This window comes from uncultured Anaerovibrio sp. (genome assembly GCA_902786545.1).
Classification (GTDB): Bacteria; Bacillota; Negativicutes; order Selenomonadales; family Selenomonadaceae; genus Anaerovibrio.
In genome coordinates, this window is sequence record CADACU010000002.1 from 1 (window position 1) to 89,864 (window position 89,864).

88 protein-coding genes, 1 pseudogene, 1 riboswitch and 1 other annotated feature are annotated in these 89,864 nt (G+C 47.4%); of the genes and pseudogenes, 81 read left to right on the top strand and 8 right to left on the bottom strand.

The window, feature by feature from the left end; all coding sequences use genetic code 11:
* Nucleotides 1–249 precede the first annotated feature (249 nt).
* Entirely contained in the window at nt 250–1,599 is a 1,350-nt protein-coding gene (locus QZV24_RS00520) for an ATP-binding protein (protein ID WP_294518606.1), read from the bottom strand.
* A gap of 272 nt (nt 1,600–1,871) precedes the next feature.
* Here QZV24_RS00520 and QZV24_RS00525 point away from each other — a divergent pair, with 272 nt between their 5' ends.
* The 4 genes from QZV24_RS00525 to QZV24_RS00540 all read left to right on the top strand — a co-directional run bounded on the left by QZV24_RS00525 (nt 1,872) and on the right by QZV24_RS00540 (nt 6,575).
* Entirely contained in the window at nt 1,872–2,318 is a 447-nt protein-coding gene (locus tag QZV24_RS00525) for a YkvA family protein (RefSeq protein ID WP_363137658.1), read from the top strand.
* A gap of 193 nt (nt 2,319–2,511) precedes the next feature.
* Entirely contained in the window at nt 2,512–3,513 is a 1,002-nt protein-coding gene (locus QZV24_RS00530) for a nucleoid-associated protein (protein WP_294518609.1), read from the top strand.
* A gap of 4 nt (nt 3,514–3,517) precedes the next feature.
* A complete protein-coding gene (gene hflX / locus QZV24_RS00535; RefSeq protein WP_294518612.1) occupies nt 3,518–5,329 on the top strand; it encodes a GTPase HflX in 1,812 nt (603 codons plus the stop codon).
* 4 nt (nt 5,330–5,333) lie between these two features.
* Nucleotides 5,334–6,575, top strand: a complete 1,242-nt coding sequence (locus tag QZV24_RS00540) for a methionine gamma-lyase family protein (RefSeq protein WP_294518615.1) — start codon at nt 5,334–5,336, stop codon at nt 6,573–6,575.
* Between the two features lie 56 nt (nt 6,576–6,631).
* Here the strand turns inward: QZV24_RS00540 and QZV24_RS00545 are convergent, their stop codons facing one another.
* Together QZV24_RS00545 and QZV24_RS00550 are read right to left on the bottom strand one after the other, a co-directional pair.
* A complete protein-coding gene (locus QZV24_RS00545) occupies nt 6,632–7,930 on the bottom strand; it encodes an aspartate aminotransferase family protein (RefSeq protein WP_294518618.1) in 1,299 nt (432 codons plus the stop codon).
* Between the two features lie 125 nt (nt 7,931–8,055).
* Nucleotides 8,056–10,005 (bottom strand): peptidase U32 family protein, encoded by a 1,950-nt coding sequence (locus QZV24_RS00550; RefSeq protein WP_294518621.1) that lies wholly within the window; start codon nt 10,003–10,005, stop codon nt 8,056–8,058.
* Nucleotides 10,006–10,230: 225 nt separating this feature from the next.
* On the opposite strand from QZV24_RS00550, the gene QZV24_RS00555 reads away from it, so the two are divergent.
* The 14 genes from QZV24_RS00555 to QZV24_RS00620 all read left to right on the top strand — a co-directional run bounded on the left by QZV24_RS00555 (nt 10,231) and on the right by QZV24_RS00620 (nt 24,351).
* On the top strand, nt 10,231–10,971 hold the full coding sequence (locus tag QZV24_RS00555) for a pseudouridine synthase (protein WP_294518624.1): 741 nt from the start codon (nt 10,231–10,233) through the stop codon (nt 10,969–10,971).
* Nucleotides 10,964–12,214 (top strand): NAD(P)/FAD-dependent oxidoreductase, encoded by a 1,251-nt coding sequence (locus QZV24_RS00560; protein ID WP_294518626.1) that lies wholly within the window; start codon nt 10,964–10,966, stop codon nt 12,212–12,214. The genes QZV24_RS00555 and QZV24_RS00560 overlap by 8 nt, the downstream gene beginning before the upstream one ends.
* Nucleotides 12,215–12,217: 3 nt before the next feature.
* Nucleotides 12,218–13,516, top strand: coding sequence for a 3-phosphoshikimate 1-carboxyvinyltransferase (gene aroA, locus QZV24_RS00565; protein WP_294518629.1), 1,299 nt, complete (start codon nt 12,218–12,220; stop codon nt 13,514–13,516).
* Between the two features lie 25 nt (nt 13,517–13,541).
* Nucleotides 13,542–14,198 carry a (d)CMP kinase gene (gene cmk, locus QZV24_RS00570; protein ID WP_294518632.1) on the top strand — a complete coding sequence of 219 codons (657 nt, stop codon included), beginning with the start codon at nt 13,542–13,544 and terminating at the stop codon, nt 14,196–14,198.
* 6 nt (nt 14,199–14,204) lie between these two features.
* Nucleotides 14,205–14,807 (top strand): 1-acyl-sn-glycerol-3-phosphate acyltransferase, encoded by a 603-nt coding sequence (locus tag QZV24_RS00575; RefSeq protein WP_294518635.1) that lies wholly within the window; start codon nt 14,205–14,207, stop codon nt 14,805–14,807.
* A gap of 67 nt (nt 14,808–14,874) precedes the next feature.
* Nucleotides 14,875–15,702 (top strand): 4-hydroxy-3-methylbut-2-enyl diphosphate reductase, encoded by an 828-nt coding sequence (gene ispH / locus QZV24_RS00580; protein WP_294518638.1) that lies wholly within the window; start codon nt 14,875–14,877, stop codon nt 15,700–15,702.
* Nucleotides 15,687–16,787, top strand: a complete 1,101-nt coding sequence (rpsA, locus tag QZV24_RS00585; protein WP_290655097.1) for a 30S ribosomal protein S1 — start codon at nt 15,687–15,689, stop codon at nt 16,785–16,787. Before ispH ends, rpsA begins: the two co-directional genes overlap by 16 nt.
* A gap of 86 nt (nt 16,788–16,873) precedes the next feature.
* Nucleotides 16,874–18,292: a DUF512 domain-containing protein gene (locus QZV24_RS00590; RefSeq protein ID WP_294518642.1), complete on the top strand. Its 1,419-nt coding sequence runs from the start codon at nt 16,874–16,876 to the stop codon at nt 18,290–18,292.
* Nucleotides 18,285–19,616: a ribosome biogenesis GTPase Der gene (der, locus tag QZV24_RS00595; RefSeq protein WP_294518645.1), complete on the top strand. Its 1,332-nt coding sequence runs from the start codon at nt 18,285–18,287 to the stop codon at nt 19,614–19,616. The genes QZV24_RS00590 and der overlap by 8 nt, the downstream gene beginning before the upstream one ends.
* Nucleotides 19,616–20,209, top strand: coding sequence for a glycerol-3-phosphate 1-O-acyltransferase PlsY (gene plsY / locus QZV24_RS00600; protein ID WP_294518803.1), 594 nt, complete (start codon nt 19,616–19,618; stop codon nt 20,207–20,209). Before der ends, plsY begins: the two co-directional genes overlap by 1 nt.
* A gap of 156 nt (nt 20,210–20,365) precedes the next feature.
* Nucleotides 20,366–20,821, top strand: coding sequence for an ACT domain-containing protein (locus tag QZV24_RS00605; protein WP_290655102.1), 456 nt, complete (start codon nt 20,366–20,368; stop codon nt 20,819–20,821).
* Nucleotides 20,822–20,839: 18 nt separating this feature from the next.
* Complete coding sequence (locus QZV24_RS00610; protein WP_294518649.1) at nt 20,840–22,129, top strand: homoserine dehydrogenase; 1,290 nt, start codon at nt 20,840–20,842, stop codon at nt 22,127–22,129.
* A 17-nt stretch (nt 22,130–22,146) separates the two neighbouring features.
* Entirely contained in the window at nt 22,147–23,064 is a 918-nt protein-coding gene (gene thrB, locus QZV24_RS00615; protein ID WP_294518652.1) for a homoserine kinase, read from the top strand.
* Nucleotides 23,065–23,115: 51 nt separating this feature from the next.
* Nucleotides 23,116–24,351 carry an HD domain-containing protein gene (locus QZV24_RS00620; RefSeq protein ID WP_294518655.1) on the top strand — a complete coding sequence of 412 codons (1,236 nt, stop codon included), beginning with the start codon at nt 23,116–23,118 and terminating at the stop codon, nt 24,349–24,351.
* Nucleotides 24,352–24,514: 163 nt separating this feature from the next.
* Here the strand turns inward: QZV24_RS00620 and QZV24_RS00625 are convergent, their stop codons facing one another.
* Nucleotides 24,515–24,643 (bottom strand): hypothetical protein, encoded by a 129-nt coding sequence (locus tag QZV24_RS00625; protein WP_294518658.1) that lies wholly within the window; start codon nt 24,641–24,643, stop codon nt 24,515–24,517.
* 413 nt (nt 24,644–25,056) lie between these two features.
* Between QZV24_RS00625 and QZV24_RS00630 the strand changes: the two genes are divergently transcribed.
* The 4 genes from QZV24_RS00630 to recJ all read left to right on the top strand — a co-directional run bounded on the left by QZV24_RS00630 (nt 25,057) and on the right by recJ (nt 28,884).
* Nucleotides 25,057–25,581: a gamma carbonic anhydrase family protein gene (locus tag QZV24_RS00630; RefSeq protein ID WP_290655109.1), complete on the top strand. Its 525-nt coding sequence runs from the start codon at nt 25,057–25,059 to the stop codon at nt 25,579–25,581.
* A gap of 15 nt (nt 25,582–25,596) precedes the next feature.
* Entirely contained in the window at nt 25,597–26,013 is a 417-nt protein-coding gene (gene ndk / locus QZV24_RS00635) for a nucleoside-diphosphate kinase (RefSeq protein ID WP_294518661.1), read from the top strand.
* 23 nt (nt 26,014–26,036) lie between these two features.
* Complete coding sequence (locus tag QZV24_RS00640) at nt 26,037–26,534, top strand: cob(I)yrinic acid a,c-diamide adenosyltransferase (protein WP_294518664.1); 498 nt, start codon at nt 26,037–26,039, stop codon at nt 26,532–26,534.
* A 361-nt stretch (nt 26,535–26,895) separates the two neighbouring features.
* The gene (gene recJ, locus QZV24_RS00645; protein ID WP_294518667.1) at nt 26,896–28,884 is read left to right on the top strand and encodes a single-stranded-DNA-specific exonuclease RecJ; all 1,989 of its coding nucleotides are present in this window, start codon (nt 26,896–26,898) and stop codon (nt 28,882–28,884) included.
* Nucleotides 28,885–28,921: 37 nt separating this feature from the next.
* On the opposite strand, the gene QZV24_RS00650 is transcribed toward recJ, so the two are convergent.
* Nucleotides 28,922–29,182 carry a hypothetical protein gene (locus QZV24_RS00650; protein WP_294518670.1) on the bottom strand — a complete coding sequence of 87 codons (261 nt, stop codon included), beginning with the start codon at nt 29,180–29,182 and terminating at the stop codon, nt 28,922–28,924.
* 183 nt (nt 29,183–29,365) lie between these two features.
* On the opposite strand from QZV24_RS00650, the gene QZV24_RS00655 reads away from it, so the two are divergent.
* The 31 genes from QZV24_RS00655 (at nt 29,366) to QZV24_RS00805 (ending at nt 56,026) form a co-directional block, all read left to right on the top strand.
* Nucleotides 29,366–29,659 carry a LysM peptidoglycan-binding domain-containing protein gene (locus QZV24_RS00655; protein WP_294518673.1) on the top strand — a complete coding sequence of 98 codons (294 nt, stop codon included), beginning with the start codon at nt 29,366–29,368 and terminating at the stop codon, nt 29,657–29,659.
* Between the two features lie 328 nt (nt 29,660–29,987).
* Complete coding sequence (gene thrS / locus QZV24_RS00660) at nt 29,988–31,907, top strand: threonine--tRNA ligase (RefSeq protein ID WP_290655121.1); 1,920 nt, start codon at nt 29,988–29,990, stop codon at nt 31,905–31,907.
* Between the two features lie 54 nt (nt 31,908–31,961).
* Nucleotides 31,962–32,065 (top strand) — a sequence feature (ribosomal protein L20 leader region).
* Between the two features lie 20 nt (nt 32,066–32,085).
* Nucleotides 32,086–32,634: a translation initiation factor IF-3 gene (gene infC / locus QZV24_RS00665; protein WP_294518676.1), complete on the top strand. Its 549-nt coding sequence runs from the start codon at nt 32,086–32,088 to the stop codon at nt 32,632–32,634.
* Nucleotides 32,634–32,831, top strand: coding sequence for a 50S ribosomal protein L35 (rpmI, locus tag QZV24_RS00670; protein WP_290655125.1), 198 nt, complete (start codon nt 32,634–32,636; stop codon nt 32,829–32,831). Before infC ends, rpmI begins: the two co-directional genes overlap by 1 nt.
* Nucleotides 32,832–32,867: 36 nt before the next feature.
* Nucleotides 32,868–33,221, top strand: coding sequence for a 50S ribosomal protein L20 (rplT, locus tag QZV24_RS00675; protein WP_294518680.1), 354 nt, complete (start codon nt 32,868–32,870; stop codon nt 33,219–33,221).
* A 409-nt stretch (nt 33,222–33,630) separates the two neighbouring features.
* A riboswitch (FMN riboswitch) is annotated at nt 33,631–33,747 on the top strand.
* Nucleotides 33,748–33,852: 105 nt separating this feature from the next.
* Nucleotides 33,853–34,941 carry a bifunctional diaminohydroxyphosphoribosylaminopyrimidine deaminase/5-amino-6-(5-phosphoribosylamino)uracil reductase RibD gene (gene ribD, locus QZV24_RS00680; protein ID WP_294518683.1) on the top strand — a complete coding sequence of 363 codons (1,089 nt, stop codon included), beginning with the start codon at nt 33,853–33,855 and terminating at the stop codon, nt 34,939–34,941.
* Nucleotides 34,942–34,950: 9 nt separating this feature from the next.
* Entirely contained in the window at nt 34,951–35,589 is a 639-nt protein-coding gene (locus QZV24_RS00685) for a riboflavin synthase (protein ID WP_294518685.1), read from the top strand.
* Between the two features lie 54 nt (nt 35,590–35,643).
* Nucleotides 35,644–36,843: a bifunctional 3,4-dihydroxy-2-butanone-4-phosphate synthase/GTP cyclohydrolase II gene (locus tag QZV24_RS00690; protein ID WP_290655130.1), complete on the top strand. Its 1,200-nt coding sequence runs from the start codon at nt 35,644–35,646 to the stop codon at nt 36,841–36,843.
* A 96-nt stretch (nt 36,844–36,939) separates the two neighbouring features.
* Nucleotides 36,940–37,410, top strand: coding sequence for a 6,7-dimethyl-8-ribityllumazine synthase (gene ribE / locus QZV24_RS00695; protein WP_290655132.1), 471 nt, complete (start codon nt 36,940–36,942; stop codon nt 37,408–37,410).
* Between the two features lie 79 nt (nt 37,411–37,489).
* Nucleotides 37,490–38,329: a tetratricopeptide repeat protein gene (locus QZV24_RS00700; protein WP_294518690.1), complete on the top strand. Its 840-nt coding sequence runs from the start codon at nt 37,490–37,492 to the stop codon at nt 38,327–38,329.
* 8 nt (nt 38,330–38,337) lie between these two features.
* Complete coding sequence (gene hslO / locus QZV24_RS00705; protein ID WP_294518693.1) at nt 38,338–39,213, top strand: Hsp33 family molecular chaperone HslO; 876 nt, start codon at nt 38,338–38,340, stop codon at nt 39,211–39,213.
* Nucleotides 39,214–39,442: 229 nt separating this feature from the next.
* Nucleotides 39,443–39,634, top strand: a complete 192-nt coding sequence (gene rpmB, locus QZV24_RS00710) for a 50S ribosomal protein L28 (protein ID WP_290655138.1) — start codon at nt 39,443–39,445, stop codon at nt 39,632–39,634.
* Between the two features lie 1,241 nt (nt 39,635–40,875).
* Nucleotides 40,876–41,733: a shikimate dehydrogenase gene (locus QZV24_RS00715; protein ID WP_294518696.1), complete on the top strand. Its 858-nt coding sequence runs from the start codon at nt 40,876–40,878 to the stop codon at nt 41,731–41,733.
* An 18-nt stretch (nt 41,734–41,751) separates the two neighbouring features.
* On the top strand, nt 41,752–42,363 hold the full coding sequence (gene ruvA, locus QZV24_RS00720; RefSeq protein WP_294518699.1) for a Holliday junction branch migration protein RuvA: 612 nt from the start codon (nt 41,752–41,754) through the stop codon (nt 42,361–42,363).
* 6 nt (nt 42,364–42,369) lie between these two features.
* On the top strand, nt 42,370–43,386 hold the full coding sequence (gene ruvB / locus QZV24_RS00725; protein WP_294518702.1) for a Holliday junction branch migration DNA helicase RuvB: 1,017 nt from the start codon (nt 42,370–42,372) through the stop codon (nt 43,384–43,386).
* Nucleotides 43,387–43,390: 4 nt separating this feature from the next.
* A complete protein-coding gene (locus QZV24_RS00730; protein WP_294518706.1) occupies nt 43,391–43,993 on the top strand; it encodes an epoxyqueuosine reductase QueH in 603 nt (200 codons plus the stop codon).
* Entirely contained in the window at nt 43,990–45,393 is a 1,404-nt protein-coding gene (locus tag QZV24_RS00735) for a SpoIID/LytB domain-containing protein (RefSeq protein WP_294518709.1), read from the top strand. The genes QZV24_RS00730 and QZV24_RS00735 overlap by 4 nt, the downstream gene beginning before the upstream one ends.
* Nucleotides 45,394–45,411: 18 nt before the next feature.
* Entirely contained in the window at nt 45,412–46,443 is a 1,032-nt protein-coding gene (gene queA / locus QZV24_RS00740; protein ID WP_290655150.1) for a tRNA preQ1(34) S-adenosylmethionine ribosyltransferase-isomerase QueA, read from the top strand.
* 3 nt (nt 46,444–46,446) lie between these two features.
* Complete coding sequence (gene folE, locus QZV24_RS00745; protein ID WP_290655152.1) at nt 46,447–47,013, top strand: GTP cyclohydrolase I; 567 nt, start codon at nt 46,447–46,449, stop codon at nt 47,011–47,013.
* Nucleotides 47,003–47,857 carry a dihydropteroate synthase gene (folP, locus tag QZV24_RS00750; protein ID WP_294518806.1) on the top strand — a complete coding sequence of 285 codons (855 nt, stop codon included), beginning with the start codon at nt 47,003–47,005 and terminating at the stop codon, nt 47,855–47,857. The genes folE and folP overlap by 11 nt, the downstream gene beginning before the upstream one ends.
* Nucleotides 47,854–48,234: a dihydroneopterin aldolase gene (folB, locus tag QZV24_RS00755; protein ID WP_294518714.1), complete on the top strand. Its 381-nt coding sequence runs from the start codon at nt 47,854–47,856 to the stop codon at nt 48,232–48,234. Before folP ends, folB begins: the two co-directional genes overlap by 4 nt.
* A 3-nt stretch (nt 48,235–48,237) precedes the next feature.
* The gene (gene folK / locus QZV24_RS00760; RefSeq protein ID WP_290655156.1) at nt 48,238–48,723 is read left to right on the top strand and encodes a 2-amino-4-hydroxy-6-hydroxymethyldihydropteridine diphosphokinase; all 486 of its coding nucleotides are present in this window, start codon (nt 48,238–48,240) and stop codon (nt 48,721–48,723) included.
* A 6-nt stretch (nt 48,724–48,729) separates the two neighbouring features.
* A complete protein-coding gene (locus QZV24_RS00765; protein WP_294518717.1) occupies nt 48,730–49,110 on the top strand; it encodes a hypothetical protein in 381 nt (126 codons plus the stop codon).
* A gap of 589 nt (nt 49,111–49,699) precedes the next feature.
* Complete coding sequence (locus tag QZV24_RS00770; RefSeq protein WP_294518720.1) at nt 49,700–50,308, top strand: phosphoribosylanthranilate isomerase; 609 nt, start codon at nt 49,700–49,702, stop codon at nt 50,306–50,308.
* A gap of 6 nt (nt 50,309–50,314) precedes the next feature.
* Entirely contained in the window at nt 50,315–51,085 is a 771-nt protein-coding gene (trpC, locus tag QZV24_RS00775; protein ID WP_294518724.1) for an indole-3-glycerol phosphate synthase TrpC, read from the top strand.
* Between the two features lie 23 nt (nt 51,086–51,108).
* Nucleotides 51,109–52,293 (top strand): tryptophan synthase subunit beta, encoded by a 1,185-nt coding sequence (gene trpB, locus QZV24_RS00780; protein ID WP_294518727.1) that lies wholly within the window; start codon nt 51,109–51,111, stop codon nt 52,291–52,293.
* On the top strand, nt 52,293–53,087 hold the full coding sequence (gene trpA / locus QZV24_RS00785; RefSeq protein ID WP_290655362.1) for a tryptophan synthase subunit alpha: 795 nt from the start codon (nt 52,293–52,295) through the stop codon (nt 53,085–53,087). Before trpB ends, trpA begins: the two co-directional genes overlap by 1 nt.
* Nucleotides 53,088–54,584 (top strand): anthranilate synthase component I, encoded by a 1,497-nt coding sequence (trpE, locus tag QZV24_RS00790; RefSeq protein WP_294518730.1) that lies wholly within the window; start codon nt 53,088–53,090, stop codon nt 54,582–54,584.
* Complete coding sequence (locus QZV24_RS00795; protein ID WP_294518733.1) at nt 54,565–55,134, top strand: aminodeoxychorismate/anthranilate synthase component II; 570 nt, start codon at nt 54,565–54,567, stop codon at nt 55,132–55,134. The genes trpE and QZV24_RS00795 overlap by 20 nt, the downstream gene beginning before the upstream one ends.
* Before the next feature lie 257 nt (nt 55,135–55,391).
* Entirely contained in the window at nt 55,392–55,580 is a 189-nt protein-coding gene (locus QZV24_RS00800; RefSeq protein ID WP_290655168.1) for a type II toxin-antitoxin system HicA family toxin, read from the top strand.
* A gap of 17 nt (nt 55,581–55,597) precedes the next feature.
* The gene (locus QZV24_RS00805; RefSeq protein WP_290655169.1) at nt 55,598–56,026 is read left to right on the top strand and encodes a type II toxin-antitoxin system HicB family antitoxin; all 429 of its coding nucleotides are present in this window, start codon (nt 55,598–55,600) and stop codon (nt 56,024–56,026) included.
* Between the two features lie 63 nt (nt 56,027–56,089).
* On the opposite strand, the gene QZV24_RS00810 is transcribed toward QZV24_RS00805, so the two are convergent.
* Nucleotides 56,090–57,121, bottom strand: coding sequence for an AI-2E family transporter (locus tag QZV24_RS00810; protein WP_294518737.1), 1,032 nt, complete (start codon nt 57,119–57,121; stop codon nt 56,090–56,092).
* Between the two features lie 214 nt (nt 57,122–57,335).
* On the opposite strand from QZV24_RS00810, the gene QZV24_RS00815 reads away from it, so the two are divergent.
* The 18 genes from QZV24_RS00815 (at nt 57,336) to QZV24_RS00900 (ending at nt 79,251) form a co-directional block, all read left to right on the top strand.
* Complete coding sequence (locus QZV24_RS00815; protein WP_294518740.1) at nt 57,336–58,571, top strand: aminopeptidase; 1,236 nt, start codon at nt 57,336–57,338, stop codon at nt 58,569–58,571.
* A gap of 198 nt (nt 58,572–58,769) precedes the next feature.
* Nucleotides 58,770–59,465 (top strand): AzlC family ABC transporter permease, encoded by a 696-nt coding sequence (locus QZV24_RS00820; RefSeq protein WP_294518743.1) that lies wholly within the window; start codon nt 58,770–58,772, stop codon nt 59,463–59,465.
* A complete protein-coding gene (locus QZV24_RS00825) occupies nt 59,462–59,791 on the top strand; it encodes an AzlD domain-containing protein (RefSeq protein WP_294518746.1) in 330 nt (109 codons plus the stop codon). Before QZV24_RS00820 ends, QZV24_RS00825 begins: the two co-directional genes overlap by 4 nt.
* A 137-nt stretch (nt 59,792–59,928) precedes the next feature.
* Entirely contained in the window at nt 59,929–61,227 is a 1,299-nt protein-coding gene (miaB, locus tag QZV24_RS00830) for a tRNA (N6-isopentenyl adenosine(37)-C2)-methylthiotransferase MiaB (RefSeq protein WP_294518810.1), read from the top strand.
* Nucleotides 61,228–61,236: 9 nt separating this feature from the next.
* Nucleotides 61,237–63,819 (top strand): DNA mismatch repair protein MutS, encoded by a 2,583-nt coding sequence (mutS, locus tag QZV24_RS00835; RefSeq protein WP_294518749.1) that lies wholly within the window; start codon nt 61,237–61,239, stop codon nt 63,817–63,819.
* The gene (gene mutL / locus QZV24_RS00840; protein ID WP_294518752.1) at nt 63,816–65,735 is read left to right on the top strand and encodes a DNA mismatch repair endonuclease MutL; all 1,920 of its coding nucleotides are present in this window, start codon (nt 63,816–63,818) and stop codon (nt 65,733–65,735) included. Before mutS ends, mutL begins: the two co-directional genes overlap by 4 nt.
* A 31-nt stretch (nt 65,736–65,766) precedes the next feature.
* Nucleotides 65,767–66,549: a class I SAM-dependent methyltransferase gene (locus QZV24_RS00845; RefSeq protein WP_294518755.1), complete on the top strand. Its 783-nt coding sequence runs from the start codon at nt 65,767–65,769 to the stop codon at nt 66,547–66,549.
* A 107-nt stretch (nt 66,550–66,656) separates the two neighbouring features.
* Nucleotides 66,657–69,272 (top strand): alanine--tRNA ligase, encoded by a 2,616-nt coding sequence (gene alaS, locus QZV24_RS00850; protein ID WP_294518812.1) that lies wholly within the window; start codon nt 66,657–66,659, stop codon nt 69,270–69,272.
* A 193-nt stretch (nt 69,273–69,465) separates the two neighbouring features.
* Nucleotides 69,466–71,424, top strand: a complete 1,959-nt coding sequence (locus QZV24_RS00855) for a methyl-accepting chemotaxis protein (RefSeq protein WP_294518758.1) — start codon at nt 69,466–69,468, stop codon at nt 71,422–71,424.
* A 165-nt stretch (nt 71,425–71,589) separates the two neighbouring features.
* Nucleotides 71,590–72,081, top strand: coding sequence for a 5-(carboxyamino)imidazole ribonucleotide mutase (gene purE, locus QZV24_RS00860; protein WP_294518761.1), 492 nt, complete (start codon nt 71,590–71,592; stop codon nt 72,079–72,081).
* Between the two features lie 53 nt (nt 72,082–72,134).
* Nucleotides 72,135–72,851 carry a phosphoribosylaminoimidazolesuccinocarboxamide synthase gene (purC, locus tag QZV24_RS00865; RefSeq protein WP_290655184.1) on the top strand — a complete coding sequence of 239 codons (717 nt, stop codon included), beginning with the start codon at nt 72,135–72,137 and terminating at the stop codon, nt 72,849–72,851.
* Nucleotides 72,852–72,967: 116 nt separating this feature from the next.
* Nucleotides 72,968–74,404: an amidophosphoribosyltransferase gene (gene purF, locus QZV24_RS00870; protein ID WP_294518765.1), complete on the top strand. Its 1,437-nt coding sequence runs from the start codon at nt 72,968–72,970 to the stop codon at nt 74,402–74,404.
* Between the two features lie 64 nt (nt 74,405–74,468).
* Nucleotides 74,469–75,521, top strand: coding sequence for a phosphoribosylformylglycinamidine cyclo-ligase (purM, locus tag QZV24_RS00875; RefSeq protein ID WP_294518768.1), 1,053 nt, complete (start codon nt 74,469–74,471; stop codon nt 75,519–75,521).
* Nucleotides 75,514–76,128, top strand: coding sequence for a phosphoribosylglycinamide formyltransferase (gene purN / locus QZV24_RS00880; RefSeq protein ID WP_294518771.1), 615 nt, complete (start codon nt 75,514–75,516; stop codon nt 76,126–76,128). The genes purM and purN overlap by 8 nt, the downstream gene beginning before the upstream one ends.
* 19 nt (nt 76,129–76,147) lie before the next feature.
* A complete protein-coding gene (locus tag QZV24_RS00885) occupies nt 76,148–76,741 on the top strand; it encodes an IMP cyclohydrolase (RefSeq protein WP_290655191.1) in 594 nt (197 codons plus the stop codon).
* The gene (purD, locus tag QZV24_RS00890; protein WP_294518774.1) at nt 76,741–78,021 is read left to right on the top strand and encodes a phosphoribosylamine--glycine ligase; all 1,281 of its coding nucleotides are present in this window, start codon (nt 76,741–76,743) and stop codon (nt 78,019–78,021) included. Before QZV24_RS00885 ends, purD begins: the two co-directional genes overlap by 1 nt.
* A gap of 50 nt (nt 78,022–78,071) precedes the next feature.
* Complete coding sequence (locus tag QZV24_RS00895) at nt 78,072–78,302, top strand: hypothetical protein (protein WP_290655194.1); 231 nt, start codon at nt 78,072–78,074, stop codon at nt 78,300–78,302.
* 220 nt (nt 78,303–78,522) lie between these two features.
* Entirely contained in the window at nt 78,523–79,251 is a 729-nt protein-coding gene (locus QZV24_RS00900) for a LytTR family DNA-binding domain-containing protein (RefSeq protein ID WP_294518778.1), read from the top strand.
* Between the two features lie 35 nt (nt 79,252–79,286).
* Here the strand turns inward: QZV24_RS00900 and QZV24_RS00905 are convergent, their stop codons facing one another.
* Entirely contained in the window at nt 79,287–79,592 is a 306-nt protein-coding gene (locus tag QZV24_RS00905; RefSeq protein ID WP_294518781.1) for a hypothetical protein, read from the bottom strand.
* Entirely contained in the window at nt 79,586–80,914 is a 1,329-nt protein-coding gene (locus QZV24_RS00910) for a GHKL domain-containing protein (RefSeq protein ID WP_294518784.1), read from the bottom strand. Before QZV24_RS00910 ends, QZV24_RS00905 begins: the two co-directional genes overlap by 7 nt.
* A gap of 306 nt (nt 80,915–81,220) precedes the next feature.
* Here QZV24_RS00910 and QZV24_RS00915 point away from each other — a divergent pair, with 306 nt between their 5' ends.
* From QZV24_RS00915 to QZV24_RS00960, 10 genes and pseudogenes are all read left to right on the top strand, one after another.
* On the top strand, nt 81,221–82,816 hold the full coding sequence (locus QZV24_RS00915) for a hypothetical protein (protein ID WP_294518787.1): 1,596 nt from the start codon (nt 81,221–81,223) through the stop codon (nt 82,814–82,816).
* 177 nt (nt 82,817–82,993) lie between these two features.
* On the top strand, nt 82,994–83,344 hold the full coding sequence (locus tag QZV24_RS00920) for a nitrous oxide-stimulated promoter family protein (protein WP_294518790.1): 351 nt from the start codon (nt 82,994–82,996) through the stop codon (nt 83,342–83,344).
* A 174-nt stretch (nt 83,345–83,518) separates the two neighbouring features.
* Entirely contained in the window at nt 83,519–83,962 is a 444-nt protein-coding gene (gene rimP / locus QZV24_RS00925; RefSeq protein WP_290655206.1) for a ribosome maturation factor RimP, read from the top strand.
* A 63-nt stretch (nt 83,963–84,025) separates the two neighbouring features.
* Entirely contained in the window at nt 84,026–85,129 is a 1,104-nt protein-coding gene (gene nusA / locus QZV24_RS00930) for a transcription termination factor NusA (protein WP_294518814.1), read from the top strand.
* Between the two features lie 18 nt (nt 85,130–85,147).
* Nucleotides 85,148–85,414, top strand: a complete 267-nt coding sequence (locus QZV24_RS00935; protein WP_290655207.1) for an RNase P modulator RnpM — start codon at nt 85,148–85,150, stop codon at nt 85,412–85,414.
* 2 nt (nt 85,415–85,416) lie between these two features.
* A complete protein-coding gene (locus QZV24_RS00940) occupies nt 85,417–85,725 on the top strand; it encodes a ribosomal L7Ae/L30e/S12e/Gadd45 family protein (RefSeq protein WP_294518794.1) in 309 nt (102 codons plus the stop codon).
* Between the two features lie 18 nt (nt 85,726–85,743).
* Nucleotides 85,744–88,428: a translation initiation factor IF-2 gene (infB, locus tag QZV24_RS00945; RefSeq protein WP_294518797.1), complete on the top strand. Its 2,685-nt coding sequence runs from the start codon at nt 85,744–85,746 to the stop codon at nt 88,426–88,428.
* Between the two features lie 20 nt (nt 88,429–88,448).
* Nucleotides 88,449–88,808: a 30S ribosome-binding factor RbfA gene (gene rbfA / locus QZV24_RS00950; protein WP_290655212.1), complete on the top strand. Its 360-nt coding sequence runs from the start codon at nt 88,449–88,451 to the stop codon at nt 88,806–88,808.
* Entirely contained in the window at nt 88,808–89,749 is a 942-nt protein-coding gene (locus QZV24_RS00955) for a bifunctional oligoribonuclease/PAP phosphatase NrnA (RefSeq protein WP_290655213.1), read from the top strand. Before rbfA ends, QZV24_RS00955 begins: the two co-directional genes overlap by 1 nt.
* 8 nt (nt 89,750–89,757) lie before the next feature.
* Nucleotides 89,758–89,864 (top strand): annotated as a pseudogene (locus QZV24_RS00960) (tRNA pseudouridine(55) synthase TruB); the annotation flags it as partial.

An 89,864-nucleotide genomic window follows, 5' to 3' on the forward strand; every position in this document is an offset into this window, starting at 1 on the left:
TGTGAAAGTTTTTCTGTAAATAATATTAACAATAACCTTTAAGGTCTTCTATGGTAAAATAAAATCATAGGAGGCCTTTTATTATGGCAAGAAAATCTTTCATACTCTCGCCTTGTACACAAAAGCCAAGTTATCACAGCAATTTGCTGGATACCTTGGCTTTTAATATGGGGTTCTCCTAGAATATAGCGAACTGTTTAGCATAGAGTACTGTATTCATATGAAATATCACTAGGAAGGTCAATGTGATTATTCCAATAACAGCCCTGCCATATACAATGGCAAATGTATAACCCCATCTTTTTCCATAATATCTTTTGGATAAAGTACGTATTTATTACCCAGGCGTTTTGAAAAATTATTAATAAATTTATTTAGGGAAGAATGCTTTTTGTAAGTGGCTGACTTAACTTCCACTGGGCAGATAGTGTTTCTTTGCTTTATCAAGAAATCAATTTCCATATTGTTTTCACGCCTGTTTTTATCACTACGTGAATAAAAATATAGTTTATGCCCGGCAGTTCGTAGCATTTGTGCAACTATATTTTCCATCAACATACCTTCGTTGACATTGAGCTTGTCCAAAAGAATGCTTTGGTACAAGTGATTATCCATATAAGAATTATCCTGAAATGCCAATGTAACCAATAAACCGGTGTCTGCCATATAGATTTTTTGAGTGGTATGGTCTTCACTTAGTTTTAAACCTATGGTTGGCTCGGTGGCGTTAAAACATGGATTAATGACCATGGCTTCATCCAGCCACACAAAAGAGTCTTCATATTCCCGCATTCGGGCTGATTTACCGAGGGATGATAGCTTGTATTTTTTTTCTTTTTTTGATAATTGACCTGGTATGTCATCAAAAATTGCATAAACCTTGCTCTCATAGCCTGAGGCGAATTTTGCAATATCTTCTTTGTAAAGATGCAGGATACGTCGTTTTATTCTGTCAGCTGCCTGAAAATCACTATTTTTTGCATACGCAGCCACAGCCTGAGGCATTCCGCCCACAAGCATATAATGCCTGAATTTTATCATAATGCTTCGATGGAGAGTTTGGCCCAGCGGTTTTTTTGACTTGTAATGCTCTTGTATTAACGGATAGCTTACTTCATCACCTATTGCCCATAAAAATTCCTCAAAGTCCAAGGGGTACATTTTTATTACTTCTTCTTCAGAGGGGATGACGATGTTTTTTTTATTTTGCTTAAGGGTTATCAGTGAGCCGGTTTCAATATAATCGTATCTTCCGTCCTCAACAAGATATTTAACTAGTTGCCGTGCTGCCGGGCATAATTGTATCTCGTCAAAAATTATTACAGATTCCCGTGGATAAAGCTTAGTCTTGTATGAAGCAGATAATACGGCAAACAGATGGTTAAAATCCTCGCCGACATTGTTAAACAGTTCATGAATGTCCCTGCCTGCTTTGGCAAAATCGATTAATATGTAGCTTTTATACTCATTTTTAGCAAATTTTTTAGTAATAAAGCTTTTGCCTACTCGGCGGGCACCTTCAATGAGTAAAGCACTATTGCCATTATCCATCTTTTTCCATTCCAGCATATTATTGTAGATTTTTCTCTTAATGTCCATTTTTCAACATCTCCAAGGAAAATATTACACCAAAAGGCACTTTTGTTAATGGAATTTTATCACGAAAAGGCACTTTATACAATGCTGTTTTTACACGAAAAGGCACTTTATACAATGCTGTTTTTACACGAAAATGCATATATCGATGCATCGTCTCAAAAACGGACAGTTATTGTTTTATATGTGATAGGTTGGAAGACAAATTCTACAATGGTGATATAATAGAGTTAAGAAATGTGGTCTGGCGAGAGGTGTATAGGGAGGCTGGTTATATGGCTGAGCAAATAAATGTCAACGAGGAAGATTTGAAGGAATTTACTGATGGCGAGCCAAAGCAGGATTATGATATGAATGAGGATACCATCAACGCATATCAGGACAAGTATTCTGAGGATGGTTTATGGCAGAAAATCAAGAAGTATGCCACCAAAATCGGTCTGGATGTGGTGTATAAAGCCTTGCAGCTGTATTATGTGGCCAGGTCCCCGGAGTGTCCCACCAGAGTGAAGGCCGGGATATACGGTGCCTTGGGTTACCTGATTGCGCCAATTGACTTTATTCCTGACATTATGCCTGGGGTAGGCTATACCGATGATGCGGCGGCCATTGCCTTGGCGCTGGTTCTGGCCCAAGCGTATATCACCGATGAGATAAAGCAGCAGGCAAAGGCCAAAATAGCTGATTTCTTTGGGGAGGAATACGCCCAAAAAGTTTCTTGACAGGATTGGATAAGAAAACGAGGAAATTAAACCATTGTATAGAATTTTCCGTGTGCTGATCAGTATATGAATATACGAACCATGGGCATTGAAATATCGTTGAACAAGTTGCGGATAACTATCCATCGTGATAAAATATATCGAGTTGATTTTAGCTGCTGTTATGGACAGCAGCTTTTTGTTGAGGTGGATTATGGTAGTTATCGATAAAGCAATATTGCACATTTTGGATGTCAACGAAGCTAACGAGGTGTTTTCCGACAAGCTTTTAAATATGGATTTATCCACGGTGGAATTTCTCATAAAGCACATTGAGAAGTCTGTGACCAGCCAGGATGCCAAGAAGGGGACCTTTTATACCGACAGCGAGTTTAAATCACTGGTGGAAGGCTATAAGAATGAGGAAATGGATTTTATCGCCCTTTCCCGGGAAATAGCCGCTTCCCTGTACAAGCTGCTGATTACGGCTGAGGCGGTGACTTCGGCCGATGTGCTTATCTGCGATGCCCGTATTGATGAGGTGCGGCAGCTGGTGATTTTTAAATGCAATAATCATCAGGGCTATGTGCATCAGGTGAATGTGGACGAGGAAGGCAAGATAAACACCGAGCTGGTAAATAATTATGCCATATTGCCGGGACTTACCCAAAAAATGGACGAATTTGTATTTATTAACCTGGAAAATATGGAGGTTTTATCCAAATCCAGAAAATATAATGTGGACGGCAATGCCATTTACCTTATTCCGGAGCTGTTGCTGGAATGCGGTCAGACTCCGTCCCCGGCCGAGACCATCAAGGAAATCAACAAGGTGGTCAAAAAAGTGGCGGAGGCCTATTGCCAGGACGAAGTGGCGGCGGTGACGGCAGTAAAGAATTTCATCTCGGAAAATATTCAAAATGAGGCAGTGATTGACCCGGTGGCCGTGGGCAAGGAGGTTTTTCAGGATAACCCGTCCATGCAGGCTGATTACAGTCAGGCCATGGAAGAAGCTGGCTTTGCGGAACCGGTGGAGGTCAATCAGGAGGCCACCTTGAAGAAAATGCGCAAGCACAAGCTTAGTACCGATACCGGTATAGAGATAACCATTCCCACTGATTATTTTGAGAACACGGAGTTTGTGGAATTTTTCAAAAACGATGATGGCTCTATGTCCATTACCCTGAAAAATATCCAGAACATTATTAACAGGTGATTGTATGCAGGTAAACGGAAATCTGGCCAATATAAAAGCCGGCGTTATCAGCCAGTTGGAATCCCTCTATGACATCGAGGCCCCTTCCGGCCAGATTATCACCCGGGAAGCAGCGGAAAAAATGCTGGAGCTGACGGATGTTTTGGGGCGGGAGGTTGCGGTATACATTAACCGCAAGGGTAATGTTATCAAGGTGTCCGTCGGAGACGATGCCACGGTGGAATTGCCGGAGGTGAAGCAGCGGAGCAATATACGCCTGTCCGGGGTGCGGTGCATTCATACCCATCCCAGCAGTGATACCCGGCTTAGCGGTCCGGATATATCCTCGCTGAAAAGCCTGCGGTTTGACTGTATGGTGGCTATTGGCCGGAAAAACGGCAAGATATACGGCAGTATGGGGTTTCTTACCGGGGAACAGACCGAGGACGGGGATTATATTGTCCGGGGCACGAAGGAAATCCCCCTAAAGGAGCTTAATGCCATAGATCTGGTTCAGTTAGTGGTAATGGTCAATAATGAACTGGGGAAAAATCAGCTGAAGGATACCCAGGATCGGCCGGAAAAGGCCATATTGGCCGGCGTAGCATTTAGTAGCACCAGGGATGGCTGGCAGGTGGAGGACTCCCTGGCTGAATTAAAGGGGTTGGCGGAAACGGCCGGCGCTCAGGTGGTGGCCCAGGTCATTCAAAATAAGGATAAGCCGGATAATGCCTATTTTCTGGGCAAGGGCAAGGTGGAGGAAATCGCTATGCTGGCCCAGAATGTGGAGGCGGACCTTTTAATAGTAGATGATGAGATTTCCCCATCACAGCAACGGAATTTGGAATTGAATACCGGCCTGAGAGTGGTGGACCGGACGGCTCTGATTTTGGATATATTTGCCCAGCGGGCCCGGTCCAGTGCCGGCAAACTGCAGGTAGAGCTGGCCCAGTTGAAATATAATCTGCCACGGCTGGGAGGACAGGGACTGGTACTCTCCCGACTGGGGGGCGGTATTGGCACCAGAGGTCCCGGGGAAACCAAACTGGAAATGGACCGGCGCCGGATTCATGGGCGCATTCATGAGCTGGAGGAAAAAATAAGAAAGCTGAAGGAACAGCGGAGTCTGCACCGAAAGCAGCGCAAGCATTCTGCCTTGGCGTCGGCGGCGCTGGTGGGCTATACCAATGCGGGGAAATCCACCATTTTAAACGCCCTGTCCGATGCGGAGGTTTTGGCAGAGGACAAGCTGTTTGCCACATTGGATCCTACTACCCGTCTGGTGAATTTGGATGATAAGCAGCAAATTCTCTTGACAGATACGGTTGGCTTTATACAAAAGCTGCCCCACACCTTGGTCAGTGCCTTTCAGGCCACCCTGGAGGAGACCACGGAAGCTGATTTGCTGGTGCATGTGGTGGATGCCAGCAATCCAAATTATGAATTGCAGATAAAGGCTGTTATGCAGGTGTTGGAGGAAATCGGTGCCAAGGAAAAGCCGGCTATCTTTGTTTTTAATAAGGCAGATCGGCTTATGGAAGACGGTGGCAGTGACTTTGATGCCATGCGTATGTTGCAGGACCGGGACGGAGTGGTCATATCGGCCCAAAGTCAGATCGGACTGGGGGAATTGCGGGAAAAGCTGGCCAGCTTCTTCAACCGGGGGAAGGTGGTTTTAAAGCTGTGCATTCCGTATACGGAGGGCAGTCTTGTGACCAGGCTGCATAACGAGGCCCATATTTTGAATACAGATTATGGTGAAAACGGTACCCTGGTGGAAGCCGAATTGCCGGTAACCGAGGCAGAGCCGTATTTGCCATATGAGATTAAGGAGTAGAATAATGGCTTTTTCAGATAAATTGATGGAATTAAAAAAACAGGTTATGGCGGAAAGCCAGCCCATGTTTCAGCGGATTGACAATATTGCTGAGATAAATACCCTGAAGGTGTTGGATGCCATGCGGGAGTGCCAGGTGGGGGAGAGTCACTTTAACACCACATCCGGCTATGCTTACAGTGATGTGGGACGGATGAAGGCGGATGAGCTGTATGCCAAGGTGTTTGGCGCAGAACGGGCTTTGGTACGCACCCAATTAGTATCCGGTACCCATACCCTGGCTACGGTGCTGTTTGGCATACTTCGTCCGGGGGATAAGCTGGTTTCCCTGACCGGGGCACCATATGACACCATGCAGACCGTGATTGGCTATGCGGCAGAAAGCAAGGGGTCATTAAAGGAATTTGGTATAAAATACGATGAGCTGGATATGGTTGACGGCAAGGTGGATATGGCCGGCATTGCGGCCAAGCTTACCCCTGATACCAAAATGGTACTTATCCAGCGGTCCCGGGGGTACTCGTTGCGGGACCCATTGAGTATCGCGGATATTGAGGCCATCTGTACCGAGGTGCATCGGGTAAAGCCGGATTGTGTCTGCTTTGTTGATAATTGCTACGGTGAATTTGTGGATACCAAGGAACCGGTTCAGGTGGGGGCCGACATTATGGCCGGCTCCCTTATCAAAAATCCTGGGGGCGGTATTGCCCTTACCGGTGGCTATATTGTAGGCAGGGATGAGTTGGTGGAGCTGGCCTCCTATCGGTTGACTTCCCCAGGCATGGGGGATGAGCTGGGGGCGTCCCTGGCCAATAACCGGATGATTTTCCAGGGGCTGTTTATGGCTCCGCATGTGGTGGCTCAGGCCATCAAGGGGGCTGTATTTGCCGCCGGGCTGTTCAGTAAGCTTGGCTACAACACCTTGCCATTGCCTACCGATGTGCGGGGGGATATTATTCAGGCAGTGCAGCTCAATTCACCGGAAAAATTGGTGGCCTTCTGCGGTGGCATTCAAAAGTATTCACCGGTGGATTCCTTTGCGGCACCGGAGCCGTGGGATATGCCAGGCTATGAGGACCAGGTTATTATGGCGGCTGGTACCTTTGTACAGGGGGCATCCATTGAACTGAGTGCTGATGGTCCGATGCGGGCACCATACAATGTATATATGCAGGGCGGCGTTACCTTTGAACACGCTGTTATCGGTATTATGGGAGCAGCCCAGGCCATTGAGGACTTGCAGTAAAAAATAAGGGATATAGCAGATATTCATCTGTTATATCCCTTTTATAGTGCCGATAATTATTTAATTACGGTTCCCATTACATCATCCAGAGTGTTCAGCACATTGTTGATATCCTGCTCGGTGATGACCAGCGGTGGCTGGAAGGCCATTACATTGCGGCTGATGCCGTTCTTGCCGATAATGAAGCCCCGGTTTTTCATTTCTTCCAGAATCATATCCAGCTCGTCGGCCGCCGGACTCTGGTCCGCGTGGACGAATTCGGCCCCTCGCATCAAGCCATAGCCCCGGATATCCCCAATAATAGGGTATTTTTTCTGCAGCTCCACCAGTCCGTCATACAGCTGTTGGCCTCGCTCCCGGGCATTTTTCATCAAATCGTGCTTCTCAATGTAGTTCAGTACCCCAAGCCCAGCCATAGAGGATACTGGGTTGCCACCCAGAGTAGATGCACCAGGCTTAGTGTAGCTGTCGGCAATCTTGGCCGTGGCCGTAAAGGCGGAAATAGGGGCTCCGTTGCCCAGAGCCTTGGCCATGGTCATAATGTCCGGTGCTACATCGTAGTTTTCAATGGCAAACATCTTGCCGGTACGGGCAAAGCCAGTCTGGACCTCGTCGATTATCAGCAAGGCGCCGTAATGCTCCAGAATTTCCTTCACCCGCTTGAAATACCCCTTCGGTGGGGTAATGATGCCGGCGTTGCCCTGAATGGCCTCGGCAATCATCGCCGCCGGATGACCGCTGGTTGCCGTCTTGATAATATCCTCCACAGCATTGGCACAGGCCAGATCACATTCCGGATACCTTTTGCCCATAGGACAGCGGTAGCAGTATGCGTTTGGTGCAAAATGGATACCACCGCAAGGATGGGGGTCAGTGCGCCACATCTGAATGCCGGTCACACTCATGGTCAGCTTGGTGCGGCCGTGGAGTCCGTTTCGCAGACTGATGAACTCGTCATTGCCGGTGTAGATGGAGGCCAGCAGCATAGCTCCTTCGTTGGCTTCAGTACCAGTGGAGCAAAAGAAGGTCTTCTGCAAATCCCCCGGTGTCACCTGGGCCAGCTTTTCTGCCAAGTTGACGAAATTTTCGGTAAGGTAAATATTGCACACATGTTGCAGGGACTGAACCTGCTTTACTACATTATCATTGATTTCCGGATTGCAATGACCGCAGTTTATAACCGAGACACCGGCGAAGCAGTCCAGATATTTCTTTCCTTCACTGTCAAACAGGTATTGCATTTCACCCTTGACGAACTGACGAGGCTCTTTATAGAAGTGGGCCAGACAAGGCATAATATATTTTTTCTTCTTTTCCAGTATGGCTTCCGGGCCAATAGGCTTTTCCAATGACATTATCAATACCTCCTAGAATTTTAATAATTAGGAATTAGGAATGGGGAATTTCTCCTCGGCTCCCTTGGGGGAGCTGGCATCTTTAGATGACTGAGGGGGTAGTGATGGAATTGGGAATGAGGAATTTATAGTGAGTCCTGCGACTGACGGAAACGATATACTCCGATTCCCAGTTGGCGCGGACTGATTTCCTGCAGTTTGGTAAATGATGCCGCATCAAAATAAGGCTGTCCATTATCCAGTTTGTTTAAAGCGGTGTGGTACATCCGGGTCAGTTCGGCCACCAGTTCCGGGGTATAATCCTTGGCCTCAATCCGGAAGGAGCCGATACCGTTAAACTTTTCCAGATATGGATAGTAGCACAAATCCTTGGTAAAGAGGATGTGGTTCCGGCCAAACTGGTCCATTCTAAGAGAATGAACACCGCCAACCTTATCCTGCAGGGCGTAACGCCGGTTAACAAATTCCGGATTATCCAAATGCTTATATGGTAAAATCATGGCCGCGAAATTATGATCACAAATCATTGACTCATAGGAACCATGGACAATCACCTCAATTGGCAGTGGAGATTTTTCTACCAGCTTCTTTAACTGACCGAAGGACAGTTCCAACGATGCTGTACCCATACAAATCCCGTTTTTTTTCATAAAGGTGGCGGCCATATGGTTGAACAGGTTAAAGGAAAAATCGGCCTGTACCGGCAAATTGGTCAGCTCCTGAGCCAGCTTCAGGGAGCCCAGATTACTTACCATAATCCCAGCCGGTTTTAACTCATTTATTGCAGTCAAATACTGTTCCAGCTCGCCACATTCCCGGCGCATGGTGGTGCGGGGGGTATTGACTACGATTTTTGTATCATATTTTTGGCCGATTTCGATGGCTTTTTTCACATCAGTCAAAGTAAATGGTTTGTTTGGCTTGAATACTTCCCCAGCCAGATATACCACATCTGCGCCATGCTTTGCAGCGGCTTCCACACTCTCGATGTCAGACACCTGGACTGACAAGCGGCGTGGGCCGTCAAAGGTCTTTTCTATTGGGGATTCACTCCGAAGAATATCGTCCTGGAACCCGGCTTCTTCCACGGCATCACTGAAAAACCGTGGCTCCCGGGAACCATCAAAGCCAATATCACTGGCATCGGGCTGGCCCAGAGCAAATGTAGTGGTAAAATCTCTGGCCCGGTTTTTGTACAAATCCTGCCAGCCATCCTCGTCCACCTGATAGCCAAACGGGTCGGCAATATAGGCATCAATGGCTTTCCGATAGGTGGATACAATTCGGCGGATAAAGTCCGCTGGGCGCATCCGCCCCTCTATTTTAAAGGAAAATACCCCGGCCTGAATCAGCTCCGGAATATTACGATACATACACATATCCTTCAAGGCCAGCTTGTAGTCATGCTTATCATCCGGATCAAGAATATCCCCGGTAGCTTCATCAATTAGTTTGTATGGCCAACGGCATGGCTTCAGGCACCGGCCCCGGTTGCCACTCTGGCCAAATACTACACCGGAATGAATGCACTGGCCACTTTCGGCGATACACATATCTCCATGCATAAAATATTCGATTTCAAGACCGGTTCGCTCCTTGAATAAGGACATTTCGGACAGGGTCATTTCCCGGCCAACCACAATACGGGTAATGCCGTATTCTTTTAGCTTTTTGATAGCATGCTCGTTATGCGTGTTCATCATCACGGAAGTGTGGAGGGGAATATCAATACCCATTTCCTTCACCAGCTCCATCACAGCAAAATCCTGAACCAGAATGGCATCAGGACGGATTTCATTCAGATAGGCCAGATACTTTTTCAACGGCTCCACCTCATCCACGCTGATAAGGTTGTTCAGGGTGATGTACAGGTGTACGCCGTGGGCGTGGGTGTATTCAACGGCTTTTTTCAACATCTCGTCGTCAAAGTTGGTGTCCTTGTTCCGATGCATTCTCATATTGAAATGCTTGCCACCAAGATAAACGGCATCAGCACCGGCTTCCACAGCCGCCTCCAGGGCTTCCCAGTTGCCGGCTGGGGCCAAAAGCTCAACAGATTTTCGGTTTAAAAGCATTGTATATTACTCCTTCTTTAGAAATTTCTATATTATTTAGTAAAATTTTGCACACTAACTCTTAATATATCATTATTTTGGTAAATAATAAAGTTTTTCCTTTATCAATAAATATTTTTGCAATGTTACACATCATGTCACCCGCCCAATTCCTCATTCCTAATTATAAAAAACTAGACACTTAGGGGGGCTTGTGTTTTAATTATTAAGAAGGAGTGTAAACAAATGGAACGGATACAAAAGCTGATTAGTCGGGCTGGGGCTGCATCCCGCCGGGAGGCTGAGCGGATGATACTGGCCGGCCGGGTGACCCTTAACGGTGTAGCAGTCACTGAGCTGGGAGTCCAGGCTGATGCAGCGGATGAAATAGCCATAGATGGTGTGGCCATAAATATAAATCAGGCAAAAAGGTATTTTTTGCTGAACAAACCAAAGGGGTATCTTAGCACGGTAAAAGACGACCGGGGACGGAAAACGGTGGTGGATTTATTGCCGGAGGTGACTGAGTACATTTATCCGATTGGCCGGCTGGACTATGATACGGAAGGGCTTTTGCTGCTGACCAATGATGGGGACCTAATGAACGGCTTACTGCATCCCCGTTATGAGATAAATAAAATTTATCTGGCCAAGGTTTACGGAAAAGTGCAGCCAGATCAGTTGAAGGTGCTAAGGAGTGGTGTTAATCTGGAGGATGGACTGACGGCTCCGGCGGCGGTTCGGCTGATGGACTACAATGAGCAGGCTGATTGGTCCAAGGTGAAGATTACTATCCACGAAGGGCGCAACCGACAGGTGCGGCGGATGTTTGCGGCAGTGGGGCATGAGGTGATGGCCTTGAAACGGATTGGGTTTGCCGGTCTGACTCTGACGGGAGTTCCCCGGGGGAATTATCGTGAGCTGACTGTTGACGAGGTGGCCAAACTGAAGGAAATTGCCGGAAAGCCGGGGAAACAATATGAGTAATGTAATTGTAATAGGAGCTGGTCCCGCTGGAATGATGGCGGCTATCAAAGCGGCGGAAAACGGGGCCAGTGTTCTTGTGCTGGAAAAAATGAAGCAGCCGGGGAAGAAAATGCTGATTACGGGGAAAGGACGCTGCAATATAACCAATACAGCGGAAATCCCAGAACTAATCAAAAACATTCCCGGCAATGGCAAATTTTTGAACAGCTGTATTAGGGCCTTTGACAACGAGGATGTGCAGTATTTCTTTAATGGTCTGGAGGTTCCCACCAAGGTAGAACGAGGTGGCCGGGTGTTCCCCGTCAGTGATCGGGCGGTCGATGTGGTACAGGCCATGGTTCTGCGGCTGTATGAGCTGGGAGTAAAAGTCCGTACTGGTGAGCGGGTGGCAGAAATTTTAGTAGAGGATAGCAAAGCCATCGGTGTTAAGACCGAGGCGGGGGAAGTTTATTCAGGACAGGCTGTGATACTGGCCACTGGTGGTGCATCTTATCCGGGGACGGGTTCCACTGGGGATGGATTTGCCATGGCGGGGCAAATTGGCCACGAAATAAAGCTGCCGTTGCCATCGCTGGTACCTCTGGAAGTGGAGGAGGAATGGGTGCCGGAGTTGCAGGGCCTTTCCCTGCGGAATGTACGGGTGTATTTGATGGCCGAGGAAAACAAGGTGGCGGATATGTTTGGGGAAATGCTCTTTACCCATTTTGGGGTGAGCGGTCCGGTTATATTGTCACTGAGCCGTCAGGCCGCTCAGTTGCTGGCTGCTGGTAATTTTGTTGAGCTGCTGATAGATTTAAAACCGGCTTTGTCCTTTGAACAGTTGGATGCCCGGATAGTCCGTGATTTTGAAAAATATCAGCGGAAGGAAATGAAAAATGCCCTAAAGGATTTGTTGCCGGGACGGTTGATAGCTCCCGTATTGGATGGTGCCTATATCGAGCCGGACCGAATGGTGAATTCCATTACCAAGGAGGAACGGCATCGGTTGGCCAATACCTTGAAGGGGCTGATTGTGACGGTTACCCGGACCAGACCAATAGCGGAGGCGATTGTTACCGCTGGCGGGATATCGGTGAAGGAAATAAATCCCAAAACCATGGAATCAAAAATAGTAAAAAATCTGTATCTGGCTGGTGAAGTCGTGGATGTGGACGGCTTTACAGGCGGATATAACCTGCAGGCGGCCTTTTCAATGGGGGCAGCCGCTGGTAATTGGTGTGTTTGGAATGAACAGGAGGATTGACAGGTGGGAAATCGAATTATACAGGGGGCTAAACAGCCGTTAAAGGGTGAACTTACTATTCCGGGAGATAAATCAGTTTCCCATCGTTCAGTGATGTTGGCTGCCTTGGGGGATACCCCGGTGCATATTACCAATTTTCTGCCGTCGGCCGACTGCTTGTCCACGGTGGGAGTAATGCGGGCCTTGGGTGCCAAGGTGGATATTATAAATGATACGGAGCTTATGGTGCAGGGGAATGGTCTGCATGGCTTGAAGGAGCCGGAAACTATCCTAAATGCAGGGAATTCCGGAACCACTTTGCGGTTGATGATGGGAATGCTGGCGCCTCAGAGCTTTGTGTCAGTCTTTACGGGGGATGCTTCCCTGCATAAGAGACCTATGGGCCGGGTGATAAAGCCTTTAGGGGAAATGGGGGCCAATATAGTAGGCCGGGCCGAAAATACCAAATTGCCGATTACTATTGTGCCGACGGAGGAGCCCCTAAAGGGTATTACTTATGTTATGCCGGTGGCCAGTGCCCAGGTGAAATCAGCGATTTTGCTGGCGGGGCTGTTTGCCGAGGGAGTAACAACGGTGATTGAGCCCTACCCATCCCGCAATCACACTGAATTGATGCTGGAGGGGTTTGGTGTACAAGTGAACCGGGATGAAAACCGGATAAGCCTCACGGCTCCGGAGAAGCTAATCGCTCCGGCGGAGCTGATAGTGCCGGGAGATATAAGCTCAGCGGCCTTCTGGCTGGTGGCGGCATCCATTATTCCAGACAGTGAGCTGTTGCTGAAAAATGTGGGGATAAATGAGACCCGTACCGGTGTTATAGATGTGCTGAGGGCTATGGGGGCCGATCTGTCCATAATAAATGAACGAAAGAGCGGCGGAGAACCAGTGGCGGATATTCTGGTGAAGGCCAGCCAGCTCCATGGGACTTTCTTTGGGGCTGATATAATCCCAAGGCTGGTGGATGAGATACCTGCTATTGCCGTGGCTGCCATGTTTGCTGACGGTGATACGGTTATCACCGGGGCTGGTGAGCTGCGGGTGAAGGAAACTGATCGGATAGATGCTATATACGCCCAGTTCAGTCAGTTGGGCGGCAGTATCGAGGCCAAAGAGGACGGCCTGATTATCCATGGTGGCAGCGGTTTGAATATGGCGAAGTGCTTTAGCTATGATGACCACCGTATGGCCATGAGTCTGGCTATAGCCGGATTGGCGGGAAAAGGCGTGGAGATAGAGCAGGCAGATTGCGTTGATATTTCTTATCCGACCTTCTATGCAGAATTGGATAGATTGACCAAATAATATCATTATAAAGAGGTATGTTTTTATGAAAAAATTAGTAGTTGCTATTGATGGGCCAGCCGGGGCCGGGAAGAGTACCGTGGCCCAGTTGGCCGCCAAGGAGTTGGGCTTTACTTATATTGATACCGGGGCGATGTACAGAGCTGTGGCATGGAAAAGTCTGCAGCAGAATCAGCCGGTCACGGATGAGCTTATCAATGAAGTGGTGAAGGATATAGATATTGTTCTTGACTACAAAGATGGGAAAACCAGAGTGTTCGTTGATGGTACAGAGGTTACTTCAGCAATCCGTACCCCGGAGGTTACGGGAATTGTTTCCCAGGTGGCGGCTTTGGGGCCGGTACGCGAACGGTTAACGGATTTACAGCGAAAAATGGCCACTGAGGGCTCTGTAATCATGGATGGCCGGGATATTGCCACCAATGTGTTGCCTAATGCCGATATTAAAATTTTCCTCACTGCTTCCATAGAGGAACGGGCAGACCGCCGCTACAGGGAAATGAAGGCCAAGGGCTATGATGTGGATTTGAAGAAGTTGCAGGAAGAAATCGCGGCCAGGGATAAGGCAGACAGCGAGCGGGAGATCTCCCCGTTGGTTCAGGCCGAGGATGCTGAACTGCTGGATACCAGTGATATGAGTATCGAGGAAGTAGTAAAGGCTATTCTTCAAAGATGCAGGTGATGAAATATGTTTTATAAAATTTTGAAGGTTATTTTAACTGTATTATTCAATATCCTGTTTCGCACAAAGGTGATTGGGGTGGAGAATGTTCCCAAAGAGGGGGGCATGATAATGGCAGCCAATCATTTGAGTAACTGGGATCCACCGGTGGCGGGAACCTATATGCCACGGCCGGTAGCCTATATGGCCAAGGAGGAGCTCTTTAAACCGGCGATTGCCGGAGCGGTTATCCGGAGTTTGTATGCTTTTCCCGTAAAACGGGGCGCCGCTGACCGGGGAGCCATCAAAACTGCTCTGGGGATTTTAAAGCAGGGGTTGTGTCTGGGGGTATTTCCGGAAGGAACCCGCAGCAAGGATGGCAAAACCCACAAAGCAGAGGCGGGAGTGTCACTGTTGGCTGCCATGAGTAAGGCCCCGGTGGTGCCTACAGCCATTATCGGTACCAATAAGATTTTTCAAAACGGCGGGCTGTTGCCTCAGCTGAAAATCATATTTGGCGAGCCGATGTATTTTGAGGGCAAGCACAATGACAAAGAGGCTTTAAATGAATTTTCGCAAAAAATTATGGAGAAAATTGATAATTTAATAAAAATAAATAGCCAAGTTTGAAATTTAATGATATACTGTATGGGTATGTTGAAGATTTTTTATAATTGGCGTACTAGGTGATAATATTATGGATGTAATCCTTGCCGAAAATCTGGGATTTTGTTATGGTGTGAAGCGGGCTATTCAGCTGGCGGAAGACGCAGCGGCACCCAATCAGGTAACCAATACCTTGGGGCCGATTATTCACAATCCCCAGATGGTTGCCAAGCTGGCAGAAAATGGCGTTGGAACAGTGGATTCGCTGGATGAGGTCAGTGAAGGAAACATCATCATCCGGTCTCATGGGGTTGGGCCCCAGGTTTATGACCGGGTAGAAAAAATGGGCCTGACAATGGTTGATGCCACCTGTCCCCATGTCCGCAAGGCTCAAACATCGGCCAAAATGTTGGCGGATGAAGGCTATCAGGTAGTTATTATCGGTGAAAAATACCATCCGGAGGTCAAGAGTATTCTGGAGTGGGCCGGTGATAAGGCGATAGCTATTGAGACGGAAGAGGAGGCGGACAGTCTGCCGAGGTTTGGCAAGTTGGGCGTAGTGGCCCAGACTACTTTTTCCGGGACGAAGTTTCGGGATGTTGTGGGCAGACTGCTGGATAAATCCACTGATTTAAAGATATTAAGAACAATTTGCACAGCCACAGACCAGCGTCAGTCAGCCGCAGTTGAGCTGGCGGCCCAGGTGGATATGATGATTGTGGTGGGGGGCAAGAACAGTGCAAATACCACCAGGCTGGCCCAGCTTTGTGGAGAAAAATGCAAAACTTACCATGTCGAAACAGCAGATGAGCTTCGTGACGATTGGTTTGAAAATATTAAAAAAATTGGTATCACAGCCGGAGCTTCTACTCCGGACTGGATTATCAAGGAGGTTTATAAGAAGTGTCAGAAGAAATGAATTCAATGGAAGCTTGGTTAGCAGCAGAAGATTCTATGAAGGAGATACATGAGCGCGATTTGGTTAAGGCTACTGTTGTTGCCGTAAATGATAACGAAGCAATCGTTAACATTCAGGGCAACAAGAACGATGTGCCTATTGCCAAGAGTGAGCTGGCTGAACCTGCTCCAGAGTCTGCTAAGGACATTGTTAAGGTTGATGATGTTATTGAGGTTCTGGTTGTAGCCAAGGGTGGCGAGAATGGCCTGACTGTTTCCAAGGTAAAGGCTGACCGTCTGGCTTCCTGGAAGGAACTGGATGGTATCGTAGAGAAGGCTGAGCCTATTGAGGCTGAGATTACTCAGGTTGTTAAGGGCGGTCTGGTAGCTCGTGCTTTGGGCGTTCGTGCTTTCATTCCTGCATCTCAGATTGAGTTGAATTTTGTCAAGGATTTGTCCAAGTATGTGGGTCAGACTGTAAAGGTTTTGCCTATCGAGCTGGATCCATCCAAGCAGCGTCTCGTTTTGTCCCGTCGTCAGCTTTTGGAAACTGAGCTGAAGTCCTGGCTGGAAAATGTTCAGGAGGGGGATATTGTAAAGGGTACTGTTAAGCGTCTGGTTAGCTACGGTGCATTCATCGATATCGGTGGCATCGATGGTCTTGTTCATATTTCTGATTTCTCCTGGAATCGGGTTAAGGACCCTACTGATGTTCTTCAGGAAGGTCAGGAGGTTGATGTTAAGATTAAGAGCATTGCTACCAGTGAGGATGGCAAGCTCCGCATTTCCCTGAGTGTTAAGGATACCATGCCTGACCCATGGGTACAGAAGGCCGAGAAGTATCATGCTGGTGATGTTATCTCCGGTGAAATTGTTGGCCTGAAGGCATTTGGTGCTTTCATGCGCATTGAGCAGGGGCTTGATGGACTTATTCCAATGGGCGAGTTGGCTGAGCGCCGCATTAAGACTGCGGATGAGGTTGTTGCTATTGGCGATAAGGTAACTGTTAAGGTTCTGAATGTTGATATCGAGAGAAAGAGAATTTCTCTCAGCATCAAGCAGCTCAATGAAGCAAATGAGGGCGCTGACGCAGAAGAGGCTGAGTAATAGTTTCTTTTGTGTAAACTGCATATGTGATTATCAGGGGAGTGATGTTTTCATCACTCCCTATTTACACTTTAACAGGAGGTAATATGGGCTACGGGAAAATATTGTCCGTGGAAGCCGGTAGTCTGGCGGAAGAGCTGGAGCTGGTTCCGGGAGATAAAATTGTAGAAGTGAATGGCATGAAGCTCCGGGATATTATTGACCTTAGCTTTGCCTTCGCAGATGAAGAAATTGAACTTCTGATTGAGCATGAAGACGGTGAGCAGGAGCTGTTGGAGTTTGACAAGGACTACGACGAGGAGCTGGGGGTGGAGTTTGAGTCAGCGGTGTTTGACGGCATACGCCGCTGTGCCAACAACTGCTATTTCTGTTTCGTGGATCAGGTGGCTCCGGACATGCGGGAAAGCCTGAATATAAAGGATGATGACTATCGTATGTCATTTTTGTACGGTAATTTCATCACCATGACCAATATGGGAGAAAATGATTTCAAGCGGATTGAGCAATATCATTTGTCACCGTTGTTTGTTTCGGTGCAATGTACCAATCCGGAGCTTAGATGTCAGATGCTGCGGTGCAAGACGGCCGGTAATCTGGCGATGCAATTGGACCGGTTGGCCAAAGCGGATGTGGAATATCATACCCAGATTGTGCTGTGCCGGGATTTGAATGATGGAGCAGAGCTTGACCGGTCCATACGGGATATTTTGGCCAGAAAGCCCCACGCTTTGTCTATGGCTATTGTGCCGGTGGGACTGACTAAGTTTCGTCAGGATCAATATCCATTGCAAGGGTTTGACCGGGAAAGTGCAGCCCGGGTCATTGAGCAGGTGGAGGTTTTCCAGCAGCAGGAAAGAAAAGCCACGGGACGAACTTTTATATATTTAGGTGACGAATTTTATTTTTTGGCAGGAAAAGAAGTGCCACCTGCGGAAAATTATGATGGGTTCCCTCAGCTGGATAATGGCATTGGTTTGGCCAGAAATTTTATGGAAGAATTTGCGGCAGCCAAGGAGAAGGCCGGTGAGACAGCATTGACTGGTTATGACCAAGATATGCATCTGGCGGTGGTGACCGGTACGGCAGTGGCGCCTATGTTTGAGCAATTGGCAGGCCAGCTTAGCTTAAATAATTTGAAAGTAACGGTGGTGCCGGTGCCGAACCGGCATTTTGGCACAACGGTAAATGTATCGGGGTTGCTGACAGCACATGACATGCGGACAACCCTGGAAGAAACCGTAAATACATTATCAGATAATTTTGATGGAATTTTAATCCCGGAGTCCTGTCTTCGGGTGGGAGATAATATTTTTTTGGATGATGTGACCCTGGAGGAGTTTTCCGGCTGGTTTGATGGCCGGGTGGAAACCGTTAGCGGTGGCGGAGATTATTTCCGGGCTTTGACGGATTTTTCCGGTTATCAGGGAGTAAGTGGCGAGGAAGCTGTCTATATGTGGCAGAGCAACGCCGCCTATACGAAAAAAGGAGGCTATAAGAATGAGTAAGCCTATAGTTGCTATAGTGGGGCGCCCGAATGTGGGAAAATCCACTTTGTTTAACCAGATTGGCAAACGGCGGGTGTCCATTGTGGATGATATGCCAGGTGTGACCCGAGACCGTATATATATGGATGCGGAGTGGCTGAACCACACCTTTACCATGATTGACACCGGGGGTATTGAATTTGATGAGAGCGACCAGATATTGCGCTCCATGCGGTATCAGGCTCAGTTGGCCATGGATGAGGCTGATGTTATTGTGTTTGTGGTGGATGGCCGGGTAGGGCTTACTTCCGCTGATGAGGAAGTGGGACATTTGCTCCGTTCCGCCAAGAAACCGGTGATTTTGGCTGTAAACAAGGTGGACAGCCAGCAGCTGGAGGCCAATACCTATGAGTTTTACAATCTGGGCTTGGGTGAACCAATGGGGATTTCAGCTTCCAATGCTCTGGGGCTGGGAGATTTGCTGGATGCTATTGTGGCTGCTTTTCCGGATAAAACCGGCGAAGAAAAGGAAACAGATGAAATCAGCATTGCTGTTATCGGTCGGCCGAATGTGGGCAAGTCATCTATTGTAAACGCCCTGATTGGTGAGGAACGGGTAATTGTCAGCGATGTGGCTGGCACCACCCGGGATGCCATTGATACCCACTTTGTGGCGGACAATATTAAGTTTATGCTGATTGATACTGCCGGGATGCGCCGAAAGGGAAAGATTGAGGAGGCAGTAGAGCGATACAGTGTTATGCGGTCACTACGGGCCGTTGACCGGGCTGATGTGGTGCTGATGGTGATTGATGCCTTTGAGGGAATTACCGAACAGGACAAGAAGATTGCCGGCTATGCCCATGAGTCTGGCAAAGGCGTGGTTATCATCGTAAACAAGTGGGACATTTTCCCGGACAAGGATGATAAGTCTACTTTGCGTTTTACCGAGGATTTGCGGGATGAGCTGGGCTTTTTACAGTATGCTCCGGTGTTGTATACTTCGGCCTTGACCCATCAGCGAATTGGCCGTATCACTGAGTTGGTAAAGTATGTGGCTGACCAGCAGTCCATGCGGATTCAGACCAGTGTGCTGAACGAACTCATACGGGATGCCGTGTCGGTAAATCCACCACCGTCCCATCGGGGCAAGCAGCTGAAGATTTATTTTATGACCCAGGCGGATATTCAGCCGCCGAAGTTCGTTATATTTGTTAATGATCCAGAGTTGATGCATTTTTCTTATTTGCGGTTTATCGAGAATCGCCTGCGGGAGAGCTTTGGCTTTGAGGGAACACCGCTGAAGCTTATTGTCCGCGGCCGTAAGGAAGAGGAGGATATATGATGATGGAGCTCCTTATTGCCTGTGTGGCAAGTTATTTGATTGGTTCAATTCCCAATGGCCTTATTTTGGGCAAGGCAATCTGGGGAGTGGATTTGCGCAAGCATGGCAGCAACAATATCGGTGCTACCAACGCCTGGCGGATTATCGGCAAAAAGGCCGGTGTTAGTATTTTTTTGTTAGATATGGTGAAGGGCGTTATTGGGGCCGGGCTGGGAATTTTCTACGCCGGGTCACCACTGGCCGGCGTGTTGTGTGGTATTTTGGCAGTTATCGGTCATTCTTGGTCGATTTTCCTGGGCTTTAAGGGGGGCAAGAGTGTGTCCACCGGTTTGGGAGTGCTGATGATGCTGATGCCAAAGGTGGCCTTTATCGTCTTTTTAGTGTGGTTGGCCGTTGTGTTTGTCACTCAGTATGTGTCCCTGGGGTCCATTATCGGAGCCGCTTTGGTACCGGTGCTGGCCTATATTTTTTCTATGCCAATGGAGTATTTTGTTTTCGGTGTGCTGGCAGCAGTGTTTATTATATACCGGCACAAGGCCAATATTGACCGGCTGCTGCACGGTCGGGAAAACAAGATTAAATCGGCCAGATAATGTGTTGCCTTGGTGGACAAAAAGTAAAAATGGTTGTCAGCAGTGAATAAATAGTTAGCATTTTATATAAATGCTATTGTCAACTATGTATATGCAGTGCTATAATATCTCTTGTATGCAGAAAAATATCCACTTATAGTGTACGGAGGTTATAAAATGACAACAAAAGAAAAAAGTGGTTTTTTCCTTGTTCGTGAAGAAATTTTGCCGGAAGCCATCAAGAAGACTATCCGGGTAAAAGAAATGCTGAAGCGGGGGGATGCCCGTACCATCAATGAAGCAGTGGAAAAAATGGAACTGAGCCGCAGTGCTTATTACAAGTATAAGGACTATGTATTCCCGTTTTACGAGGCCAGCAAAAACAAGATTGTTACATTGACCTTCCTGCTGGAGCACAAGAAAGGCGTTCTTTCCAGCGTGCTGAACACCATTTCCGGTGATTCCGGCAGCGTTCTGACCATCAATCAGGGAATTCCGTTGCAGGGGGTGGCCAATGCCACGATTTCCATCGAGACCATGAATCTGTCTGTAGATTTGGAGGCATTGCTGGACAAACTGCGGATGGTGGACGGCGTAAAACGGCTGGAGGTTCTTGGACAGGCGCAGGCCTGAAGGGAGTAATGGGCTTTTATGAGCAATAAAATTGTTATTGGTATATTAGGCTCTGGTACAGTAGGCTCCGGGGTACTGCAGGTAATCAAGGAAAACGGCGAGGATATTGCCCGGCGAATTGGACGGGATATTTCCGTAAAAACGGTTCTGGTCCGGGATTTGACTAAAAAGCGGGCTAATATGGACGGGATAAAGCTCACTGACAATGTGGAGGATATTATCAATGATCCGGAAATCAGCATTGTGGTGGAGCTGATGGGGGGAATTCACCCCTCGTTGGATTATATGCTGAAAGCCATGGAGGCTGGCAAGCATATTATTACCGCCAACAAGGATGCGGTAGCTCAGTTCGGTGAGCGGCTGTTTTCCACGGCGGAAAAGCATAATGTGGAATTTAAGTTTGAAGCCAGTGTGGGTGGCGGGATTCCAATTATTACGCCACTAAAACAGTGCCTCACCGCCAATAAGATAAGCCTGATAATGGGGATTGTTAATGGAACTACCAATTATATGCTGACGAAAATGACAGCAGATGGCTGTGATTACGATGAGGTTCTGCAGGAAGCCCAGGCCAGAGGGTATGCCGAAGCCAATCCGGCAGCTGATGTGGAAGGCCTGGATGCAGCCCGCAAGGCAGCTATTTTGGGTTCAATTGCCTTTAACACCCGCATAAAACTGGATGATGTTCATGTGGAAGGCATCACTAAAATCAAGGCGGCAGATATTGCCTATGCCAAGGAGTTGGGCTATGTTATAAAGCTTTTGGCGGTGGCTAAGGATTATGGTGAAGATGGGGTTAATGTCCGGGTTCATCCGGTATTTTTGCCATCCAGTCATCCATTGTCCACGGTAAAGGATGTTTTTAATGCTATTTTCCTCCGGGGGAATGCCATTGGTGATGCCATGTTTTATGGTCGGGGGGCTGGCTCTTTGCCGACGGCTTCAGCCGTGGTGGCTGATATCATTGCAGTGGCCCGGAATATGGTCATTGGCAACACGCCGGTTACTGGCTGCACCTGCTATAATGACCGGAGAATTTGCCCGTTGGAGGAGACGGAGTCGTCTTATTATATCCGTCTGTGGGTGGATGATGAGCCGGGAGTATTGGGGGCCATTGCTACGGCCTTTGGCGACAGCGATGTGAGCCTGAAGTCAGTTATTCAGACCCGTATGGTACAGGGCCACGCTGAGATTGTGGCGGTAACCCATGTGGTGAAACATAAAAAGCTGGAAAAGGCGGCCGAGTTGCTACGAACTCTCTCTGTGGTATATAAAATCTGCAATATTATCCGTGTAGAAGAGGAATGATTCAGGGGGAGATTTTGGTGGAGGCAAAAACGGTTAAAATACGCGTGCCGGGGACTTCGGCTAATTTAGGCCCTGGCTTTGATACATTGGGAATAGCTTGCTCCTGCTATAATGAGCTGGAGCTGACTTTATATCGGGATGAACGGCTGGAGATTGAGGTATACGGTGAAGGTGCCGGGGATATTCCCACCGATGGCCGAAATATTGTATGGCGGTCCATATTGCGAGTGTTAAAGCGTCTGGAATGCGATAACGAGTTTAAGGGCGCAAAAATCGTTATGAAAAATGATGTGCCTTTGTCCCGGGGACTGGGCAGCAGTGCTACGGCTATAGTTGGCGGGATTGTGGCGGCCAATGAGGCGCTGGGAGCACCTTTGACTGGACAGGATTTGCTGAAAATAGCCACGGATATGGAAGGCCATCCTGATAATGTGGCCCCGGCTTTGTTTGGTGGGATGACCATCAGTACAGTAAAAAATGGCTGGCCGGAAACCTTCCGGTTTATGCCACGGTTACATTTTAAAATGGTGGTGGCTATACCGGATTTTTATCTGCCAACCAAGGCGGCCCGGGAGGTACTGCCGGATAAGGTGGACCGCAGTGATGCCATTTTTAATATTGGTAGTACGGCTATGTTGATAGCGGCCCTGTTAAAGGGGAGCAAGCGGTTTATCTACAATGCTTTTGATGACAGACTGCATCAGCCATATCGGACGAAGCTGATACCGGGGATGCAGGATGTGTTCAAGGCGGCCAAGGATAATGGGGCCATGGGGGCGTTTTTGAGTGGGGCTGGACCATGCCTGATTGCCTTTGCGGACAATGGCGAGGACAATGTGGGGCAAGCTATGGTAAAGGCGTTTGCCGCTCACAATGTTAAAGCAGAATACAAGGTCCTTTCCGTGGACGGAGAAGGAGCCGTAGTGATAGGATAGACGAAAAGGGCTGTTTTTACAGCCCTTTTTTGATAAAGCAGGGTGTTATATATGACAGAGAAGGAATTTTCCAACAGAGTTCGCGAAGCCGGCGGGACGGCCTATATTGTGGGGGGATGGGTCCGGGACCAGCTGATGGGCAATGCCCCCAATGATAAGGATTATGTGGTGGTGGGGCTGTCCAAGGAAGGCTTTAATGCTGCTTTTCCTGAGGCCAAGCTGATAGGTAATGCTTTTCCGGTTTTTTTGGTGGAAATTGACGGGATAAAATGTGAAGTGGCCTTTGCCAGAACCGAACGGAAAAATGGCAAGGGGTATCGGGGATTTGATGTTTCGGCGGAGAATGTGTCTATCCAGGAGGATTTGTTTCGCCGGGATACCACGGTGAACAGTATTGCCCTGAATCTTGCCACCGGGGAGTTGGTGGATCCATATGGCGGTAAAACAGATATTGAACAGAAACGCTTGCGCCCGGTGTCGGAGCATTTTTCTGAGGATCCGGTGCGGGCTCTTCGGGTGGCCCGGCAGGCTGCCCAGTTGGAATTTTGGGTGACGGATGAGTTGATAGCCGCTATGGGAAAATGCCGGACTGAGTTGCAGGCCGAACCGGCTGAACGCATTTTTGGTGAGCTAAAAAAGGCACTGAGCAGCCGAAAGCCGTCTATTTTCTTTCGGGTATTGCAGCAGGCGGATTTGTTAAAGGATTTGTTTCCGGAGATTTATGCTCTGCGGGGCAAGACCCAGCCAGTGGAGTTTCATCCTGAGGGGGATGCTTTTGAGCATTCGATGAATTTAATGGATAGGGTGGCGGCACAGACAAATAATCCGGTGGTGGTGTTTTGTGGCCTGGTCCATGATATTGGCAAAGGAGTAACACCGGAAAAAATGCTGCCCCATCATTATGACCATGAAATAACGGGACTGGAGGTGCTGCAACAATGGAATCAGCGGGCTAAATTTCCCAAGCTGTGGATTAAAAGTGCGGCGCTGGTAATAGAGGAACATATGCGGGCCCCGCTGCTGAAAAAAGCGGGAAAGGTTATGGAGCTGGTTTTGTTGCTGGAAAAGATGCAAAGGTACATTTCGCCGGCGGATTTTTGCATAATTATTGCAGCAGATCATGGGACATTGCCGGTGTATCTGGAACGGTATGAGGAGCTGCGGGACAAAGTTATGAGTGTGAATGGTGATATGGCTCCGGATAATGTGCAGGGACAGCAGATAGGGGAATGGCTTCGGCAGAAACGCATTCAGATATGTAAGGAGTGGATGAAGGAGAAGGAGTAGCGGCTAATCGGGCGGGGGCAGTTGCCTGTCGCCCGGTTTCATTGCTAAAACTATTTTCTGCCTTCAATATATCTTCAAAAAAAATCCAAACTCGCTTCGCTCAAACATGGATTTTTTCTGACGAGTCAAGTATGCATAAAATAGTTTCTTAACGCCCTGAAACCTAATTGCGACAGGCAATCAGCCCGCGCAAGCAGCCCACACTCAACAGGCAAAATTGGCCAGCTGCAGCCCATTTTCCAGCCAAGCCCTGCAGAAACCATTTTCGGCTTAATAACGCGGGTCCTGCCATGGGATGTTCCTCATCCGTAAATCTAATTAGGAGTAAGGAAAGGCACCTCGGCTCCCTTGGGGGAGCTGGCATCTTTAGATGACTGAGGGGGTAGCGGCTAAATTAGTCCCCGCCCGATGTCGAGTTAAATTTGTACTTCGACGAAACGCCAATAAGGTAGATTTTTCCATCGAAATGGAAAAATTTGAACAACTGCGTTATGTCGAGTTAACTTTGAGCTTCGACGAAACGCTAATAAGGTGATTTTTCCATCGAAATGGAAAAATTTGAACAACTGCGTTATGTCGAGTTAACATTAAACTTCGACGAAACGCCAATAAGGTAGATTTTTCCATCAAAATGGAAAAATTTGAACAACTGCGTTATAATTAAATAGAAATTATTTATGGGTTTTAGTGAGAGGAGGTTTTTTGATGGGCAATATTTTATCAGTGGATGGCAAGGAACCGAAGATTGGCAATGATGTGTATATTGCTCCGACGGCGGCAGTGGCCGGTGATGTTACAATAGGTGATAACAGCAGTATCTGGTTTGGTGCGGTTGTCCGGGGGGATATCAACAAGGTACAGATTGGCCAGCATACCAATATTCAGGATAATGCTACCATTCACACTATGTGGGATGCTCCTACGGTTATTGGTGACAATGTTACTGTGGGGCATAATGCCGTGGTTCATTGCACAAAAATCGGAAACAACAGTCTGATTGGCATGGGCTCGGTAATAATGGGCTACACGGAAATCGGGGAAAACTGCATTATTGGGGCTAATTCCTTTATTCAGCAGTACAAGAAAATTCCGTCAAATTCCATGGTTTATGGCAATCCAGCCAAGCTGGTGCGTCCGTTGAATGATGATGAAATTGCGGCCCTGAAGGAGTCCTCGGACGCCCATAGTGATTTGGCAAAGCTGTATAAAGAAAAATCTAAGGAATTGTAAAGGAGTTTTATTTTAATGGAAAAGACATTGGTTCTCATTAAGCCGGATGCCATGAAGGCACATCATATTGGTGATATTTTCAAGATTTATGAGGAAAAGGGCCTGCAGGTTTTGGCTGTAAAGATGCTTCAGATGGATGAAAAGCTGGCGTCCCAGCATTATGTGGAGCATATTGGCCGTCCATATTATGAGGATTTGGTAGGCTTTATGACCTCTGGGCCAATTATTGCCATGGTACTGGCTGGTGAGGATGCCATTGCCAATGTCCGCAAGATAAACGGTAAAACTAATCCGGCTGATGCTGATGAGGGAACTATCCGCAAACTGTATGCAGCCAGCGGTAGCCGCAATGCGGTACATGCGTCTGACTCACCGGAGAGTGCGGCACGGGAAATTTCCCTGTATTTCAGCGCGACGGAGATTTTTGACTGATAACAGGATTGAGAGGCTTAGTTATGAGTGTGTACACAAAAACGGGGGATAAAGGCACTACCGGCTTGTACACCGGTCAGCGAGTACCGAAAAATTCCCATCGGGTAAAGGCTTATGGTACAGTGGATGAGATTTCATCTGCTTTGGGGATGGCCAGGGCATTTTGCCAAAATGATGAAGTAAAAGATATTATTTTTGAGCTTCAAAAAAATAATAACCTGCTTATGGCGGATTTGGCCAGTCTGGATACCGAACCAATGATCAGTGATGACCATGTGGCCCGACTGGAACATATTATTGATGAGGTGGAAGCCAAGCTGCCGCCTTTGAATTGTTTTATTATTCCTGGGGAAAGCCAGGGAGGTGCCTGCCTTGATATGGCCCGGACTGTTACCCGGCGGGCCGAGCGGTGTGTACTGGATTTGGCGGAAAATGAGCTGGTATATGACAGTGATCGGCTGTATTTAAACCGGTTGTCTGATTTGTGTTTTGTGCTTATGCGCTTAGAAGAAAATCGTTGATGTAAATGCTGTATCAGGAGACTGGTACAGCATTTTTATTTATGGAGGATTTGTGATAAAATTAGATAAAACTGATTAACCCTGTGCTAACGGGTGCTAAAACTCCCACCTCTTAGGTGGAAGTAAAGCACCCATAAAGCATAGGATTTATTCGACTACATTCAGTTGGAGTTAAAAGCTCCAACTGAATAAGTCTCATTTTACCCTGTGCTAACGGGTGCTAAGTCTCCCACCTCTTAGGTGGAAGCAAAGCTCCCATAAAGCTCAGGATTTATTCGACTACATCCAGTTGGAGTTAAAAGCTCCAACTGAATAAGTCTCATTTTACTGAGAGGGGCCGTCAGTGGACGGTGGAACAATGATGAGTAATTTAAAAAAATGGAAAGTGAAGCAAGACTATGGTGCAAAGACCGATGAATTGGCCAAGGAGCTGGGGGTATCACGCCTGCTGGCCAGGGTGCTGATGAATCGAGGCATAGACACTAAGGAAAAGGGGGAGCTGTTCCTGCATCCGGAGAAGTTCCGGTACTTTGACCCGTATCTGCTGCCGGATATGGACAAGGCGGCGGCGCGGATTATCAGGGCGGTTACGGCCAAGGAAAAAATTGTTGTGTACGGGGATTATGATGCGGATGGTATAACAGCTACCTCATTGCTGCTGACTACATTGCAGGAGCTGGGAGCTGATGTGGACTACTATATCCCGGACCGGTTTACCGAGGGGTATGGTCTGAATTTAAGTGCCTTGGAAATGCTGGCCGATAAGGGGACCGATTTGGTCATCACTGTGGACTGTGGTGTAAAGTCTGTGGATGATATAAAGGCCATGCAAGGCCGAATGGACTTTGTGGTGACAGACCATCATCTGCCGGGGGATGAGCTGCCGGAAGCAGTGGCTGTAGTAGATGCCCATCGGAGCGATTCCCAATATCCTTGTCCTGAGCTGGCGGGAGTGGGCATTGCCTTTAAGTTGTGTCAGGTTTTGTGGCAGGGACTGAAAAATGAACCTCTGGGCGATCGGGGGCTTGAACTGGTGGCTTTGGGTACGGTGGCCGATGCGGTACCTCTGACCGGTGAAAATCGGCGGATTGTCAGTCAGGGTATGAAGGCTATGGAGCATACCAATATAGTTGGGCTGAAGGCCCTCAGTGATGTGGCTGGATGTACCGGTAAAACCATTGATACCACCAGTGTGGGGTTTTATCTGGCACCAAGAATAAATGCAGCCGGTCGTTTGAAGAGTGCTACTTTGGGGGTGGAGCTGCTGACATGTCAGGATGAGGCCAAGGCGGCTATGTTGGCCGCTGAGCTGAATTCTATAAACGACGAACGGCGGAAATTGAAGATGGATATGCAGCTGGAGGCGGAAGAACAGCTGAAGAAAGTGGATATAGATAATACCAGGGTGCTGGTTGTGGTAGGAGAAAACTGGCATCAGGGGGTTTTGGGATTGGTGGCATCCAGTATTGAAACCACCTATTATCGTCCAGCTATCGTAATAGGAGTAAGCGATGGGATGGGCAAGGGCTCCTGTCGTAGTATTCCAGGCTTCAACCTGTATGAGGCTTTGGAGAACTGTCAGGAGGTTTTGGAACAGTTTGGTGGACACGAGATGGCGGCTGGCCTTACCATCAGACCGGAAAATGTTCCAAAATTTAAAGAACTGCTGGAAATAGAAGCTAAACGCCAGATGGAACCGGAACAGTTTATTCCGTTTTATGAGCTGGATGCAGAGGTATCTCCGCTGGATATTACTATGGAAATGGCGGAAGAGTTGGCACTGGTACAGCCATGCGGTATGAAAAATGAATCTCCGTTGTTTGGGTTTCGCAATGCGCGGGGGGCCTACGCAACCTTGAAGGGAACTGAAAACAATCACCTGCAGTTTAGTGTGGTGGATGAAAACAGACGAGCAGTCACGGCCATGGCCTTTCACATGGGGGACCAGTTTAAGCGGATAGATTCTGAGCGGCTGGATTTGGTTTATGAGGCCAAAATCAATGAGTGGAATGATTTGAGACAGCTGCAATGTATTGTGAAAAGCTTGGATACGCCTCTGTCAGATGAGGTGCCGGTCCAGGTGGAACGGGATTTTTTAAAGGGCCTGTACCTTTTTTTGCGAGAATGCAATGACGCTGATAAAAATGTTTATGATGATGCCGCCTGGCTGTCCGTCCGTATGCGTTTGGCCGGGAAACCGGCCACTGCTGAAGCAGTGGAGCAGGGGTTGAGGATTTTCAGTGAATTGGGTCTGGTTACCATTGGCGAAGATGGCCTTTGTTCTTTGGTAGTCGGTACCGGCAAAATGAATTTGGAGGATTCACCGACCTATAGAAAATTGAATAAATAGAAAAAAGATTGCCGGGCAAATGGCCCGGCAATATTTTTTAATAAATATGATATGTTTTCCATGGTATACGCTCCAAGGGAACGGTTTTTAAAAATTCTACAATGTCCTTTCGCCCGTAATAGTGAGGGGTGCCATTTTTGTCCTGGGAAAGAAGAATAATCGGCATATTGGGAAAGAAGGGGGCAATGGCCTGACGAAATCTGGTCATACGGACTGTGTATTGGGTGACAGTCTGTTTCACCGATATGATGGCGAAGGTTACGCCTTGCTCAATGATAACAGCGCCATGAACTACCATAATAACCTCCTTTGTAATCGCTTTTTTTATGATAGGAATACTGTATCAAAAAGGAAAAATAAAATCAACCATTAAAAACGAAAATTTGTTTGCATTTTTATTGACAGAACATAAATTCTATGTTAGTATAAACAAAACAAAGGTTTGAAGAACTTATTTTCTTTTTAAGGGGGACTTGTTATTATGAAGAATATTATTATTGCTATTATTATCGGCTTGGCAGTTGTTTCACCATTAAATCTTAACAATTCCTACCTGAGATGTTCGGATTTTGATACTGTAGTAGTAAAATATGGCGAAGATGTAGAAACTATAGCCAGCCGCTATACGGAAAATCCGGAGCAGGCCAAGGAACTGGTGGAGGCCATTATTGAAATAAATGATATTAAAAGCGAGCGGGATATGAAGGCAGGCAAACGGCTGCAGGTGCCGGTACAGGCGAAGGATAGCAATAAAATACAGGTGGCCAGCCGCTAAACTTTTCCTTGACAGGAAGTGCATAATATTAGTACAATATGGGAGCAATTTGATATTGTACAGGTTATGAAGAAGACATGACAGAGAAGTTCGCTATTATAGAGAGGGGCAGTTGCTGAAAAGCCCTATAGTTGAGTCTGCTGCCACCACTTTGGAGCTGTGGCATGAATACAAATGTCACCGGATTGAGTCCGTTAACATCGTTTGAGTTGGCTGCATATTGATTGCAAGTGCGGCAAACAGGGTGGAACCGCGAAGTATATACCTCGTCCCTATGTGGGATAGAGGTATTTTTTGTTTTGTATTATGTGTTAGGGAGGCCTAAATTATGATTAAATTGACTATGCCTGATGGGGCAATTCGTGAGGTTGAGGCTGGAATCAGTGCCCTTGACCTGGTTAAATCCATTAGCAACAGTTTGGCAAAAAAGGTATTGGCCATCAGCATTGATGGGGAAACCAAGGATATTACCACTATTCTGGATAAGGATGCCAGCATTAAGTTTTTGACCTTTGAGGACGAAGAAGGCCGTTGGGCCCTGCGTCATACCGGGTCCCATATTCTGGCTCAGGCCATCAAACGCCTGTATAAGTCGGAAAATGTTCAGTTGGCCATTGGACCGGCTATTGAAAACGGCTTTTACTATGATATCGATATGGAAAAGCGCCTTACTGATGAGGATTTGAAGGACATCGAAAAAGAGATGAACAAGATTGTCAAGGAGAATCTGAAGCTGGAGCGCAAGGAAGTAAGCCGGCAGGAGGCCCTGGATATGTTCAAGGCAGCCGGGGAGAGCTACAAGGTAGAGCTTATCAATGATTTGCCGGAGGATGCTACTATTTCCCTGTATACTCAGGGGGAATTCACTGATTTGTGTGCCGGTCCTCATGTGATTTCCACCGGCAAGGTAAAGGCCATCAAGCTGCAGAGTGTAGCTGGTGCTTACTGGCGTGGCAATGTGGAAAACAAGATGCTGCAGCGGGTATATGGCACGGCTTTTGAGAAGAAGGATGAGCTGGATGCATATCTGCATATGCTGGAAGAGGCAGCCAAGCGTGACCATCGTAAGCTGGGCAAGGAATTGGATTTGTTCAGTATTCATGAGGAGGGTCCCGGCTTCCCGTTCTTCCATCCAAATGGTATGGTTATTCGCAATGAGCTGATTAACTACTGGCGGGAAGTACATCGCCGGTATGGTTATCAGGAAATAAAAACGCCAATGATTTTGAACCGCCAGCTGTGGGAGCGGTCTGGTCACTGGGCTCATTATAAAGAGAATATGTACTTCACCGAGATTGATGGTGAGGATTATGCTGTAAAGCCAATGAACTGCCCAGGTGGCATGATTGTTTACAAGACCCAGCAGCACAGCTATCGTGATTTGCCACTGAGAGCCGGTGAACTGGGGCTGGTACATCGTCATGAGCTGTCCGGTGCCCTTCATGGTTTGTTCCGGGTGCGTAACTTCACTCAGGATGATGCTCATATCTTTATGACTCCTGAGCAGATCGAAGGGGAAATTCAGAAGGTTATTGACCTCTTTGATGAGGTATACAGTACCTTTGGCCTGACTTATCATGCTGAGCTGTCCACCCGTCCGGAGGACTCCATGGGTTCAGATGAAATGTGGGAGCTGGCTACCAATGGCCTAAAGAACGCCCTTGATCACCGCGGGCTGGACTATATTGTCAACGAGGGTGATGGTGCGTTCTATGGTCCAAAAATCGACTTCCATCTGAAGGATTCCATTGGTCGGACCTGGCAGTGTGGAACCATTCAGCTGGATATGCAGCTGCCGGAGAAGTTTGATTTGACCTATGTGGGAGAAGATGGCCAGAAGCATCGTCCGGTTATGATTCACCGGGTAGTATACGGTTCTATCGAGCGGTTTATCGGTATTCTTATTGAGAATTATGCCGGAGCATTCCCAACCTGGTTGGCGCCAGTGCAGGTCAAGATTTTGCCGATTACGGACAGTCATATGGATTATGCCTTTGAGCTGAAGAAGAAGATGTTTGATTTGGGCTATCGGGTAGAGGTAGATGACCGGAATGAGAAGGTTGGCTACAAGATGCGCGAGGGTCAGGTGAAGAAAATTCCTTATCTGCTGGTTGTTGGTGATCAGGAGGTGGCTGATGGTACGGTTAATGTTCGTTGCCATGGCCAGAAGGAAACCCGTACTATGTCGGTGGATGAGTTCATCGCTATGCTTCAGGAGAAGATTGAGAGCAAATCAGCTGAATATTGATTTTTTAAAATAAATTGTTGACAGGTGGCTTTGGGTGTGGTAATATACCTTTTGTGAATAAAGCAGAAGCCACCGCTTCTCACCTGCTGATTAGGTCAGATGGGTTTGATACAGTTATTTTTGTAAAGGGTGGCATTGTGTCGCCCTTTATTTTTGTTATCAAAATAAAGCGCAGGAGGTGTTTTTTATTAGTAAGGAAACTGAGAGAATCAACGAAGAAATCCGGGTTCGTGGCGGAGAAATCCGCGTGACTGATGCTGAAGGCCAGTCATTGGGTGTAATGCAGGTTAAAGACGCTCTGGAAATGGCTATGGAGCAGCATCTTGATTTAGTCGAGATTGCACCAAAGGCCAAACCACCTGTGTGCCGTATCATGGATTACGGTAAGTATAGATATGAAAAGCAGAAGCGGGAAAAAGAAGCCCGCAAGAAGCAGAAGGTTATTTCCATCAAGGAAGTAAAGCTTCGTCCAAACATTGAACAGCATGATTTTGATGTCAAGCTGAAGAATGCAACGCGCTTCTTGGCTGATGGTGACAAGGTCAAGGTTACTATTATGTTCCGTGGTCGTGAAATGTCCCATCCGGAGATTGGTAAGGAAATCCTTGCCAAATTTGCTGATGCGCTGAAGGATTCAGTAACCGTTGAACGGGATGCTAAGCTTGAAGGTAGAAATATGATTATGATTTTAGCCCCTAAGGCTCAAACTAAAGGAGGAAAACAGTAATGCAGAAAATGAAAACTCGTAGAGCAGCTGCAAAGCGCTTTACTGTAACTGGTAGTGGCAAGATTAAGAGAAATAAGGCTTATAAGAGCCATATCCTGGAGAAGAAGTCTCCAAAGCGTAAGCGTAATCTCCGTAAGGCAACCATGATGCTGGCTGCTGACAAGAAGCGCGCTATCAAGTGCTTACCATATGCTTAATTGAGAATTTATAATAGATTTTAGGAGGAAAATAACATGCCAAGAGTTAAAAGCGGCGTGACAGCACATAAGCGTCATAATAAAATTTTGAAGTTAGCAAAAGGCTATAAGGGTTCCAAGAGCAAGCAGTTTAAGAAGGCAAATGAGACTGTTATGAAGGCTCTCTACTATGCTCGTCGTGACCGTCGTGCGAAGAAGGGCGTTTTCCGTCGTTTGTGGATTGCCCGTATCAATGCAGCAGCACGGGTTAATGGTATTTCCTATAGCCGTCTGATTGCCGGTCTTACCAAGGCTGGTGTTGAGGTAAACCGCAAGATGCTGGCTGATCTGGCTGTAAACGATGCAAATGCATTTGCAAAGATGGTTGAGGTTGCCAAGGAGAACCTGTAATATCAGATTTTTAAAGGATGTTGTGAAGCGATTTCGTTTCACGGCATCCTTTTTTTGTTTACGGCAGAGTGTTGGACAGATGGTGGAAGAGGTGATAGTATTGCAGCCTGAGTCTTATACAAGATGAATCAATGCGATATAACTGGGATAAATATATTTATTCTGCAACTATGAAACGGCAGTAAAAGAAAACTTATAACGAGGTGAAGATGTCCCCCTCCTCTTTAGGTGGGGGTGAAAACAAACTTCAACAGGTGGTGAGCATATCTCCCACCTCGTTGAAACGCTAATTGGAAGATTTTTCTTCTAAAGAAGAAAAATTTGAACAATGGCGTTATAAACACTGATGGTATACCTATAGGTTGCGGGAATGTCGTCTATATGGTAAAATACTCGGTGGAAATACAGATACAGTCTTTGGGGCAGGGTGCAATTCCTTACCGGCGGTATAGCCCGCGAGCCTTACGGGGCATGACCTGGTGCGACTCCAGGGCCGACAGTATAGTCTGGATGAGAAAAGACTTGTGTGTACAGTTATTTTGTGTGCATTTTGGGCTGTTGAGGAGTTTCTTCAACGCCCTTTTTTATTTCCGGCAGAGTGTTGGATAGATGTTGGGAAGAAGTGATATTATTGCAGGATGAGTATTTTATGGGGGAAGCCCTGCGGGTAGCCCGTAATGCGGTCGGCCGGACCTCACCAAATCCATTGGTAGGGGCTGTTATTGTAAAAAACGGCCGCATTGTGGCAGAAGGCTGGCACCGGAAGGCCGGGACCCCTCACGCGGAAATTCATGCTCTTAATATGGCAGGAGATTTGGCTAAAGGGGCCACAGTATATGTGACACTGGAGCCGTGCTCCCATTACGGTCGGACTGGTCCGTGTGCTAAGGCCTTGGTGGAGGCGGGTGTAGCCCGGGTGGTTGTGGCTATGCTGGATCCGAATCCACAAGTGGCCGGACGGGGAATAAAGCTATTGCAGGATGCCGGTATTGAGGTTGAAACCGGAGTCTGTGAAAATGAAGCCAAACGGCTCAATGAGGTTTTTTTGAAATGGATTACGGAGGGGATGCCGTTTGTGGCCTTGAAGACGGCTATGTCCCTTGATGGCAAAATTGCTACCGCTACCGGTCAATCCCAGTGGATTACCAACGAAGAGTCCCGGCTGTGGACTCACTATCTTCGGGATTGCCACGATGGAATAATGGTGGGGATAAATACTGCCCTAAAGGATAATCCAAGTCTGACCACCCGGTTGCCGGAGGGGAATGGCAAAAATCCGGTGCGGATAGTGGTGGACAGTCAGGGGCGCCTGCCACTGGATGCCAAGCTGGTCACTGATAATGAAGCGGAGACTGTTGTGGCGGTGTCCCAACGGGCCAGTGATAAAACGGTGCAGGCCCTGGAAAAAGCCGGCGTAAAGGTTATTGTGGCTGGGGAAAACAAGGTTGATTTACGACTTTTGCTGCAAAAGCTGGGTGAGCTGAATATTTGCTCAGTGTTGGTAGAAGGCGGCGGTCAGTTGAATTTTTCCTTGTTAAAGGATGATTTGGTGGATAAGGTGTATGCCTTTGTCGCACCAAAGCTGATCGGTGGGGCGGATGCCCTGACTCCAGTGGAGGGGGCCGGCTTTGCCGAGCTGTCCCAGGCCGTGCAGCTGACGGATGTGACAACTGAGCTGATAAACGGTGATGTGCTGATTACGGCCCGGGTGGCCAGATAAGGTGATAGGATGTTTACTGGAATAATTGAAGAGGTTGGTTCCGTACAGAGCGTGGGAGGTGGCTGTCTTGCCATAAAGGCCCGGAAAGTTCTGCAGGATGTCCAGCTGGGGGACAGTATTGCTGTTAATGGGGTATGCCTGACGGTGACCAGCTTTGACGGCAACAGCTTTCAGGCGGATGTTATGCCGGAAACCATTCGGCGTACCTCGTTGTCTGAACTGAAAACGGGCAGCCCGGTGAATTTGGAACGGGCCCTCACATTAAATACCCGGTTGGGTGGTCATATAGTCAGTGGCCATATTGACGGAGTAGGGAAGATCGTTTCTCTTCGGGAAGAAAAAAATGCGGTACTCATGAAAATTTCAGCTGATGGTGATATATTGAGATATATTGTGGAAAAAGGCTCTGTTGCACTGGATGGCATTAGCCTGACCGTGGCTGAGGTGACTGAGGGGGATTTTACCGTTTCGTTGATTCCCCATACCAGACAGGTGACGAATTTGTCCCATAAAAGGGCTGGTTCCCTAATAAATATTGAAAATGATATTATCGGAAAATATGTGGAAAAGCTGTTGGCCCCCCGGGAGGTCCAAGCTACGGCTGCCAGCCGTATAACCATGGATTTTCTGAAAAACAATGGATTTTAAGATAATGTCAACGAAGTTGGCAGTTGAAGAAACTTTATTTAAGGAGCGAAAATAATGGCAGATTTTGCAACAGTTGAAGAAGCGATTGAAGAAATACGCAAGGGCAATATGGTAGTCGTGGTAGATGATGAGGACCGGGAAAATGAAGGCGATCTGATTGTGGCTGCCGAAAAGCTGACGCCAGAGCATGTTAATTTTATGGCTACCTATGCCAAGGGACTTATTTGTACCCCGATGGAAGCCGAGGATTTGGACCGGCTGGAAATTTTCCAGATGGTTTCCAACAATACTGATAATCACGAAACTGCCTTTACTGTTTCTGTGGATGCGGTAACCACTACCACAGGTATTTCTGCCTATGAGCGGTGTGAGACTGTTAAGCGGCTTATTGATCCTGAGTCCAAGCCGGAGACCTTCCGTCGGCCAGGTCATGTTTTCCCGCTGAGAAGTGTGCCGGGTGGCGTGCTTCGTCGGGCTGGTCATACGGAAACCACCACTGATCTGGCTAAATTGGCCGGATTGGCTCCAGCCGGACTTTGCTGCGAGATTATGGATGATGACGGTCATATGATGCGCACCCCACGGCTCATAGAGTTCTCCAAGGAACACAATTTAAAGCTGATTACAGTCAAAGCTCTTATTGAATACAGAAAGCGTACGGAGTGCTTTGTTGAAAAAATTGCTGAGGCTGATTTGCCAAGCAAATATGGACATTTCCGTATCCATGCATATGAAAGCAAGCTGGATGGCAAGTGTCATCTGGCCATTGTCAAGGGGGATATAAAGGGGAAAAAGGATGTACTGGTGCGGGTACATTCCGAGTGTCTGACCGGTGATGCACTGGGCTCCTTGCGGTGTGACTGCGGTGAACAGCTGGCAGTAGCCTTGAAGCGCATTGAGGCTGAGGGAGAGGGCATGGTTCTCTATATGCGGCAGGAGGGCCGTGGTATTGGTCTTGGCAATAAAATGCGGGCTTATGAGCTGCAGGATGGCGGCAAGGACACAGTAGAGGCCAATGTTTTGCTGGGCTTTGCTCCGGATGAGCGGGATTATGGCATCGGGGCACAGATTTTGGCGGATATGGGCCTTACCACTATACGCTTGATGACCAATAATCCAGCCAAACGGGCCGGTCTGGAGGGCTATGGCCTGAAAATTGTGTCCCGGGTACCGTTGGAGGTGCCAAGCAACGAGTACAACAAGCAGTATATGAAGGTCAAGAAAACCAAGATGGGTCACATTTTGGCCGAATAAGGAAAATCGCATGCGAGTTTCCATCAAGGAAATCTGGCGTACAGGTTTCCCTGTAGGAATACAAAATGGTATTAGCATAATATGGAGGTAAGCAAAATGAAAGAAATAAAGGTTATTGAGGGAATGTTAAATGCCCAGGGCATGAAGTTCGGTATTGTAGTGTCCCGTTTTAACGAGTTTATGACATCCAAGCTGTTGGGCGGCGCACTGGATACACTGCATCGTCATGGGGCATCTGAGGATGATATTACCGTGGCCTGGGTACCGGGGGCTTATGAGCTGCCATTGGTGTCCAAGAAGATGGCTGAAAGCGGTAAATATGATGCTATTATTGCTTTGGGCGTGGTTATCCGTGGTTCCACCAGTCATTATGACTATGTGTGCAACGAGGCAGCCAAGGGGATTGCTCAGGCCAGCATGGCTACCGGTGTACCGGTAACCTTCAGCGTGGTTACTACTGAAAATATTGAGCAGGCGATTGAACGGGCTGGTACCAAAGCTGGCAACAAGGGTTCCGATGGGGCTATGACCGCCATTGAGATGGCCAATCTCTTGAAGCAGCTCTAAGAATAACGCGAAATAAATGATAGGACTTGTTGGATAATAACCGGCAGGATCTGATTATTAAAATTTGAGGGGATATAAAATGATTTTTAGTAATAATAATTTGAAGAAGTCCGTGGCTATGGCCACCTGTGCTCTTGCCTTGGCCTGGGGGGCTCTAGGTACTGCCTATGCCGATAGTGTCACAGACCAGGCGGAACAGCCACAGGGAAAAATTGGTATTGGAGCTAATGCCACCAATTTGCAGAATGCCTATGATTATTGGGAACGGGGCTGTTTCAAGAAGCTGAAAGAGGATTATGAAGGAGCTATTGCCGATTTTACGGTTGCTATTGATAAGCAACCGGATTATGTGGAAGCCTACAATAATCGGGGGCTGTGCTATACGGCTCAGGGCAATTTTGCCTTGGCGCTGAAGGATTTTGACAAGGCGATTGAATTGGCACCGGATTATGCTGATGTGTATTTTAATAAGGCAGAGCTTTATGCTTTAAGTGAACAACCACAGGAGGCTATTGAAGTATATGGTCAGTGCTTGAAGGTGAATCCAAAGCATATTGAAGCCTATTACAACCGGGGAAACAGCTATGCCGGATTGGGGCAATATCAGGCCGCTATAGGTGATTATACGGCTATTATTGATATTGACAGTGAGTATTTGGATGCTTACTATGTCCGGGGGAATGCTTATGGCCGGCTGAAGCAGTATGAAAAGGCTTTGGCAGACTACGAGTTTGTTCTGTCCAAGTTCAAGAGCTTCTATGCAGCCCGGTTTATGAAGGGCCTGGTACTGGAGCGGTTGGGCCGCAAGGAGGAAGCTCGGGAAACCTTTGAGGAATTCCTGAAGAATGTGCCGGATATTGATGTCTATGCTGATCGGATTGCTACCGCCAAGGAATTGGTAGAGGAATTAAAGAAATAAGGATAAAGATGAGTGATATTTTAGTAAAAGCAATTACAAAGGGAATAAGGGTATATGCAGCGGTGACTACTGAGCTGGTCAACGAAGCCATAAAACGCCATGACTGTTCGCCTACAGCGGCAGCTGCTTTGGGCCGGACCATGACGGGAGCCCTGCTGTTGGCGGCCAACTTGAAAAATCAGGAGGCAATTACCGTCAGCTTTCAGGGAAACGGCCCTTTGGGCTATATTACCGCCGATGCTACTCCGGATGGCTATGTTAGAGGCTATGTGGGCAATCCGCATGTGGATCTGCCGTTAAAGGCTGATGGCAAGCTGGATGTAGGCGGGGCTGTTGGTGAGGGAATGGTGCAGGTGACCAGATTTACCGGATTGGGGGAACCAATGCGGGGGAGTTGCGAAATCGTTTCCGGAGAAATAGCCGAGGATTTGACCAATTACCTGTTCACCTCAGAACAGACGGCATCCAGTGTGGGCCTGGGGGTATTGGTTGGCACTGATTTCAAGGCTATAGCCGCTGGCGGCTTTATGCTTCAGCTGATGCCGGATGCCGATGAGGAAATTATTTCCCGGGTGGAGGAAGCCCTGAAAAAGGTGCGGCCAGTGTCCAGTATGATTGCGGATGGGGTCAGTGCCAAGGGGATTATTGCCGAGCTGATGGCTGGATTTGAAATGGATTATTTGAGCAGCACGGAGCTGGCATTCAGGTGCAAATGCAACCGGGAACGCATTGAAGATGTGCTGTTGAGCCTGTCTCACGCTGATATGCAGGCCCTGGTGGATGATGGTCAGGCTGAGGTGTGCTGTCAGTTCTGCGGGGAGAAGTATCATTTTGAAAAGGATGAGCTGGTTCATCTGATGAAGCTGGCGGATGGGGTTCGATAATCTTCTTGCAATTGAGTTTGAAAAATGATAGTATAGTTTGGCAATGGATTATATTGTCATGTGTGGTATTTCTTGGCGTTATGGACAGCAAAAATATTTGCTGCCAAGGGGTTGCATTTGACAGACCTGTTATGATATAATCTCTTTGTTGTGTGTATAGGACTATGTACATTTAGGGATTTACATATATGCAACTATGCGCCGATGAAATGTTAAGGAGGTGTGCTACATGGCAAATTTATGTGAAGTATGCGGTAAGGGTGAATTGTCCGGTAACAATGTGAGCCATTCCCATTTGAAGACCAGACGCTCTTGGAAGCCAAATATTCAGCGCGTTCGTGCTCTTGTTGAGGGCGAGGTTAAGCGTGTAAATGTTTGCACTCGTTGCCTGCGTTCCGGTAAGGTTGAGAGAGCCATCTAATTTTGCAAAATATCAACTGATATATCATAAGAAAAGCCGATTAACTGTTGTTAGTCGGCTTTTCTTATTGGGCGGAGACCGTTGCTCCACAGGGCAATATGCCAGCAGCAGGTCTAACGGGGCACGCTCTCGCTCGAGACAGATTGCCTAGTGGTACTAAGTTCACTCGGCGCGGTGCTTGTGCTCGCTAAGTGCCAAGGCAATCTGATGTCCCCTTACAGACACACCAGCTGTCCTGTTTAAGCCTTCCCCTATGGGGAAGCACCTACAGGCACTAGGAGCAAAGCTCCGTCGGGGGGGCGCGAAGACGGTGGATGAGGTTTATCCCGAAGGGCATTTGCGGCAATTCGCGGGTCCTGCCATGGGATGTTCCATTCCTGCGCTTCGCACAGTGTCACATCAATTTGGCAGTTGGCTTCGGCGAAGGAACGACGGTGAAAGTGCCTCCGTCAGAAACCTCACGGCGGCGCAAATGGATTTTGTGCTGATGTGGCATGTGACTACGCTTATCCATGGAATCATCCACATGTCACCCGCTGGGTTTTCCAGTAGCTAACTTAAATGGACCGGAGGGAAACTTTTCGCCTGCAAGCAGCGGAGTCCGGCCGCCGGCAGGCTCATCATGGGCACGATATATATTTCCGCCTAGTGGAGGAGCGGCTCCGCCGCCTACGAAGAAACCGAAGCCTCCTTGCATGATGATTTGGACGCAGCAATGAAGCCGAAAATGTTTTCCGCAGGGCTTGGCTGGATGATGGGTGACAGGCAACATCCCCCACCAGATTTAGCTGCTACCCCCTCAGTCATCTAAAGAAGCCAGCTCCCCCAAGGGAGCCAAGGAGAAAATCCTAATTCATAATTACCAATTTAACCTTCGACGAAACGCTTAATAGGTATATTTTTCCATTGAGTTGGAAAAATTTGAACAACTGCGTTATACCGAGATATTTTTTAATCCATCGGTGAAACGCCAGTAATGAATAATTTCCCATATAAATATGGGAAATTTTGAACAATTGCGTTATGTCGAGTTATACCTAAACTTCGACGAAACGCTCAATAGGTATATTTTTCCATTGAGTTGGAAAAATTTGAACAACTGCGTTATACCGAGAAATTTTTTAAACCATCGGTGAAACGCCAGTAAGGAATAATTTCCCATATAAATATGGGAAATTTTGAACAATTGCGTTATAATTTAGAATGTATGATTGTTTAAAGATGGTTTGAGGTGTTGGCGGATGATTACGGGCAAGACGAAGGTGCTGGCGGTTATTGGCAATCCTATAGCTCATTCCCTGTCACCGGTGTTTCAGAATGCCGGGATAAAGGCAGCGGGACTGGATTATGTTTATACCGCCCTGCCGGTGAATAATGATGATTTGGCAGCGGCTATAGCTGGAATGAAGGCCATGGGCTTTTGTGGGATGAATGTAACCATTCCCCACAAGGAACGGGTGATGGATTATCTTGACGCCATTGATGAGGATGCCAAGGTGCTGGGGGCAGTGAATACCATTGTGAACCGGGACGGCGTTCTTACCGGCTACAACACAGATGTGAAAGGCTTTATAAATGGTATGAAGCAGCAGGGCTTTTCCCCGATGGGGAAGCAGGCGGTGCTGCTGGGAGCCGGTGGAGCGGCCCGGGCCATTATCTGGGGCCTTATACAGGAAAAGGTTGCCAGTTTGACTATCGGTGTCCGAAATGTAGCCAAGGTTCAGCCATTGGTGGATTATTTTGCCCAATATATGCCAATTACCTTGCTGGACTGGCAGACAGGGGCCTTTGAGCAGGCCCTGTCACAGGCTGAGCTTTTGATAAATGCCACGCCATTGGGAATGTACCCAAAGGTGGATGCGGCTCCGCCGGTGAATTGGACCAAGGTTAAAAAAGGCATTTTCGTTTATGACATTATTTATACTCCAGCAGAAACCCTGTTTTTACGGCAGGCCAAGGAAAATGGCTGTCAGGTGTTAAATGGGGAGGCTATGCTGGTGGGGCAGGGTGCTGAGTCGTTTCGCCTATGGACCGGGGTAGAGCCGGATACCAAGGTGATGACTGAAGCCCTACGGCAAGCGTTGACGCAAGGAAAGTAACGGATTTGGAGTTTTGTGATGATTGGCTTTTTAAAGGGAAAAGTTGAATATATATCCATGGATTATTGCCTGTTGGATGTGGCTGGAGTGGGCTATCGGGTGTTTGTATCGGCCAATACCCGGGCGCAGCTAAAAACCGGTCAGGAAACCAAGTTGTTTACCTATTTGAGTGTCCGGGAGGACGCCATGCTGCTGTATGGCTTTTTGACCCAGGATGAGTATGAGCTGTTTCAGCTGCTGATCACGGTCAGTGGTATCGGGCCTAAGGTGGCTATGGGAATTATTGGGGCTATTACCCCGGAGGCCTTGAGTCAGGCTGTACAGAACAAGAATATCAAGACATTGACTGCTTTGCCGGGGATAGGGAAAAAATCGGCGGAGCGGTTGATTTTGGAGTTAAAGGATAAGCTGCATTTTTGCGGTGAGGGTGAAGTGCCGGAGATAAGCACCGCTTTTGGAACGCCAGCGATAGGTGACGATGTGTTCAGCGAGGCCTCGGCGGCCCTTCTGGCGTTGGGCTACAGTCAGAGCGAGGTGGCGGCTGTATTCCAGGGCATGGGCAATATTGACCAGACCAGTGATGTGCAGACAGTAATAAAGATGGCATTAAAGGAATTGTCCAGGAGGTGATGAGGGGTGGAGGAAATCGTGTTTGGTGATGAACGGATTGTTACTACCAGTGAGCAGTCCGGTGATGACTGGCAGTATAGCCTGAGGCCCCGTCGCCTGCGGGAGTACATTGGTCAGGACAAGGCCAAGGAAAATTTAAATATCTTTATCCAGGCGGCCATGAAGCGCAGTGAGGCCTTGGACCATGTGCTGTTATATGGCCCGCCGGGCTTGGGAAAAACCACCTTGGCCGGGATAATTGCCAACGAGCTGGGGGTGAATTTTCGGGTTACCTCCGGTCCGGCGATAAATCATTCCGGTGATTTGGCGGCACTGCTGACCAACCTAAATGAGCGGGATGTGCTGTTTATAGACGAGATCCATCGGTTGTCCCGCAATGTGGAGGAAGTATTGTATTCCGCCATGGAGGACTATGCACTGGATATTGTTATTGGCAAGGGACCAAGTGCCCGATCCATCCGACTGGATATTGCCCCATTTACCCTTATTGGGGCCACCACCAGGGCGGGGGCTTTGGCAGCTCCTTTGCGGGACCGGTTCGGGGTAATTTCCCGACTGGAATATTACAAGCCGGAGGAACTGGTGCTGGTTATTAAGCGGGCGGCGGAAATTCTTGACATTCAAATCGAGGATAAAGGGGCTATGGAAATTGCCCGTCGCTCCCGGGGAACCCCACGAATTGCCAACCGCTTGCTGAAACGGGTCCGGGACTTTGCCCAGGTGTCCGGTGACGGTATAATCACTGACAGCATTGCTGATGATGCTTTGCTGCGGCTGGAAGTGGATAAGATGGGGCTGGATCGGACAGACCGGTCTATGCTGGAAACCATGATAAAGAAGTTTGGTGGCGGCCCGGTGGGGATTGATACCCTGGCGGCGGCTATCAGTGAGGAAAATGATACGATTGAGGATGTCTATGAGCCGTATCTGTTGCAGTTGGGTTTTATAAACCGTACCCCTCGGGGACGGATGGTGACCCGGGCCGGCTACGAGCATATGGGAATTCCTTATCCGGAGATATAATGATATGAATTTATTGCTGCATATGTGCTGTGGGCCTTGCTCCTGCTATCCGGTGAAGAAGCTGCGGGCTGATGGCATTGAGCCTACGGGATATTTTTTCAATCCCAATATTCATCCCTACAAGGAATGGGATAACCGCCTGAAGGCAGCTAAAGAGTTTGCCCAAAAGGTGGATATGAAAATCATAACCGATGAAAACTATATGCTGCGGGATTTTCTGAAAAAAGCTTTAGCAGCGGAGCAGGTGGAAAACGGCCGATGTCGTATGTGCTACACCTGGCGGCTGGAGCAGGCGGCCCGCTTTGCGGCGGAAAATGGGTTTGATGCCTTTACTTCAACCCTTTTCTACAGCATTTATCAGCAGCACGACCTGATGAAGGAAACGGCGCAGCATTTTGCCGATTTGTATGGGATAAAATTTTATTATGAGGATTTCCGCAGTGGCTGGCAGGAGGGGATTGATATCAGCCTGGAGCTGGAGCTGTATCGACAGCCGTATTGCGGCTGTATTTTCAGTGAGGAAGAGCGGTACAGCAAGGCTATACGCAAGCAGCGGAAAAAGGCGGCAAAGGAACGGAAAAAATCTTTAATTGAGGTGGGCGTATGATAAAATCTAAGCTGATAAAGAAAATAGCAGTAGCAGCATTGGCAGCCTTTATGGGAGCTTGTGTGTTGGGAATGGGTAATTCTGAAGCAGGGACTATAGTGCCGGGAATGGGGAAAAAACCGCCTACTGCCTGGAAAAATCCCACTCCGCCAACCACAAGACCGTCAACGGCTGGTAACCAGGAAGAAACCAAGAAAGACAATCGGGCCACCTGGAAGAAAACCAATGAGTCGGAAAATATCATTAAGGTTGGTATTGCCAGTGGTGTGGTAAAGGCCAGCATCAGCTCGGTGAATGGAATGCACATATTTGGCGTTAATGATAATCGGGATTATGGTGATTTTAGAAGTAATATTGTGGCCAATTTGTCAGTTCAGGGGAAGGCCATAGCGGTAAATGGGAAAAGCAGCGGGGCATCAGCCCTGGTTTTCACCCCGGTAACTAACTCAGCCGGTGGGCGGATAAAATACAATAGTAATGAATATAGGGGCAAGCTACTGGCCAGTGTGGTAGATGGCCAGCTGTTAATTGTCAATTTGATTTCATTGGAGGATTATGTCAAGGGCGTATTGCCGTCGGAGATGTCCCCCAGCTGGAATATGGAGGCATTGAAGGCTCAGGCGGTGGCCGCTCGAACCTATGCCCTTTATACGAAAAATCAGAAAACCCATTTAGGGGAAGGCTTTGATTTGTGTGATTCAACCCATTGTCAGGCTTACGAAGGGATAGCCAATGAGGCAACATCGGCTTCAGCCGCAGTGGACGCTACCAAGGGACTGGTAATGACCTATCAGGGTAGACCGATTTATGCCCCGTATCACGCTTCATCCGGTGGCGTTACAGAAAACTCCGAGGATGTTTGGGGGAATAATTTGCCGTATTTGCGTTCGGTCAAGGATAATGATGCCCAATCCCCGTATCATAATTGGTCGGTAAGCTATACTGCAGCCCAGGTACAGAAGCTGCTTGGTGCTGCCGGGAAAAATATTGGTCAGCTCCAGAGTATCTCCGTTACCTCGGCCAACGGCCGGGCGGCCAAGGTTCAGTTTGTGGGCTCCGGTCAGACTATTGAAGTGACTGGTCAGCAGGCCAGACAGATTTTTGGTCTGAAGAGCACTTATTTCACCATCCGTACCAAGCGTAAACCGGATGCTGTATTGACCCAAAAGCCAAATAAAAAAGGCCAGAACGAAGTGATCGATGTTGCTCCGACAGCCATGAACGGGGGCAAGCTGTTGGTGAAAAATGACAAAGTGGAAGTGATATTTGACGGTCACGGCTTCGGACACGGGCTGGGAATGTCCCAATATGGGGCCAAGGCTATGGCCGATGCTGGCAAGAACTACGAAGACATATTGCATCACTACTATACGGATATTGAAATCATCAAATGGTATTGATAAATTTTGGGAGATAAGATGAAATTAACAGATTTTGATTATGATTTGCCGGAGGAGCTCATTGCTCAGACACCAGTGGAGCCGCGGAATTCGTCTCGGCTGATGGTCCTTGATCCAGTGGAGAAAAGCATTGAACATCGACATTTCTATGATTTGAAGGAATATTTGGAACCGGGGGATACCCTGATTTTCAATGATACCCGGGTAATGCCGGCCCGCCTGTTGGGCTGGCGGGAAGGCACCGGTGGTAAGGTGGAGGTCTTTTTACTGCGCCGTATCGATGGTGATACCTGGGAGACCTTGGTAAAACCGGGGCGAAAGGCCAGAGAAGGTCAAGTGGTACGCTTCAGTGATGAATTAACCTGCACGGTGCAGGAAACCACCGATTTTGGCGGCCGTATTGTGAAGTTTTCCTACGAGGGAATTTTTGAGGAAATATTGGATCGGTTGGGAGAAACTCCGTTGCCACCGTATATTCATGAAAAGCTGGCGGACCGGGAACGGTATCAGACAGTGTATTCCCGGGAACAGGGCTCAGCAGCGGCCCCAACAGCGGGACTGCATTTCACCAAGGAGCAGATGGCTGAACTGAAGGAAATGGGAGTAAACCTCGGCTTTGTCACTCTTCATGTAGGTCTGGGGACTTTCCGTCCGGTCAGCGTGGAAACGGTGGAAGAGCATGTAATGCACAAGGAATATTACAGCATTTCTCAGGAAACAGCTGATTTGATAAAGGCCACTAAAGCCGCTGGTAAGCGGGTGATTGCGGTGGGGACGACCTCTATTCGTACGCTGGAGTCAGCTGCTACTGCTGTAGGAGAGATTGCCGGCCGCACGGATTGGACCAATATTTTCATTTATCCTGGCTATGAATTCAAGATTGTTGATGGCATAGTTACCAACTTCCATCTGCCAAAGTCCACGCTTATTATGCTGATAAGTGCCTTTGCCGGACGGGAATTTGTCCTAAAGGCCTATGAGCAGGCGGTAAAGGAGCGGTATCGGTTCTTTTCCTTTGGGGATGCCATGATGATAAAACGAAGGGGATAAAATATGAACCAGAAGGCAATAAAGGCAATGCAGGAGTTTTTGGAGGCCATAGGCATCGATTTACAGGCCTGCGGAATGGAGAAAACCCCGGAACGGGTTGCCGGTATGTATGAATATCTGTTTAACGGGATGGGCCGGAACACGGATGAGGTGTGGGGTGAGCGGTTTACTGCCGACAATGATGGTATTGTGGCGGTAAAGGACATACCTTTTTACTCAATGTGTGAGCATCATCTGGTGCCGTTTTTTGGCCGGGTGTCCATCGCCTACAAACCCCATCAGGGGATTATTGCCGGATTTAGCAAATTCTCCCAAATGATTGAGATTATTTCCCATCGTCCACAGCTGCAGGAGCGGATGACAGAGGAAATCGCCCAGGCGGTGGAGCAGGGGTTGAGTGCTGAAGGAGTTTTGGTTATTGTGGAGGCCCAGCAGCTTTGTATGACCATGCGGGGCGATATGGCCCACGGTACCCGAACGATAACCTCCTCCTGCCGGGGAACATTGAAGAAGGACAGCCAGAGCTATCAGCAGGCCTGGAATATTTTGGGATGGAGCAATAATGAGTAAAAGAGTTTATAAGTGGAAGGATGGCAAAAGCCTGGAGATTGGTCGCAAGACGCTGATAATGGGCATACTGAATGTGACGCCGGATTCGTTTTCTGATGGGGGAAAATGGAACACAGTAGAGACGGCCATAATGCATATGAAGGAAATGGTAGCGGCCGGGGCGGATATAATTGATGTGGGAGCGGAATCCAGCCGTCCCGGTTTTGAGACCATGTCGGCCGGAGCGGAAATAGACCGGCTCAGTGAATTTTTGGATCCGATTTTACAGGCTTGCCCGGTACCGGTGTCCATTGATACCTTCAAGGCAGAAACGGCGGAATATGCTGCGGCCAAGGGGGTGCATATTTTAAATGACATCTGGGGGCTGCAATATAGGGACGAACCAGGCGAAATGGCTAAGGTAGCGGCCAAATACCAGCTGCCGGTGGTGGTAATGCATAACCGGGAGTCCAAGGAGTATGATGGGGACATCATCGACAGTATGCGGGATTTTTTCACTACTAGCATAGATATCGCCCGAAAAGCCGGACTCAGGGAGGATAACATTATTCTTGATCCGGGGATTGGCTTTGGCAAAACGGTGGAGGGCAATCTGTATGTGATGCAGCAGCTGGAGAGGCTGAAGGTAATTAACGGAAAGGATTATCCGGTCCTATTGGGAACCAGTCGGAAGAGCTTTATTGGCAATACCCTTGATTTGCCGGTGGAAGAGCGGATGGAAGCCACTGGTGCGACCTGTGTGATGGGCATTATGAAGGGCTGTGAAATTATGCGGGTGCACGATGTGTTGCCTATTTCCCGTATGTGCCGGATAACTGATGCTATTTTGGAGGCGAAGCAATGAAGGATTGTATCGTTCTGGAAGGAATGGAATTTTTTGGCCGTCATGGAGTGATGGCGGAGGAAAATGTGCTAGGTCAGCGGTTTATTATTGATTTGAGTATGTATTTGGATTTGCGGGCCGCCGGAGCCTCGGATGACTTGAATGACACTGTAAACTATGGGAAGGTGTACAGTACAGTTCAGCGAATTGTGCAGGGGGAGCCGGTGAAGCTGCTGGAACATCTGGCTGACAGAATTTTTACGGCAGTTTTTGCGGAGTATCCGATGATAGAGGATTTAAGGGTAGTCGTACATAAGCCGGGAGCACCGATTGACGGCGTTTTTAACGATGTTAAAATAAAAATGAAGCGGCAGCGCAGTGAGTATATCAAGGAATAGACAATGAAGGAATACGAGTGCTACCTAAGTGTCGGATCCAATTTAGGGGATAGGGCGGAATATATCCGACAGGCAATTGAATATGTGGGGGCTTCAGATAAAATTCAGCTAAAAAGTGTATCATCACTATATGAGACCCCACCCTGGGGAAATATTAACCAGCCTTCCTTTTTGAATGGTGCATTTTCCCTCGTTTCAACCATATCTCCCCAGGAGTTGTTGGGGCTCTGCCAGTCGGTGGAACAAAGCTTGGGCCGGGTGCGGCACGAACACTGGGGGCCTAGAACCATTGATATTGATTTGCTGTATATTGACGGTATGAGGCTGAATACACCGGAGCTGGTGCTTCCGCATCCTTATATGCTGGAGCGGGCCTTTGTGCTGGTGCCTTTAGTGGAAATTGCCCCTGATTTGCTGATTGATGGGCTTTCGGTCAAGGAGCATCTGAATAAATTATCGGATGGGGATACGGTAGTGCTGTGGAGGTGAAGAAGAATGATTTGTCCAAAGTGTGGTGCCCAATTGGATGCCGATGGTCTTTGTCCCAACTGTTTGCCGGGAAATCTGCGGGAAATGCGCAAGGAAGAAATATCCGGCTATGACGGAGTGACCATTGATGAAAATGATAATGGACAAAAGTCTTCATCAGAAGGATATGATTTCTGGGGCAGAACCAATAATGGAATGGCACAGGACCGGATGCGCAATCCTGGAAGAATACGGATTGTCACCGGCGGCGGTATAATGAACAAGATACTGATTGCAGCCTTGATTACGATGCTGTTGGCGGCCTTTGTATTTATCGCCCTGCCGTTGGTAGTTATTGTGGCGGTGGTTGCTTTGGCTATGTATTTTATTTACAGTTTTTTGAGTTAAAAACGATTTTTGCCAATAAGTTTACAAAAAAGTGTTGACAGCAAATAATAAATGTATTATTATGAGTGCGTTGATAATTGAATATATCAAATCATTGACTGGGAAATAGTAGCTGATCCAACTTTTGTCAGCGAGCAGGTGCCGGGTTTTGGTTAATCCGGAGGTGAGATGACCTGTGAAAAGTGATAAGTGAATGGTCCCAGGAGAGTCCACCGAAAGGGATGTTGGGTTCTGATTAGGCTGGAACGGTAGCCACCGTTACATGGCTGCGATATCGGATTTGGTCCTGTATCTAAGAGGGTAGTATTACGAGTGGCAGACATTTTATTCTGGTAAGGGATAAAGTGTTTTTTTATTAGGCGGTATACTACTGAATTTGGGTGGCACAGCGGATTTTCGCCCCATGTACAACAGATGATGTTGTATGTGGGGCGTTTTTTAATGAGGAATTGGGGATGAGGAATTAGGAATTAGGAATTTCTCCTCGGCTCCCTTGGGGGAGCTGGCATCTTCGGATGACTGAGGGGGTAGTAATAGAATTGGGAATGATGAATTTGGAAACTGACTTTCAGGTGGAGGGGGTGGACTCATGACAAAAATAAAGGTTTGCGGTATTCGGGATATAGAGGCGGCCAGGGCAGCCAGCCAAGCTGATTTTATCGGCTTTATAATGAATGACCGGTACAGAAGGTTTTGTCCGGCTGATGTGGTCAGGGAGATATGCCGGACCATAGCCGGGCCTCAAAAGGTGGGGGTATTTGTGGACCAGGACCTAAAGCAGGTAAATGAACTGGCTGAATATTGCGGTCTGGATTATGTACAGCTCCACGGCAATGAGGATGAGTCATACGCCAGTCACATAAAAAGGCCTGTAATAAAAGCTTTTCGCTACGGTGATGATTTTGAACTGAACCGGGCAATGGCGTATCCGGCGGATATTATTCTAATCGACAGCTACAGCAGAAATACAGTGGGGGGCAGTGGTGTCAGCTTTGCCTGGCAGGAAGCGGCAACGACCATCTGCCGGCTGAACAAGCCCTATATGATTGCTGGTGGCATATCGGCCCATACTGTACAGAAGGCCATAAAAATATTTAGTCCCTTTGGTATCGATGCCTCCGGGGCTATGGAAATAGATGGAGAAAAATCACCCAAGCTTATCAGTAAGTTTTTGGTGGCGGCAAGAAAAGAAAGGTAAGGCAATATGAGGGATTATTTAGCGGAAATTGTGGAGAAAAAGCGGGATATTGTGGAGGCCGCCAGACAGCAGCTTCCCTTGGCGGAGCTAAAGAAACAGGTAAAAATGGGCAGCTTCGCCATGAGCATGAAATTTCAGGAAAAGCCTTGGAATTTAATTGCAGAGTGCAAACTGCAATCCCCTGCCAAGGGGCGGTTTAAACATAATTACACGGTAGCACAGCTGGCCAGGCTGTATGAGGAGAACGGGGCCAGCATGCTGTCTGTCCACACGGATCCCCATTTTTTAGGAAAGAATGAGGATTTGGTGGAGGTAAGGGAATTGGTGGATATACCGATTCTCCGAAAGGACTTTATCATTGATGAATATCAGATTTATGAGGCCAGAATGTTGGGGGCAGATGCAGTTTTGCTGATAGCCCGTATTTTGGAGCCGGACCAGCTGAAGCAATATTTGTATACAGCCTGGAAGCTGGGGATGGATGCCCTGATAGAGGTACACGATCAACGGGATATGGAAATAGCCCTCAGTACCCCGGCCCGGTTTATTGGCATAAATAACCGTAATTTACAGCTGTTTAAAACTACTATTGATAACACGCTGGCGCTGTTGCCTTACGCGGATCGAAAGCGTACTTTGATTAGCGAAAGTGGCATACATACCATGGAGGAAGTAAGGCTTTTGCATGATGCCGGCTTGGATGGAATTTTGGTAGGAGAAGGGCTTTCCACCGCCGAGGATGTGGAAAGACAGACCAGGGAATTTGCTTTAATGTAAGATGGAATAGGGAGGAATAAAATATGTCAAAGGGAAGATTTGGAAAATATGGTGGACAGTATGTGCCGGAAATCGTTATGCCGGTTTTGACTGAGTTGGAGGCGGCTTATGAGAAATACCGGGATGACCCGGAATTCTTGGCGGAGCTGCGCAAGTATTATGTGGAATACGCTGGCCGGCCAACCCTGTTATATTACGCAGAAAATCTTACCAAGCATTACGGCGGGGCCAAGATATATCTGAAACGGGAGGATTTGCTGCACACCGGTGCCCACAAGATTAACAATGCTTTGGGACAGGTGCTGCTGGCCAAGCGGATGGGTAAAAAGCGGATTATTGCCGAAACCGGGGCTGGTCAGCATGGTGTGGCTACAGCCACGGTGGCCGCACTCTTTGGGATGGAGTGCAAGGTGTTTATGGGAGCTGTGGACATTGAACGGCAGAAGCTGAATGTATTTAAGATGAAGCTGCTGGGGACCGAGGTGGTGCCGGTAACTACCGGGACTTCCACCTTAAAGGATGCCACCAGTGAGGCTATCCGATATTGGGCGGCCCATATCGAGGACACCCATTACATCATCGGTTCAGCCGTGGGTCCACATCCGTATCCAACTATGGTACGGGATTTCCAGTCGGTTATTGGCAAGGAAATCCGGGAGCAGATCAAAGAAGAAACCGGTGGTCGCCTGGACTATCTCATTGCCTGTGTTGGCGGTGGCTCCAATGCCATTGGCACCTTCCATGAGTTTGCCAATGACAGCGATGTTAAAAAGTTTGGTGTAGAAGCAGCGGGCCGTGGCCCGGCTGTGGGGGACAATGCCCAGACCTTGTCCAATCCAGCCAGTCGTCCCGGGGTACTCCACGGAGCATACAGCTATTTGGCCCAGGATGATGATGGTCAGGTTATTGAAGTATATTCCATTTCCGCCGGACTGGATTATCCGGGGGTTGGACCGGAACACGCTATGTTCCATGAACAGGGGATTGTTAAATATGTTGGTATAAATGATATGGAGGCTTTGGAGGCTTTCCAGCTATTGTCCCGGGAGGAGGGCATAATTCCGGCAGTGGAGAGCTCCCATGCTCTGGCATATCTGGAAAAGCTTATGCCGAATACCAAGCCGGATGAGGTGGTTGTAGTAACCCTGTCGGGCCGTGGGGATAAGGATGTTCAGCAGGTGGCAAAGGCATTAGGAGAGGAGCTTTGATTATGAGTCGTTTACAGGATAAATTTAACGAGCTGAAGGCTGCAAATAAAAAGGGCCTGGTAATATATCTTACCGCCGGAATTCCGGATATGGAGGGAACTCTGGCTGCGGTAAAAATGGCTGAACAGGCCGGTGCGGACATTATTGAGCTGGGAATCCCGTTTTCTGACCCTATGGCAGATGGTCCCATCATTCAGTCCGCGTCCTATCAGGCCATAAAAAAGGGAATGACTCTACCAAAGGTATTGGAGCTGGTCAAGGAAATCCGTAAATTTTCCCAAATTCCAATTCTGGGAATGGGGTATATCAACAATATGCTGAATTATGGCTTTGACAAGCTGACCGTTGATGCCAAGGCCGCCGGAATGGATGGCTTTATTATTCCTGATGTGCCCCATGAGGAGTCCGGCGATATGAAGCAGGCCTGCAAGGCGCAGGGACTGCATCTGGTGGAATTTGTCACCCCGGGCACTACTGATGCCCGGATTGGGGAAACCTGCACCACCGCCGACGGATTCATATACTGTGTATCGGTAAATGGAGTAACCGGTGTGCGGAAGATCGACTACGGTCCTATCAACAATGTCATAGAGCATGTGAAGAAGCAGACCAATACACCGTGTGCCGTGGGCTTTGGTATTGGTTCCCCGGAAGCAGCCGTGGAGGCTGCGGCCAAGGCAGATGCCGTTATTGTGGGATCGGCCGTGGTAAAGTTGATTTTGGAGGATAAACAAGCTGAGGCGGCTGAGCTGATTGGCCGTATCCGTCAGGCATTGGATAAGAAGGTGAGCTAAATGAATCTGACACCATCGTTGGAAGAGTTTAAGGAATTAAGCAAAAAGGCCAATCTGGTAGCACTTAGTATGCCGGTTTCCACTGACCTTGATACCCCGGTATCTATCTTTTACAAGCTGGTGGGCAATGAAAAGGGCTTTTTGTTGGAGTCGGCGGATGCTCATCAGAATTTTGGCCGGTTTTCCTTTATTGGAGCGGAGCCGTTTATCACTCTGCAGGTTTATCCAAAACGGCTGATGATTCAGGAAGAGGACAAAATGAAGGCGGTGGATGGCGATCCAGTGACGGCCATCAACAAGTATATGCAAGGCCTGAAAAGTGCCATTGGCAATCAGGAGCTTCCCTTGGCCAATGGTGGTGCGGTGGGGTATTTTAACTATGAGATTTCCGCCGTATTTGACCGGGTCCGGAATGCACCGGTGGATGACGAGGATATGCTGGGCCAGTTTATGATATGCCGGGTCCTGATGGCCTTTGACCAGCAGAAAAATGTTTCCCAGCTGATATATTTGGCCAGTGTCAAGGAGGACCAATCGGCGGAGGAAGTCTACGAAAATGCAGTAAACAAAATGCAGGAACTGGCGGAAAAGCTCTATCAGCCGATAAAGACCAGCGAAGGCAAGACTACTGCCCGAAAGGAAAAGGTGGATTTTCTGAAAAAATACGGCAAGATGCCGGAGTCCTTTGCCAAAATCATTGAAAAGTGCAAGGAGTACATTATTGCCGGAGATATTTTTCAGGTGGTGCCATCCTGCCAGTTTAGGGAAAAGCTCACAAAACCAGCTTTTCATTTCTATCGGCGGCTAAGGCAGGTAAATCCGTCCCCATATATGTTTTATCTGAATTTCGGCAAAAAGAAATTTGTGGCCGCTTCTCCGGAAATGCTGGTCAAGGTGGCCGGCCAATATGTTTATACCTATCCGATTGCCGGTACCCGCCGGCGGGGCGCCACGGAGGCTGAGGACAAGGAGCTGGCGGTGGAATTGAAAGCGGATATAAAGGAGTGCGCCGAACATTCCATGCTGGTGGATTTGGCCCGTAACGATATTGGCCGTATCAGTGAACCGGGCTCAGTGGTGGTGACCAAGCTGCGGGAGGTGGAACGGTTTTCCCATGTGATGCATATGGTATCTGAGGTAATGGGCACATTAAAAACGGGAATTACTCCTATGGAGGTCTTGAAGGGCTGTTTTCCAGCCGGAACGGTAAGTGGGGCTCCCAAGCTTCGGGCCATGGAAATCATCCGGGAGCTGGAGCCGGTGCAACGGGGCGCTTATTCCGGTACTGTTGGTTATATGGATTTTTGCGGCAATATGGATATGTGTATTACACTGAGGACTATGATAATAGACGGTGACAATGCCTTTATCCAGTCCGGAGCCGGCATCGTGTATGATTCCAAGGCGGACTTTGAGTACAATGAAATCCTGCAGAAATCCAAGGCGATGTTCAAGGTGGTAGAGGAGGTGGAGAACGATGTTGTTACTTTTAGATAATTATGACTCCTTTACTTACAATGTGTATCAGCTGCTGTGTGAATTAGGGGCCGAGGTGGAGGTAATCCGCAATGACCAGATAACCGTGGCGGAAGTGGAAGCCAAAGGCTATGAAGGCATCGTGATTTCCCCCGGCCCGGGGGTGCCGGCTGATGCCGGTATTGCTGAGGAGCTTATCCGTTCATTGAAGGGCAAGGTACCCATTCTGGGCATTTGTCTGGGACATCAGGCCATTGGTGAAGTGTTTGGCGGTCAGGTGGTTGGCGCCGGTGAAATAGTTCATGGCAAAACCTCACCCATGAGTCATAATGGTAAGGGAATATATGAAGGCTTACCGCACACCGTAGAGGTGGGGCGGTACCATTCCCTGATTGTAGATCGGGACACCCTGCCGGATTGTTTGGAGGTTACCGCCCAACTGGCGGATGGGATGATTATGGGGCTGCAACACAAGGAATATCCTATTGCCGGTATGCAGTTCCACCCAGAATCCATTCTCACCCCGCTGGGGAAGGAAATGGTGAAAAATTTTCTCCAAAAATACATTTGAAAATTATCAGAATAAAATATTCCCTACGAAAAAATGACCGTTGTTATCTCCCTCAACGGTCATTTATTATGCTTAAATAAAAATACTAATAATATAAAGGATAAAGCGGAATAATATAGAATAAATTAAGTAAAATGGATAATGATGCTGTAAAGTTTTACATTGATATAAAATACATAATTTGATAATAAATAATTTAATAATATGTATTGGAATAATATTTATTTTTTGATATAGTGTTAGAAGGATAGAATGATATGACGCCTAAAGAAATGGAGAGAAAATTAAAGCAGGATGGCTGGTATCTGGATAGTGTGGCAGGATCACACCACCATTATAAGCATCCAACGAAGCAAGGCAAAGTAACGATACCGTTTCATTCAAAGCCCAAAGATTTAAATTCAAGGCTGGTAAAAGCTATTCTTAAGCAAGCAGGTTTAATGTAATGAGAGGAAGATATAGTATGCTTAGTGTTTATCCTGCAATTTTTTATAAAGAACCGTCTGGTGGATATTCTGTTGTATTTCCGGATCTTAATCATTTAGCGACCTGTGGGGACGATATGCAGGAAGCGATGGAGATGGCAGTAGATTGTTTGGCGGGGTATTTGTTTATTGAAAAGATTGATGGCAACGAATTTCCAACGGCTACTCCTATAAGCCAGGTTGATCCATATTGTGAAGATGATACAGAAGAAGAAAGGCAGGTAGAGCGTTTTGTTAATCTGATATCTGTGGATGTGGAAGTTTATGCTAAAAAACATTTTTATAAATCAGTAAAAAGAACTGTTTCAATTCCCCAGTGGCTTAATAATCGTGCTATGGCGAAAAAAATCAATTTTTCAAAGGTTATGAAAAATGCACTACTGAGGGAATTGGAAATAGCCCAATAAAATATTTGTTGATAAAAAGTAACGATATTATAAAAAACGCGACTGCAATGCAGTCGCGTTTTGTTATTCAGCAATTTCCGGCTTATCGGTTTGTTCCTTTAATGCCTGTTCACTGTGGTAGATATCCTCAATTAGGTGTTTTACCACTACAATGCAGGGAACGGCTAAAAACATCCCTGCCGGGCCCAGCACCTCGCCACCGAATACCACGCCTAAAATAACCGTGAGGGGATGCAGATGGAGAGATTTGCCGACAATGCCCGGATAAACCACATTGTGGTTTATCTGGGTCATAATCAGGTAGAAGCAGGCGGTCTGGATGATTAAAAATGGTGCATCAGTGGCTGTCAGCATAATACCGAATATAGAGGCGATGGTTGGTCCCAGTACCGGAACAAATTCGCATATTCCCGATACTACCGCAAAAACGGAGGCATATTTTATGCCCATAATGGAAAAATAGGCATAAACAACAATACCGGTTACACAGCACATCAGCAGCTGACTGCGGACATAAATTTGTAGAGAATTGAGTATGGAATTGAACAAGGTGAATATCCGGATTTTATCCTTCCGGGGAAACAGGGACGCCAAAAAATTCTTTACCGTCAGGCCGTCCTTTAACAGATAAAAGGTTACAAAAATGATGATAACAAAGTCAATGATTTTGTTAAAGGTGGATACAATGATGGATATGGATTTCCTTAAAATATTGGAGCCAATGGAGGCAATTTCTCCCCAGACATCATCCAGTCCCTGGTTAATGGAGGGGAAATCCTGAATAATATGCATCTGCTGCAGATTTGTGGCCAAGGCTGGCAGCTCCCGAATAAAGCTGGAGACGGTTGGTACGAAGGAAACTGAAACTATGGATGCAACACCCAAAAGAAGCAGCAGGAATATGCCCAGTACCAGTCCGGCGGCCAGTCCCCGGGGGAGCTTTTTGGCCAGCTTGTCTACAATGGAGCACAAAAGCAGCTGGATGAGCAGGGAAATGAAAAAGATAAAGGCAAATGCCGGAAAAAACCAAAAGGCCGATAATAGGACAATAAAGGTAACAGCCAATATAATTGAAGTTTGTCGCTGGGCAAACATTGAATACCTCCTAAATAGTGTGAAACGGTTAAATCGCTAATACAACTAATTGTAACATTATTTATCACTCATAGCCATACATTCAGCCATAAAATGAAATAAGGTCCATCCCGAAGGGCATTACTTATTGGTCAGGGAACGGTTGCCTGTTGCCGGGTTTAGTTATATCATATATATTGTTTAGCAAAATAATAACATAATGAAGGAGAATAGTATGGAACAGCTTTTAAATAAATATGCAAAACTGGTGGTTTATACAGGTGTAAATATTCAGCCGGGACAGCTGCTGGTGATAAATGCCCCAATAGAGTGTGCTGACTTTGCCCGTCGGGTAGCCAAGTTTGGCTTTGAAGCCGGCTGCAAGGATGTAAAAATCAATTGGAGCGATGAAAAGTTTGCCAAAATTCGCTATGATGGGGCGGCGGCAGAGATTTTTGATGAGTTTCCCCAGTGGCGCTACGATATGTTTATGGATTTTATGGATAAAGGAGCAGCCATCGTTTCTATTCACGCTTCGGATCCGTCCATTTTCAAGGATGTGGAGAAGGAGAAGCTGCAGCGGGCACAGATGGCCGCAGGTCAAGCATTGCTGGAATATCGCAAGGCCATTATGAATAATGTGCTGCGTTGGTGTGTGGTGTCCGTGCCAACACCGGCCTGGGCCACCAAGGTTTTTAGCGAGGCCGGGGATGAACAGGTGGCCGTGGACAAGCTGTGGCAGGCGATTTTTTCGGCAGTGCGGATTGACAAGGATAATAATCCGGTGAAGGATTGGGAACAGCATATTGCTTTTATGAAGAAGGCTACGGATTTCCTCAATGGAGAACAGCTGGTGTCCTTGCATTATACCAATCGTTTGGGTACCGATTTGACCATAAAATTGCCCAAGGGTCATATTTGGGCCGGGGGAGCGGAAATTGCTGCCGATAAGGTGACCTTCGTAGCCAATATGCCAACGGAAGAGGTTTATACCCTGCCGGAGCGCAGTGGTGTGGATGGGGTAGTGTATGCCTCCAAACCCCTTATATATCAGGGCAATGTGATTGACGGAATACGGCTGGTATTTAAGGAAGGCAAGGTGGTGGAATACAGTGCCTCCAAGGGGGAAGCTGTTTTGAAGCAGCTTTTGGATACCGACGAGGGGGCCAAGTATTTGGGGGAAGTGGCGCTGGTGCCGTATGATTCACCAATTTCCAACAGCAATATCCTGTTCTATAATACCCTGTTTGATGAAAATGCTGCCTGTCATCTGGCCTTTGGCAAGGCTTATCCGACTTGTATAGAAGGGGGCGAGGAGATGGACAGCGTGGAGCTGGTAAAAAATGGTGTAAATGACTCGTTGATTCATGAGGATTTTATGATTGGCACTGAGGATTTGCAGATTACCGGTACCCGGGCTGATGGCAGTACAATACAGATATTTGAGAATGGCAACTTTGTCGAGTTCTGATAAGTAATGAATTTTTTCAATGGGAAGAAGAGAATGGTACAGTAATGTGCTATTCTCTTTATTTTTTTATTACAATGAGGATAAATTTGTAATTTTTTTTGGATAATTGAATATTATGGTATAAATATTCAATTAAATGTGCTAAAATGTATGCAATTCGATGTTTTATGCTAAAAATTTGCTGGGGGTATGCAGCTGATGAGTCAGTATTTTAATAAACAGGTTTTTAAAGCCGCCTGGCCGATATGCTTTGGTTATATACCTTTGGGAGTGGCTTGCGGTATATTGGGGCAGAAGGTAGGTCTGGATGCCTTTTTGATGGCCATGATGTCCATTTTTCTATTTGCCGGCAGTGGTCAGTTTATTGCTTTGGCCATGATCGGGGCGAATACGGCTATTATTCCTATTATAGTGACTGTTGGTATAGTGAACCTTCGCCATATGTTGTATGGCTTAATTTTAAATCAGTATATTTCCAAAGAAAGCTTTCTTTATCGGCTTATTTATGCCCAGGAAATAGTGGATGAAACCTTTGCGGTAAACAGTGTGGAATTTCAAAAAAGTAATTCCCAATGGACGCCGAAAAACGCCTTCGGTCTGAATTTTGTAGCCCATATGGGCTGGGTACTGGCCACTGTGGCTGGCGTGCTGTTAGGCAGTGCCATTTATATTGATACCGGACTGGTGAGCTATGCCCTGATTGCCATGTTTATCGGCCTGTGGTCCTTTCATTTCAAGACCTTCAAGCTGGTGGCTGTAGGGGTATTGGGGGGGATTTTGGCATTGGTGCTTTCCCTGTGGTTGGATAATATGTTGAATGTGGTGGTGGCTACTATTGTGGCGGCTATCGTTGGTGCAATGGTGGATAACGGGGATGAGGTGGACAAGAAATGAGCTATAGTGACATTCTCCTGTGCATTTTTGGACTGTTTTGCACATCTTATATATCGAGAATATTGCCATTGGCGGTATTGGGGCGCCGTCCTTTGCCTACAGTATTGGCTTTGTGGTTAAAATATGTGCCTACCTCGGTTTTTGGCGCTTTGATTTTTGTATCGATTTTTGGGGACGCTTCCAGCGGATTTCGGTTTAGTTGGAGCAATATAGAATTTTTGGCGGCATTGTGCGTTATTCCGGTGGCTGCCAAAACCCACAGTTTAGCTTATAGCATTATTGTGGGCCTCACCGCCTATTGGTTATTACAGACTTATATGGGGTAATTACATCCGGTGGATATACAGGGTATTTTTTCTATGTTATACATAATATGGAAAAATTTTAGCGATTGCGTTATAATATCTTGTATGTTTTTTTGAGAGGATGTAATGATTTGAGTTCAGATAAAAAGTACTTGAAGATGCTGACATATGGCTGTCAGATGAATTTCAGCGATGCCGAGCGGATGGAGGGGGAGCTGGCCAAAATTGGCTATACTTCCACTGAGGATATGGCCCAGGCGGACCTGATTATGATAAACACCTGCTGTGTGCGGGAAACAGCAGAGGACAAGGTTTACGGAAAAATAGGTGAAATAAAGAGCCTGAAGCGGAACAACCCGGACCTTATTTTGGGTATTACCGGCTGTATGGCGCAAAAAGAAGGGGAGAGGCTGATAAAGCGGGCTCCTCATATTGACTTTGTGCTGGGAACCAATAAAATTCACGAGGTTGTGGCCACAGTTCAAAAGCTGGAGCAGTCTCAAATTAAGCATATTGTAGATACGGAAATTAACGAGTCGGAGATGCCGGAAAATATTTCCATTCACCGTAAAACTCCGTTGTCGGCCTGGGTGCCGATTATGTACGGGTGCAATAATTTCTGTACCTATTGCATTGTTCCGTATGTCCGGGGACGGGAACGCAGCCGTCTGCCGGAGGAAATTGTTGCTGAGGTGAAAGAAGCTGTTAAACAGGGCTACAAAGAGGTTACCCTGCTGGGACAGAATGTTAATTCCTATGGCAAGGACCACCAAAAGGCTACCTTTGCCCAGCTGCTGGCCATGGTGGACAAGGTGGAAGGTATTGAACGGGTGCGGTATATGACCTCTCATCCAAAGGATTTAAGTGATGAGGTTATTGAAGTAATAAAAAATAGCCAGCATATCTGCAATCATTTCCATTTACCGGTGCAGTACGGCTCCAACAAAATTTTGAAGGCAATGAACCGGGTATATACGGTGGAGGCCTACAAAGAGCTTATCCACAAAATTAGGGCAGCAATGCCGGATGCCAGCATCACTACTGATTTGATTGTGGGTTTTCCGGGGGAAACTGAGGAAGATTTCCGGCAGCTGTTGGATTTTCTGACGGAAATTCGTTATGATCAGGCCTACACCTTCATTTATTCCAAGCGGTCCGGTACACCAGCGGCAGAAATGGATGAGCAGGTGGATGATGAATTAAAGCATGATCGGTTGAACCGGCTGATGGAATTGCAGAACAAGATCAGCCTGGAGAAAAATCAGGCTTTACAGGACAAGGTGCTGGAGGTAATGGTGGAAGGCCCTAGTGCCAATGATGACAAGGTGTGGTCCGGCCGCACTACTACCAACAAGCTGGTGCTTTGGCCATATCAGGGCCGGGAGCAGCCGGGGGATTTTGTAAATGTAAGGATTTGTCAGCCACAGACCTGGGTCCTGAAGGGCGAGCTGGAATAGGAGTCAATCATGGAATTAACGCCAATGATGCAGCAATATATTGATGTGAAACAGCAGCACCCAGATGAAATACTCTTTTTCCGTCTGGGTGATTTCTATGAGATGTTTTTTGAGGATGCTGTGACTGCTTCCAGGGAATTGGGGCTTACTTTGACCAGCCGTAGCGGGGACACAGAGAAAAATCCTATGTGTGGTATTCCGTATCACGCAGCGGAAAGCTATATCACCAAAATGGTGAACAAGGGGTATAAAATTGCCATTGCGGAGCAAATCGGCGACCCGAAGGCCAAGGGGCTTACCAAACGGGAGGTTATCAAGGTAATTACTCCCGGCACAATCTTGGAAGAAAGTGCCCTGCAGTCGGCCAACAACAACTACATTGCGCTGGTGTATGAGCTGAATGAGGAGGTAGTGCTGGCCGGGGCGGATATTTCTACCGGTGAGTGCTTTTACGGTGTTTATACCGGTGATGAACGGTGTCAGGCCCTGTACGATGAACTGTACCGCATTATGATGCCGGAGCTGATTATCCTGGGTGAGTTGTCCTTTCAGGCGGAGCTGAAGGAATTTATTGACCTTAGGATGGCGGCTTGTGCCTTTACGGTTATTGCGGAACCGGTACAAAATCGGGATGACATTATTATTCAGCATTTTGATATAAATAATCGTCCGGTGGGAGAGGCAGCAGCCAATGCCGTGGCGACTTTGCTGGGGTATCTCCACGATACGGTGCGGACGGACTTATCCCACATTTCCCAGCTGACCAAGCTGGATTTTGCCAATAATCTGGTAATCGATACTTACACTCTGCGCAATTTGGAAATCACCCGCAATCTGCGGGACGGCAGCAAAAAGGATACACTGCTGGATGTATTGGATTTTACTGACACGGCAATGGGAACCCGGCTGTTGAAGAAGTGGCTGGAGTATCCCCTGTTAAATATTGGCAAGATAAATCAGCGGCTGGATGCGGTGGAGGAGCTGGTAAAGGACTTTATTCTCCGGGGTGAGCTGAAGGAAGCGGCTAAAAGCATATATGATTTTGAACGGTTATTGACCCGTATTGAGGTGGGAACAGCCAATGCCAGGGATATGGTGGCGTTGCGCACCTCCTTTAGTGTGCTGCCGAATATCAAGATGCAGCTGGCCAAGGCCAAGGCACCGCTTTTGCAGAAATGCGAAGCGGAAATTCACACCTATGATGAGTTTGTGGATTTGCTGAACCGGGCCATTGTGGACGATCCGGGACTAACCATTCGGGACGGAGGCATTATCAAGGAAGGCTATAATGCGGAGCTGGATGAATATCGAAAGATTTCCCGGGACAGCAAGGAAATGCTTCAGGCCATGGAGGAAAAGGAAAAGGAAGCCACCGGTATCCGGGCCCTGAAAATTGGCTACAACAAGGTATTTGGCTATTATATTGAAGTTCGCCACAGTGGGGCGGAGCTGGTGCCGGATCATTATGTCAGAAAGCAGACCCTGGCTAATGCGGAACGGTATATTACTCAGGAGCTGAAGGAATTTGAAACCAAAATTCTTGGCGCCGAGGAAAAAATCGTAAATATTGAATACAATCTTTTTTCGGAAATTCGGGAAACCATCAAGGCCAAGCTGGCGGACATTCAAGGTACAGCCAAGTACATTGCCTTGCTGGATGTGTTGTGTGGACTGGCGCAGGCGGCCAACAGCTACAATTATGTGCGGCCGCAGCTGATAAACAACGGTCAGATTGACATTAAGGATGGCCGGCATCCATTGGTGGAGCGGATTTTAAATCGGGAGCTGTTCGTGCCGAATGATACCAGAATAAATCACACTGATTGCGAGATTATGCTGATTACCGGGCCTAATATGGCGGGTAAGTCCACCTACATGCGGCAGACTGCCTTGTTGACCTTGATGGCGCAGGTAGGCAGCTTTGTTCCAGCCAGAGAGGCATCTATTTCACCGGTGGATCGGATATTTACCCGTATCGGGGCCAGTGATGACCTGGTAAGTGGACAGAGCACCTTTATGGTGGAGATGAACGAGGTGGCCCAGATTTTAAAATATGCCACCCGGGACAGTCTGGTTATTTTGGACGAAATCGGTCGGGGGACCAGTACCTTTGATGGTATGAGTATTGCCAGGGCAGTTATTGAGCATATAAGGGAGAAAATCCACGCCAAGACTTTGTTTGCTACCCATTATCACGAGCTGACTGACCTGGAGGATGATGTTATAAAGAATTATTGCATTGCCGTAAAGGAAAAGGGAAAGGATATCCAGTTTTTACGCCGGATTATTCCGGGGGCAGCGGATAAATCATATGGTATCCATGTAGCGAGATTGGCCGGGCTGCCAAAGGTGGTAACCAACCGGGCGGAGAAAATCCTCAATGAGCTGGAGGCAGCTGAACCGGAGCCTCGGGCCAAGGTGGCGACGGAGCAGGAAGCCGCCCCAGTGGATGATTTGATGGGGTCGCTTTTTGGCAATACCCTGCGGGATGAGTTGCTTTCTATGGATGTTATGACCATGACCCCTATCGAAGCGATGAATACCCTGTATCGTTTGCAACGACAGGCCAAGGAGGAGGCTGGTAAGGGATGAGTTTTATCCATGTCCTTGATGACAGTACCATCAACAAAATTGCCGCAGGTGAAGTGGTGGAGCGACCAGCTTCCGTAATCAAGGAACTGGTGGAAAATGCCATGGATGCCAAGGCGGACCGCATCGAAGTGGAAATAATGGCTGGTGGTACCAGTTATATGCGGGTCACTGACAATGGCATTGGAATGAGCCTGGAGGATGCCAAGCTGGCTATTCAGCGGCATGCTACCAGTAAAATATACAAGGTGGAGGATTTGCTGTCCATCGATACCCTTGGTTTTCGGGGGGAGGCCCTGCCGAGTATTTCGTCGGTTTCCCGCTTTACACTGCAAACCCGTCAGGCGGGGACGGAACTGGGAACTGAAATAAAGATAAGCGGTGGCAGAGAACCGGAAATCGGTGAAGCCGGCTGCAGCCTGGGTACTACCATCAAGGTGGAGGACTTGTTTTTCAACACCCCGGCCCGGAAAAAATTTTTAAAGACCACCAATACTGAAGGCAGCAAGATAAATGATTATATAATAAAGCTGGCCATTTCTCGGCCGGATATTGCCTTTAAGTTTATCAATAACAATAAAACGGCGGTGGTTACGCCTGGTAACGGCAATCTGCATGATACACTGCGTAGTATCTACGGAAATTCCCTCGGTGATGCCCTGTTGGGGGTGGATTTTTCCGACGGGGAAACCACGGTGAAGGGATATATTTCCAAGCCGTCTACTATTCGCAGCAATCGGAATTGGCAAACCTTTATTGTCAATGGGCGGATTATTTCCAATCGGGCCATTTCCAAGGCAGTGGACAATGCCTATACGGCCCTTATTCCCAAAGCAGGGTTTCCTATGGTGGCCCTGTTTATGGATGTACAGCCTAATACGGTAGATGTAAATGTTCATCCGCAAAAAAGTGAGATTAAATTTGAAGATGAAGGGTATATCTTCAAATTGGTTTATAAATCAGTGCTGGACGCCGTAAGACCCCATGGCAAGGAGCTAGGTACTCTGGCGGCCAATGTGGAACGACCGGAACGGCATTTTACGGCCCCGGCCACGACGGTCAATAAGCCGGTGATGGAACCACTTATTGATGATATGCATTTTGTACCGGCCACCAAGCCATCCATTGGAACCGGCTATACAAATCCGGCACCTTCCGGGTTGCCCAGCTCGGCCTATCAATATCGGGTGGAGCAGCAGGCCAGGACCTTCCATGAAGCCCAGACAGAAATGGAAAGCTTGAAGGAACAGGAAAAGGAAGCCGTATTGGTTGATAATAAAGTTCTGGTGGATATGGAAACCGGTGAGGTGAAGGAAGCGGCGGCAACGGTTACTTCCACAGGACAATCACCGATGGTGCCTATCGGTCAGGTGGATGATACCTATATTATCGCTCAGGATGCCGACAGTCTGTACATTGTGGACCAGCATGCCGCCCATGAGCGGATTTTGTATGACCGGTTTGCGGCTATGACGGATAAGATTCCTTCCCAGCAGCTGCTGGTGCATCTGTTCCTCGATGTCAGTGAGCGGGAGGCCCAGCTTATTGAGCGTAATTCGGAGTTATTTGATAGCTTGGGCTTTAGTATGGAGCAAAGTGGTCCGGCTCAATATCGGCTTATGGAAATACCGGCGGATATTCCCCTGGGGGAGGCCGAAAATATCATTCGGGAGATTTTGGTTTCGTTGGAGGATATGCACAAGCTGTCAGCCGCAGAAATCCGGCACGCCTGTCTGGCCATGACTGCCTGCAAGGCGGCTATTAAGGCGGGGTTTAAGCTGAATTTTAAGCAGATGGAAATAATTTTGGCAGAGCTGAATCAAACGGCTATGCCATATACTTGCCCCCATGGGCGACCGACTATTTTGAAATTTTCCTGTGGGGAGCTGGCCAAGATGTTTAAACGGACCGGCTTTTGACCCTGCGTTAACTTTACTGTTAAGGAGATATATGATAAATACCATTGTCACAACAGACCGGAAAAACCACAGCGACAGTCAGAAGCTGGCCCAAATGGCCGCAGAACGGCTGGGAATAAAGCTGGTCAAACGGAATAGGGAGCCTATGGAAAAATTACGGGAAATGTACGGTGTGGACAATGTACTGGTGGCTAAGCGGGGCTCCTTTACTTTGGATACCCCGGAGGGGGAGCTGTTTTTTCATCCCAATATGTCCCAGCTGCGAATAAAAAATATTCGTATGGGTGAGGGTGACCATATGGCCAATGCTCTGGATTTGCAGGAAGGAATGACGGTGCTGGACTGTACTTTGGGCTTTGGGGCTGACTCTATTGTGGCAAGCTTTGTGGTAGGGGAAGGTGGCCAGGTGATTGGTTTGGAGGCCAGTCCCTTGATTGCCTTTATTACCAGCGAAGGAATGAAGAAGTTTCTGGCGACAAATTATGAGCTGCATAGTGCCATTAAGCGGGTTCAGGTGATAAATGCGGATTACAATGAGTATTTGCAGACATTGCCGGATAATTCCGTGGATGTGGTATACTTTGACCCAATGTTCCGTCATCCTTTGCGGGACAGCCACAATATCAATCCGTTGCGGAGTGTGGCGGACCATCGCCCCTTGGAGCTGCCGGCGGTGAATGAGGCCAAACGGGTGGCCCGTCATCGGGTAGTCATGAAGGAAAACAGCCGAAGCCTGGAGTTTGCCCGATTAGGTTTTAATGAAATTGCCGGTGGCAAACATTCCAAGGTGCATTATGGGGTAATCCGGTTATAGCGAACATAATTTCATTGTATCAGTGTTGTGTAATATGCTATAATCAATAAGTTAGCGTGAACTATTTTTTTATTAACATATTCTGGAGGTAGAGTGTTTTGAAGAAAATGACAGGTAACGAGCTGAGAGAGGCTTATCTTACTTTCTTTGCTGAGAAAAAAGGCCACTTGAGATTACCAAGTGCGTCCCTTATTCCTGAAAATGACCCGACTTTGTTAATGATTGGTGCTGGTATGGCACCGTTTAAAGCATATTTTACCGGCAAGGTTAAGCCACCACGCAACCGGATTACCACCAGCCAGCGTTGTGTCCGGACTGGTGATATTGAGAATGTAGGCCGCACCGCCCGTCATCAGACTTATTTTGAGATGCTGGGCAACTTTTCCTTTGGCGATTATTTCAAGAAGGAAGCTATTCCATGGGCATGGGAGTTCCTCACTGAGGTCTTGGAAATGCCAAAGGACAGGCTTTGGGCTACCATTTATCCAAAAGACGATGAGGCTCGGCGGATTTGGGAGGAACAGCCTGGCTTTGATCCATCCCATATTGTGCCGTTAGAGGATAATTTCTGGGAAATCGGACCTGGTCCATGCGGTCCGGATACGGAGATTTATTTTGATTTGGGTGAAGAACGGGGCTGTGGCAGCCCGGATTGTGCCGTAGGCTGTGACTGCGACCGTTATCTGGAAATCTGGAACAATGTATTCACCCAGTTTGACCGTACTGAGGATGGTCAGTACAATGATTTGGAAAACAAGAATATTGATACTGGTATGGGGCTGGAGCGTATTGCCTCGGTAATTCAGGGTGTACCAAGCAACTTCGAGACTGATTTGCTGTTCCCAATTATCGAGTACGCATCCAAGGTATCCGGCGTGAAGTATGGTGAGGATGCTGACAAGGATGTATCCTTGAAGGTTATTGCTGACCATGCCCGTTCCATGAGCATTATGATTATGGATGGTATCCTGCCGTCCAACGAGGGCCGGGGGTATGTGCTGCGCCGTATTCTGCGGCGGGCTATTCGTCATGGCCGGATGCTGGGCATAAAGGACAAGTTCCTTGAGGGAGCTGTGGACGCTGTATGCAAGATTTACGAGGGTGCCAGTGATTTTGAGGCATTGGCCCAGAAGCAGGATTATATCAAGAAGGTTATTTCCTTGGAAGAAGACCGGTTCTCTGCTACATTGGAGCAGGGGCTGGAGCTGCTGGATGGCTATATGGCTGAGACCAAGGCCGCCGGCAAGAAGGTACTGGATGGGGCGTTGAGCTTCAAGCTTTATGATACCTTTGGTTTCCCTTGGGAGCTGACCGAGGAGATTTTGCAGGAAAATGGTATAGAGTTTGATAAGGAAGCCTTTGACAAGGAAATGCAGGAGCAGCGTGATCGTGCCAGAGCGGCTCGGGCTGAAAACCAGCGGTTCGCTGTACCGGATTTAAAGAATATTGATACTGCCGCCTTAAAGCACGATGAAGCAGCTACTGAGGCTGAAGTGGTGGCTATCTGGAAGGATGGCGTTCTGGTTGATTCCCTTCAGGACGGCGAAGAGGCAGGGATTATCCTGTCAGTTACGCCGTTCTATGCCGAGGGTGGCGGTCAGGTTGGTGACACTGGCCTGTTCATCAGTGAGCTGGGCCGTATAAAGGCTACCAATGCCAAGAAGCTGCCAGACGGTACAATTTATCATGAGTCCTATGTTGAAGAGGGTCAGCTGAAGGTGGGCGATAAGGTTCAGATTAAGCTGGACAAGGTTGAAAAATTGTCCTCAGCCCGTAACCATACAGCAACCCACTTGCTGCAGGCCGCGTTGAAGACCGTAGTAGGTGAGCAGATCAATCAGGCCGGCTCCTCCGTAAATGGTGACCGCCTGCGGTTTGACTTTACCAACTTTGAGCCAGTAAGTGCTCAGCAGCTGGCTGATGTTGAGGAACTGGTGAACAACGAAATCCTTAAGGGCACGGATGTGGTTATTGAGGAAATGGCCAAGGATGCGGCGGTGGAAAAGGGTGCCATGGCTCTCTTTGGCGAGAAGTACGGTGATGTGGTCCGCGTGGTAAGTGTTCCGGGCTTCTCCATGGAGCTGTGCGGTGGTTCCCATGTTGCCAATGTTGGTCAGATTGGTCTCTTTAAAATTGTATCGGAAACCGGTGTGGCAGCTGGTGTACGCCGTATTGAGGCCATCACTGGCCGGGCAGCTTTGGAATATGCCAACAATAAGGCCAAGATGGTAGCTGATGCGGCAACAGCCCTGAAGTGCCGTGAAGATGAGCTGGTAGCTCATGTTGAGAGCCTGGCAGCTCAGGCCAAGGAGCTGCAGAAGCAGCTGGATGCTATCAATGCAGAAAAGGCCAAGGCCGATGCCGCAGCCCTCACTGATCAGGTGAAAACTGTAGGTGAGGTTAGCGTAATTGCTGCTGCAGTACAGGCGGCTGATATGGATGATCTCAGAAGTATTGCTGATATGACTTGTGAGAAGATTAGCAATGGTGTGGTGGTACTTGGTACCGTTAATGGTGACAAGGTTAATCTGGTAGTCAAAGCCTCCAAGGAGGCAGTGGCCAAAGGGGCTCATTCCGGGAAAATCATCAAGGAAGCTGCGGCTGTGGTTGGCGGTGGCGGCGGTGGTCGTCCGGATATGGCTCAGGCCGGTGGCAAACAGCCTGACCATCTGGAAGCAGCCTTGGCGAAGGCCGTTGAGGTTATTACTGCCCAGGTAGGTTAAAATACAACTTTTATTCGGGGCCGCAGGAGCGGCCCCGTTTATTTAGTTTAAATATTAAAAGTAAAAAAGGAGTTTTCTGTTTATTTATAGAATGAATAAAAAATAGGAGAAAATTGTTAGAAATGATTAGCCAAGTTAAGTAATCATGATCAGTAAGATTAAGAGTTACATTGGAAAAGGAAGGTGTAGGTCTATGAATTTAAAGCAAAAGTTTGCCCTGTTGGCAGCCTGTTGCGGATTGCTGATGGCGATTATCTCGGTAATTGGTTTGTTTTCGGCCAATAACACGCTGGAAGAAAGCGTTGAAGCCGAGCTTATGGCATCTGTGCAGGCGGAGAATGGTAAAATCAGCAAGTGGGTAGAGGAAAAGGCCGCCATGGCCAGAGCTGCTGCTGATGTTATTACTGACGCCGGCAGTAACGCGGCAGCCATTACCAATAAGAGCAATCTGGCCATGGGTAAAAATGACTCGGATATTTTGGCAGTAGCTGCGGCCAGCAAGGAAGGCCTGTTCTTTGATTACAAGGATGGCGATATTTCCAAGGATATTGATCCGAGGACCCGGGATTGGTTTATTGATGCCTCGAAAAATAAAAAGCCGTTTGTAACAGAGGCTTACGAGGATGCAGTGACCCACAAGCTGGTTGTTTCCTGTATAGCTCCTTTTAACGGGACTGATGGCCAGTTCTATGGTGCCATCTGTGAAGATGTGGAAATCAGCAAGATTGAAGAGATGATTGCTGATTTTAAATATCGGGGCAGTGGGGCTGGTTATGTTGTTCAGCCGACTGGTGAGATTATTGGTTCCAATGATGGGACTACCCCATTGGAAAAAGTTGAGACTAAGCCTTGGGGCAGCCATTTCCAGGAAATGGTAAAGAATGGCAAGGGCTTTTTCGTTGATGAGGGGAATGTAATTGCTTATTCAACCCTGGCGGACACCGGCTGGTTGGCTGCAGTGGTAGTTAGTCAGGATGTAGTATTTGCCCCGGTGCATAATTTGAGAAATACCTTTATCGCAGTGTGTGTTGTAGGTATTTTGCTGATTATCGGTGCTTGCCTGATTTTTGGTCGTCAGTTGCAGGGAGTAGCAGTTTCCTTAAAGGATGCTGCTGAAGAAATGGCTGGTGGAAATTTGTCAGCTCCGGCAATTGAAATCACTACAGCAGATGAATTGGGGGATATGGCACAGTCCTTTAATAAGATGCATGAACACCTGCGGAATGTTATCAAGCGGATGGCCAATACGGCCAGTCAGGTGGCTGCCGCCTCTGAGGAGCTTACTGCCAATGCATCCCAGTCAGCTGATGTGTCAGTAAGCGTGGCTGAAACAGTGGGTGATATGGCCAATGGCATGGATTCCCAGCTGGCAGATATCGATGTGGCCAAACAGAATGTTGATATGGTTTATGGTGATATTACCATTATGGCTGATAAGGCCAAAAGTGTTGCTGAAGCTACTGCTATGGCTACAGCGGCCGCTTCCAAGGGACAGAGCCTGATGGAGGATGCCATCAGCAAGATGAACAACATTGAGCGCAGTGTTACCCAGTCTTCGGAGGTAGTGGCCAGCTTGGGTGAAAATTCCCAGCAGATTGGTCAGATTGTTGATGCTATATCGGCTATTTCCGAGCAGACCAATCTTTTGGCTTTAAATGCAGCTATTGAGGCGGCCCGGGCCGGTGAGCATGGCCGTGGCTTTGCCGTTGTAGCGGAGGAGGTGCGCAAGCTTGCCTCTGAGTCCCAGTCTTCTGCCGAGGAAATCCGTCAGCGTATCAGCAATATTCAGAGTGAGACAGTAAAGGCTGTTAAGACCATGGAGACAGGTACTACTGATGTTAAGGAAGGTATTGAGTCCATCCGTAATGTCGGCGAGCAGTTCAAGGAGATTATGACTAAGGTCAGCGGTATTGGTGACCAGATGAAGGAAATAAACGGCTCAGTGGAAACGGTTTCTCAGGGAGCCAACAGCATTGTTGAGGCAGTGGATTCTATTGATAAGGTAAGCCGGGCCTCAGCGGACCAGACCCAGATGATTTCTTCTTCTACGGAGGAACAGTCTGCCTCCAATGAAGAGATTGCTGCCGCAGCGCATTCTTTGGCCAAGCTGGCAGAAGAGATGAATGACGAGGTAAGTAAATTCAGGTATTGATATAGTATTTGCCGGAGGAGTCCTGCTCGTGTAGTGGGACTCCTTTTTAGTTGATTGTAACAGATAAATGTAGCCCCTTTTCATTGACAGTATTTTGTAGTTTCTGTTATAGTGTATGGGTAAGGTTAGACTATGAAGTATTTTTACGGAGGAGTTGATTGACTGATGAAGGCGGCTATTATAATGGGTAGCGATTCTGATTGGCCAATTTTGAAGCCGGCACATGAGCTTTTGAAGCAATTCGGCATAGAGTCGGAAGTGTTTGTGGCCTCGGCTCATCGTACACCGACAAAAGTAAAAGAAATTGTTTCCACCGCCCCTGAACGAGGTGTGGGAGCGTTTATATCAGCAGCTGGTGCTGCAGCCCATCTTGGTGGTGTTATTGCGAGTTATACTACCCTGCCGGTTATAGGAGTTCCTATAAATGCGACTTCTTTGAACGGTATGGATGCACTGCTTAGTACAGTACAGATGCCTTCGGGTATTCCTGTAGCTACTATGGCAATTAACGGAGCAAAAAACGCCGCCATTTTTGTTGCAGAAATTTTTGCTCTTTCTGATGATGAAATCAAGGAAAAACTCATCAAATACCGGGAAAAAATGGTAGAGGATGTGGAGGTAAAGGCTAATCGGGTTGCCCAGCAGCTGAATAAGTGATAGGTCTTTACTTTAACATAAATTGTTTTATTTAATGGAGGTATTTTTTCACGATGGAAAAGAAGAACGCAATCTATGAAGGCAAGGCTAAGATTTTGTATGCAACTGAGAATCCTGATGAGCTTATCTGCTACTACAAGGATGATGCTACCGCTGGTAATGGTGCCAAAAAAGGGACCATTCTTGAAAAGGGTATCATGAACAACAAAATCACCATGTTCTTCTTTGATTTGTTGGCAAAGTCCGGCATTGAGAACCATGTTATCAAGGTTATTGATGATAGAAATGTCCTCATCAAAAAGTTGGAGATTGTTCCATTGGAGGTTATCATCCGTAATGTGGCAGCCGGCAGTCTGGCAAAGCGTTTGGGCCTTGAGGAGGGTACTCCTATGTCCATTCCGGTTATTGAGTTCTGCTATAAGAACGATGACTTGGGGGACCCAATGGTCAACAATTATCATATTTTGGCCTGCAATCTGGCTACCAAGGAAGAATTGGCTGAGATTGAGGCACAGAGCCTGAAGATTAACTCCATTATGGTAGATTATCTTAAGACCAAGAACATTGACCTTATTGATTTCAAGCTGGAGTTTGGCCGGGACAAGGATGGCAAGATTATTCTGGCAGATGAGATTTCGCCGGATAACTGTCGTTTCTGGGATTCCGTTACAAAGGAAAAGCTGGACAAGGACCGTTTCCGTCGGGATCTGGGTAATGTAGAGGATGCTTACAAGGAAATTTTGAAGCGTCTTACCGGCGAAGTTCGCTAAATTATAATCTGATGCAGGCCTGGCGGGGCGTCTTCCTCATGGGAGATGTTTTCCCGTACAGACCTTCATCTGATTTGCACAGAAACTTTTCTTGTAAGGGATGGAATGTAAGTAAGATGATAGATTACGAAGCAGATAAGCTGAAGGAAGAATGCGGAGTTTTTGGTGTATACTCCCATGACCTGAATGTATCTGAGCTGACTTATTATGGCCTGTTTGCCCTACAGCATCGTGGACAGGAAAGTACTGGTATTGCAGTAACTGACGGTGCCTGGATGGATGTAACCAGGGGCATGGGGTTGGTGCGGGAGGTTTTCCGGCATCAGGTGCCACAGATGGAGAATCAGTATATTGCCATTGGCCATGTACGATATTCCACTACAGGATCCAGTTTGCTGGCCAACACCCAGCCGTTAATGGTTAATTATTCTGGTGGTAAAATCGCTCTGGCTCATAACGGAAATCTGACCAATGCGGGGGAAATCCGCAAGGAGTTAGAAGAAAGCGGTACTATTTTTCAGACTACCATAGATTCTGAAGTGGTTGTTAATCTTATCGCCCGGTCACGGAAGGTGACGGTAGAGGAAAAAATCATTGATAGCCTGAAGAAAATCAAAGGGGCGTACTGTCTCACTATTATGACTGAGGACAAGCTTATTGGTGCGCGGGACCCACAGGGCTTCAGACCACTTTGCCTTGGCAGGCTGGAGGACGGCGGCTATGTCCTTAGCTCGGAGAGTTGTGGCTTGGATGTGGTAGGTGCTGAATTTATTCGGGATATTGAACCAGGTGAGATGGTGGTAATCGATGAAAATGGGGTTGAGTTCCATAGATTTGCCGATGCCAAGCCATCTATGTGTGTCTTTGAATTTATATACTTTGCCCGTCCGGATTCGGTAATCGATGGTCAAAGTGTGCATGAGGCCCGGTTTGAAATGGGCCGAATTTTGGCGCAGGAGGCTCATTGCAAGGCTGATATTGTTATTTCAGTGCCGGATTCCGGCAATACGGCAGCGGAGGGGTATGCCTTTGAGGCAGGCCTGCCATATGTCAGCGGCTTAGTAAAGAACCGCTACATTGGCCGTACCTTTATTCAGCCAAGTCAGAAGCAGCGGGATACCGCAGTGAAACTAAAGCTTAATGCTATCAAATCCGTGGTTGAGGGGAAATCAGTAATTATGGTGGATGATTCCATTGTACGGGGAACCACCAGCGGAAAAATAGTAAAAATGCTGCGAAATGCCGGAGCCAAAGAGGTACATATGGTGATAAGCTCACCGCCGATTGGTTATCCATGCTTTTACGGTATTGATACCTCGGCCCGGAAGGAGCTTATTGCGGCTACCAAGAGCGTGGAGGAAATCCGGGAGTATATTGATGCAGATTCACTGCATTTTCTTTCTCTGGATGGCCTCAAGAAATGTATGCTGAAGCTGAATCCGGAGCATATGTGTTATGCCTGCTTTAATGGCGGATATCCGATTGAACAGAAATCCCAGTCACCAGCTGAGGTGGATAAATACATTTTTGAAACGCGGAAAAAGAAGAAATAATATCCTCGCAGTCATTAAAAGTGACAGAAGGGGTAATTTAGACATATATCTATGGAGGAAATAAATGGAAGAAAAGCTGACTTATCGTGATGCCGGTGTAGACATCGACGCCGGCAATTACTCTGTAAAGCTTATAAAGGATAGTGTGAAAGCCACCTATCGCCCGGAGGTGCTGGGTGATTTGGGCGGCTTTGGCGGCCTGTTTGCCTTAAATACCGGCAAGTACAAGGAACCTGTGCTGGTTTCGGGTACGGACGGAGTTGGGACCAAGCTAAGACTGGCCTTTATGCTGGATAAGCATGATACCATTGGTCAGGATGCAGTGGCCATGTGTGTAAATGATATTCTGGTTCAGGGAGCTGAACCACTGTATTTCCTGGATTATCTGGCAGTAGGCAAATTGGATCCGGAGCAGGTAGCCGCTGTTGTAAAAGGGGTGGCCAACGCCTGCAAGGAATCCGGCTGTGCTCTTATTGGCGGTGAGACTGCTGAAATGAGCGGCTTTTATCCAGTGGGCGAGTACGATATTGCCGGCTTTGCCGTTGGAGTTGTGGATAAATCAAAAATCATTACCGCAGAAAAGGTGCAATCAGATGATGTACTGTTGGCTCTGCCGTCTTCGGGGGTTCATTCCAATGGTTATTCCCTGGTACGGAAAATCTGCTTTGACAAGATGGGCTTTAAGGGCGATGAATATATTGATGAGCTGGGAAAGACCATTGGTGAGGAGCTTTTGACACCGACCAGGCTTTATCCAAAATCCTGTCTGCCATTGATTGAAAAGTATGATATTCACGGTATGGTACATATCACGGGTGGTGGCTTCTATGAAAATATTCCAAGAGCCCTCCCGGAATCCCTAGGGGCGGAAATTGATGCCAATAGCTGGCAGGTTCCACCTATCTTTACGCTCCTGCAAAAATGGGGCAATGTGGATTGGAAGGAAATGTACCGCACCTTTAATATGGGAATTGGTATGGTGCTTATTGTGTCAGCTGCTGACGCGGAAGCCATCAAGCAAGATTTGGCGGCAAAAAATGAAGCGGTATTTGAAATCGGTCGGGTGACTACCGGCAATCACGAGGTTGTAATAAAAGGCGGCGTGTTTGATGAGTAAGCATATTTTGGGTATTCTCTGTTCAGGCCGTGGCTCCAATATGCAGTCTATTTTGGCGGCCATTGACCGGGGCCAGATAAAGGCTGAGGTGGGAATTGTGCTCACTGACAAGCCTCAGGCCAGAGCTTTGGAGTATGCCAAAAGCGTAGGAATAAAAAGTGTGTGTGTAAATCGCAAGGAATGTCAGACTCAGCAGGAATTCGAAGAAAAGCTGATAGCTGAACTGAAAGCAGCTGGAGTCACTTTGGTTATTTTGGCTGGCTTTATGCGGATTTTGAGTCCATATTTTGTGGGGGAATATCGGCATCGGATTCTAAACATTCATCCATCCTTGTTGCCATCCTTTGGCGGAGCTCATGCTCATCGAGATGTGCTGGCGTATGGTACAAAGGTGTCTGGCTGCACCATTCATTTTGTGGATGAGTGCATGGACCATGGACCAATTATTTTGCAGGACACGGTACCGGTGCTGGATGATGATACGGAGGAAACATTGGCGGCCAGAGTGCTGGAAAAGGAGCATATTTTATATCCACGGGCCATTGAATTGTTCGTAGATGACAAGCTGGAACTGCTGGATGACCGCCATGTGCGCATAAAACAATAAATATAAAGGAGACTTTACTATGAAAATCAAACGGGCATTGATTAGCGTATCTGATAAGACTGGTGTGGTTGAGTTGGCCAAACGGCTGCATGCAGCAGGGGTGGAAATCGTTTCCACCGGTGGTACTATGAAGGCCATCAAAGAGGCAGGTATTCCGGTTATTTATGTCAGCGATGTTACAGGCTTTCCGGAGATTATGGACGGCCGGGTAAAGACCTTAAATCCACTTATTCACGGTGGTATTTTAGCAGTCCGGGATAATCCAACCCATGTGCAGGCTATGAAAGAGCACAAGATTACTGGCATCGATATGGTGGTAGTAAATCTGTATCCATTTAAAGAGACTATTTCCAAGCCGGATGTTACTTTGGCTGAAGCCATCGAAAATATTGATATCGGTGGACCGGCAATGATTCGGGCTGCAGCCAAGAATTTTAAATATGTAACTGTAGTGACTAATCCAGCCCGCTATTCCGAGGTGGCTGAACAGGTTGAAAAGAATGGCTGTGTTTCCGGGATGCTTCGCATGGAGCTGGCCCAGGAGGCTTTCAAGCATACCTCTGAATATGATGATTGCATTCAGAAGTATCTTTTAGAGCAGGTGAATAAATAATGAATATTTTAGTTATAGGCAGCGGTGCCAGAGAGCATACGCTGGTGTGGAAGTTGAGTCAGAGCAAGTATGCTGACAAGATTTTTGCTATCCCTGGCAACCCTGGTATGGCTTCCCTGGCGGAATGCATCAATGATGTGTCCATTACTGACAATGAGACAATGGTAAAGGTTGCCAAGGAAAAGGGCGTGGGGCTGGTGGTCGTAGGACCAGAGGTGCCACTGACCAATGGAGCGGTAGATGCCTTCAATAAGGCTGGGATAAAGGCCTTTGGCCCAGTGCAGGCCGCAGCAGAAATCGAAGGCTCCAAGGCTTTTTCCAAGAATTTAATGAAGAAATACAATATTCCTACGGCCAAGTATGAGGTGTTTACTGACGCCATAGCAGCCAAGGAATACATTAAGGCAGAAGGTGCCCCAATCGTTATTAAGGCCGATGGTCTGGCCGCCGGCAAGGGCGTTATTGTGGCCATGACCTTGGCTGAGGCATTGGGTGCCATTGACGAAATTATGGGGGATGGAGCCTTTGGCAGTGCCGGAAGCCGGGTTGTAGTAGAAGAATTTATGGCTGGTGAAGAAGTTTCGGTACTGTGCTTCACAGACGGCAAGACCATTATTCCAATGGTGCCATCCCAGGACCACAAACGGGTCAACGATAACGATGAAGGGCCAAATACCGGTGGTATGGGGGCGTATGCTCCTGCACCGGTAGGTACGCCGGAGCTTTTGGCCAGAACCCAGAAGGAAATTCTTGATCCGGTTATCAAGGCCATGGAGCAGGAAGGCCGCCTGTATAAGGGGTGTTTGTATGCCGGACTTATGGTGACTGACCAGGGCCCACGGGTAGTGGAATTCAATGCCCGGTTTGGTGACCCGGAAACTCAGGTGGTTTTGCCACTGTTGGAGAGCGATTTGGTGGAGGTTATGTTGGCCTGCATTGATGGCAAGCTGGCCGATACCGAAGTGAAATGGAGCAAGGGCGCAGCGGTTTGTATCGTTATGGCTGCTGGCGGTTATCCAAAGAGCTATAACAAGGGGGATGAAATCACTGGCTTGAAAGAGGCCGAAGCTGGTGGCAATATCGTGTTCCATGCCGGTACCAGTGAAAAGGACGGCCATATATATACCAATGGTGGCCGAGTGCTGGGGGTTGTTGCCAAAGCTGATGGCATTAAAGCGGCGGTGGATTCAGCCTATGCTTCTGTGGACAAAATCCATTTCAAGGATGCTCATTTCCGTCACGATATTGCGCATTGGGCGTTGGAACGCTTGAAGAAGTAATTCATCTGCGGTATACTTTAATCATAATCAAGGAAACGGAGTGAGTTTGTATGGAGGCAAAAGAAAAGATATCAATGTCATATACCAGTGATGCCAAGGAAAAGGCCCGTAGCATGGCGGAAATTACTGCCCGCTATCATCTTGCCTGCAAGAAATACAAGGAGCTTCGGGTATGCAAGCAGGAATTTCGTGAGCAGAAGGTTATGCTGTATGCCGAGTTAAAGGCGTTGGGCTGGGTGCTGGGCAAATCTGACCAGACCATTACCCGGGATGCAAATTAAATACTTTTAGAATCAAATATTAAGATGGCAGCAAATATTTTGTAATGTTTGCTGCCTTTTTTGTCAAACATTGTATAGGACTTTATACTCATTTTTACTATAAATCAAAATCACTTTTGGCTTTTTTTCATCACTTTTTTGTCAGGGGTGGTATTTTACAGCAAATTGTGGTATGAAATGAAGTAGAAAAACGACATATAAACAGGATAGGAGGTGGACTATGAATATTGCGATTGCGGACGACCATCCTGATGATAGGAAGATGGCTGAAGAGCAGCTGCGGCGGTATTTAACTCAAGCACATCCTGAGATTATGAAGGACCTGGTGTTGGAGACTTATTCCTCTGCCGAGGACTTGCTGGCTTCCTTCAGTCCCGGTCAATATGATTTGCTTTTGTTGGATATTTATATGGAGGATATGACCGGTATGGAGGCTGCCGAAGCCATTCGCCTACGGGATGAACGGGTACCAATTATGTTTTTGACCAGCAGCAAGGAGCATATGTTGGATGGCTATCGGGTGTTTGCGGCTGGTTATCTGTTAAAGCCTCTGATCGCGCATTTAAATGAGTTTGCCAAGGCTATGGACCATGTGTTTCCGGAGATAATGGCTAGCCAACGGACTGTGCTTATACCGTTTAATGGTAAGGATGTTGATGTACCGGTGCGGAATATTATGTATGTTGACATTAACGCCCAACATAAGTTGAGTATTCATTTGCCTGATATGGTGGCCGATACGATACTTTCCTATAATCAGTGTCAGGAAATGTTGACAAAGGATAATAGATTTATTGAATGCCATCACCGGATAATACTGAATATGGATTATATTTGGCGAATGGGACAGGACGACTTTATACTGAAGGACGGCAGCAAGGTGCCGATTAGTCAGCGCCGAAAAAAGGAAGTCAAGGCGACCTATATGCACTATATGGCCCATCGATAAAAAAATGCACCTTTTAATTAAGGTGCATTTTTGTGTTATCCTTTGTGCATAGACTGGATTACTTCTTCCTGATTTTTGATGTGCTCCAGAGCGGCAGCTGTATCACCGTCTTTTAGCAAGGCGTAGAGCAGTCGGTAATGATGCCGCAAATCATGACGCAGTACTCTGGTAGCAGTTATGCTTTCCTGAATAAGGCTGGTTTCCTGCTTTAGGGAATTAAGACGCAGCTTCAGCAAATTATTGGCATGTTCCTGCCGGGTATTGGCCTTGACTTCCCAATCGAATATCAGATAAGCAATTATCATTTGACTTAGTGTCAGAACAATGGCGAAAATCAGCATGGCGGTTTATCCTCCCAATACATACTTAGCCGAACCCAGCCAGTTTCCTGACTAAAGTCGGCATATCCGTCGTATTTTTCCAAAAAGTTTTTTAATGATAACATTCCCAGTCCATGACCGCTGCGGCTGGTTTTTGGCAATCCATCATCCGCAAGCTGCAGGGTGGTGTGGCAAGTATTGGCCATTTCCAATACACATTGTGATCCATTATGCTGAAGTATTAGTGTAATTTGCTTTACACCTGTTTCTTTGGCGCTGGCCAGCAGGGCGTTTTCCAACAGGTTGGCCAGCAGTACGGCCAAATCATTTTCATCGGTACCCATGTTGCGGGGAAGGTTGGTCTTATGGATAATGGTTATGCCCAAGGCAACAGCCCGGTGCAGATAAATGGAAATAGCTGCATTGATAATGGCATAATCGGTGTAGGAATCGATAGCTGCTGCTGACAGGACCTGTTCCTGTTGAGTGATATAGGCTTGGGCTCCGGCTATATCACCCTGCTGCAGTAAAATTTTTAGTTCGGCATAAGTTTTCAGCAGATTTTCCTGCTGTTTTTTTATTTTCTCCCGGTTATCGGCGGCCAGTAAGCGGCTTTCCTCCAAATAGGTGATTTCCTGCTTCATAATATCCGCATTGTGCTGAAGCTGTTCCTGCTCATAAATACGGTTGGAGGCATTGAGGATATAATGATAGGCCAGAAAGAAACCGATAGGCAGGAGCAAGCGGGCAATTCGTTCTTCCCAGGTATGCCAAAGCTGATCATCGTTAATCAGCACCAAATATCCGGTCACCATTACAATAGGAAGAAACGAGGTATATATTTGAACGGCAGGCCTGGTGAAATGACTATAAGCCGGTAGCAGAGAAGTAAAGCAATGACGGGCCAATGGCAGGAATAACAGGTACCATACAATGAACATTCCACTATAAAACAGCAGTACCGTAGCTTCTTCGGCGCCGACCATAAAAAGTGCAGTGGTGATGGTATTTATGCTGTGAATGGTAAAGGTCCACAGCACCGACATACCAAAGATAAAAATGTGATGCAGGATACGATTGGGCAGAGAAAGCATAAATACTGCCTGAAAGGGTATCCAGCCCCAGAAAAGGGTGCTCTTGTAGGTAGTTACTACAATGCCGGTGCGGGAAAAAATCCAAGTATATAAAGGTATAAATAGCAGAGCCAATATTATGAGAAACTGCCACAAACGGCGGGTGTCTGCCGCCGGCAAATCATCTCTGAAGGCGAGATAACGCAGATAAATACCGGATAAATGCACCAATGAAAGGGATAATGCCACAAGTACAAATTCAAGTATCATAATCTCACCTCCAAAAAATATTCTTAAAAATCATTATACTCCAGTTGAAAAAATTTTTCTTATATGTAATGAAAAAATATATATTAGGCATTTTATCCTGTTTTTATTTATTGGCAGGAATCATTTGTTTTTTGACGAATGAAGTCAAATATGATTTACCCGGCGCTAACGGGTGCTAAGGCTCCCACCTATTAGGTGGGAGTAAAGCAACCATAAAGCTAAGGATTTATTCGACTACATTCAGATGGAGGTTAAAGCTCCATCTGAATAAGTCTCATTTTATAGAATGAAGGGAGCCATATCAGCGTGGATAATAATCATCCGTTGGCGGTGTACTGCAAGAGCTGTGGCGCACCAGCAAATTATGACATCATTCGGCAACAATATTTGTGCCAGTATTGCGGTGGGGTGACCGATATAAAGGACCCAATCATGCGCTTGGAGCAGTGGCGGGACGCCCGGCGGAAAAGCATTTTACAGGGCCAAAACGCAGCCGAGGAGGTACATTCCTGCCAGAACTGCGGGGCGCAGGTTATTATCCCGAAGGGAGAAGCTATGGGAAAATGTGGCTTCTGTGGTGGTAAATTTGCCCGTCGGGCGTTTGGTAAGTCGGATGAACTGCCGGAGGTGCTTATTCCCTTTGTGCTAACCGAGGATGAGGCCAGAGGAAAGCTGGCAGAATGGGTGAAGAAGAATTCCGGAAAAGAGGAAGCTCAGACCGTTTTAGCCAATATTCAGGCGCTCAGGGGTTATTATTTGCCTTACGAGCTTATCCGCGGCCCGGTGACGGCCCAGGTGCAACGGATGGAGACATATTCTGACCGAAAATACAATATGGGAGGCTTTTTGAACGGTATTGCCGTAAATACCTCCAAACAACTGGATAATTTGGTGTTGGATGCTATGGAGCCTTTTGAGTGGACAGCTGCACGCCCTTTTGAATTTGCCTTTATTGCCGGTCAACGGGTGAAGCTCTCTGATGTGGACGGTATGACGCTGGAGAATCGGGTACTGGAGGAAGTGGAGGACAGCTTTAGACCGGAGGCGGAACAGGCTTTGCAGACTACCGGCGTGGTGCTTAAGATGGAGGCGGGACATCTGTTGCGCTTGCCAGCCTTGCTGCCGGTGTATGTTTTGAGCATTGGTCCTGTACTGGCAGTGGTGAATGGTCAGACTGGTCGGGTAGCCGTCACCAAGACCCAGCTCATTAAGAATTATTCCTGGCTTATTGAACCTACGATACTGACCGTGCTGACCACTGGGGCTATGTGCTTGTTTGATGTCTTGATAGGTCTTATATGGGGAGCTATTTTTGGGATTATTTTCTTCGTGGCCTTTGCTGATGGCCGAGGTGATGAATGGCGCCGCAAGGTCTTTAAGATGGATTCTCCACGACCGAAGCGAATGCAGGCTCAGCTTACTGTGAATCAGGGGCAGGAACCAGTGGCGGATACCACTGTAAAGGCGTTGTTCTTTGAACCGGTAAATGGCCATATGGCACCAGTAAAGGTAGCTTTTTACACGCCCCTTAGAATGCTTAAAATATTTTTCGGGGTGCTGGTGTTCAATACTTTGCCAGCTATACTGGCCTTTTTGCTGGATTTTGAGGGGACAGCCAATTACAAATATCTGGGGGCATGGTTGGTGCTGACCGTACCTATTACTTTGATTTTGTGGGTAGCCGTTGGCCGTATAAGAATTTATAATTTCCCATTGTTTAGGCTGATTTTGCCAGATGGCAGCACCCGCCAGATAAAGTCCGACAACGACAATAATATTTCCTATGGAGAAGTGCTGAATTTTATCAAGGAAATAGCAGGTTACAAGGAAGGCTTAATATTCATCGGTTTCATTATATTTATGTTATTGGGCACAGTGGGAGCAATACTGATGCCGGATTGAGAAATTACAGGCTGACTGCCGGGACAGGTAGTCAGCTTTTTATTGTCCAACATTAAAACCACATTAAAAAATTAAACTTCAGTTAGAATTGGGCCCTATGTCTAAACAAGTGAGCTGTTTTAGGGTAAAATATAAATGCAAAGGGTGTTGAAAATTTTCAGTCATAGGAGGTGCCATATGGATAAGTTCAAACATAAACGCGAACAGGAGCTGAAAACTGTGACTGATATGATAAGCATATATTGCCGAGATGTGCATAAAACGGATGGTGGTACACTCTGTCCGGAGTGCGAAGAGTTGTTGGATTATGTGGAAAAACGGGTCAATAATTGTCCGCGGATAGGAGAGCAAACATTATGCAGTGAATGCAGTACCCATTGTTTTGCGCCAAACCGGCGGCAAAAGATGCAACAAATTATGCGCTACAGCGGACCGAAAATGATGCTTCGTTCTCCAGTGATGGCCCTTAGACACAAGCTGATACAGTGGTTCAACACAATCCAGAATAAGGCATGTAATATTTTTTAAATTATTGATGATATTGTAAAATATCTGTTTACAAAAGCTATTTACCGTGATATACTTTATTAGAAATATGATGAAATTTTGTGAAGAGTGGGTGCAAACCCGCTCTTTTGTCTTATTTTATGAATTGATGATGTAACTTTTGCTTGTGGTCTGATAAGGTTAGGAGGCGAATATATGAGTAAAGTTATTGAGGAAGCTGTAGAGGAAATAGTGGAAAATTTGCTAACCGACACTGACCTTGAGTTGGTTGCCGTGGATTATGTCCGGGAAAAGGACTGGTATCTCCGGGTGTTCATTGATAAGGAAGGCGGCATCGAAATTGATGATTGCCAGGCACTAAGCGGACGCTTGGAAGAAATCCTTGATGAAAGGGATATTATCAAGGGCAGCTATATTTTGGAAGTATCATCGCCGGGATTGGACCGGGAGCTGAAAAAACCAAAGGATTTTCAGCGGGAGAAAGGCAAAACTGTTGATGTGAGCCTGTTTGCCCCGGTGGATGGCAACAAATTGATTGTGGGTGTTTTAAAGGACTATGATGGTGAGAATATAACCATTGATGAGCAGACAATATCCATGGCGGATGTAGCTCAGGTTCGTTTGCATATAGATTTTTAGGAGGTTAATTTAGTGGCTACCAGAGTAAAGAAGAAGTCTGCTGCTGTGGCAGAAAGCAGTTTTATGGAGGCAATCGAGGTATTAGGCAAGGAAAAGGGTATTGCTTCTGAGGTATTATTTGATGCGATTGACAAGGCATTGGGAGCGGCTTACAAGCGTAATTATAACAACGAGGCCAATTGCCGGGTGAGTCTTGACCGTCAAACCGGTGAATATCATGTATATTCCATCAAGGAAGTGGTGGATGAAGTGACCAATCCGGTTACCCAGATTTCCTTGGCAATGGCCCAAAAGATTTCCAAGGATTACGCCTTGGGTGATACCTTGGAGGAGGAGGTTACTCCAGCTAATTTTGGCCGTATTGCGGCACAGAATGCCAAGCAGGTGGTGGTACAGGCCATCCGTGAGGCGGAGCGGGGCATTATCTTTAACGAGTATGTAAATCGGGCCAACGATATTATTACCGGCGTGGTTCAGCGGGTAGAGAACAAGAATGTATATGTAAATCTTGGCAAAACCGAGGCTATCCTTGGTCCAAGTGAGCAGATTGCCCATGAGACCTATGCACCAAACGACCGTATCAAGGCGTTGATTGTTGAGGTAAAGAATACCAACAAGGGACCGCAGGTAATGGTTTCCCGCACTCATCCAGGTCTGTTAAAGCGCCTGTTTGAGCTGGAAGTACCGGAAATCCAAAGCGGTGATGTGGAGATAAAGTCAGTAGCCAGAGAGCCGGGAATGCGGTCCAAGATTGCGGTTTACGCTGAGGATGAAAATATTGATGCAGTAGGCTCCTGTGTAGGGCCACGGGGCGCTCGGGTACAGAATATTGTAGATGAGCTTAGAAATGAAAAAATTGATATTGTAAAATGGAGCGCTGACCCAGTGCAGTTTATTGCTAATGCCCTTAGCCCAGCCAGAGTTGTTTCGGTAGCAATCAATGAGTCCGAGAAGCTCTCCCGGGTGGTTGTGCCGGATTATCAGCTGTCGCTGGCAATAGGCAAGGAAGGGCAGAATGCCCGCTTGGCGGCCAAATTGACCGGATGGAAGATTGACATTAAGAGCGAATCTCAGGCCGAGGAATTCGGTTTCGATGATGAGACGGAGGAGCCCATCGATTTGGACGAGTTTGCCTCTGATGAATTTTACAGCGACAGCGAAGAATAAGAAACTGGGTGATTTGGTATGGCAACAGTAAAGAAAATTCCAACCAGACTTTGTATTGGCTGTCAGGAGCAGCACCTGAAAAAGGAGCTTATCCGGATTGTGAAGAGCCCTGAGGGTGAGTTTTTTGTAGATCTGACAGGGAAAAAATCCGGCCGGGGGGCATATATTTGCCGGAACCGGGAATGCTTTGACAAGGCAGTGAAGGAGCATCGATTTGCCAAATCCTTTAAATGCCCTATTGATAAAACCATTTTTGATGAGCTGGAAAAGCAGCTTTTTGAATAAATATGAACGAAAATAAAATTTATAATCTGCTGAGTATGGCACAGCGTGCCAATAAAGTGGTTTCCGGTGATTTTGCCGTCGAGAAGGCAGTGCAGGGACGAAAGGCCAGACTGATTTTGGTAGCCGGTGATGCTGCGGAGGAAACGAAAAAGAAATATCAGCACCTGGCTGAAGAAACAACAATTAAACTATATTATCTATTTGACAGAGAGGAATTAGGTCACTGTATCGGCAAGGAATATCGGGCAGTGGCTGCCGTACTGGACAAGGGATTTGCGGATGCCTTGGTCAAACTCTTTGAAGACAGATAGTCATTCGGGGGTGGATTGATGAGAATAAATGAATTTGCAAAAGAAATAAATACAGAAAACAAGAAGATTATTGAGATATTAGAAAAGAACAATATTACCGGAAAGAAGCATTCCAGTTCCATCAGTGACAGTGAAAAGGAATTGGTGCGCAAGGCACTGGCGGGCAGTAAGGCTCCAGCCAAGACGGAGAAGGTACCGGAAAAGGTTTCGACCAAACCTGTGACAAAGGATGAAAAGAGCGTTAAGCCGGCCAAGCCGGTTGAACAGCCAAAGACCGAGCCAAAACCAGCGGCCAAACCAGTAGACCACAAGGCGCCTGAAGTAAAGCAGGCACCAGTGAACAAGGCTCCGGAAAATGTTCATCGGAATGACCGTCCAGCCAATGGCAACCGCCCGGCTGATCAGACCAAGAAGTCCAACAGTGGGTTTAGTACGCCACGGCTGGTAAATAACAATGGCAGTCATAACAGCAATCGGAATTTTGACCGTAACCGCAATAATCAGACTGGTTTTAACAACCAGCGCAGTAACGAACGGGGTAACGATCAACGAAACAATCAGCCGAATAACGGTAGAAATGCTAATTTTGCCAATCGTCCGATGCAAAATCAAAATGGCAATAAGCCAAGAAATGTTGGCGGCAATCGTATGGGCAGTCAGCCAGCAGCGAACACTGGCGGCTTCAAGGGCCGTGACAGAAATGATCGTAACGAAAGAAGTAATCGGGAGCGTAATGACCGCATGGAGCGTAACGAACGCATGGAGCGTAATGAACGCATGGAGCGTGGGGACCGGAACCGCAATGGCGGTAAGGACCGTAACAAGAATAATCGGAATAATTTCAATGGCGGCTTTAACAACAAGAACAACCGTAACAATAAGAACAACCGGAACAACAAAAATCAGCAGCCGGCTCCTAAAATGGAAATTGCCCGTCCTAAGCTGATTAAGGTGGGTGAAACCATCGTTGTAAAGGATTTGGCCAGCAAAATCAGCTGCACTGCAGCTGACATCATCAAGAAGCTGATGCTGATGGGTGTTATGGCTACCATAAATCAGGACATTGATTTTGATACAGCGGCTCTGGTTGCCGGTGAGTTCGGTGTAAATGTTGAAGAATTACCACCAGAGGTTGACCTAACTGAAATTCCGGAGATAGAGGACGATCCAAAGACATTGGTGCTCCGTCCACCGGTTGTTACAGTAATGGGCCATGTTGACCATGGTAAAACTTCCCTGTTGGATTGTATCCGCAGCTCGGCCGTTACTACGACTGAGGCCGGCGGTATTACCCAGCACATCGGTGCATATCAGGTAATGTGCCAAGGCAAGAAGATTGTTTTCCTGGATACCCCTGGTCATGAGGCCTTTACGGCTATGCGGGCCCGTGGTGCACAGGTAACTGATATTGCCATTCTGGTAGTTGCGGCTGATGATGGCGTTATGCCACAGACTATTGAAGCAATTAACCATGCCAAGTCTGCTGAAGTGCCAATTATCGTGGCTATCAACAAGATTGATAAGCCAGGGGCTGACCCTATGCGGGTTAAGAACGAGCTTATGGAGCATGGTCTTGTATCGGAGGACTACGGTGGAGACACCATTATGGTAGAGGTTTCTGCCAAGAAGCGCATGAATATCGATGAGCTTTTGGAAATGGTTCTTTTGGTAGCTGAAGTACAGGAGCTGAAGGCTAATCCGAAGCGGGATGCCCGTGGTATCATTATCGAGGCCCAGCTGGACAAGGGCCGTGGTCCGGTGGCAACTGTATTGGTTCAGAACGGTACCTTGCACATCGGTGATTCTATTATTGCCGGTACCTGCTATGGTAAGGTTCGGGCTATGATTAACGATCGTGGTGAAAATGTTAAGAAAGCAGGCCCAGCCGTTCCGGTTGAGGTGCTTGGCCTTAACGATGTTCCGTCGGCCGGTGATGAGCTGGCTGTTTTGGAAGAGAAGCTTTGCCGTACTATTGCGGAAAAGCGTATCGAAAAGCAGCGTAACGAGCTTATCCGTTCCAAGAAGGTTTCCTTGGACGATCTGTTCCATCAGATACAGGAAGGCCAGCTGAAGGATCTCAATATTTTGGTAAAGGCGGATGTTCAGGGCTCCGTTGAGGCATTGAACAGTTCCTTGCTGAGTCTCAACAAGAACGATGAGGTTCGGGTAAATATTATCCATTCCGGCGTAGGTGCTGTTAACGAGTCTGATGTTATGCTGGCTACTGCTTCCAACGCACTGATTATTGCCTTCAATGTCCGTCCGGATGCCAATGCCCGTCGCATTGCGGAGACTGAGGACATTGATATTCGCACTTATCGGGTTATTTATGATGCCATCAATGATGTTAAGGACGCTATGTCCGGTATGTTGGCGCCTAAATACAAGGAAGTTATTCAGGGCCGGGTAGAAATCCGCCAGGTAATGATTTTCAACAAGACCTTGATGGTAGCCGGTTCCTATGTACTTGAGGGCAAGATTACCAACAAGTCCAAGATTCGCATTGTTCGAGATAATATTGAAGTATTTGATGGTGAGCTGGAAGATTTGCGCCGGTTCAAGGATGCCGTTAAGGAAGTTGCGGCCGGTTACGAGTGCGGTATTACCATTAAGGATTATCGTGACTTCAAGGAAGGCGATATCATCGAAGCCTATACCATGGAAGAAATCCAGACTGATATCAATGATGTAAACAAGGATTGATTGAGGAGGGCTAGTGTAAGATGAGCCAGCTTCGTATTGAAAAAATTCAGGAGCTTATGAAGCAGGAGATCAGCCAGATTATTCTGCAGGAGCTGAAGGACCCGCGTATTGGGTTTGTTACCGTAACCCAGGTGGAAGTTACCAGAGATTTGAGTTTGGCCAAGGTGTTTGTCAGCATTATGGGGAATGATAAGCAGATTGAGGACACCTGGAAGGGGTTAAACAGTTCTCTGGGCTTTATCCGCCGTGAAGTGGGGCACCGGATAAGGCTGCGGGTTACGCCTGAATTGAGATTTGTTTTGGATAAGTCATTGGATTATAGTGACCATATCCAGAAATTGCTGTTGCAGATTGAAAGAGAGCAGGAGCAGGGGGAATAATGATTATTTCACTTAGAGAAACAGCAGACAGACTTATGGCGGCCAATAGCCTGATATTGACTGCTCATGTCAATCCGGATGGGGATGCCATAGGTTCCTGCTTGGGGCTGAAATATATTTTGGAAACTTTGGGAAAGAAGGTACAGGTCATTATTGATGATGACCTGCCGAAATTTCTCAGCATTATGCCGGGAATTGACCAGATACAAAAACCGGAGGCTGATAACTACGAGGCGGACTATCTGGTTATTCTTGATGCTTGTTTGGATAGGGTGGGAACCTTGCCATTAAAGTGTAAGGCACCGATACTAAATATTGACCACCATGGTACCAACGACAATTTGGCCAATTACCTGTACCTTGATGCGGACAGTGCGGCTACGGCAGAAATCATTTATCGATTGGCCAAGGCTATCGGTGTGAAGTTTGATCGTGATTCAGCTACCGCGGTTTATATTGGTTTGGCTACTGATTCCGGGTATTTTAAGTATTCCAATACCACGCCACAAACTATGCGAGCGGCGGCAGAGCTGTTGGAAACCGGCATAAAGCCGGAAACTATCTCTGAAGCAATTGAAACCAAGGATTATACTGTTGTCAAGGGAATGGGTACAGCATTGCAGACGCTGGAATTGTTTGCTGACGGTAAAATTGCCGGTATTTTCCTGGATTATGAATTGACCAGCACTCTGGAGACTACTGAGGGCTTTATCGATTTGATACGGGTTATTGATGGTGTTGATGTGTCTGTAGTACTTAAAGTGGTAGAACCGGAGGTTTGCCGGGTAAGTATGCGTTCGAAGCAAACGGATGTCAGCAAATTGGCTCTGCGATTGGGCGGTGGTGGCCATAAGCGGGCGGCCGGCTGTACCATCAAAAAGCCATTTGCAGAAGCAAAGCAGTATTTGATTGATGAAATTATAAAATCCCTTGGGGTGTGAGTCGCAATATGGAAGGTTTTATCAATTTTCTCAAACCGCCGGGGATGACCTCCCACGATGCAGTGGGGTTGGTCCGCCGGGTGTTGCAGGAAAAACATGTGGGCCATGCCGGAAC

Bases quoted from the DNA above. Each gene is read 5' to 3' on its own strand.
- QZV24_RS00520 (WP_294518606.1), bottom strand. From the start codon at position 1,599: ATGGACATTAAGAGAAAAATCTACAATAATATGCTGGAATGGAAAAAG.
- QZV24_RS00525 (WP_363137658.1), top strand. From the start codon at position 1,872: ATGGCTGAGCAAATAAATGTCAACGAGGAAGATTTGAAGGAATTTACT.
- QZV24_RS00530 (WP_294518609.1), top strand. From the start codon at position 2,512: ATGGTAGTTATCGATAAAGCAATATTGCACATTTTGGATGTCAACGAA.
- hflX (WP_294518612.1), top strand. From the start codon at position 3,518: ATGCAGGTAAACGGAAATCTGGCCAATATAAAAGCCGGCGTTATCAGC.
- QZV24_RS00540 (WP_294518615.1), top strand. From the start codon at position 5,334: ATGGCTTTTTCAGATAAATTGATGGAATTAAAAAAACAGGTTATGGCG.
- QZV24_RS00545 (WP_294518618.1), bottom strand. From the start codon at position 7,930: ATGTCATTGGAAAAGCCTATTGGCCCGGAAGCCATACTGGAAAAGAAG.
- QZV24_RS00550 (WP_294518621.1), bottom strand. From the start codon at position 10,005: ATGCTTTTAAACCGAAAATCTGTTGAGCTTTTGGCCCCAGCCGGCAAC.
- QZV24_RS00555 (WP_294518624.1), top strand. From the start codon at position 10,231: ATGGAACGGATACAAAAGCTGATTAGTCGGGCTGGGGCTGCATCCCGC.
- QZV24_RS00560 (WP_294518626.1), top strand. From the start codon at position 10,964: ATGAGTAATGTAATTGTAATAGGAGCTGGTCCCGCTGGAATGATGGCG.
- cmk (WP_294518632.1), top strand. From the start codon at position 13,542: ATGAAAAAATTAGTAGTTGCTATTGATGGGCCAGCCGGGGCCGGGAAG.
- QZV24_RS00575 (WP_294518635.1), top strand. From the start codon at position 14,205: ATGTTTTATAAAATTTTGAAGGTTATTTTAACTGTATTATTCAATATC.
- ispH (WP_294518638.1), top strand. From the start codon at position 14,875: ATGGATGTAATCCTTGCCGAAAATCTGGGATTTTGTTATGGTGTGAAG.
- QZV24_RS00590 (WP_294518642.1), top strand. From the start codon at position 16,874: ATGGGCTACGGGAAAATATTGTCCGTGGAAGCCGGTAGTCTGGCGGAA.
- der (WP_294518645.1), top strand. From the start codon at position 18,285: ATGAGTAAGCCTATAGTTGCTATAGTGGGGCGCCCGAATGTGGGAAAA.
- plsY (WP_294518803.1), top strand. From the start codon at position 19,616: ATGATGGAGCTCCTTATTGCCTGTGTGGCAAGTTATTTGATTGGTTCA.
- QZV24_RS00605 (WP_290655102.1), top strand. From the start codon at position 20,366: ATGACAACAAAAGAAAAAAGTGGTTTTTTCCTTGTTCGTGAAGAAATT.
- QZV24_RS00610 (WP_294518649.1), top strand. From the start codon at position 20,840: ATGAGCAATAAAATTGTTATTGGTATATTAGGCTCTGGTACAGTAGGC.
- QZV24_RS00620 (WP_294518655.1), top strand. From the start codon at position 23,116: ATGACAGAGAAGGAATTTTCCAACAGAGTTCGCGAAGCCGGCGGGACG.
- QZV24_RS00625 (WP_294518658.1), bottom strand. From the start codon at position 24,643: ATGGCAGGACCCGCGTTATTAAGCCGAAAATGGTTTCTGCAGGGCTTG.
- QZV24_RS00630 (WP_290655109.1), top strand. From the start codon at position 25,057: ATGGGCAATATTTTATCAGTGGATGGCAAGGAACCGAAGATTGGCAAT.
- ndk (WP_294518661.1), top strand. From the start codon at position 25,597: ATGGAAAAGACATTGGTTCTCATTAAGCCGGATGCCATGAAGGCACAT.
- QZV24_RS00640 (WP_294518664.1), top strand. From the start codon at position 26,037: ATGAGTGTGTACACAAAAACGGGGGATAAAGGCACTACCGGCTTGTAC.
- recJ (WP_294518667.1), top strand. From the start codon at position 26,896: ATGAGTAATTTAAAAAAATGGAAAGTGAAGCAAGACTATGGTGCAAAG.
- QZV24_RS00650 (WP_294518670.1), bottom strand. From the start codon at position 29,182: ATGGTAGTTCATGGCGCTGTTATCATTGAGCAAGGCGTAACCTTCGCC.
- QZV24_RS00655 (WP_294518673.1), top strand. From the start codon at position 29,366: ATGAAGAATATTATTATTGCTATTATTATCGGCTTGGCAGTTGTTTCA.
- thrS (WP_290655121.1), top strand. From the start codon at position 29,988: ATGATTAAATTGACTATGCCTGATGGGGCAATTCGTGAGGTTGAGGCT.
- rpmI (WP_290655125.1), top strand. From the start codon at position 32,634: ATGCAGAAAATGAAAACTCGTAGAGCAGCTGCAAAGCGCTTTACTGTA.
- rplT (WP_294518680.1), top strand. From the start codon at position 32,868: ATGCCAAGAGTTAAAAGCGGCGTGACAGCACATAAGCGTCATAATAAA.
- QZV24_RS00685 (WP_294518685.1), top strand. From the start codon at position 34,951: ATGTTTACTGGAATAATTGAAGAGGTTGGTTCCGTACAGAGCGTGGGA.
- QZV24_RS00690 (WP_290655130.1), top strand. From the start codon at position 35,644: ATGGCAGATTTTGCAACAGTTGAAGAAGCGATTGAAGAAATACGCAAG.
- ribE (WP_290655132.1), top strand. From the start codon at position 36,940: ATGAAAGAAATAAAGGTTATTGAGGGAATGTTAAATGCCCAGGGCATG.
- QZV24_RS00700 (WP_294518690.1), top strand. From the start codon at position 37,490: ATGATTTTTAGTAATAATAATTTGAAGAAGTCCGTGGCTATGGCCACC.
- hslO (WP_294518693.1), top strand. From the start codon at position 38,338: ATGAGTGATATTTTAGTAAAAGCAATTACAAAGGGAATAAGGGTATAT.
- rpmB (WP_290655138.1), top strand. From the start codon at position 39,443: ATGGCAAATTTATGTGAAGTATGCGGTAAGGGTGAATTGTCCGGTAAC.
- QZV24_RS00715 (WP_294518696.1), top strand. From the start codon at position 40,876: ATGATTACGGGCAAGACGAAGGTGCTGGCGGTTATTGGCAATCCTATA.
- ruvA (WP_294518699.1), top strand. From the start codon at position 41,752: ATGATTGGCTTTTTAAAGGGAAAAGTTGAATATATATCCATGGATTAT.
- QZV24_RS00730 (WP_294518706.1), top strand. From the start codon at position 43,391: ATGAATTTATTGCTGCATATGTGCTGTGGGCCTTGCTCCTGCTATCCG.
- QZV24_RS00735 (WP_294518709.1), top strand. From the start codon at position 43,990: ATGATAAAATCTAAGCTGATAAAGAAAATAGCAGTAGCAGCATTGGCA.
- queA (WP_290655150.1), top strand. From the start codon at position 45,412: ATGAAATTAACAGATTTTGATTATGATTTGCCGGAGGAGCTCATTGCT.
- folE (WP_290655152.1), top strand. From the start codon at position 46,447: ATGAACCAGAAGGCAATAAAGGCAATGCAGGAGTTTTTGGAGGCCATA.
- folB (WP_294518714.1), top strand. From the start codon at position 47,854: ATGAAGGATTGTATCGTTCTGGAAGGAATGGAATTTTTTGGCCGTCAT.
- folK (WP_290655156.1), top strand. From the start codon at position 48,238: ATGAAGGAATACGAGTGCTACCTAAGTGTCGGATCCAATTTAGGGGAT.
- QZV24_RS00765 (WP_294518717.1), top strand. From the start codon at position 48,730: ATGATTTGTCCAAAGTGTGGTGCCCAATTGGATGCCGATGGTCTTTGT.
- QZV24_RS00770 (WP_294518720.1), top strand. From the start codon at position 49,700: ATGACAAAAATAAAGGTTTGCGGTATTCGGGATATAGAGGCGGCCAGG.
- trpC (WP_294518724.1), top strand. From the start codon at position 50,315: ATGAGGGATTATTTAGCGGAAATTGTGGAGAAAAAGCGGGATATTGTG.
- trpB (WP_294518727.1), top strand. From the start codon at position 51,109: ATGTCAAAGGGAAGATTTGGAAAATATGGTGGACAGTATGTGCCGGAA.
- trpE (WP_294518730.1), top strand. From the start codon at position 53,088: ATGAATCTGACACCATCGTTGGAAGAGTTTAAGGAATTAAGCAAAAAG.
- QZV24_RS00795 (WP_294518733.1), top strand. From the start codon at position 54,565: ATGTTGTTACTTTTAGATAATTATGACTCCTTTACTTACAATGTGTAT.
- QZV24_RS00800 (WP_290655168.1), top strand. From the start codon at position 55,392: ATGACGCCTAAAGAAATGGAGAGAAAATTAAAGCAGGATGGCTGGTAT.
- QZV24_RS00805 (WP_290655169.1), top strand. From the start codon at position 55,598: ATGCTTAGTGTTTATCCTGCAATTTTTTATAAAGAACCGTCTGGTGGA.
- QZV24_RS00810 (WP_294518737.1), bottom strand. From the start codon at position 57,121: ATGTTTGCCCAGCGACAAACTTCAATTATATTGGCTGTTACCTTTATT.
- QZV24_RS00815 (WP_294518740.1), top strand. From the start codon at position 57,336: ATGGAACAGCTTTTAAATAAATATGCAAAACTGGTGGTTTATACAGGT.
- QZV24_RS00820 (WP_294518743.1), top strand. From the start codon at position 58,770: ATGAGTCAGTATTTTAATAAACAGGTTTTTAAAGCCGCCTGGCCGATA.
- QZV24_RS00825 (WP_294518746.1), top strand. From the start codon at position 59,462: ATGAGCTATAGTGACATTCTCCTGTGCATTTTTGGACTGTTTTGCACA.
- miaB (WP_294518810.1), top strand. From the start codon at position 59,929: ATGCTGACATATGGCTGTCAGATGAATTTCAGCGATGCCGAGCGGATG.
- mutS (WP_294518749.1), top strand. From the start codon at position 61,237: ATGGAATTAACGCCAATGATGCAGCAATATATTGATGTGAAACAGCAG.
- mutL (WP_294518752.1), top strand. From the start codon at position 63,816: ATGAGTTTTATCCATGTCCTTGATGACAGTACCATCAACAAAATTGCC.
- QZV24_RS00845 (WP_294518755.1), top strand. From the start codon at position 65,767: ATGATAAATACCATTGTCACAACAGACCGGAAAAACCACAGCGACAGT.
- alaS (WP_294518812.1), top strand. From the start codon at position 66,657: ATGACAGGTAACGAGCTGAGAGAGGCTTATCTTACTTTCTTTGCTGAG.
- QZV24_RS00855 (WP_294518758.1), top strand. From the start codon at position 69,466: ATGAATTTAAAGCAAAAGTTTGCCCTGTTGGCAGCCTGTTGCGGATTG.
- purE (WP_294518761.1), top strand. From the start codon at position 71,590: ATGAAGGCGGCTATTATAATGGGTAGCGATTCTGATTGGCCAATTTTG.
- purC (WP_290655184.1), top strand. From the start codon at position 72,135: ATGGAAAAGAAGAACGCAATCTATGAAGGCAAGGCTAAGATTTTGTAT.
- purF (WP_294518765.1), top strand. From the start codon at position 72,968: ATGATAGATTACGAAGCAGATAAGCTGAAGGAAGAATGCGGAGTTTTT.
- purM (WP_294518768.1), top strand. From the start codon at position 74,469: ATGGAAGAAAAGCTGACTTATCGTGATGCCGGTGTAGACATCGACGCC.
- purN (WP_294518771.1), top strand. From the start codon at position 75,514: ATGAGTAAGCATATTTTGGGTATTCTCTGTTCAGGCCGTGGCTCCAAT.
- QZV24_RS00885 (WP_290655191.1), top strand. From the start codon at position 76,148: ATGAAAATCAAACGGGCATTGATTAGCGTATCTGATAAGACTGGTGTG.
- purD (WP_294518774.1), top strand. From the start codon at position 76,741: ATGAATATTTTAGTTATAGGCAGCGGTGCCAGAGAGCATACGCTGGTG.
- QZV24_RS00895 (WP_290655194.1), top strand. From the start codon at position 78,072: ATGGAGGCAAAAGAAAAGATATCAATGTCATATACCAGTGATGCCAAG.
- QZV24_RS00900 (WP_294518778.1), top strand. From the start codon at position 78,523: ATGAATATTGCGATTGCGGACGACCATCCTGATGATAGGAAGATGGCT.
- QZV24_RS00905 (WP_294518781.1), bottom strand. From the start codon at position 79,592: ATGCTGATTTTCGCCATTGTTCTGACACTAAGTCAAATGATAATTGCT.
- QZV24_RS00910 (WP_294518784.1), bottom strand. From the start codon at position 80,914: ATGATACTTGAATTTGTACTTGTGGCATTATCCCTTTCATTGGTGCAT.
- QZV24_RS00920 (WP_294518790.1), top strand. From the start codon at position 82,994: ATGGATAAGTTCAAACATAAACGCGAACAGGAGCTGAAAACTGTGACT.
- rimP (WP_290655206.1), top strand. From the start codon at position 83,519: ATGAGTAAAGTTATTGAGGAAGCTGTAGAGGAAATAGTGGAAAATTTG.
- nusA (WP_294518814.1), top strand. From the start codon at position 84,026: ATGGAGGCAATCGAGGTATTAGGCAAGGAAAAGGGTATTGCTTCTGAG.
- QZV24_RS00935 (WP_290655207.1), top strand. From the start codon at position 85,148: ATGGCAACAGTAAAGAAAATTCCAACCAGACTTTGTATTGGCTGTCAG.
- QZV24_RS00940 (WP_294518794.1), top strand. From the start codon at position 85,417: ATGAACGAAAATAAAATTTATAATCTGCTGAGTATGGCACAGCGTGCC.
- infB (WP_294518797.1), top strand. From the start codon at position 85,744: ATGAGAATAAATGAATTTGCAAAAGAAATAAATACAGAAAACAAGAAG.
- rbfA (WP_290655212.1), top strand. From the start codon at position 88,449: ATGAGCCAGCTTCGTATTGAAAAAATTCAGGAGCTTATGAAGCAGGAG.
- QZV24_RS00955 (WP_290655213.1), top strand. From the start codon at position 88,808: ATGATTATTTCACTTAGAGAAACAGCAGACAGACTTATGGCGGCCAAT.